This window comes from Microbacterium sp. LMI1x-1-1.1 (genome assembly GCF_040676205.1).
Classification (GTDB): domain Bacteria; phylum Actinomycetota; class Actinomycetes; order Actinomycetales; family Microbacteriaceae; genus Microbacterium; species Microbacterium aquilitoris.
Genome location: NZ_JBEGHM010000002.1, coordinates 388456 through 503798, shown reverse-complemented (window position 1 = coordinate 503798; position 115343 = coordinate 388456). Strand labels below are relative to the sequence as shown.

The 115343-nt window shown below is 71.1% G+C and carries 97 protein-coding genes and 2 tRNA genes (2 of these 99 only partly in view); 43 read left to right on the top strand and 56 right to left on the bottom strand.

All coding sequences use genetic code 11. The features are described from left to right. Both MRBLMI1x_RS10105 and MRBLMI1x_RS10100 read left to right on the top strand, forming a co-directional pair. A protein-coding gene (locus MRBLMI1x_RS10105; protein WP_018188328.1) for a sensor histidine kinase crosses the window boundary here: on the top strand, positions 1-131 show its end. It extends 850 nt beyond the left edge of the window; only the last 131 of its 981 coding nucleotides appear in the window; its start codon lies beyond the left edge, outside the window; the stop codon is at positions 129-131. Next, positions 128-784 (top strand): response regulator transcription factor, encoded by a 657-nt coding sequence (locus tag MRBLMI1x_RS10100; RefSeq protein ID WP_018188329.1) that lies wholly within the window; start codon positions 128-130, stop codon positions 782-784. The genes MRBLMI1x_RS10105 and MRBLMI1x_RS10100 overlap by 4 nt, the downstream gene beginning before the upstream one ends. A 63-nt stretch (positions 785-847) precedes the next feature. On the opposite strand, the gene MRBLMI1x_RS10095 is transcribed toward MRBLMI1x_RS10100, so the two are convergent. Continuing rightward, complete coding sequence (locus tag MRBLMI1x_RS10095) at positions 848-2158, bottom strand: PhoH family protein (protein ID WP_018188330.1); 1311 nt, start codon at positions 2156-2158, stop codon at positions 848-850. A 258-nt stretch (positions 2159-2416) separates the two neighbouring features. After that, positions 2417-3202, bottom strand: coding sequence for an isoprenyl transferase (locus MRBLMI1x_RS10090; RefSeq protein ID WP_018188331.1), 786 nt, complete (start codon positions 3200-3202; stop codon positions 2417-2419). Positions 3203-3321: 119 nt separating this feature from the next. Between MRBLMI1x_RS10090 and trhA the strand changes: the two genes are divergently transcribed. Further along, positions 3322-4026, top strand: a complete 705-nt coding sequence (gene trhA, locus MRBLMI1x_RS10085; RefSeq protein WP_363459399.1) for a PAQR family membrane homeostasis protein TrhA — start codon at positions 3322-3324, stop codon at positions 4024-4026. On the opposite strand, the gene MRBLMI1x_RS10080 is transcribed toward trhA, so the two are convergent. Further along, complete coding sequence (locus tag MRBLMI1x_RS10080) at positions 3998-4282, bottom strand: hypothetical protein (protein ID WP_363458575.1); 285 nt, start codon at positions 4280-4282, stop codon at positions 3998-4000. The genes trhA and MRBLMI1x_RS10080 overlap by 29 nt on opposite strands. A 60-nt stretch (positions 4283-4342) precedes the next feature. Between MRBLMI1x_RS10080 and MRBLMI1x_RS10075 the strand changes: the two genes are divergently transcribed. Together MRBLMI1x_RS10075 and greA are read left to right on the top strand one after the other, a co-directional pair. Beyond that, the gene (locus MRBLMI1x_RS10075) at positions 4343-4747 is read left to right on the top strand and encodes a DUF4307 domain-containing protein (protein WP_363458573.1); all 405 of its coding nucleotides are present in this window, start codon (positions 4343-4345) and stop codon (positions 4745-4747) included. A 71-nt stretch (positions 4748-4818) separates the two neighbouring features. Next, a complete protein-coding gene (gene greA / locus MRBLMI1x_RS10070) occupies positions 4819-5298 on the top strand; it encodes a transcription elongation factor GreA (RefSeq protein ID WP_018188335.1) in 480 nt (159 codons plus the stop codon). Between the two features lie 10 nt (positions 5299-5308). On the opposite strand, the gene ilvA is transcribed toward greA, so the two are convergent. The 3 genes from ilvA to MRBLMI1x_RS10055 are packed head-to-tail and all read right to left on the bottom strand — an operon-like array spanning position 5309 to position 8362. After that, the gene (gene ilvA, locus MRBLMI1x_RS10065; RefSeq protein WP_018188336.1) at positions 5309-6556 is read right to left on the bottom strand and encodes a threonine ammonia-lyase; all 1248 of its coding nucleotides are present in this window, start codon (positions 6554-6556) and stop codon (positions 5309-5311) included. Beyond that, on the bottom strand, positions 6553-7737 hold the full coding sequence (locus MRBLMI1x_RS10060; RefSeq protein WP_020097063.1) for an AI-2E family transporter: 1185 nt from the start codon (positions 7735-7737) through the stop codon (positions 6553-6555). The genes ilvA and MRBLMI1x_RS10060 overlap by 4 nt, the downstream gene beginning before the upstream one ends. Before the next feature lie 58 nt (positions 7738-7795). Then, positions 7796-8362: a LemA family protein gene (locus MRBLMI1x_RS10055; RefSeq protein ID WP_018188338.1), complete on the bottom strand. Its 567-nt coding sequence runs from the start codon at positions 8360-8362 to the stop codon at positions 7796-7798. A 112-nt stretch (positions 8363-8474) separates the two neighbouring features. Here MRBLMI1x_RS10055 and MRBLMI1x_RS10050 point away from each other — a divergent pair, with 112 nt between their 5' ends. Beyond that, positions 8475-9287, top strand: coding sequence for a hypothetical protein (locus MRBLMI1x_RS10050; protein WP_363458570.1), 813 nt, complete (start codon positions 8475-8477; stop codon positions 9285-9287). Between the two features lie 5 nt (positions 9288-9292). Here the strand turns inward: MRBLMI1x_RS10050 and MRBLMI1x_RS10045 are convergent. The 9 genes from MRBLMI1x_RS10045 to MRBLMI1x_RS10005 all read right to left on the bottom strand — a co-directional run bounded on the left by MRBLMI1x_RS10045 (position 9293) and on the right by MRBLMI1x_RS10005 (position 16677). After that, positions 9293-9365 (bottom strand) — tRNA-Leu (locus MRBLMI1x_RS10045). 80 nt (positions 9366-9445) lie between these two features. Then, positions 9446-10849: an NAD(P)/FAD-dependent oxidoreductase gene (locus tag MRBLMI1x_RS10040; protein ID WP_371129970.1), complete on the bottom strand. Its 1404-nt coding sequence runs from the start codon at positions 10847-10849 to the stop codon at positions 9446-9448. Positions 10850-10869: 20 nt separating this feature from the next. Beyond that, on the bottom strand, positions 10870-12159 hold the full coding sequence (locus MRBLMI1x_RS10035; RefSeq protein WP_363458568.1) for a S8 family serine peptidase: 1290 nt from the start codon (positions 12157-12159) through the stop codon (positions 10870-10872). Then, entirely contained in the window at positions 12156-12626 is a 471-nt protein-coding gene (locus MRBLMI1x_RS10030) for a DUF501 domain-containing protein (protein ID WP_040570636.1), read from the bottom strand. Before MRBLMI1x_RS10030 ends, MRBLMI1x_RS10035 begins: the two co-directional genes overlap by 4 nt. 87 nt (positions 12627-12713) lie before the next feature. Continuing rightward, entirely contained in the window at positions 12714-13217 is a 504-nt protein-coding gene (locus MRBLMI1x_RS10025) for an FtsB family cell division protein (protein ID WP_311870107.1), read from the bottom strand. A gap of 42 nt (positions 13218-13259) precedes the next feature. After that, on the bottom strand, positions 13260-14540 hold the full coding sequence (gene eno, locus MRBLMI1x_RS10020) for a phosphopyruvate hydratase (RefSeq protein WP_363458566.1): 1281 nt from the start codon (positions 14538-14540) through the stop codon (positions 13260-13262). 94 nt (positions 14541-14634) lie between these two features. Continuing rightward, positions 14635-15315: an O-methyltransferase gene (locus MRBLMI1x_RS10015; RefSeq protein WP_020097057.1), complete on the bottom strand. Its 681-nt coding sequence runs from the start codon at positions 15313-15315 to the stop codon at positions 14635-14637. A gap of 8 nt (positions 15316-15323) precedes the next feature. Continuing rightward, on the bottom strand, positions 15324-16331 hold the full coding sequence (locus MRBLMI1x_RS10010; RefSeq protein WP_363458564.1) for a DUF1648 domain-containing protein: 1008 nt from the start codon (positions 16329-16331) through the stop codon (positions 15324-15326). Continuing rightward, complete coding sequence (locus MRBLMI1x_RS10005) at positions 16321-16677, bottom strand: GntR family transcriptional regulator (RefSeq protein ID WP_018188347.1); 357 nt, start codon at positions 16675-16677, stop codon at positions 16321-16323. The genes MRBLMI1x_RS10010 and MRBLMI1x_RS10005 overlap by 11 nt, the downstream gene beginning before the upstream one ends. A 32-nt stretch (positions 16678-16709) precedes the next feature. Between MRBLMI1x_RS10005 and MRBLMI1x_RS10000 the strand changes: the two genes are divergently transcribed. Continuing rightward, positions 16710-17990, top strand: a complete 1281-nt coding sequence (locus MRBLMI1x_RS10000; protein ID WP_414685581.1) for an APC family permease — start codon at positions 16710-16712, stop codon at positions 17988-17990. On the opposite strand, the gene MRBLMI1x_RS09995 is transcribed toward MRBLMI1x_RS10000, so the two are convergent. From MRBLMI1x_RS09995 to MRBLMI1x_RS09980, 4 genes are all read right to left on the bottom strand, one after another. Then, on the bottom strand, positions 17896-18774 hold the full coding sequence (locus tag MRBLMI1x_RS09995; protein WP_311857096.1) for an SGNH/GDSL hydrolase family protein: 879 nt from the start codon (positions 18772-18774) through the stop codon (positions 17896-17898). The genes MRBLMI1x_RS10000 and MRBLMI1x_RS09995 overlap by 95 nt on opposite strands. Positions 18775-18835: 61 nt before the next feature. Further along, on the bottom strand, positions 18836-19288 hold the full coding sequence (locus MRBLMI1x_RS09990) for a YdeI/OmpD-associated family protein (protein WP_363458560.1): 453 nt from the start codon (positions 19286-19288) through the stop codon (positions 18836-18838). A gap of 31 nt (positions 19289-19319) precedes the next feature. Then, positions 19320-20576: a histidine--tRNA ligase gene (locus MRBLMI1x_RS09985; protein WP_363459396.1), complete on the bottom strand. Its 1257-nt coding sequence runs from the start codon at positions 20574-20576 to the stop codon at positions 19320-19322. Between the two features lie 57 nt (positions 20577-20633). Beyond that, the gene (locus tag MRBLMI1x_RS09980) at positions 20634-21284 is read right to left on the bottom strand and encodes a MazG family protein (protein ID WP_363458558.1); all 651 of its coding nucleotides are present in this window, start codon (positions 21282-21284) and stop codon (positions 20634-20636) included. A gap of 65 nt (positions 21285-21349) precedes the next feature. Between MRBLMI1x_RS09980 and MRBLMI1x_RS09975 the strand changes: the two genes are divergently transcribed. Together MRBLMI1x_RS09975 and MRBLMI1x_RS09970 are read left to right on the top strand one after the other, a co-directional pair. Next, the gene (locus MRBLMI1x_RS09975) at positions 21350-22777 is read left to right on the top strand and encodes a basic amino acid/polyamine antiporter (protein WP_363458556.1); all 1428 of its coding nucleotides are present in this window, start codon (positions 21350-21352) and stop codon (positions 22775-22777) included. A 72-nt stretch (positions 22778-22849) separates the two neighbouring features. Then, the gene (locus tag MRBLMI1x_RS09970; RefSeq protein ID WP_363458554.1) at positions 22850-25522 is read left to right on the top strand and encodes a phosphoenolpyruvate carboxylase; all 2673 of its coding nucleotides are present in this window, start codon (positions 22850-22852) and stop codon (positions 25520-25522) included. A gap of 60 nt (positions 25523-25582) precedes the next feature. Here the strand turns inward: MRBLMI1x_RS09970 and mfd are convergent, their stop codons facing one another. The 3 genes from mfd to MRBLMI1x_RS09955 form a co-directional block, all read right to left on the bottom strand. After that, on the bottom strand, positions 25583-29170 hold the full coding sequence (gene mfd, locus MRBLMI1x_RS09965; RefSeq protein ID WP_363458552.1) for a transcription-repair coupling factor: 3588 nt from the start codon (positions 29168-29170) through the stop codon (positions 25583-25585). Positions 29171-29223: 53 nt separating this feature from the next. Then, positions 29224-29808: an aminoacyl-tRNA hydrolase gene (gene pth / locus MRBLMI1x_RS09960; protein ID WP_018188356.1), complete on the bottom strand. Its 585-nt coding sequence runs from the start codon at positions 29806-29808 to the stop codon at positions 29224-29226. 66 nt (positions 29809-29874) lie between these two features. Next, positions 29875-30504 (bottom strand): 50S ribosomal protein L25/general stress protein Ctc, encoded by a 630-nt coding sequence (locus MRBLMI1x_RS09955; protein WP_116228885.1) that lies wholly within the window; start codon positions 30502-30504, stop codon positions 29875-29877. Positions 30505-30991: 487 nt separating this feature from the next. Here MRBLMI1x_RS09955 and gndA point away from each other — a divergent pair, with 487 nt between their 5' ends. From gndA to MRBLMI1x_RS09935, 4 genes are all read left to right on the top strand, one after another. After that, positions 30992-32581, top strand: a complete 1590-nt coding sequence (gene gndA / locus MRBLMI1x_RS09950; RefSeq protein WP_116228884.1) for an NADP-dependent phosphogluconate dehydrogenase — start codon at positions 30992-30994, stop codon at positions 32579-32581. 80 nt (positions 32582-32661) lie between these two features. After that, a complete protein-coding gene (locus MRBLMI1x_RS09945) occupies positions 32662-33060 on the top strand; it encodes a VanZ family protein (protein ID WP_363458549.1) in 399 nt (132 codons plus the stop codon). Between the two features lie 49 nt (positions 33061-33109). After that, positions 33110-33835 carry a response regulator transcription factor gene (locus MRBLMI1x_RS09940; RefSeq protein WP_018188361.1) on the top strand — a complete coding sequence of 242 codons (726 nt, stop codon included), beginning with the start codon at positions 33110-33112 and terminating at the stop codon, positions 33833-33835. Then, on the top strand, positions 33832-35316 hold the full coding sequence (locus MRBLMI1x_RS09935) for a sensor histidine kinase (RefSeq protein WP_363458546.1): 1485 nt from the start codon (positions 33832-33834) through the stop codon (positions 35314-35316). The genes MRBLMI1x_RS09940 and MRBLMI1x_RS09935 overlap by 4 nt, the downstream gene beginning before the upstream one ends. Positions 35317-35418: 102 nt before the next feature. Here the strand turns inward: MRBLMI1x_RS09935 and MRBLMI1x_RS09930 are convergent, their stop codons facing one another. From MRBLMI1x_RS09930 to MRBLMI1x_RS09900, 7 genes are all read right to left on the bottom strand, one after another. Then, positions 35419-36972 carry an FAD-dependent oxidoreductase gene (locus MRBLMI1x_RS09930; RefSeq protein WP_363458544.1) on the bottom strand — a complete coding sequence of 518 codons (1554 nt, stop codon included), beginning with the start codon at positions 36970-36972 and terminating at the stop codon, positions 35419-35421. Next, positions 36969-37835, bottom strand: coding sequence for an FAD:protein FMN transferase (locus tag MRBLMI1x_RS09925; RefSeq protein ID WP_363458542.1), 867 nt, complete (start codon positions 37833-37835; stop codon positions 36969-36971). The genes MRBLMI1x_RS09930 and MRBLMI1x_RS09925 overlap by 4 nt, the downstream gene beginning before the upstream one ends. Further along, positions 37832-38311, bottom strand: coding sequence for an FMN-binding protein (locus tag MRBLMI1x_RS09920; RefSeq protein WP_336123950.1), 480 nt, complete (start codon positions 38309-38311; stop codon positions 37832-37834). Before MRBLMI1x_RS09920 ends, MRBLMI1x_RS09925 begins: the two co-directional genes overlap by 4 nt. Positions 38312-38476: 165 nt before the next feature. Continuing rightward, positions 38477-39514, bottom strand: coding sequence for a ribose-phosphate diphosphokinase (locus tag MRBLMI1x_RS09915; RefSeq protein WP_363458540.1), 1038 nt, complete (start codon positions 39512-39514; stop codon positions 38477-38479). Next, positions 39486-40958 (bottom strand): bifunctional UDP-N-acetylglucosamine diphosphorylase/glucosamine-1-phosphate N-acetyltransferase GlmU, encoded by a 1473-nt coding sequence (gene glmU / locus MRBLMI1x_RS09910; protein ID WP_336123954.1) that lies wholly within the window; start codon positions 40956-40958, stop codon positions 39486-39488. Before glmU ends, MRBLMI1x_RS09915 begins: the two co-directional genes overlap by 29 nt. Before the next feature lies 1 nt (position 40959). Further along, a tRNA-Gln gene (locus MRBLMI1x_RS09905) sits at positions 40960-41031 on the bottom strand. 69 nt (positions 41032-41100) lie between these two features. Continuing rightward, complete coding sequence (locus MRBLMI1x_RS09900; protein ID WP_363458538.1) at positions 41101-44724, bottom strand: glycosyl hydrolase 53 family protein; 3624 nt, start codon at positions 44722-44724, stop codon at positions 41101-41103. 86 nt (positions 44725-44810) lie between these two features. On the opposite strand from MRBLMI1x_RS09900, the gene MRBLMI1x_RS09895 reads away from it, so the two are divergent. Both MRBLMI1x_RS09895 and MRBLMI1x_RS09890 read left to right on the top strand, forming a co-directional pair. Beyond that, the gene (locus MRBLMI1x_RS09895; protein WP_020097035.1) at positions 44811-45308 is read left to right on the top strand and encodes a MarR family winged helix-turn-helix transcriptional regulator; all 498 of its coding nucleotides are present in this window, start codon (positions 44811-44813) and stop codon (positions 45306-45308) included. Positions 45309-45411: 103 nt separating this feature from the next. Further along, positions 45412-46236 carry a pseudouridine synthase gene (locus tag MRBLMI1x_RS09890; RefSeq protein WP_018188371.1) on the top strand — a complete coding sequence of 275 codons (825 nt, stop codon included), beginning with the start codon at positions 45412-45414 and terminating at the stop codon, positions 46234-46236. Here MRBLMI1x_RS09890 and MRBLMI1x_RS09885 read toward each other — a convergent pair whose 3' ends face one another. The 4 genes from MRBLMI1x_RS09885 to mgrA form a co-directional block, all read right to left on the bottom strand. Continuing rightward, a complete protein-coding gene (locus MRBLMI1x_RS09885; protein ID WP_363458535.1) occupies positions 46237-48045 on the bottom strand; it encodes an ABC-F family ATP-binding cassette domain-containing protein in 1809 nt (602 codons plus the stop codon). A 66-nt stretch (positions 48046-48111) separates the two neighbouring features. Beyond that, on the bottom strand, positions 48112-49422 hold the full coding sequence (locus MRBLMI1x_RS09880; RefSeq protein ID WP_363458533.1) for a GNAT family N-acetyltransferase: 1311 nt from the start codon (positions 49420-49422) through the stop codon (positions 48112-48114). 37 nt (positions 49423-49459) lie between these two features. Further along, positions 49460-50386 (bottom strand): 4-(cytidine 5'-diphospho)-2-C-methyl-D-erythritol kinase, encoded by a 927-nt coding sequence (locus MRBLMI1x_RS09875; protein WP_018188375.1) that lies wholly within the window; start codon positions 50384-50386, stop codon positions 49460-49462. Next, positions 50383-51456 carry an L-glyceraldehyde 3-phosphate reductase gene (gene mgrA / locus MRBLMI1x_RS09870; protein ID WP_116228875.1) on the bottom strand — a complete coding sequence of 358 codons (1074 nt, stop codon included), beginning with the start codon at positions 51454-51456 and terminating at the stop codon, positions 50383-50385. The genes MRBLMI1x_RS09875 and mgrA overlap by 4 nt, the downstream gene beginning before the upstream one ends. Before the next feature lie 93 nt (positions 51457-51549). On the opposite strand from mgrA, the gene MRBLMI1x_RS09865 reads away from it, so the two are divergent. Next, positions 51550-53118 carry a stealth conserved region 3 domain-containing protein gene (locus MRBLMI1x_RS09865; RefSeq protein WP_363458530.1) on the top strand — a complete coding sequence of 523 codons (1569 nt, stop codon included), beginning with the start codon at positions 51550-51552 and terminating at the stop codon, positions 53116-53118. On the opposite strand, the gene MRBLMI1x_RS09860 is transcribed toward MRBLMI1x_RS09865, so the two are convergent. The 11 genes from MRBLMI1x_RS09860 to hemE form a co-directional block, all read right to left on the bottom strand. After that, entirely contained in the window at positions 53078-53992 is a 915-nt protein-coding gene (locus tag MRBLMI1x_RS09860; RefSeq protein WP_363458528.1) for a phosphodiesterase, read from the bottom strand. The two genes, MRBLMI1x_RS09865 and MRBLMI1x_RS09860, sit on opposite strands and share 41 nt — an antisense overlap. A 153-nt stretch (positions 53993-54145) precedes the next feature. Beyond that, the gene (gene rsmA / locus MRBLMI1x_RS09855) at positions 54146-54985 is read right to left on the bottom strand and encodes a 16S rRNA (adenine(1518)-N(6)/adenine(1519)-N(6))-dimethyltransferase RsmA (protein ID WP_020097028.1); all 840 of its coding nucleotides are present in this window, start codon (positions 54983-54985) and stop codon (positions 54146-54148) included. A gap of 67 nt (positions 54986-55052) precedes the next feature. Further along, positions 55053-55664: a hypothetical protein gene (locus MRBLMI1x_RS09850; RefSeq protein ID WP_363458526.1), complete on the bottom strand. Its 612-nt coding sequence runs from the start codon at positions 55662-55664 to the stop codon at positions 55053-55055. 24 nt (positions 55665-55688) lie between these two features. Next, entirely contained in the window at positions 55689-56993 is a 1305-nt protein-coding gene (gene hemL, locus MRBLMI1x_RS09845) for a glutamate-1-semialdehyde 2,1-aminomutase (RefSeq protein ID WP_363458524.1), read from the bottom strand. Further along, positions 56990-57985, bottom strand: a complete 996-nt coding sequence (gene hemB, locus MRBLMI1x_RS09840; protein WP_020097025.1) for a porphobilinogen synthase — start codon at positions 57983-57985, stop codon at positions 56990-56992. The genes hemL and hemB overlap by 4 nt, the downstream gene beginning before the upstream one ends. Further along, positions 57982-58752 (bottom strand): uroporphyrinogen-III synthase, encoded by a 771-nt coding sequence (locus MRBLMI1x_RS09835; RefSeq protein ID WP_311870089.1) that lies wholly within the window; start codon positions 58750-58752, stop codon positions 57982-57984. The genes hemB and MRBLMI1x_RS09835 overlap by 4 nt, the downstream gene beginning before the upstream one ends. Then, positions 58749-59660, bottom strand: a complete 912-nt coding sequence (gene hemC, locus MRBLMI1x_RS09830) for a hydroxymethylbilane synthase (protein ID WP_363458521.1) — start codon at positions 59658-59660, stop codon at positions 58749-58751. Before hemC ends, MRBLMI1x_RS09835 begins: the two co-directional genes overlap by 4 nt. Beyond that, complete coding sequence (locus tag MRBLMI1x_RS09825) at positions 59657-60895, bottom strand: ferrochelatase (RefSeq protein ID WP_363458519.1); 1239 nt, start codon at positions 60893-60895, stop codon at positions 59657-59659. Before MRBLMI1x_RS09825 ends, hemC begins: the two co-directional genes overlap by 4 nt. Then, complete coding sequence (gene hemQ / locus MRBLMI1x_RS09820) at positions 60892-61578, bottom strand: hydrogen peroxide-dependent heme synthase (protein WP_018188386.1); 687 nt, start codon at positions 61576-61578, stop codon at positions 60892-60894. The genes MRBLMI1x_RS09825 and hemQ overlap by 4 nt, the downstream gene beginning before the upstream one ends. Continuing rightward, positions 61568-62929, bottom strand: coding sequence for a protoporphyrinogen/coproporphyrinogen oxidase (locus MRBLMI1x_RS09815; protein WP_363458516.1), 1362 nt, complete (start codon positions 62927-62929; stop codon positions 61568-61570). Before MRBLMI1x_RS09815 ends, hemQ begins: the two co-directional genes overlap by 11 nt. Beyond that, the gene (gene hemE / locus MRBLMI1x_RS09810; RefSeq protein ID WP_414685638.1) at positions 62926-64047 is read right to left on the bottom strand and encodes a uroporphyrinogen decarboxylase; all 1122 of its coding nucleotides are present in this window, start codon (positions 64045-64047) and stop codon (positions 62926-62928) included. Before hemE ends, MRBLMI1x_RS09815 begins: the two co-directional genes overlap by 4 nt. Positions 64048-64106: 59 nt before the next feature. Here hemE and MRBLMI1x_RS09805 point away from each other — a divergent pair, with 59 nt between their 5' ends. Then, positions 64107-65378, top strand: coding sequence for a glutamyl-tRNA reductase (locus tag MRBLMI1x_RS09805; RefSeq protein ID WP_018188389.1), 1272 nt, complete (start codon positions 64107-64109; stop codon positions 65376-65378). After that, a complete protein-coding gene (locus MRBLMI1x_RS09800; RefSeq protein WP_020097018.1) occupies positions 65375-66412 on the top strand; it encodes a LacI family DNA-binding transcriptional regulator in 1038 nt (345 codons plus the stop codon). Before MRBLMI1x_RS09805 ends, MRBLMI1x_RS09800 begins: the two co-directional genes overlap by 4 nt. On the opposite strand, the gene MRBLMI1x_RS09795 is transcribed toward MRBLMI1x_RS09800, so the two are convergent. The 3 genes from MRBLMI1x_RS09795 to MRBLMI1x_RS09785 form a co-directional block, all read right to left on the bottom strand. Further along, positions 66391-67284 (bottom strand): TatD family hydrolase, encoded by an 894-nt coding sequence (locus tag MRBLMI1x_RS09795; RefSeq protein WP_020097017.1) that lies wholly within the window; start codon positions 67282-67284, stop codon positions 66391-66393. The genes MRBLMI1x_RS09800 and MRBLMI1x_RS09795 overlap by 22 nt on opposite strands. Next, a complete protein-coding gene (gene metG, locus MRBLMI1x_RS09790) occupies positions 67281-68849 on the bottom strand; it encodes a methionine--tRNA ligase (protein WP_363458513.1) in 1569 nt (522 codons plus the stop codon). Before metG ends, MRBLMI1x_RS09795 begins: the two co-directional genes overlap by 4 nt. A gap of 65 nt (positions 68850-68914) precedes the next feature. After that, positions 68915-69928, bottom strand: coding sequence for a LacI family DNA-binding transcriptional regulator (locus tag MRBLMI1x_RS09785; RefSeq protein WP_018188393.1), 1014 nt, complete (start codon positions 69926-69928; stop codon positions 68915-68917). 187 nt (positions 69929-70115) lie between these two features. On the opposite strand from MRBLMI1x_RS09785, the gene MRBLMI1x_RS09780 reads away from it, so the two are divergent. From MRBLMI1x_RS09780 to MRBLMI1x_RS09765, 4 genes are all read left to right on the top strand, one after another. Then, the gene (locus MRBLMI1x_RS09780) at positions 70116-72137 is read left to right on the top strand and encodes a beta-galactosidase (protein ID WP_363458511.1); all 2022 of its coding nucleotides are present in this window, start codon (positions 70116-70118) and stop codon (positions 72135-72137) included. A 143-nt stretch (positions 72138-72280) separates the two neighbouring features. Further along, positions 72281-73528, top strand: coding sequence for a sugar ABC transporter substrate-binding protein (locus MRBLMI1x_RS09775; protein WP_018188395.1), 1248 nt, complete (start codon positions 72281-72283; stop codon positions 73526-73528). Between the two features lie 67 nt (positions 73529-73595). Continuing rightward, positions 73596-75203: an ABC transporter permease subunit gene (locus MRBLMI1x_RS09770; RefSeq protein WP_116228860.1), complete on the top strand. Its 1608-nt coding sequence runs from the start codon at positions 73596-73598 to the stop codon at positions 75201-75203. Then, positions 75203-76132 carry a sugar ABC transporter permease gene (locus MRBLMI1x_RS09765; protein WP_018188397.1) on the top strand — a complete coding sequence of 310 codons (930 nt, stop codon included), beginning with the start codon at positions 75203-75205 and terminating at the stop codon, positions 76130-76132. Before MRBLMI1x_RS09770 ends, MRBLMI1x_RS09765 begins: the two co-directional genes overlap by 1 nt. On the opposite strand, the gene rsmI is transcribed toward MRBLMI1x_RS09765, so the two are convergent. Continuing rightward, positions 76122-76952, bottom strand: a complete 831-nt coding sequence (gene rsmI, locus MRBLMI1x_RS09760) for a 16S rRNA (cytidine(1402)-2'-O)-methyltransferase (RefSeq protein ID WP_116228859.1) — start codon at positions 76950-76952, stop codon at positions 76122-76124. The two genes, MRBLMI1x_RS09765 and rsmI, sit on opposite strands and share 11 nt — an antisense overlap. Before the next feature lie 23 nt (positions 76953-76975). Here rsmI and MRBLMI1x_RS09755 point away from each other — a divergent pair, with 23 nt between their 5' ends. The 12 genes from MRBLMI1x_RS09755 to hrpA all read left to right on the top strand — a co-directional run bounded on the left by MRBLMI1x_RS09755 (position 76976) and on the right by hrpA (position 98969). Further along, on the top strand, positions 76976-78571 hold the full coding sequence (locus tag MRBLMI1x_RS09755; RefSeq protein ID WP_363458507.1) for a dolichyl-phosphate-mannose--protein mannosyltransferase: 1596 nt from the start codon (positions 76976-76978) through the stop codon (positions 78569-78571). A gap of 26 nt (positions 78572-78597) precedes the next feature. Then, the gene (locus MRBLMI1x_RS09750) at positions 78598-79719 is read left to right on the top strand and encodes an FHA domain-containing protein (protein ID WP_363458505.1); all 1122 of its coding nucleotides are present in this window, start codon (positions 78598-78600) and stop codon (positions 79717-79719) included. Further along, positions 79716-80873 (top strand): serine/threonine-protein kinase, encoded by a 1158-nt coding sequence (locus MRBLMI1x_RS09745; protein WP_363458503.1) that lies wholly within the window; start codon positions 79716-79718, stop codon positions 80871-80873. The genes MRBLMI1x_RS09750 and MRBLMI1x_RS09745 overlap by 4 nt, the downstream gene beginning before the upstream one ends. Then, on the top strand, positions 80874-86822 hold the full coding sequence (locus tag MRBLMI1x_RS09740; RefSeq protein WP_363458502.1) for an Ig-like domain-containing protein: 5949 nt from the start codon (positions 80874-80876) through the stop codon (positions 86820-86822). It begins immediately after the preceding gene. A 39-nt stretch (positions 86823-86861) separates the two neighbouring features. Beyond that, a complete protein-coding gene (locus tag MRBLMI1x_RS09735) occupies positions 86862-87851 on the top strand; it encodes an AAA family ATPase (RefSeq protein ID WP_018188402.1) in 990 nt (329 codons plus the stop codon). After that, positions 87848-89197 carry a DUF58 domain-containing protein gene (locus MRBLMI1x_RS09730; protein WP_363458499.1) on the top strand — a complete coding sequence of 450 codons (1350 nt, stop codon included), beginning with the start codon at positions 87848-87850 and terminating at the stop codon, positions 89195-89197. Before MRBLMI1x_RS09735 ends, MRBLMI1x_RS09730 begins: the two co-directional genes overlap by 4 nt. Further along, positions 89194-91665 (top strand): transglutaminase domain-containing protein, encoded by a 2472-nt coding sequence (locus MRBLMI1x_RS09725; RefSeq protein ID WP_363458497.1) that lies wholly within the window; start codon positions 89194-89196, stop codon positions 91663-91665. The genes MRBLMI1x_RS09730 and MRBLMI1x_RS09725 overlap by 4 nt, the downstream gene beginning before the upstream one ends. Before the next feature lie 46 nt (positions 91666-91711). Then, positions 91712-92917 (top strand): FHA domain-containing protein, encoded by a 1206-nt coding sequence (locus MRBLMI1x_RS09720; protein ID WP_363458495.1) that lies wholly within the window; start codon positions 91712-91714, stop codon positions 92915-92917. Then, positions 92914-93765: a PP2C family protein-serine/threonine phosphatase gene (locus MRBLMI1x_RS09715; protein WP_363458493.1), complete on the top strand. Its 852-nt coding sequence runs from the start codon at positions 92914-92916 to the stop codon at positions 93763-93765. Before MRBLMI1x_RS09720 ends, MRBLMI1x_RS09715 begins: the two co-directional genes overlap by 4 nt. Continuing rightward, a complete protein-coding gene (locus MRBLMI1x_RS09710; RefSeq protein ID WP_363458491.1) occupies positions 93758-94288 on the top strand; it encodes a hypothetical protein in 531 nt (176 codons plus the stop codon). The genes MRBLMI1x_RS09715 and MRBLMI1x_RS09710 overlap by 8 nt, the downstream gene beginning before the upstream one ends. A 17-nt stretch (positions 94289-94305) precedes the next feature. After that, positions 94306-95034 carry a hypothetical protein gene (locus MRBLMI1x_RS09705; RefSeq protein WP_018188407.1) on the top strand — a complete coding sequence of 243 codons (729 nt, stop codon included), beginning with the start codon at positions 94306-94308 and terminating at the stop codon, positions 95032-95034. Between the two features lie 62 nt (positions 95035-95096). After that, entirely contained in the window at positions 95097-98969 is a 3873-nt protein-coding gene (gene hrpA / locus MRBLMI1x_RS09700) for an ATP-dependent RNA helicase HrpA (RefSeq protein WP_363458489.1), read from the top strand. A 1-nt stretch (position 98970) separates the two neighbouring features. Here the strand turns inward: hrpA and MRBLMI1x_RS09695 are convergent, their stop codons facing one another. Beyond that, a complete protein-coding gene (locus MRBLMI1x_RS09695; RefSeq protein WP_363458487.1) occupies positions 98971-100314 on the bottom strand; it encodes a M20/M25/M40 family metallo-hydrolase in 1344 nt (447 codons plus the stop codon). Positions 100315-100362: 48 nt separating this feature from the next. Between MRBLMI1x_RS09695 and MRBLMI1x_RS09690 the strand changes: the two genes are divergently transcribed. Next, entirely contained in the window at positions 100363-101343 is a 981-nt protein-coding gene (locus MRBLMI1x_RS09690) for a Gfo/Idh/MocA family protein (protein WP_311870069.1), read from the top strand. Positions 101344-101349: 6 nt separating this feature from the next. Here MRBLMI1x_RS09690 and MRBLMI1x_RS09685 read toward each other — a convergent pair whose 3' ends face one another. From MRBLMI1x_RS09685 to MRBLMI1x_RS09655, 7 genes are all read right to left on the bottom strand, one after another. Next, on the bottom strand, positions 101350-101712 hold the full coding sequence (locus MRBLMI1x_RS09685; protein ID WP_020097006.1) for a PLD nuclease N-terminal domain-containing protein: 363 nt from the start codon (positions 101710-101712) through the stop codon (positions 101350-101352). A 91-nt stretch (positions 101713-101803) separates the two neighbouring features. Further along, positions 101804-101944, bottom strand: a complete 141-nt coding sequence (locus tag MRBLMI1x_RS09680) for a hypothetical protein (protein ID WP_363458484.1) — start codon at positions 101942-101944, stop codon at positions 101804-101806. Between the two features lies 1 nt (position 101945). Continuing rightward, a complete protein-coding gene (gene mmsB / locus MRBLMI1x_RS09675) occupies positions 101946-103178 on the bottom strand; it encodes a multiple monosaccharide ABC transporter permease (protein WP_018188413.1) in 1233 nt (410 codons plus the stop codon). A 17-nt stretch (positions 103179-103195) separates the two neighbouring features. Then, positions 103196-104725 carry a multiple monosaccharide ABC transporter ATP-binding protein gene (gene mmsA, locus MRBLMI1x_RS09670; protein WP_018188414.1) on the bottom strand — a complete coding sequence of 510 codons (1530 nt, stop codon included), beginning with the start codon at positions 104723-104725 and terminating at the stop codon, positions 103196-103198. Positions 104726-104813: 88 nt separating this feature from the next. Continuing rightward, complete coding sequence (chvE, locus tag MRBLMI1x_RS09665) at positions 104814-105938, bottom strand: multiple monosaccharide ABC transporter substrate-binding protein (RefSeq protein WP_018188415.1); 1125 nt, start codon at positions 105936-105938, stop codon at positions 104814-104816. A gap of 95 nt (positions 105939-106033) precedes the next feature. Continuing rightward, the gene (locus tag MRBLMI1x_RS09660) at positions 106034-106726 is read right to left on the bottom strand and encodes a class II aldolase/adducin family protein (RefSeq protein WP_311857180.1); all 693 of its coding nucleotides are present in this window, start codon (positions 106724-106726) and stop codon (positions 106034-106036) included. 126 nt (positions 106727-106852) lie between these two features. Continuing rightward, a complete protein-coding gene (locus tag MRBLMI1x_RS09655) occupies positions 106853-107863 on the bottom strand; it encodes a LacI family DNA-binding transcriptional regulator (protein WP_018188417.1) in 1011 nt (336 codons plus the stop codon). Between the two features lie 105 nt (positions 107864-107968). Between MRBLMI1x_RS09655 and MRBLMI1x_RS09650 the strand changes: the two genes are divergently transcribed. The 8 genes from MRBLMI1x_RS09650 to MRBLMI1x_RS09615 form a co-directional block, all read left to right on the top strand. Continuing rightward, complete coding sequence (locus MRBLMI1x_RS09650; RefSeq protein ID WP_363458480.1) at positions 107969-108481, top strand: hypothetical protein; 513 nt, start codon at positions 107969-107971, stop codon at positions 108479-108481. Between the two features lie 10 nt (positions 108482-108491). Next, positions 108492-109355 (top strand): NYN domain-containing protein, encoded by an 864-nt coding sequence (locus tag MRBLMI1x_RS09645; protein WP_018188419.1) that lies wholly within the window; start codon positions 108492-108494, stop codon positions 109353-109355. A 46-nt stretch (positions 109356-109401) separates the two neighbouring features. Then, positions 109402-110583 carry an ROK family transcriptional regulator gene (locus MRBLMI1x_RS09640; RefSeq protein ID WP_311857185.1) on the top strand — a complete coding sequence of 394 codons (1182 nt, stop codon included), beginning with the start codon at positions 109402-109404 and terminating at the stop codon, positions 110581-110583. Then, positions 110580-111632, top strand: a complete 1053-nt coding sequence (locus MRBLMI1x_RS09635; RefSeq protein WP_363458477.1) for a sugar ABC transporter substrate-binding protein — start codon at positions 110580-110582, stop codon at positions 111630-111632. Before MRBLMI1x_RS09640 ends, MRBLMI1x_RS09635 begins: the two co-directional genes overlap by 4 nt. Before the next feature lie 11 nt (positions 111633-111643). Continuing rightward, entirely contained in the window at positions 111644-112483 is an 840-nt protein-coding gene (locus MRBLMI1x_RS09630) for an ATP-binding cassette domain-containing protein (RefSeq protein ID WP_020097000.1), read from the top strand. After that, positions 112480-113667 (top strand): ABC transporter permease subunit, encoded by a 1188-nt coding sequence (locus MRBLMI1x_RS09625; protein WP_363458475.1) that lies wholly within the window; start codon positions 112480-112482, stop codon positions 113665-113667. Before MRBLMI1x_RS09630 ends, MRBLMI1x_RS09625 begins: the two co-directional genes overlap by 4 nt. Before the next feature lie 161 nt (positions 113668-113828). Then, on the top strand, positions 113829-114917 hold the full coding sequence (locus MRBLMI1x_RS09620) for a sugar ABC transporter substrate-binding protein (protein ID WP_018188424.1): 1089 nt from the start codon (positions 113829-113831) through the stop codon (positions 114915-114917). An 87-nt stretch (positions 114918-115004) separates the two neighbouring features. Further along, positions 115005-115343, top strand: partial view of an ATP-binding cassette domain-containing protein gene (locus MRBLMI1x_RS09615; protein WP_018188425.1) — the 5' portion only. 450 nt of this gene lie beyond the right edge of the window; only the first 339 of its 789 coding nucleotides appear in the window; it begins with the start codon at positions 115005-115007; its stop codon lies off the right edge, out of view.

The window sequence follows — 115343 nt, the reverse complement described above, 5'->3', positions numbered from 1 at the left end:
ACTGCGCCGTCGCCGACACCCCCGGCGGCGGTGCTACGTTCACCCTGGAGATACCCATCGGCACCCGGGGGGCGCTGCCGTCACCCATCCGCGCCGGCGATGTTCTGCTGCAGCGAGAGGCCACTGAATGACCCGCATCCTGATCGTCGACGACGAACCGCACATCGTGTCGCTCGTCTCGCGCGCCGTGCACGCGGAGGGATTCGAGGCGGTCGGCGCCGAGGACGGACCCGACGCCCTCGAGATCGCGCTCTCGGGCGACGTCGACCTCATCGTGCTCGACGTCGGACTGCCCACCATGGACGGGTTCGACGTCCTCCGCGAGCTCCGCGGCGCGGGCCACACGACGCCGGTCATCATGCTCACCGCGCGGAGCGGGACGAACGACACGATCGAAGGATTGGATGCCGGGGCCAGCGACTACGTCCCGAAGCCGTTCGCGGTGGCCGAGCTCATGGCACGCGTGCGGTCCCGGCTGCGCGACAGTGCCGCGAGCGCTCCCACCTCGCTCACGCGCGGAGACGTCACGCTCGACATCCTGTCGCGCCGAGCCACCGTGGCCGGCCGTGAGGTGGAGCTGTCGTCGCGCGAGTTCGCCCTCGCCGAGCAGTTCGTCCGGAACGCGGGCGAGGTCCTCACGCGGGAGGTCCTGCTGAGCCGGGTGTGGGGCTTGGACTTCGACCCGGGATCGAACGTCGTCGACGTCTACGTGCGGTACCTGCGCGCCAAGCTCGGCGCCGACCACATCATGACGGTGCGCGGCGAGGGCTACCGCTGGGAGTGAGCCGTCCGACACACGACGCCCCCGGTCCGTCGGCCGGGGGCGTCGTGGCGTGCAGGATGCGGCTCAGCTGAGTTCGCCGGCTTCCAGCAGGTCCGTCACGAGTGCGGCGATCGCCGAACGCTCCGACCGCACGAGCGTGACGTGGCCGAACAGGTCGTGGCCCTTGAGGGTCTCGATGACCGATGCGATGCCGTCGTGGCGTCCCACCCGCAGGTTGTCGCGCTGTCCCACGTCGTGGGTGAGCACGACGCGGGAGTTCTGCCCGATGCGGCTGAGCACGGTCAGCAGGACGTTCCGCTCGAGCGACTGCGCCTCATCCACGATGACGAAGGCGTCGTGGAGGGAGCGGCCGCGGATGTGCGTGAGCGGCATGACCTCGAGCATCCCCCGCGCGACGACCTCCTCGAGGACGTTGCCGGTGACGACGGACCCGAGGGTGTCGAACACCGCCTGACCCCAGGGGTTCATCTTCTCCTGCTGGTCGCCGGGCAGGTAACCGAGCTCCTGTCCGCCGACCGCGTAGAGCGGGCGGAAGACGATGATCTTCTTCTGCTGCTGCTGCTCGAGGACCGACTGGAGACCTGCGCAGAGGGCGAGCGCTGACTTGCCGGTGCCGGCGCGTCCGCCGAGCGAGACGATGCCCACCTCGGGGTCGAGGAGCAGGTCGATCGCGATCCGCTGCTCGGCCGAGCGGCCGTGCAGACCGAACACGTCGCGATCACCGCGGACGAGCTTGTACGAGCCGTCGCCGGTGACCCGGCCGAGCGCGGATCCGCGCTCGGAGTGGATCACGAGGCCCGTGTTCACGGGGAGACCGCGCACGTCCTCGCTGACGCCGATCTCGCTGTCGTAGAGGTCGCTGACCTCGTCGCCCGACAGGTCGATCGACGCGATCCCCGTCCACCCGGAATCGACCGCCTGCTCGGCGAGGTACTCCTCGGCGTGGAGGCCGAGGGAGGCCGCCTTGACGCGCATCGGCAGGTCTTTGGAGACGACCGTGACGGACTGCCCCTCCTGGCTCAGGTGCATGGCGACCGAAAGGATGCGGGTGTCGTTGTCGCCCAGCCTCATCCCCGCGGGGAGGACGGTCGGGTCGGTGTTGGTCAGCTCGACCCGGAGTGTGCCCTCGTCGCCGACGGGGACGGGGAAATCGAGCCGGCCGTGCTCGACGCGCAGCTCGTCCAGGTGACGCAGCGCCTGGCGGGCGAAGTACCCGATCTCGGGATCGTGGCGCTTGCGCTCCAGCTCGGTGATCACGACGACCGGCAGCACGACGGAGTGCTCGGCGAACCGGAACAGTGCCCGCGGATCGCTCAGGAGGACGGAGGTGTCCAGCACATAGGTGCGGAGGTCCTGATCCTCGGCCCCCTCCATGGACTCGTCCTGGTAACGCTGCTTCTCAGGTGCTCGTGTGGCCACAACCCACTCCCGCCCCGGGTGGGAACCCACCCGGCAGTCACGAGTCGACCAGGGGTCACGAGTCGTGAGAGGCCGACCCGAACGGGCGCTCTGCCCGTTGGGATGAACGTAGGCTCCCCCGGCGACACTCCGGGGCCACGACACGCCGCCTGATGTGTCCGACGTGTGAACTCTCCGTGTCGAGTGCACCGGCGGCATCCGCCCGTGTCGAGCTCAGCTGCCGAAGCGCCGATCCCGGTCGCCGAAGTCGCGGATCGCGCGGAGGAAATCGACCTCGCGCAGGTCCGGCCCGAGCGCCTCGACGAAGTAGAACTCGCTGTGCGCGGACTGCCACAGCAGGAAGTCGCTCAGGCGCTGCTCCCCCGAGGTCCGGATCACGAGGTCGGGGTCCGGCTGACCACCGGTGTACAGGTGCTCGCCGATCTGCTCGGGGGTGAGGCTCTCGGCGAGCTCCTCCAGGGAGCCGCCCTTCTCGTTGTGCTTCGCGATGATGCTGCGGACGGCGTCGACGATCTCGCCGCGGCCGCCGTAGGCGACCGCGAGGTTGACGTGGAGTCCGGTGTTCTCCCGGGTGCGCGCCTCCGCCGTCCGGAGGCCGTCGGCGAGGTCGGACGGCAGCACCTCGGCGCGACCGACGTGCTTCACGCGCCATCCCGGCTCGTGCGAGAGGGTCTCGGCGAGGTCGGCGATGATCTCGATGAGGTCCGTGAGCTCCTGCGAGTCGCGCTTGACGAGGTTGTCCGTCGAGAGCAGGTAGAGCGAGACGACCTGGATGCCGAGCTCGTCGCACCAGCGCAGGAACTCGTGCATCTTCGCGGCACCGGCGCGGTGGCCGTGCGACACGGTCGTGTACCCGAGCTGGCGAGCCCATCGGCGGTTGCCGTCGATCATCATCGCGACGTGGTGCGGAACCGTGCCCGCCTCGATCTCGCGCCGCAGCCTCGAGCTGTAGAGGCGGTACAGCAGTCCGCGTCCTTGGGTCGAAGGGGCGCGGGTCACAGGGCTACGCTACTCCGGCCGGGCGATCGGAGTGGGAGGGGCGCGTATTCAGCCGCCGGTATGACGGCGCGCGTAGGCTCGGGGACGTGACCCGAAACCTTCCCGACGACGGAGCCGAGATGCCTCAGCTACCCCTCCTCGAAGCGGCGGCGGTCGACGAGCAGGTCGAGATCAGACCCACCTGGCGCGGGTGGATCCACGCGGGCACATTCCCCGTCGCGATCGTCGCGGGAATCGTCCTGATCGCGCTCGCGCAGGGAGCCCCGGCGAAGTGGGCGGCCGCCGTGTTCATGGTGACCTCGCTGCTGCTCTTCGGCAACTCCGCGCTCTACCACCGTTTCGACTGGGGCCCGCGGACCAAGATCGTGCTCAAGCGCATCGATCACGCGAACATCCTCCTGCTCATCGCGGGGACGTACACGCCGATCGCCACCCTCGCCCTCGCCCCCGGTCAGGGGACGCTGCTGCTCGTCCTGGTGTGGTCGGGTGCTCTGCTCGGCATCCTGTTCCGGGTGTTCTGGATCAACGCGCCGCGCTGGCTCTACGTCGCGCTGTACCTGCTGCTCGGCTGGGCCGCCGTCATGTACCTGGGCGACCTGCTGCGCGCGAGCGTCGCGATGATGTTCCTCGTGATCGTGGGCGGACTGCTCTACACCGGCGGTGCGATCGTCTACGCCCTGAAGCGCCCCAACCCGTGGCCGGGGCACTTCGGGTTCCACGAGATCTTCCACGTCTGCACGGTGCTGGCGTTCCTTTGCCACTGGACCGCGTGTCTGTTGATCTCGCTGTCGCCGCTCAGCCCCTCGCTGGGCCTCCCGGCGTGAGGTCCTCGGGTCCGTCCTCGTCGCGGGGCGCGTCCTCTCCACGAGCTGCTGCCTCCTCGGCATCCAGCATCTCGTTGACGTCCGACCGGTACTGAGCACGGCGGATGCGGCGCAGCATGTCGATCGCCAGGAGGACGATCACGATCGCCACCACCGCGATGGCGACGAATCCCGCGATGCCCGGCGTCACCAGCTCGGCGGGCGGTCCGGTCGGGGTGGGAGACGGGGTGGCTGCGAGCCCTCGCAGATCCGGCATGTGACCTCATTCCTCAGCCAGAGCGAATAGCCTGGGATCCCAGCCTAGAACGGATGCCGCATGACCCTGACCGACGTCGACCGCAAGCTCGCCGAGCGGTACGGGCGCACCCGGTCGGCGGCATCCCGCCGCATGACCTGGGTTCTCGTCGGTGTCGTCGCCGTCGCCGCGACGGGTCTTCTCGGCTGGTCGACCGTGTCGAATGCGATCAACTCGGTGGACGCCGACTCGACCGGATTCGCCGTCGTCGACGAGCACACCGTCGAGGTCCGATTCCAGGTGTCGATCAGACCCGACACGAAGGTCGCGTGTGCGCTCGAGGCGCAGGACCCGGATCACGGGATCGTCGGGTTCACGGTCGTCGAACTGGAGTCCTCGAACGACCACACCCGCGCCCTGACCGAACGCATCCGCACCACGGCCGAAGCCACGACAGGTTTTGTCCGCTCCTGCTGGATCCTCTAAGCTGGGATTTCTCGCGCCCCGGTGACTTGCCGGGGCGTTTGGCTTACCCATCGACCGCACCGGGAGATCACGTGTCCGAGACGTTCCTGACCCAGGAGGCCTACGACCGCCTCGCCGCCGAGCTCGAAGAGCTCTCGACGACGGGCCGCGAAGAGATCGCCAAGCGCATCGAGGCCGCCCGCGAAGAGGGCGACCTCAAGGAGAACGGCGGCTACCACGCGGCGAAGGACGAGCAGGGCAAGCAGGAGGCGCGCATCCGCACGCTCCAGCAGCTGCTGAAGGACGCGAAGGTGGGCGTCGCGCCCGAATCCGACGGCACGGTCCTGTCGGGAACCGTCGTCACCGCGATCGTCGCTGGCGGCGAAGAGGTGTTCCTCCTCGGCAACCGGGAGATCGGCGCCAACAGCGAGCTCGACGTCTACAGCGAGGCATCCCCCCTCGGTGAGGCCATCATGGGCCTGCGCGAGGGCGAGAAGACGAGCTACACCGCCCCGAACGGCAAGGAGATCTCCGTCGAGATCGTGAAGGTCGAGACCTACACCGGTCAGTGACCGGCTCCGATCAGTTCGGGACGACCGTTGGCGCGTAACCGGCGTCCTGCAGGATCGCGAGAACCTGAGCGCGGTGCTCCTCACCGCGCGTCTCGACGCTCAGCTGCAGGATCACCTCGCTGATCTGCAGGCCCTGTCCGTGGCGGGTGTGCAGCACCTCGATCACGTTCGCTCCCACGACCGACAGCAACTCGGACACCCGTGCGAGCTGACCGGGACGGTCGGGCAACGGGATCTGCAGGGTCATGTACCGACCGGATGCCGCCAGGCCGTGGGCGACGACGCGCTGCAGCAGCAGCGGGTCGATGTTCCCTCCCGAGAGGATCGCCGCGGTCGGACCCGACGCGACGACCTTGCCGGTGAGGATCGCGGCCACGCCCACCGCGCCGGCGGGCTCGACGACCTGTTTCGCGCGCTCGATCAGTACCAGGATCGCGCGGGCGATGTCGTCGTCGCTCACCGTGACGACCTCGTCCACGAGGTCCCGGATGATGTCGAACGGGATCGTGCCCGGACGCTTCACGGCGATCCCGTCCGCGATCGTGGGCGACGTGTGCTCCGCGTCCAGCGGACGGCCGGCGAGGAGCGAGCCCGGGTATCCCGCGGAGTTCTCCGCCTGCACACCGATGACCCGGATGCTGCGACCCTCGGCGGCGGCGCGCGCCTTCACGGCCGCGGCCACGCCGGCGGCGAGCCCTCCCCCGCCGATGCCGACGACGACGGTCTCGAGCCCGGGGATCTCATCCATCAGCTCGAGGCCCAGGGTCCCCTGTCCGAGGATGATGTCGTGGTTGTCGTACGGCGGGATGAACACGGCGCCGGTGCGCTCGGCGAACTCCTGCGCGAGGCGGAGCGGCGTCTCGACCGTCGCCCCCTCGAGGATGACGTCTGCGCCGTACCCGCGCGTCGCGAGAAGCTTGGGTACCGGCACGCCCAGGGGCATGAAGATGGTGGCACGGATGCCGAGGGTCTGCGCCCCGAGGGCGACCCCCTGCGCGTGGTTGCCGGCGGACGCGGCGACGACGCCGCGGGCCCGTTCCTCCTCGGTGAGGCGGGAGAGCCGGTAGGTCGCACCGCGGATCTTGAACGAGCCGGTGCGCTGGAGGTTCTCGAGCTTCAGGTGCACGGGAGCGCCGAGGACTCCCGACAGGAAGTCGGAGCCCTCCACGGGGGTGCGCGAGACGACACCGGCGAGCTCGGTCGCGGCGGCCTCGAACTCCGCCAGGGTGGGGGCGGCGATCTTCGCCTGTTCGCTCACGCGGTCATCCTCCTGCTTCGCGGCACGGTGCTCCAGATGAGGTCGTCAGGACCGGCATCCACGGGCTTCTCCCACCCTCGCCGCGAGAGGTAGAGCCAGACCACGTTGACGAACGCCGCCAGCGGGACGGCGAACACCGCACCCGCGATCCCGGCGATCATCGCTCCCCCCGCCACGGCCAGCACGACGGCCAGCGGGTGGACCTTGACGGCTGCCCCCATCAGGAGCGGCTGCAGGATGTGGCCCTCGATCTGCTGGACGCCGAGGACGATGACGAGCATCCAGAGAGCGATCCACGGCCCGTTGTAGACGAGGGCGAGGAACACGGCGAGAGCGCCCGTCAGCACCGCTCCCACGAAGGGGACGAACGCGCCGAGGAAGACCAGTACGCCGATCGGCGCCGCGAGCGGCACCCCGAGGAGGGCCGCGCCGACGCCGATGCCGATCGCATCGATCGTGGCGACGAGCAGCTGCGTGCGGGCATAGGTGATCACCGTGCGCCATCCGGCCCGGCCGGCGCCGTCGACGGCGTCACGGGCGCGCTGGGGGAACAGCCGCACGACCCAGCGCCAGATGCCGCCGCCGTCGGCGAGGATGCAGATGAGGATGAACAGCGTCAGCAGGATGCCGGTGGCCACATGCCCGATCGTCGACCCGATCGCCAGCGCACCCGACCACAGCAGCTGCGCTTGCTCCTGGAGCATCCCGAAACCCTGCCGGACGGCGTCGTCGATCTCGCGCCCGGTGAGGTGGAGCGGACCGTCGATGAGGTAGTCCCGGAACTGCCCGATCCCCGCGATCGTGCGGTTGCGAACGGATGCCGCATCCTGCGTGATCTGCCAGATCGCCACCCAGAGGAGTCCGCCGATGATGGCGACCGTGACGAGCAGGGTGATGATGAGCGCGAGCCAGCGCGGTAGACGCCGCAGCAGGAGGGTGAACATCGGCCACACGAGAGCGGTGATGAGGATCGCGGCCAGGAGCGGGATGATCAGCAGCCGCAGCTGGATCACGATCCAGACCATGACGGCGATCGCCGCCGCCAGGACGAGGAAGCGCCACGCGTAGGCAGTCGCGATCTTCAGGCCGCGCGGGACCGTCCCCGACACGTCGGTGGACACCGTGCGTGCACGGAGGGAGTCGAAGAAGCCGTTGCGGGGCTTGTCGTCGGTGCCGCTCACTGGCTCATCCTAGGACGCCCGGCCATGCGGGACGGCGCGCCTCCGCCCGGCGTCGCAGTCAGAACTGGATCCTCGGCGGCTCGGCGATCGCCGCACCGTCGACGACCTCGAAGAACTCCCGCTCCCCGAAACCGAGCCGGCGGGCGAAGAGGTTGTTCGGGAACACCTTGATCTTCGTGTTCAGTTCGCGGACGCCACCGTTGTAGAAGCGGCGCGACGCCTGAATCTTGTCCTCGGTGTCGACGACCGCCTGCTGGAGCTGGAGGAAGTTCTGGCTCGCCTGCAGCTGCGGATAGGCCTCCGCGACGGCGAACAGCGACTTGAGCGCCTGCTGCATGTGGCCCTCGGCCACACCCGCGTCCGCGGGCGTGGACGCCGTGAGCGTCTCGGCACGCGCCTGCGTCACGTTCTCGAAGACCGCCTTCTCGTGAGCGGCGTAGCCCTTGACCGTCTCGATGAGGTTGGGCAGCAGGTCCGCACGGCGCTTGAGCTGCACCGTGATGTCGCTCCACGCCTCATCCACCCTCACAGCCAGGGCGACGAGGGAGTTGTAGGTGGCCCACAGGTAGACGCCGACGATGACGAGGAGGGCGACGACGACGAGGACCGGGATGAGGTATTCCATGAATCTCCGATCGATAGCCTCATCATCCTAACGACGGGGACGTCTCCTGTGCGGACCGCGAGCGTCTGTTCCCAGGCGTTGCACACGGGATGCGGCTTGTAGGGTCGCAGGTGTGACGGGTCTGCAGACGCATCGCTCCCTCCGCCTCGCCCTCGTCGGCATCGTGGTGGCCATCGCGGCATCCGTCCTCTTCCAGATGGCACAGGACGGCTGGGTGCCGCTCCCGTCGATCAGCGCCTACTTCTACTCCCCCGCCCGAGGCGTGTTCGTCGGCGGCCTCACTGCTGCGGCCGTCGCGCTGCTGGCACTGTCGGGACGCGATGCGGAGTCGATCCTGCTCGACGTCGCCGCCGTCTTCGCCCCGCTCATCGCCATCGTCCCGACCGGCTATCGCGAGAGGGCGTTCGTGCCCGACGACGTCCTGCCGACCGTCCGCAACGGCGTGGGCGTCTACATCGTGATGGTCGCGGCCGTCGTCGTCCTGGGGATCGTGCTCGCCGCCCGGGGCGAGATCGCGCGGCGGCGGGTCGTGATCGTGGGGAGCATCGCGGTGGTCACCGCGGCCTCGCTGGGCGTCCTCGCGTTCACGCCGGGACTCTCCCGGGGCTTTCCCTTCGCCGGGGGCGTCAACCTGCACCTCATCGCGACCGTCTGCTTCTTCGCGATGTTCGCCGCCGTTCCGCTCGTCACCGTGTTCGGCGGCGGAGAGCGCCCCTCATCCGTCTATCGGCGGGTGTACACGGCCGTCGCGGTCGTCATGGTGGCGGCGCTCGTCCTGACGATCATCGCCGCGATCCGGCATCCCCAGACCGTCGGAGTGCTCATCGGCGAAGCGATCGCCCTCGGCGCCTTCGCCGTGTTCTGGACGACCCAGACCATCGAACGCTGGCGGGATGCCGATCCCCCCAGCATCCTGGCGGGATGAGACCGTACCCCCACTGGGACTCGAACCCAGACTGAAGCGATTTTAAGTCGCCTGCCTCTGCCATTGGGCTATGGGGGCCCGTGGCCAGGGTATCCCGGCCGCAACGAGAACGACCCCCGGCCGGCAGGCGCCGGACGGGGGTCGTTCGAAGGGGTCGATCAGCTGGCGACCGTGCCGGTCTTCTCCGCGGCGACCGACTTCGGGTCGATCGGGGGCGTCTCGGGAGCCGCCGGGCGCGGACGCGACGCGAACCGCTCGAAGACCTCGCGCGGGTTCTGCAGCGTCTCGAGCGAGACGTTGTCGCGGCCGAGCCAGAAGTTCTGCCACCAGTCGCCGACCACGCGGAACTTGCGCTCGAAGGTGGGCATGGCCAGGCCGTGGTAGCCGCGGTGCGCGATCCAGGCGAAGAAGCCCTTGACCGCGATCTTGCCGGACTGGAACACGCCGTTGTAGAGACCGAGGCCGGCGACGGCGCCCAGGTTCTTGTGGAAGTACTCCTTGGGCTCCTCACCCCGCAGCACGGCGACGACGTTCTTCGCGAGAAGCTTGCCCTGGCGGACGGCGTGCTGTGCGTTCGGGACGCAGAAGCCCCCCACACCGCCACCGCTCAGATCGGGCACTGCCGCGACGTCACCGGCCGCCCAGGCACCCTCGACGAAGGCCTCGGGCGTTCCGACGCGGAGGTCGGCCCGCGTGTTGATACGACCGCGCTCCTCGACGGGGAGGTCGCTGCCGCGGACGACGGTCGGGTTCGCCATGACGCCCGCGGTCCAGATGATGACGTCGGTCGGGATGACCTGGCCGGTGGAGAGCTCGACGTTGCCGTCGACGGCGCCCTTCACCTGGGTGTCGAGGTGCACGTTCGCGCCGCGCTTGGCGAGGTCCTTCAGGACCCACTCGCTCGTCTTGAGCGACACCTCGGGCATGATGCGGCCCATGGCCTCGATGAGGTGGAAGTGGGTCTCCTCGAACGTGATGTTCGGGTAGTTCTTCAGCAGCGCACTGGCGAAGGCGCGCGTCTCGGCGAACACCTCGATGCCCGCGAATCCGCCGCCGACGACGACGACCGTGAGCAGGCGGTCCCGCTCGGGGCCGGCCGGGAGGTTCGCGGCGCGGTCGAAGTTGGTGAGGATGCGGTCGCGGATCGCGACGGCCTCTTCGACGGTCTTCAGCCCGATGGCGTTCTCGGCGATGCCGGGGATCGGGAAGGTGCGGGAGACGGCGCCGGCGGTGACGACGATCTGGTCGTACTGCTCCTGCCAGGGCTCGCCGTCCTCGGGGGTGACCGTGGCGGTCTTGCTCGCGTGGTCGATGCCGGTGATCTTCGCCGTCACGACGCGCGTGCGCTTCAGGTGACGACGGAGGCCGACCACCACGTGGCGGGCTTCGATCTCGCCGGCCGCGACCTCGGGGAGGAACGGCTGGTAGGTCATGTACGGAAGCGGGTCGACGATCGTGACCTCGGCCTCACCCTTGCGGAGGTGCTTCTCGAGCTTCCACGCCGTGTAGAAACCGGCGTAGCCGCCTCCGACGACCAGGATCTTGGGCACAGTGGTAGTCACAGTCGGAAGAACTCCTTGATTCAACGGCTCGGCGGTCGCGGGGTGCGCGCCGATCGGATGCGCCGGGCAGCAGCGGTGACCCCGAGCACGACCAGTATAGTCCCCAGGCTGAGAACGACGAGCGGCACCGTACCGTAGCGCAGCGTGTCACTGCTCGGCAGTAAGGGCGACACGGCATCGCTGGGGGGCTCGGCGGCGGGAAGCGGCGCGACCTCATACGGCGTCGGCGTGGCGCTCGGCGCGGGAGAGGACTCGGCGCGACGGTACAGGCGGATCCAGTCGCGCAGGTCGTCCGCGGGGTTCGCCGAGACCGGGGGGACGGACGCCGTCACCGCTTTGGCGGCGTTGATGAGACCGTATCCGTACAGCGCACTGGGTACCTTCTTCACCCGGTCGGAGGGGGTCGCCGTCTTGATGAGCCTGTTGATGACGTTGCCCGCGCTCAGCTCGGGGTGGGCCGAGCGGACCAGCGCAGCGACACCTGCCACGATCGGAGCGGCGCCGCTCGTCCCGTCCCAGATGACGAGGTCGCCGTTGGCGGAGACGCCCAGCAGTTCCTCGCTGGGAGCGGAGATGCCGATCGTGATGCCCTGAGTGGATGCCGTGTTGCTGGCGCGACCCTCGCGATCGACACCGCCGACGGTGAGGACGCCCGGGATCGTCGCCGGGGCGCCGACCTCCTCGGTGCCGCTCTCGCGATTGCCCGCGGCGACCACCACGACCACGTCGTGATCGAACGCGTAGAGGAAGGCGTCATCCCACGCGCGATCCCAGTCGAGGGTGTTCGTGGTGAAGGAGAGGTTGATCACGTCTGCGCCATGGTCGACCGCCCAGCGGATCGCTTCGGCGACCTGATCGACGAAGGGCACGCTCGCGTTGTCTCCGAAGCCGATGGACAGCGACAGGAGGTCGGCTTCCGGCGCGACCCCCGTCATCCCCTTGTCGGGAGCGGTGCCGCGACCGGCCGCCAGGGACGCGACCCAGCTGCCGTGGTTGCGGTCCTCGTCACCGACGGGGGTGCGACCGTCGGCCGTGCCCACGCCTGAGAAGTCGGCCCCGCCGACGACGGCACCGTCGAGTTCCTTCGGGCCTCGTCCGATGCCGGTGTCGATGACGGCGATCGTCGTCCCGGCGCCCTTGGTCGTCTTCCAGGCGTCGGCGATGCCGTACTCCTTCAGCCAATACTCCATGTTCCGCACCGGGTCTATCGGGGCGGGCGACGGGGACGGCGTCGGTGCGGGCGCTGCGGCGGTCAGGAGGATGGACACTCCCACGACCGCGGCGGCGAGGGCGGCGCGGGCTCCCCTCATCCGGTCGTCCTCGGCGTCGCGCAGGTGCAGCGCTCGGGCGACCAGGTGCCGCGGGCGAGGGCGAGGTCGCCGATCGGGTTGACCCCGGGCCCGGCGGCGAGCGAATGCGCCGCGAGGGCGTGGAGGCACTTGACGCGGGTGGGCATGCCTCCCGCCGACACACCGGAGATCTCCTCGACCGAGCCGTGGACCTCCCGATCGGCGAGGTACGCGGCGTGCGCGGCCGCGTACGCGGTTGCGAGATCGTCATCCGCGGCGAGGTCGTCGTTGAGCTCGCGCATGACCTGCGTGGCCTCCAGCGCCGACATGGCCGCCGTCGCCCCCGGGTGGGTGAGGTAGTAGAAGGTGGGGAACGGCGTGCCGTCGGGGAGCCGCGGCTCGGTGGCCACCACCGTCGGGTTGCCGCAGACGCAGCGCGCCGCGATGCCGATGACACCGCGCATGGGCCGGCCGAGCTGTTCACGCATGGTGTCGTGGTCGGCAGCGGAGGCGGGCGTGAGCGTCGGATGGGGCACCGCTCAAGGGTACCCGGCGTCGCGCGCGGGGGCTGGGCGTCAGCCCGGGGCGACGGTCTTGGCCAGGCCCGCCTCGGTCACCGACCGCAGGAACTGGGTCATCCAGTCGTGCCGGGTCTCCTGCACACTCCCGCTGACGGGGCGCTGCTCGGGCTGGATCGTGTCCGAGGGCAGATCGTCCGCCACGAGGTAGACGACCTCGCCGGGGCGCCGGTAGTACAGCCGCTCGCGCGCCTGCGCGACGATGTACGCCTCGTCACGCCAGCGCTCGCGTTCCGTCTTCAGCTGCGCGATCTCGTCCTGCGTCGCCTTCACGTCGTGCGTCAGCGCGGCGATCTGCTGCCGCTGATCGACGTAGGTGCCGATCGTCGGCACGAGCACGAAGGCCGCCAGGACGACGAGGCCGAGCATGATCCCCATGAACCCCGACATCCGGATGCCGCCGACCCAGTCCCGGACGTCCACGCGACGCGTCGTGGAGCCTGCGTCGCGGGCGCGCCGACCGCGGGAGACACGGGAAGGGGGAGCCGATGGCGTGTCCATGGCTCCCCCTTCTCGTGGATGTCGGTGCAGTGCGCTCGCGGGTCAGGCGGTGAAGCGCGGGAACGCGGCGGCGCCGATGAACTCCGCTGCCTCGCCCAGGTCTTCCTCGATGCGCAGAAGCTGATTGTACTTCGCGACGCGCTCGCTCCGAGCGGGCGCGCCCGACTTGATCTGACCCGAGTTCACCGCGACGGCGAGGTCGGCGATGGTGGTGTCCTCGGTCTCGCCGGAGCGGTGCGAGAGCATCGTGGTGTAGCCGGCGCGGTGCGCGACATCGATCGCGTCGAGCGTCTCGCTGAGCGTGCCGATCTGGTTCACCTTGACGAGGAGCGAGTTGGCCGCTCCCCGCTTGATGCCGTCGGACAGACGCTGCGGGTTGGTGACGAACAGGTCGTCGCCGACGAGCTGCACCTTCTTGCCGAGGCGCTCGGTGAGAGCGGTCCAGTTGTCCCAGTCGTCCTCGGCCAGCGCGTCCTCGATCGTGACGATCGGGAACGAGTCGACGAGGTCGGCGTAGTAGTCGACGAGCTGCTCGGCGGACCAGTCCTTGTTCTCGAGGCGGTAGACGCCGTCGTTGAAGAACTCGGTGGCGGCGACGTCGAGGCCGAGGGCGATCTCGCGCCCGGGGGTGAAGCCGGCCTTCTCGATCGCCTTGACGAGGAAGTCGAGGCCCTCGCGGTTGCTGGGGAGATCGGGGGCGAAGCCGCCCTCGTCACCCAGGCCCGTGGCGTAGCCGGCGGCCTGCAGTTCCTTCTTCAGGACCTGGTAGACCTCGGCGCCCCAGCGGAGCGACTCGGAGAAGCTCTCGGCGCCGATGGGGGCGAGGAAGAACTCCTGCATGTCGATGCCGTTGTCGGCGTGCTCGCCGCCGTTGATGACGTTGAACAGCGGCACGGGCAGGACGCGCGCGTTGGGTCCGCCGAGGTAGCGGTAGAGCGGGAGGTCGGCGCTGTCGGCGGCGGCCTTGGCCACGGCGAGCGAGACGCCGAGGATGGCGTTCGCACCGGTGCGCGACTTGTTCTCGGTGCCGTCGGTCGCGATGAGGATCTCGTCGACGATGCGCTGCTCGCTGGCCTCGACGCCCTCGATGGCGGGTCCCAGCTCGTCGATGACGGCGTTCACGGCCTTGAGGACGCCCTTGCCGCCGTAGCGGTTCTTGTCGCCGTCGCGGAGTTCGTACGCCTCGAAGGCGCCGGTGGACGCGCCGGAGGGGACGGCTGCGCGCTGGACGATGCCGTCGTCGAGCAGAACCTCCACCTCGACGGTCGGGTTGCCGCGCGAATCCAGGATCTCGCGTGCGCCTACTGCCTCGATCAATGCCACGGGGGTTTCTCCTTGCTTGTGGAGGATGGAACGGGAGCGTCGTCGGTCCGTCATCGAGTCTAGTGAGGCGAGGGATGTCGCACAGGACCGCGCGTCACACGAGGAGCGCGATGGCCACGCCGTCCCAGCCCTTGCGGTCGAGGGTCTGGAGCGCCGTCGCCTCGAACCGCGGATCGTCGCGGAGCATCTCGAGTCCCGCCCGGACGCCGTCGACCTGAGCCCCGGCATCCGTCTCGACGACATGACCGGAACGCACGACGTTGTCGACGACGACCACCGTCCCGGGGCGACCGAGCCGCGCGGCCCAGTCGAGGTACAGCGCGTTGGATTCCTTATCGGCGTCGATGAAGACGAGGTCGAAGGGCTCATCGCCGGCGAGGGTCGGGAGGACGTCCGCACCGCGCCCTTCACGCACCTCGACCCGGTCGGCGACACCGGCGCGAGCCAGGTTGCGGCGCGCGACCTCCGCGTTGTGCGGCTCGGCCTCGATCGTCACGACGCGCCCACCCGCGGGCAGAGCGCGGGCGAGCCAGATCGTGGAGTACGCGCCGAGGGTTCCGACCTCGAGGACGCGCCGGGCACCGGCGATCCGCGCCAGCAGGTGCAGGAGCTTCCCGGTCAGCGGCGCCACCTCGATCTCCGGCATCCCCTCGTCGGCCAGGGAAGCGATCGAAGCGGACAGCGCCTCGTCGGGGGCGACCAGGGTGCCCGTCAGGTACGCGTCGACGTCGTTCCACCGCTCGGCGGTGGGGTCATGGGGAGAGGGATGCGCCATGCCGCCACTCAATCGCCCCGCCGCCCGGCCGTCAATGCGGCGTAGGCGTTCAGCAGGCCCGCGGCGGTGGCCGCGTCGTCGACGGTGACCGTGAGCGTCTGCCCGTCGTGGCGGTGCACGCGGACGCCCTCACCCGACCGGAGGACGACGCCGCGGCCCTGCGCCGACCGGCGGATGCCCCACCCGCCGAACTCGCCCATGGGCGACACCTGGACGACCTCGGCCGACATGACGTCGTCGATCGGGACATGGACGCGGGGCCATCCGGCGGCCGACACCGCGGTGAGACCTTCGGGGTCGACGCGCACGTGGTAGCGGAGCGTCACGGCGAACAGGACCGCGAGCACGATGACGACGCCGAGCGAGATCCACGACGCCGCGGGGTCCGCCAGGAGCACGACCGGCACCGCCGCGGCGACCCCGATGACGGTGACGACCGAGAGCACGACGACTCCCGCGCGGGCCAGCGAGACGCCCTGCAGCCAGACCACCCGCTCCCCCGGTCGGACGTCCACCTCGGCGGAGGTGCCGCCCGGGGTGGGGCGCCACGGTGCGTGGGGTTGGATCGCCCACCCCACGGCGCCGGCGGCGAGCGCGGCGATCATGACGCCGGGCAGCAGGAGCGGGGGCAGCACCGCGGCGGCATCCGCTCGTCCCGTCTGGATGCCGAGGGTCGCCGCCCCCAGCCCCGCCACGAGCACCGCGATGAAGACCGCCACGGCGCCGAGCAGCCGGTACGAGGAACCGTGATCGCCCCGACGGAGACCACCGATGCCCAGGGCGAAGATCGCCGCAGGAATCGCGCCCCCGATGAGAGCGGTGACGAGGGGCATCAGCCAGGACGGCGAGAAGCCGTTGGCCCGCCCGGTCCACCCCCAGTGGGTGGCGATGGTCGGCGGGACCTGCGGCAGCAGGACGAGTTGCACGGCGATCGAGGCGACGACGACGACGACCGGGATCACGAGAGCGACGAGGGTGAACCGGCGGCGGACGACGGTCGGGCGGTCAGTGGTCACGAGCAGCCTCCTTGACGAGGGCGGACAGGGTGTCGGGCGAAACGCCGAGGGATCGTGCGCGGTCGACCAGAGCGGTGATCTCCGCCCCGAGGCCGGCGAGGGCCGCACCGGCAGGGGTCACGACGGCGCCCCTGCCGCGGCGGAGGTCGACGAGCCCTTCGTCGCGGAGATCCTGGTAGGCGTGAAGCACGGTGTGGAGGTTCACCCGGAGCGCGTCGGCCACTTCGCGTGCGGCCGGGAGCCGCTCGCCGTCACTCAACCGGCCGGCGGTGATGTCGGCGCGGAGGGCATCGGCGATCTGCGCGAACAGCGGCACCGAGCTCTGGGGGTCGACACGGATCAACATGCACTAATTATAGCGCAACTATAACTATCAAGATGTTCTCCTCGGTTCGGTACGCTCACGCCGTGTCCTCCCCCGCCCTCGCTCGTCGTCTCGGGCTCGCCGACGCCGTGGTCATCGGTCTCGGCGCGATGATCGGCGCCGGGGTCTTCGCCGCGTTCGTCCCTGCGGCGCAGGCGGCCGGGACGGGACTCCTCGTCGGGCTCGGGATCGCCGCACTCGTCGCCTTCGGCAACGCCACCTCGACGGCGCAGCTCGCGGCGGTGCATCCGACATCCGGCGGCATCTACGCCTACGGGCGCGCGGAACTCGGACCCTGGTGGGGCTTCATCGCCGGGTGGGGCTTCGTGATCGGGAAGACCGCCAGCTGCGCGGCGATGGCCCTGACGTTCGCCGCCTATGTCGCTCCCGCCGGGTGGGAACGCCCCGTCGCCGCGGGGGCGGCCCTCGCCCTCGGCGCGGTGAACCTCTTCGGCATCACCCGCACCGCTCAGGTGGCACGCATCCTCGTGACCATCGTTCTGCTGGTGCTCGGCGTCGTCGCCGTCGCCGGGCTCGCCTCGCCGCCTGCGCCGACCGCGGCGGCGGGCTCGGGGTGGTTAGCCTCGGGGCCGCTCGGCATCCTCCAGGCGGCCGGGCTCCTGTTCTTCGCCTTCGCGGGGTACGCCCGCATCGCGACCCTCGGCGAGGAGGTCAGGGACCCCGCGAGGACGATCCCGCGGGCGATCGTCCTCGCCTTCTGCGGCGCACTGGTCGTGTACGCCGTGATCGGCGTCGCCGCCCTCCGCGTCCTCGGCCCGGACGGCCTCGCCGCCGCGACCGCACCCCTCGTCGACGTCGTCCGCGCCGCAGGATGGGATGCCGCCGCCCCGATCGTCCGCGTCGGTGCGGCCGCGGCATCCCTCGGCGCCCTGCTCGCCCTCATCGCCGGGATCGGACGGACCTCGTTCGCGATGGCCCGGGAGGGCGACCTGCCGCGGTTGCTCGCGGCGGTCGACCCGCGGTGGCACGTGCCGCGGAACGCCGAGATCGCCGTCGTCGCGGTGGTCGTGGCCATCGTCCTGCTCGGCGACGTCCAAGGGGCGATCGGCTTCTCGTCGTTCGGCGTCCTGACGTATTACCTCGTCGCGAACATCGCGGCCTTCCGACAGCGGGGCGGAGCGCGGCGCTACCCGCGCATCCTGCAGGTCCTGGGCGGGGCCGGATGCGTCGCGCTCGTGGTCACCCTGCCATGGCCGTCTGTCCCCGTCGGGATCGCCGTGCTGGTGGTGGGACTGGGATATCGGATGCTGCGCCTTCGACGCCGGGCTGCCTGAGGGCGTCCCTCACGACCGGGACGAGCGCCTCCGCCGTCCGGCGATATCCGAGGGCGCTCGGGTGGAAGCGATCCAGGCTGAACATGCCGTCGGGGTCGATGCGGAAGAAGGGTCCGACGGCGCGTCGCAGGGACACGACCCCCGCCCCCTCCGCGCGGGCACGGTCTGCCTGAGCCGCAGCGAGCTGCTGCGACGCGCGCGACCCGATCGTCCGCAGCGGCTGCGGAACGGCACGGAGCGCGCCGAGGTCGGGGCAGGTTCCCACGACCACCGCCGCACCCGTCCTCCGGAGGCGGCGGACGGCATCGGCGAGGTGTCCGGTCGCCACCGGCACCGGCACGCGGTGCGTGACGTCGTTGCCGCCCACGACGATCACGGCGACATCGGCGCGGTAGTCCTTGGGGAGCGAGGCGAGCTGCCCGGCGAGGTCGGCCGATTCGGCGCCGACCACGGCGGCCGTCCGCAGCCGGACGGGACGGTCGAGCTCGCCGGCGAGGCCCTTCGCGAGTCGGCCGCCGAGCGTCTCCTTGCGGTGCTGGGCCCCGAGCCCGGCAGCGATGGAGTCGCCGAGGAGCAGGAGGTCGACCGGCTCACCGCCCAGGCCGGGCCGCCACACGCGGTCGGCCTCGGGCGGAGCATCGCCGAGCGGCTTGCCGATGCGCCGCCGGGCGATCGCGGCTTGCCGCGCCAAGCCGGCACGGGCGCCCAGCAGCAGTGCGCCGGCGACCCCTCCGGCGGAGGCGATCAGGGTGAGTCGGGCCGGAACCCGCGTCGATCGTGGCACCCGCTGAGCACACACCCCGACGGTGAACGTCGCACGACGTCCCGGTGACGAGTCGGGGACGTCAGGCGCTTCCCGGCGAGCGCAGCGTGTCCACGGCGCCGGCGATCCGCTTCTCGCGGGTCTCCGCCTTCTTCGCCTCGACGACGGAGCGCACCATCTCCTTCCGGCGCGACGGCGCCAGGGCCTCGAAGGCGGCGCGGACCTGCGGCTCGGCACTCAGGGCGCGTTCCAGGTCCTCCGGGACCGCGACGGCACGATCCTCGCCGTCGAGGTCGATCTGCGCATCGACCTCGTCGCCGATCTCGACGCCGAGCTCGGCGCGCGCGGCCTTCGACATGCCGATGAGGTTTCGCCCGCCCATGACGCTCAGCCGCAGGCGTGCGCTTCGCGTGCCGATCGTGACGACGACCGCGGCGCGCTTGCCGCCGCCGAGGTCCTCGACCTGCTCGTCGGTCAGTTCGATCGCGGTCGCGGGCCCGTTCTTCGGCAACACCGTGCGGACGTGGAGGGTCATGGCCGCACGCTAGCAGCGCGGACCAGCCGTGTCACCCGAGGGGGCGCGTCTCGAGCGCCGACGATTCGGCGCCGGCCGATACGGTCGCGAACGACGTGTAGCCGTCGGCCGCGGAGCGCTCCAGCAGACCCTTGAGGTTCTTCGTGCGCTGCTCGAGGCGCACGCGGGCACCCTGCGAGACGAAGAAGGCCTTGTGGGTCGCCAGTTCCACGAGCGGGACGTCGCGATCGGCGATGAGGACGACGGCAGCGGATGCCGCATCCTCGGCCGCTCCCACGAGATCGACGATCCGCTCGAAGCCGATCGAGAACCCGACAGCGGGCACGTCCTGCCCGAGGAAGCGTCCGATCATGCCGTCGTAGCGACCACCGCCGCCGAGCGAGTACGACACCGACGGATGCGCGAGCTCATAGATCGTGCCGGTGTAATACCCCATGCCGCGCACGAGGAACGGGTCGAAGCGCAACGGCACGTCCGTCTCGCCGCGGGCGGCGGCGACGGCCTCGCCGATGCCGACAAGGTGCGCGACCACGTCATCGGGGACCCCGGCGGGCAGCGCCTTGCGGATCTGCGCCTCGCCGAACGGGAGGTACTCGCGAGTCTGCGGGCGGGTCAGGAACGCCTCCAGGGCGGCGACGGCGGGCTCGTCCGCGCCCCGTCCACGGAGCTCGGCGACGACGCCCTCGGCACCGACTTTGTCGAGCTTGTCGATCGTGATGAGGACACCCGCGCGGTCGGCGTCGGCGAAACCGAAGACCGCCAGCATCGCGTCGAGCACTCGGCGGTCGTTGATCCGGATCGTGCCGCCCTCGAGGCCGAGCGCATCGAGGACGTCGAGGCTCGCGGTGAGGAGCTCCACCTCGGCGCGCGGCGTCGCGTCGCCGATGATGTCGATGTCGCACTGCACGAACTGGCGGTAGCGACCCTTCTGGGGGCGCTCCGCACGCCAGACGGGCGCGATCTGGATCGCGCGGAACACCGACGGGAGCTGAGCCCGGTTGGTCGCGTAGAAGCGCGCGAGCGGCACGGTCAGGTCGTAGCGCAGACCGAGGTCGGACAGCGCCGCCGGGTCGCCCGCGGCATCCCGGATCGCGTCGGCGTCGAGACCGCGGCGGAGGACGTTGAACGCGAGCTTCTCGTTGTCGCCGCCGATCCCCGCGTGCAGACGCTCGTAGTCCTCGACGACGGGCGTCTCGATCTCGTCGAACCCGTGGGCGCGGTAGCGGTCACGGATGACGGCCAGGACGCGCTCGCGGCGGGCCTTGTCGGCGGGGAGGAAGTCGCGCATACCGCGCGGCGGGTTCACGGAGGGCACGGGTCCATTCTTCCAGACCGCGACGAGACGTCAGGAGGACTCGGCCGCACGCACCGCGTCGGCGAGGGTGCGCAGGCGCTGCCGCAGGGCGCGCTCGGCATCCCATCCCTCCGAACGGGCGAAAGCCACGAGGGCGAGGAGCGCGTCACCGAGCTCGGCTTCGCTCGCGAGCGCCGCCGGGGCCGGGGCGGGGATCACGTCCACCTGCGCCGCCTTCCCCAGCATCTTCTGGGCGAGCGCGAGCGACGGCATGTGCGTCGACACCCCGTCGAGCACGCTCGTGCGCGTCTTCTTCTCGGCGGCCTTCGCGGCGTTCCAGTGGACGAGGACCTCCTCGGGCGTGGTGGCGATCGCGTCGCCGAACACGTGCGGGTGCCGGCGGATCATCTTCTCGGCGAGCGCGTCCGCGACGTCGTCGATGTCGAAGGGGTCACTCTCATCCCGGGACGCGATCTCGGCGTGGAAGAGCACCTGCCAGAGAAGGTCGCCGAGCTCCTCCTTCAGGTCGCCACGCGTCCCCGTCTCGACGGCATCGACGAGCTCGGCGGCTTCCTCCTGCAGGTACGGGACGAGGTCGTCGTGGCCGATCCGCTGCGTCCAGACGCATCGGTCGCGGACGGCGTGCATCGTCTCGGCGGCCCGGCGCAGAGCGTCGCTCGAGGCGGGAAGGGGGTGCGACATGACCGCAACGATACGAGGGATGCCGGGCCGCGGCATCCGTGCACCGCCCGACGTACCCTGGTCCGATGACTTCTCCCGTCTCCACGGTGCCTGAGGCCGGCGGGACCCGCGTCTCGATGTTCACGCTCTCCACGTTCGTCGTGGGATCGATGATCGGCGCCGGGGTCTTCTCGCTCCCCTCGACCTTCGCCGAGTCGACCGGTGTCGCCGGCGCGCTCATCTCGTGGGCGATCGCGGGAAGCGGGATGCTGATGCTCGCCCTCGTCTTCCACCGGTTGGCGCTCCGCCGTCCCGACCTCGACGCCGGGATCTTCAGCTACGCGAAGGCCGGTTTCGGCAACTACCTCGGCTTCTTCGCGGCGTTCGGTTACTGGGCGAGTGCATGCGTCGGCAACGTCTTCTACTGGGTGTTCATCACCTCCACCCTCGGCGGCGTCTTCCCCGCCCTCGGCGAGGGCAACACGGTCCTCGCCGTGGCGGTCTCCTCGGTCGGCATCTGGTTGTTCTTCCTCCTCATCCGCCGCGGTGTACGGCAGGCGGCCTCGCTCAACCGCATCGTGACGGTCGCGAAGGTCCTGCCGATCGTCGTCTTCGTCGTGCTCTGCCTGACGGTGTTCGACCCCGCCGTCTTCGACGCGAACTGGGGCGGCGGCGACATGACCGGTCTCGGCGAGCAGATCCGGGCGACGATGCTCGTCACGGTGTTCGTCTTCATCGGCATCGAGGGCGCGAGCGTCAACTCCCGCCACGCCCGCCGTCGCAGCGACGTCGGGCGGGCGACCGTCCTCGGGTTCCTGAGCGTCCTCGCCGTCTTCGCCTCCGTGACGATCGTGTCGTACGGCATCCTGCCCCGCAGCGATCTCGCCGGGCTGCGGCAACCTTCGATGGGTGGCGTGCTCGAGCAGGCGGTCGGCGGCTGGGGCGCGGTCTTCGTCGCCGTGGCGCTCATCGTCGCCGTGCTCGGCGCCTATCTCGCATGGACGCTGATGGCCGCCGAGGTCCTCCTGTCGGCGGCGCAGGCCGGCGACCTGCCGGCCTTCCTGCGCCGCACGAACCGGAACGACACGCCCATCGGCGCGCTGACCCTCTCGACCGTGCTCGCGCAGGTGATGCTCGTCGTCGTCCTGTTCGCGCAGAACGCGTTCGACGCCGCGCTCGAGCTCACGAGCGCGCTCGTCCTCATCCCGTTCTTCCTCTCGGCGGCCTACGGGCTGAAGCTCGCGATCCAGGACGGTGCGTCCCGCCGTGCGGGCGAACTCATCGTCTCCGCCGCCGCGACGCTCTACACGGCCTACCTGCTCTGGGCGGCCGGGCTCACCTACCTGCTGCTATGCCTCGTCATCATCGTGCCGGGCACCGTCCTGTACGTGATCGGGCGTCGCGAGCAGAAGGCCCGCGTGTTCACCCCCGTCGAGCTCGGGCTGTTCGTCCTCGCCGCGGCCGGAGCGGTGATCGCCGTCATCCTCATCGCCACCGGGGCGATCTCGATCTGATCCGACCGCGGGTCGGCGTCGTGCACCGTCATGGTGTCAGGAAGCCCCGAGAACCCCCGCTAGCGTGAGACGGTGCACGAACTCACGAACACCGAAGCGATCGACCTCGTCGGACGGTACGAGGCCGAGCAGAAGATCCCCGAACAGATGCGCGCCGACGTGCGCGTCCTCGGCTCGCTCCTGGGCCGCGTGCTCCGTGAGAGCGGCTCGCCGGGCCTGTTCGAGGATGTCGAGCGCCTGCGCATCGCCACGATCCAGGCCTACACCGACGACACCCCCGAGGCGTTCGCGCGGGCGGCCGCCATCGCCGACTCGTACACGCTCGAGCGGGCGGAGGAGGTCGCGCGGGCCTTCACCTGCTACTTCCACCTCGTGAACCTCGCCGAGGAGCACCAGCGCGTCCGCATCCTCCGCGAGCGCGGCGGCCGCGTCGAGGAGAAGGACGCGAGCGACTCGATCACCGCCGCCTACCGGAGCCTCGCCGAGGAGATCGGTGAGGATGCCGCCCGCGAGCGCCTCCAGGGTCTTCGCTTCCACCCGGTCTTCACGGCGCACCCGACCGAGGCCCGTCGCCGCGCGGTCTCCTCCAGCATCCGGCGTCTCGCCGAGCTCCTCGCCGACCGCGACACGACCGACGCCGACAGCGCTGACCGCCGCCGCGCGGAGCGTCGCATGCTCGAAGAGGTCGACACGCTGTGGCGGACCGCGCCGCTGCGCTCCGAGAAGCCGTCGCCGACCGACGAGGTCCGTTCGGTCATGGGCGTCTTCGACGAGACCCTCTACACCGCGATCCCGCACGTGTACCGCCGCGTCGACGACGCGCTGCAGGGCGAGGATGCCGGGGCCCGCCCGCCCCTCGTCCGCCCGTTCGTGCGCATCGGCTCGTGGGTCGGCGGCGACCGCGACGGCAACCCGTTCGTGACGGCGAAGACGACCCGCAAGGCCGCCGCCATCGCGAGCGAGCACGTGCTGCTGGGGCTCGAGCGGACGGCGGGCCGCGTCGGACGCACCCTGACCCTGGACGCGACGTCGACCCCGCCGACGCCCGCCGTCCGGGCGCTGTGGCAGAAGCTCAAGGACGCCGATGAAGACGCCGCGGCCGAGATCGCCAAGCGCTCCCCCAACGAGCCGTACCGCCGCATCCTGCTGCTGCTCGCCCGCAAGATCGCGGCGACCCGCACCCGGAACGCCGACCTCGCCTACGCCGACCCGGAGCACCTGTTCGCGGACCTGCGCACGGTGCAGGACGCGCTCGTCCAGGCCGGCGCGCCCCGCCAGGCCTACGGCCACCTGCAGCAGCTGATCTGGCAGGTCGAGACCTTCGGCTTCCACCTGGCCGAGCTCGAGGTGCGTCAGCACTCCGCCGTGCACGCGAAGGTCCTCGCCGAGCTCGAGCAGGGCGGGTCCGACCGGTCGGAGCTGGCCGAAGAGGTGCTCGAGGTCTTCCGCACGATCGCGTTCCTGCAGGAGCGCTACGGCCCCCGCGCCGCGGGACGCTACATCGTCTCCTTCACCCGCTCGGCCGACGACCTCGCCGCCGTGCACACGCTCGCGCGGCACGCCGTCGGCCCCGACGGCACTCCCCCGGTGCTCGACGTGATCCCGCTGTTCGAGACGTTCGCGGACCTGCAGGCGGCCCCCGGCATCCTGGCGGAGATCGTGGAGCACCCGCAGTTCGTGTCGCGCCTCACGGCGACGGGACGGCGCCTCGAGGTCATGCTCGGGTACTCCGACTCGTCGAAGGACGTGGGGCCGGTCGCCGCGAACCTCGCGCTGTACGAGGCTCAGGCCGAGATCTCGGCGTGGGCGGTCGCACAGGGCATCGAGCTCACCCTCTTCCACGGTCGCGGTGGTGCCCTCGGGCGCGGTGGCGGCCCCGCGAACTCCGCGATCCTGGCGCAGCCGCCGCACTCCGTCGACGGCCGGTTCAAGCTGACCGAGCAGGGCGAGGTCATCTTCGCCCGCTATGGCGACCGCTCGATCGCGATGCGCCACATCGACCAGGTCGCCGGGGCGATGCTCATGGCCTCGGCACCGTCGATCGAGGAGCGCAACCGGTCGGCCGCCGAACGGTACGCCGACGTGGCCCGGATCATGGACGCGGCATCCCGTGAACGGTTCTTCTCACTCGTCAAGGCGCCCGGCTTCGCGCCGTGGTTCGCCCAGGTCACGCCGATGGAGGAGATCGGGCTGCTCGCGCTCGGGTCCCGTCCCGCGCGCCGCGGCCTGTCGGTCGAGTCCCTCGAGGACCTCCGCGCCATCCCGTGGGTGTTCGCTTGGACGCAGGCGCGCATCAACCTCGCCGGCTGGTTCGGCCTCGGCACGGCGCTCGACGCCGTGGGCGACGAGGATGCGCTCCGCGAGGCGTACGAGCAGTGGCCGCTGTTCCGCACCCTCATCGACAACGTCGCCATGAGCCTCGCCAAGACCGACGACCGCATCGCGCGGCACTACCTCGAGCTCGGTGACCGCGACGACCTCGCGGCGCTCGTGCGCGACGAGATGGCCCTCACGCGCGCCTGGGTCGTGAAGCTCACCGGCGGGACCGAACTCCTCTCCAACCGTCCGGTCCTCGGCCGCGCGGTGAAGATGCGAAGCCCGTACGTCGACGCCCTGTCCCTCCTGCAGCTGCGGGCGCTCCGCGGCCTGCGCGACGCGGCGGGCGGCGAGGTCGACCCCGATCTGCAGCGTCTGCTGCTGCTCTCGGTGTCGGGGGTCGCCGCCGGCCTGCAGAACACCGGCTGACCCCCCCCTGCGATCGACGAACGCCCCGCTCCGACACGTCGTCGGGCGGGGCGCGTCGTTTCAGGCCGTGGCGTCGTCGGTCGGCAGCGGGAAGATCTGGTCGAGCAGCGTGCTCGTCCAGGCCACGAGGTCGGCATCGGCCAGAGCCTCTCCCCCGGCGGTCGGCAGCGGCACGACCATGGCCTCGCCGCCCGAGACGACCTTCGACTTCGGGTGCAGGCGCTGCAGGCGCACACGGATCGAGTCCGCGAGGTGCGCCGGCGCGATCCGGAGGTTCGGTCCCATCGCCACGACGTCGGACAGCCCCGACTGCGCGGCACGGCGACGCAGTCGTGCGATCGCGATCAGGCCGTCGACCTCTGCGGGCGGCGTACCGTAGCGGTCGCGGAGCTCCTCGAGGACGAGGTCGATCGCGTCGGCCGTAGCCGTGACGGATGCCGCCGCGGACAGCTTCTGGTAGGCCTCCAGACGCAGCCGCTCGCTGTCGATGTACGACTCGGGGATGCGCGCCTGAACGGGCAGCTCGAGGCGCAGCTCGGTGGGGCCCTCTGTGTCCTCGCCTCGGAAGGTCGCGACCGCCTCTCCGATCATGCGGAGGTAGAGGTCGAATCCGACGCCGGCGATGTGGCCGGCCTGTTCCGCCCCGAGCAGGTTTCCCGCGCCGCGGATCTCGAGGTCTTTGAGCGCCACCTGCATGCCGGAGCCGAGGTCGTTGTTGACGGCGATCGTCTCCAGTCGGTCGGCGGCGGTCTCGCTCAACGGCTTGTTCTCGTCGTACAGGAAGTAGGCGTAGGCACGCTCGCGGGCACGACCGACGCGGCCGCGCAGCTGGTGCAGCTGGGAGAGGCCGTACTTGTCGGCGCGGTCGATGATCATCGTGTTCGCATTGGCGATGTCGAGACCGGTCTCGATGATCGTGGTCGAGACGAGCACGTCCGCCCGGCGCTCCCAGAAGTCGTCGACGACCTGCTCGAGCGCGTGCTCGCCCATCTGACCGTGGGCGACGGCGATGCGCGCCTCGGGCACGAGCTCAGCCAGCTGCGCGGCCACCCGCTGGATCGAGGAGACCCGGTTGTGCACGAAGAACACCTGTCCCTCGCGCAGCAGCTCGCGTCGGATCGCTGCGGCGATCTGCTTGTCGCTGCGAGGCCCCACGTAGGTGAGGATCGGATGCCGCTCCTCCGGCGGCGTCGCCAGCGTCGACATCTCGCGGATGCCGGTGACCGCCATCTCGAGCGTGCGCGGGATCGGGGTCGCGCTCATCGCGAGGATGTCGACGTTGGTCTTGAGCTTCTTGAGGGAGTCCTTGTGCTCGACGCCGAAGCGCTGCTCCTCGTCGATGATCATGAGGCCGAGGTCTTTGAAGGCGACCTTCTCGGTGAGGATGCGGTGCGTCCCGATGACCATGTCGATCGTGCCGTCGGCGAGCCCGGCGAGGGTGTCCTTGGCCTCCTTCGCCGTCTGGAACCGCGAGAGCGGACGCACCTTGACGGGGAATCCGGCGAAGCGCTCGGAGAACGTCTCGAGGTGCTGCTTGGCGAGGAGTGTCGTCGGCACCAGCATCGCGACCTGCTTGCCCTCCTGGATCGCCTTGAAGGCGGCGCGGACGGCGACCTCGGTCTTGCCGAAGCCGACGTCGCCCGAGAGCAGGCGGTCCATCGGGATCGGCTTCTCCATGTCGGCCTTGATCTCGTCGATCGTCTGGAGCTGATCCGGCGTCTCGGCGAACGGGAAGGCCTCCTCGAGCTCGCGCTGCCAGGGCGTGTCGGGACCGAACGCGTAGCCCTTCGACGACATCCGCGCCGAGTAGAGCTTGACGAGCTCGACGGCGATGTCGCGGACGGCCTTGCGGGCCTTGCCCTTGGCCGCAGCCCAATCCGACCCGCCCATCTTCGAGAGCTGCGGCGCCTCGCCGCCGACGTACCGCGAGAGCAGGTCGAGCTGATCGGTGGGGACGTAGAGCTTGTCGCCGGGGTGCCCGCGCTTGGAGGGCGCGTACTCGAGGACGAGGTACTCGCGCTTGCTCTTCACGGCGTTCCGCCCGCCCGACGACACCTCGCGCTGGACGAGTTCGACGAACCGGCCGATGCCGTGGGTGGAGTGGACGACGTGGTCGCCCGGCGTCAGCTGGAGCGGGTCGACGACGTTGCGCCGACGCGAGGCGAGCTTCTTCACGACGCGGTTGTCGCCGCCGATCGTCCGGCCGTAGAAGTCGCTCTCGGTGAACACGGCCAGCTTCGCGTCGGCGAAGAGGAACCCGGCCTCGAGCGTCGCGACGGTCGACACGGCTATCCCGGCGTCGGGGACCTCGGTGATCGCCTCGGCGGTCCGCGCCGCGAGACCGCGCTCGGACAGGACGTCGCGCGAACGGTCGACGAGCCCCGCACCCGAGGCGGCGACGACGACGCGCCAGCCGGCACCGAGGAGGTTGCCGATGTGCTCGCTCGCCCCCTCGACGTTGCCCTGGAACGACGGGACGGCGGTCGCGGGGATCCGGACCGCGGCATCCGCACGTTCGACGAGGCCTTCGTCGGCCGCATCCGCCGCACCGGAGTCGAAGGTGCTGAGGCTCCACCAGACGCCGCCGCGGGCCGATGCCGCCTCGCGCAGCTCGGGCAGGGTCAGGAAGTCCCCCGCTCCGAGGTCGACGGGGCTGTCGGCTCCCGCCGTCGCGGCGCTCCAGGCGGCCTCGAGGAACTCGCGGTTCGTCTCGGAGAGGGTCATCGCGCGGGTCACGGCGCGCTCGGGGTCGACGACCGCGACGGCGGCACCCTCGGGGAGGTAGTCCACGAGCGGCAGGACGGCGTCGGCGACGGCGGGGAGGAGCGATTCCATGCCCTCGACGGGGATGCCCTCGCTCATCTTCTCGAGCATGGTGCCGAGCCCCGGCATCCGATCCCGAAGGCCTGCAGCCCGCTCGCGCACGGCGTCGGTGAGGAGGAGTTCGCGACTCGGGAGCAGGGTCACGTCGCGCACGTCACCCGGCAGCGAGCGCTGGTCGGCGACGGAGAACGCACGGATCTGATCGATCTCGTCGCCGAAGAAGTCGACGCGGTAGGGGTGATCGGCGACAGGGGGGAAGACGTCGAGGATGCCGCCGCGCACGGCGAACTCGCCGCGGCGCGAGACCATGTCGACCCGGTGGTAGGCGAGGTCGACGAGGCGGTGGACGATGTCGTCGAGCTCGAGGCCGCGCGAGCCGAGCTCGAGCCGGACGACACCGGCATCCGTCAGTCCCGCCGCGATCGGCTGCAGCGCCCCGCGGACGGATGCCGTGACCACGAGGGGCGTGCGGCCGTCCCAGTCCGCCGCCTCTCGGAGGACGCTGAGGCGCCGGCCGACCGTCTCGGCGCTGGGGCTCAACCGCTCGTGCGGCAGCGTCTCCCATGCGGGCAGGTGCCGGACGGCGGCGTCGGGGAGGAGGCACTGCACGGCGGCGCCGATGCTCTCGGCGCGGCGCCCGGTGGGTGCCACGAGGAGCAGCACGGGAGGCCGACCCGACGCCACGCGGCGTTCGAGCAGCGCGGCGAGGAGTGGGGCATCGAGGCCCGTCACCGCCGAGAAGTCGACATCCGAGTCGGCGCCGTCGAGGGCCTCCCGGAAGCTGTCAGCCTGTTCGAGGGCGCGCACGATCCCGGGAATTGTCACCGGGGAAGTCTACGCGGCGCATCGGACATCGGATCCGCCGCGGTCGAGGCGCCTCAGGCGCGCGGTGCGTGGTGCCGCTGCTGCGCGGCGAGCAGGCCTTCATCGACGAGTTGCTCGACGGCATCCGCCGCATCCCCGATGGCGATGGGGAGGTTGGGCCGCTCGACGGCACCAAACGGGTCGAGCACCCAGTCCGCCGGATCCTGACGACCGGGCGGGCGACCGATGCCGACGCGGACGCGCGGGAAGTCGGGGGTGCCGAGCGCCTTCGCGACGTCCCGGACGCCGTTGTGGCCGCCGTGCCCGCCGCCGACCTTGAGCTTGAGCGAGTCGAACGGGATGTCGAGCTCGTCGTGGACGACGACGACGCGCTCCGGCGGCACGGAGTAGAACGCCGCGAGCGCCGAGACCGGGCCGCCCGAGACGTTCATGAACGAGTTTGGTTTGGCCAGCACGAGCTTCGCCGCCCCCGGACGCAGCCATGTCTCCGCCACCCGCGCGTTCGCCTTGTGCGACCGCAGGGACTCGGAGCGTCGCCGCGCGAGCTCGTCGATCACCATCTGCCCGACGTTGTGACGGGTCGCCTCGTAGCGGGGTCCCGGGTTGCCGAGTCCCACGATCAGCCAGGTGTCGGCCATGGAGAGTCCTTCCGACGACGAAGCCCGTCGCAGCGGATGCGGCGACGGGCTTCGAACGGTGATGTCTTACTCGGCGGATTCCTCGGCGGGAGCCTCGTCGGACGATGCCTCGGCACCCTCCTCGGACTCCTCCGCCTCGTCCTCGACCGGAGCCGGCGGCAGGGCGACACCGACGATGAGCGTCTCGGGGTCGGTCACCAGAACCGCGCCACGGGGCAGCGTCAGGTCGGCGGCGGTGATGTGCGCACCGTCCTCGAGGCCCTCGACCGAGACCTCGACGTTCTGCGGGATGTGGGTGGCCTCGACCTCGAGCGTCACCGTGGTGTTCTCGAGGTTCGCGATGGTGCCGGGGAACGGCTCGCCGGTCACCGAGACGGGGATGTCGACCTCGATCTTCTCGCCCTTCTTCACGACGAGGAGGTCGATGTGCTCGATGATCTGGTGCACGGGGTCCTTCTGGACGTCCTTGACCAGCGTGAGCTGCTGCTTGCCGTCGATCTCGAGCTCGAGCAGCGCGTTGGCGCGGCGGATGAGCAGCGCGACCTGGTGGCCGGGCAGCGCGACGTGGACGGGGTCCGTGCCGTGGCCGTAGATGACGGCGGGGATCTTGCCTGCAGCGCGCAGACGACGGGCGAAGCCCTTGCCGAACTGCTCGCGCAGCTCAGCGACGACCTTGGTGTCGGTCTCGGTCACCATGAGTGTTCTCCTTGCGGGCCTTCTCGGCCCAGTCGATCGGGGCCGGTACGGCCTCGTCTGTCGTCGGGGCCGATGCGGCCCAGACATGGTCTGTGGTTCGACTCGAACGCGTGCGCGTGAGGAAAGCCGCGAAGCCTGCTTCACCGCGTCGATCACGGATGCTGTGCATCCCTCGCCGAAGTTCGGACCGAGTCTACCAGCGCGGTGGATACGATGGAACGTCAGTCCCCCACGCCCGAAAAACGGAGGAACACATGGACTACGGATGGATGTCGCACGCACTGCTCTGGTTCGTCGGAGCTCTGAGCACCGCGACCGCCGTCTGCGTTGTCGGCGCCTTCTTCTCCCTCGGCCGCAGCTACAAGGACTGACCCCGTCACACGAGACACCCCCTCCGGGTCAGCGGATACAGTGACCGGGAGGGGCTTCGCCGGTTCCGGCATCCACCCCTGATCCGCTCACACCTCACGCAGACCTGGAGCTACGCATGTCGTCGTCCCCCTCTTCCACCGGACACTCCAACGACCAGGACCAGGCTCCTCACGAAGCCACCCGGCAGCACGAAGGGGCTCCGCAGCCCGAAGAGGTCGACCGTCCCACGCACCCCGAGGCGTCCGCCACGGGCAGCGACTCCGGTGAGGCCAACATCGGCGTCGTCGGTCTCGCTGTCATGGGCTCCAACCTCGCCCGCAACCTCGCATCGCGCGAGGGCAACACGGTCGCCGTCTTCAACCGTTCGCGCTCGAAGACCGACGAGCTGATCGAGGCCCACCCCGAGGCCGAGTTCGTCCCCGCCTTCACCTACGAGGAGTTCGCCGCGTCGCTGCAGAAGCCGCGCACCGCGATCATCATGGTCAAGGCCGGAAAGCCGACCGATGCCGTCATCGACGAGCTCATGCGTGTGTTCGAGCCCGGCGACATCATCATCGACGGCGGCAACAGCCTGTTCACCGACACCATCCGTCGCGAGAAGGCGGTCTCCGAGGCGGGCTACAACTTCGTCGGCATGGGCGTCTCGGGCGGCGAGGAGGGCGCGCTGAACGGCCCGTCCCTCATGCCCGGCGGTCCCGACGAGGCGTGGGTCACGCTCGGCCCGATCCTGAAGTCGATCGCCGCGGTCGCCGAGGGCGAGCCCTGCGTCACCCACATCGGCCACGACGGCGCCGGCCACTTCGTGAAGATGGTGCACAACGGCATCGAGTACGCCGACATGCAGCTCATCGCCGAGGCGTACGACCTCATCCGCCGCGGCACCGGCAAGACGCCCGCCGAGATCGCCGACGTCTTCGAGGAGTGGAACCGCGGCGAGCTCGAGTCCTACCTGATCGAGATCACCGCCGAGGTGCTCCGCCAGACGGATGCCACCACCGGCAAGCCCCTCGTCGACGTCATCGTCGACCAGGCCGGCGCCAAGGGCACCGGCGCGTGGACGGTGCAGACCGCCCTCGACCTCGGCGTCCCCGTCTCCGGCATCGCCGAGGCCACCTTCGCCCGGTCGCTGTCGAGCCACCGCGAGCAGCGCGACGTCGCCGGCGAGCTCCCCGGCCCCTCCTCCGAGGACTTCACCGTCCCCGACGCGGACGCCTTCATCGAGCAGGTCCGGCTCGCCCTCTACGCCTCGAAGATCGTCGCGTACAGCCAGGGCTTCGACGAGATCCGCGCCGGTGCCGCCCAGTACGGCTGGAACATCGACCTCGGAGCAGTCAGCAAGATCTGGCGCGGCGGCTGCATCATCCGCGCCCAGTTCCTCAACCGCATCGCCGACGCGTACGACGAGCAGGCCGATCTCCCCGTCCTGCTGACGGCGCCCTACTTCGTCGAGGCGCTCGGCCGCACCCAGGATGCCTGGCGCGAGATCGTGCGCGTGTCGGCGGCCGCCGGCATCCCGGCTCCCGCCTTCAGCTCGTCGCTGGCGTACTACGACGGCCTGCGCGCCGACCGCCTGCCGGCCGCCCTCATCCAGGGTCAGCGCGACTTCTTCGGCGCGCACACCTACAAGCGCATCGACAAGGACGGCACCTTCCACACCCTGTGGTCGGCTGACCGGACCGAGGTCGAGGCCGAGGACACCCACTGAGCCGCAGCGATACGGCGCTGCGGGTCCACCGGGTCGCCGCGCGCGTCGTCCTCGCGATCCTCACGGGCCTCTACGCCTGGATGGTCGCGTGGATGACGCTGCGCGCGGCGCCGTACGGCTCCGACATCGCCTCGGGTCTCAACCGGCTCCTGGCGTGGTTCGCCGACCGGCCGTCGACCGCGTGGATCACGTTCGACCGCGTCGAGTTCGGTGCCAACGTGGCCATGTTCGTCCCGCTCGGGGTGATCGCGGTGCTGTGGTTCGGCGTGCGCGGCTGGTGGGCCGCTCCCCTCATCGGCGCGCTCGCGAGCGCGACGATCGAGGCGCTCCAGGCTCTCCTGCTCGATGCGCGCGTGGCGGACGTGCGCGACATCATCGCGAACACCCTCGGGTCGGTCATCGGAATGTGCCTCATGCTGCTGCTCGCCTTCCTCCTCTCGCCGCCGAACCCGCGTCGGTACGAGGAATCCCGAGCGTGACCGAAGCGAAGGCATAGCCCGCTCATAGATATGTCATGAGAATGGAATCATGACGATGCCTGCCCCCCTGCTCCAGCGCCCCGACGGCTCCCCTCTGCGTGTCCTCGTCGTCGACGACGAGCAGATGCTCACCGATCTGCTCTCGATGGCCTTGCGCATGGAGGGGTGGGAGGTCCGCACCGCCGGTTCGGGGTTCGACGCGCTGAACGCCGCGCGCGAGTTCGCGCCCGACGCGATGGTGCTCGACATCATGATGCCCGACCTCGACGGGATGTCGGTGCTGCAGCGCCTGCGCCAGGCCGGCGACGACGTGCCCGTCCTGTTCCTGACGGCGAAGGACTCGGTCAGCGACCGCGTCGCCGGCCTCACGGCGGGCGGTGACGATTACGTCACCAAGCCGTTCAGCCTGGAAGAGGTCGTGGCGCGGCTGCGCGGCCTCATGCGGCGGGCCGGGGCATCCGCCGGCACGGCCGACCCGATCCTCCGCGTCGGCGACCTGACCCTCAACGAGGACTCGCACGAGGTGTTCCGCGGCGACGACGAGATCGAGCTCACCGCCACGGAGTTCGAGCTGCTGCGCTACCTGATGCGCAATCAGCGCCGCGTCCTGTCGAAGGCGCAGATCCTCGACCGCGTCTGGAACTACGACTTCGGCGGTCGCTCGAGCGTCGTCGAACTGTACATCTCCTACCTCCGCAAGAAGATCGACGCGGGCAAGGAGCCTCTGATCCACACCGTCCGCGGCGTCGGCTACATGATCAAAGCGAGCCAGTGAGCAGCAGCCCCCGCCGCCGCCGGCACCGGTGGAGTCTGCAGGCACGGCTGATCACCGCCGTCGTCTCGTTCGTCTCGGTCATCCTCATCACCGTCGGCCTCGGCACCGGGACGGTCCTCGAATCCGTCCTGCGCGAGAACCTCGACGCGAAGGTGACGCGCGCGCAGGACTCGCTCGTCATCGACCTGAACAGCCGCGCCGAGGCCATCCTCAGCCGCAGCCGGCCGGAGCGCGGCACCCTGCTCATCGTCAACAACATCGCCGGGCCGAGCGCGGCGTACATCGACGACGAGGGCGACGTCCGCACCCTCAACATCGGCCGCATCGCCAGCACCCCTCTCGACCAAGCCGGCTGGGCGGACGCGAACGTCCAGGGACTCGGCGACTACCGCCTGCACGTCCAATCGGCACCGTACTCGAGCATGACCACCGGGCTGCCGACCTCCGAAGTCACGAGCGTGAGCGCACGGATCGTCACGACCGTGGCGCTCCTCACGACCGGCGGGCTCCTCGTCCTCGCCGCGATCATCGCGCTTCTCATCCGTCGCGCCCTCGCCCCCCTCCGCTCGGTCGCCGCGACCGCCTCCCGCGTGGCCGCCATGCCGCTTTCGGAAGGCACGGTACGCATCTCCGAGCGCGTCCCCGACGAGGACACCGACACCCACACCGAGGTCGGCCAGGTCGGTCACGCCCTCAACACGCTGCTCGACCACGTCGAGACCTCCCTCGCCGCACGCCAGCGCAACGAGGAGCGCATGCGGGCGTTCGTCGCGGACGCGAGCCACGAGCTCCGGACACCGCTCGCCTCGATCCGGGGATACTCCGAGCTGTCGCTGCGCGGCATCCGTCAGGCCGAGTCGTCCGGGACAGCAGCTCCGGGCATCGTCGCCGAAACGACCCGGGAATCGCTCGAGCGCATCCAGGCGCAGTCGCTCCGGATGACGGCGCTCGTCGAGGACCTCCTGCTGCTCGCCCGCCTCGACGAGGGGACGGAGCTCGTCTACAGCGCCGTCGATCTCACCCGCCTCGCCGTCGAGGCCGTCTCGGACGCCCGCGTCGCGGGCACCGACCACGAGTGGGTCCTGGACGTCGCGGACGAACCGGTCATCGTCGCCGGTGACACGGGGCGCCTGCACCAGGTCGCCGCGAACCTCCTGGCCAACGCCCGCGTGCACACCCCTGCGGGCACCCGCGTGACGACGACGGTGGAGACCCGCGACGGCGAGGCCGTCCTGCGCATCCACGACGACGGTCCCGGTATCGACCCCTCGATCGTCGACGACCTGTTCGAGCGCTTCAGCCGCGCGGATTCATCGCGGGCCCGCCAGACCGGCGGGACGGGCCTCGGTCTCTCGATCGCCCGGGCGATCGTCACCGGCCACGGCGGGCGCATCGTCGTGGCATCCGAACCCGGTTCGACGACCTTCGAGGTGCGCCTCCCTGCCCGGCCCGACTCCCCCGCCGACTCGTCGGCAGCGTAGTCCCCGGCCCGCACGGGGGAAGCAACACGTGAGGTCCCACTCCGGCCGGGAATCGAGACGGCTTTCCCGGCCGGAGTGGGACCTCACGCACGCACCGCCGGTTCAGTACCCGCTGAACGCGTCGGTCGTGATCGACTTCGCGCGCTCGAGTGCGGGGGTCAGCGTCGCGATGAGGGCGGGCGGGCCTGACACGTACGCGTGACGCCCGGCGATGTCGGGCACGAGACGCAGCAGGCTCTCGGCGTCGAGTCGTGCTCCGCCGCCCCACGTCCACCCGACAGGCAGGTGAGCGGGCTCGTCGCGGGTGATCACGATGACCGGGATGCCGGCCGCCTCGAGGTCCTCGCGGAACGCGAGCTCCTCGCTCGCAGACGCCACGTAGACGAACACGACGTCACGACTCTCCTGCGTGAGCCTGATGTGCCGCAGCTGCGACACGAACGGGGTCACGCCGATGCCGGCGGCGACCATGAGGACGGGCGCGTCGGTACGGCGCGGAAGCACGAAGTCCCCCCAGATGCCCGTGATCGCGAGCTCGTCGCCGGGCTCCACCGTGGCGATCGCCTTCTTGTAGCTCGACTGGGATCCCTCGCGCATCGCGATCTTGACGAGCGGCAGTTCGGCAGGTGAGGAGAGGATGCTGAACTCCCGCCGCGTGCCACGGGAATCCGCACGCGCGTGCGGGACTTCGAGCTCGAGGTACTGACCCGGCGCGAAGCGAACGGGACGCTCGGTCCGGAAGCTGTACTCGCGGACGCTCGGCGTCACCGCCGTCCGCTCCACGATCGTCAGCCGGACAGCGGTGCGCATCGCGAAGACGAAGGCGACCAGGTTGCCGAGGAGGAGCGCACGCTCCTGACCGAGCGTGATGGCACCCAGCGAGATCGGCCATCCCGCCAGCACACCGACCACCGCGGCGACGGTGAACTGCTGCCAGCGTCGCGGCGGCAGCGTAAGGGGCTCGGACAGCATGAACGCGCCGAGGAAGAGGAAGGGCGAGGACAGCACGAGGCTCGTGAACGTCATCCCCGGGTCGAGGGCGAAGCCTGCGGCCTGCGCCTGCACGATCGTGCGGACAAGCCCCACCGCGATCGCGATCACGAGGAACAGTCCCACGACGCGGACCTTCTCGGTGCGGACCAGGACCGCCAGTCCCAGCAGCAGCACCGGTACGACGAGCGCGGGGGTCCCGACCCACCAGGCCGATGCACCGAGGTCGGGGGCCCAGATGCTGACGATGGTGAGTGCGGTCGCTCCGGCGGCGGCCGGGTTGAGGATGTGACGTCCCTGCCAGGCGATGACGTACTTCGACAGCGACGCGATCGCGCCGGCGATCACGAGGCCGAGCAACGCCAGCGGCTCGAGCGAGGGCCGCAGGACGAACACCAGGATGAGTGCCGTGATGAGGGCCGACTCGATGCGCCACGGCCGACGGACGATCCGCTGGGCGATCGCGTCGACGGCCGCGATCGACACCGCGAGGACGGCGACCGACACGACGAGCGCGAGGGGGTCGACCGACACGGCGCCGGTGAACGAGAGCACCAGCGCGATGACGGCCAGCGCGGACAGCGCGAGGAGGACCAGGCGGTACATCGACAGCCGGCCGAGGACGCCGAGGAGACTATTCCAGGTGGCACTGAGGGACGAGATCACGAGAACAACTCCGCTTCGCATTGGGGGGACCACTCGACGGAGCCGTCGGTGCGCATCCGCACCCACCCGACTCCCCATTCGGCGGCCAGCTGGGGGCCGCCGTCGAAGAACAGCGCGGTGGCGACGGCATCCGCTGTCATCGCATCGTGCGCCACGGCCCAGGTGGCCGCGTATTGCCGCACCGGCTGGCCGGTGCGCGCGTCGAGGACGTGATGGAGACCCTCGCCCCATGCGCGCCTGTTGACGGCGGAGGCGCAGAGGGCGGCATCCGTCACCGACCAGACCCCGATCGCCACGGAGGCGTCGTACGGGTGCTCGAGGGCGATCCGCTGGGTCGTGCCTCGGATCGCGATGTCGCCGCCCGCATCGACGACCGCGGCGCCGCCGGGCACCCGCGTCAGGACGAGGTCGGCGAGCCGGCCCTTGCCGAGCGCACCGACGTCGAGCAGGGCCGGTTCGGCGAGACGGAGGGTGCCGTCCGACCACGTCACCGATCGTCGCCAGTCGAGCGGAGCCGCCACGGCCCCGCGGTCGACGAGCGAATACGTCGCATCGTATCCGCGGCGGGCGAGGCTCTCCCCCACGAGGGGGTTCACCGCACCGGAGGTGGCGGCGTCGAGGGCGTCGTAGGCGTCGAGCATGGCGGCCGCGTCGGCGGGCGCCGGTACCCCTCCTGCCGTCTGCGACAACCGCGTCACGAGCGAGTCTGCGCGGAAGCGCGACCACTCGCGGTCGAACGCGCCGATGGCGTCCGTGATCTCATCACGGACGCCATCGTCGAGAGGGGAAGCGGCGTCGATGCGCCAGAGCGTCCCGATCGCCTCGAACGCCCAGGAATGGGCGAGGGGCGCGGTCGGGGTCATGACGCGGCTTCGGTCCGGATCTCCTTGACCGCCGCGTTGAACCCGCCGCTGGTGAGCGACGAGCCGCCGACCTTGTCGACCGTGAGGTCGGCGAGCTTCTTGCCGACGGCGACATCCTTGATGCCCCCGATGAACTCGCCCTGGTACCGCTTGGATTCCTGAGCCTGCGGCTCACCGGTGACCTCGACGTCGGTCACCACGTCGGACGCGACCGTCAGAGTGACCGAGATCTTCTCGATGGTCTCGGGGGTCTGGTAGGTGCCGTCGGCCGTGTAGGTGCCGTCCGTGAAGCTGGTGGACCCTGTCGACGAACCGCTGCCGGCGTCGGCCGAGGCGGCCGGATTCTGCGAGGCGGTGCCGGAGTCGGCGGTGGACGTGGTCTGGCCCGCGCATCCGGCGAGCAGAGCGAGGCCTGCGACGGATGCGGCGGCTGCGCCGACGCGGAGCGGTCGGGGTACGGCTGTGGTGCGGATCATGAGTGGTCCTCCTTGGGTCGTGCCCGCCCGGTCTGGAGCGAAGGGCGATGACTCCAGGAAATCGATCCCGGACATGGCGATGCTTGCAGAAGCCTATGCATCGGCTGACAACGAAGGCCGCCCGGTGAACGAGACGCTACCGGACGGCCGACGGATGAGGAAGATTCAGGCTGCGCCGTCGAACATGCTGGTGACGGAGCCGTCCTCGAACACCTCGCGGATCGCGCGGGCCAGCAGCGGCGCGATCGGAAGGATCGTGAGAGCGGGGAACCGCTTCTCGGCGGGCAGCGGGACCGTGTCGGTGACGACGACCTCATCGATGGAGGGGTCCTGCAGGCGCTCCACGGCGGGGTCGCTGAAGATCGCGTGCGTCGCGGCCACGATGACACGCTCCGCGCCGTTGGCCTTGAGAGCCTGCGCCGCCTTCACGATGGTGCCGCCGGTGTCGATCATGTCGTCGACGAGCAGGCACACGCGGCCCTCGACCTGACCGACGATCTCGTTGACCGTGATCTGGTTCGCGACGTTGGGGTCGCGACGCTTGTGGATGATGGCGAGGGGCGCGCCCAGGCTGTCGGACCAGGTGTCGGCGACGCGGACGCGTCCGGTGTCGGGCGACACGACGGTGAGCTTCGCGCGGTCCTCGATAGAGAGGGTGTTCTCGAAGTACTCGAGGAGGACGGGCTTGGCGAACAGATGGTCGACGGGACCGTCGAAGAAGCCCTGGATCTGCGCGGCGTGCAGGTCGACGCTCATGACCCGGTCAGCGCCCGCGGTCTTGAACAGATCCGCCACCAGGCGCGCGCTGATCGGCTCGCGCCCGCGGCCCTTCTTGTCCTGCCGGGAGTACGGGAAGTACGGCGCGACGACGGTGATGCGCTTCGCGGATGCCCGCTTGGCGGCATCCAGCATGATGAGCGTCTCCATGAGCCACTCGTTGACCGGCGGACCGAAGCTCTGGATGAGGAAGAAATCACACCCGCGGATCGAGACCTCGAAACGGGTCAGGATCTCGCCGGAGGCGAAGGTGCGGTGCTCCGTGGGCACCAGCTGGGTGCCGAGGGCTGCGGCGACCTCGGTCGACAGCTCCTCGTGCGAGCGTCCCGACGCGACGACGAGACGCTTCTTGGTCTTGGCCACCAGTCCCGGCGCGATTCCGCGCTCGGTGTCGAGGTCAACCGTGTGCTGCTTCTTGCGACCCATCGCCAGCTTCCTGTGCGGACCGGACACGAGCGGCGGCTTCTGCCGCTCCCGTTCCCGGTCGATTGTTCTCGACCCACCCGGCGATGTTCCGCTGGGGGGCGATGCTGAGGGCGAGGGCGCCGGCCGGGACATCCTTGCGGATCACGGCTCCTGCACCCGTCTTCGCGCCCTCACCGATCCTAACGGGCGCGACGAACACGTTGTGCGAGCCGGCGTGGACTTCGTCGGCGATCTCGGTGCGGTGCTTCGAGATGTCGTCGTAGTTCGCGGTGATCGCCCCGGCGCCCAGGTTCACGTTGCGGCCGATCGTCGTGTCGCCGACGTACGACAGATGCGGGACCTTGCTGCCCTCGCCGATCGTGGAGTTCTTCGTCTCGACGAAGGTGCCGATCTTGCCGCGTTCGCCGAGCTCGGTGCCCGGGCGGACGTAGGCGAAGGGACCCACCGTGGCTCCCGCGCCGATGACCGCGAGCGTCGCGTCGGTGCGGGTCACGGTCGCTCGCGCGCCGATCTCGCAGTCCACGAGGCTCGTGTCGGGCCCGATCGTCGCGCCCTCCGACACGCTCGTGGAGCGGAGGATGTGGGTGTTCGGCAGGACGGTGACGTCGGGCGCGAGGGTCGCGGTCACATCGATCCAGGTGGTCGCCGGGTCGATGACCGTGACCCCTTCGAGCTGCCACCGGCGGACCGTGCGGGCGTTGAGGAGGCGTCCCACCTCGGACAGCTGCACGCGATCGTTGACGCCGTACGTGACGGTGACGTCCTTCGCGACGGATGCCGCGACCCGCCCGTCCGCGCGACGCAGGAGCGCGACGATGTCGGTGAGGTACTTCTCCTTCTGCGCATTGTCGGTGCCGACGTGGGGCAGGTGCTGACGGAGCGCCGCGGCGGCGAAGACGTACATGCCCGCATTGACCTCGGCGACGGCGGCCTCGTCGGGCGAGGCATCCTTCTGTTCGACGATGCGGGCGACGCTGCCGTCGCTCTCGCGGATGATGCGGCCGTACCCGGTCGGGTCGTCGACGACGGCGGTCATGAGCGTCGCCCCCGCACGGACGGCGCGGTGTTCGGCGACGAACGCGCCCAGGGTCTCGACGTCGGCGAGCGGGCAGTCGCCGCTCAGGACGAGGACGTCGCCGTCGAAGCCGCCGAGCGCGTCGAGCGCGACCTCGACCGCGCGGCCGGTGCCGGGGATCTCGTCCTGGTCGACGACGACCACCTCGGGCGCGACGCCGAGCACAGCGTCGGCTACCAGGTCGCGCTCGTGGCGGACGACGACGACGACGTGCGCGGGAGCGAGGTCGCGGGCGGTGTCGAGCACGTGGCCGACGAGCGGGCGCCCCCCGATGCGGTGCAGCACCTTGGGGAGGGAGGACTTCATCCGCGTGCCCTGGCCGGCGGCGAGGATGACGACGGCGAGGCGCGGATCGAGGTTGTCGGTCATGCTCCGCCGCCAGGATTCGAACCTAGACCTCACAGCTCCAAAGGCTGTCGTGCTGCCATTACACCACGGCGGACCGCAGCCGACCGGGGGTCCGGCGGCCGCCTGACAAGTCTGCCATGCGGCCGCCGTCCCTCCGGGCGCGTCAGCGACGCACCGTCACCGTGAGCGGCGTGCTCGTGCTCGTTCCGGCGGCGTTGCGGAACTCCACCCTGTACGCGTGCGATCCGCGGCTGACGCCGGATGCCGCATAGGTCGCCTGCTGCGCCTTCGGCGTGCGCGCCGCGAGGTCGCCCTCCGCGACGACGCGGCCGTCCTCGAAGACCCGGTAGGAGGTCGCGTTCGTGCCCCACCACAGGTTGGCGGTGACCGTGAAGGTGCCGTCGCCGTCGTGGTTGTCGTGGCTGAGGACGGGGATGCCGGGGGCCGCGGCATCCACCACGACCGTCATCTCGGCGGTGCGGGTCTCACCGCGGGTGTTCGCCAGCACCGCGGTGTAGCGGTAGGTGCCGTCCGCGCGGCCCGTGACCGGGACTCGGGCGGTCTGCGCCCACGTGCCCCGGTACGCAAGGGGCACGGTGTCCAGGAGCCGGCCGTTCTCGTAGAACCGCACCGACGAGGCGTTCTCGCCCCACCACAGGTTCATGGTGAGCGTGTAGTCGCCGTCCTTGAGCCCCGTATCGTACCCGTTGTCGTTCGACAGGGTCGCCGTCCCGGGTCGCGCCGTCGCGGTGTCGGCGTCCGTCCGGACAAGGCCGGCGCGGACGTCGACGAGGAGAGCCCGGGCACGATCCACCTCGGCCGCGGTGGGCCAGGCGGCGGCCACGACGATGCGGGCCTTCTCGACGGCCGCCGGGATCCGCGCCGACGACCACGCGGCGTACGGGGCGGTGTCGAGAGCCTCGAGGTCTCCGATCCCGGCGGCGAGCTCGCCGGTCGAGACGCGCTCGCCGGTGCGGACGACCCGGATCTGATCGACGGTGCCCCACGCCTCGGCGGGCAGGTCGGCGGCGACGCCGACCGTGAGGATCCCGTCGGCCCCGACCGTGACGGCCGGAGTCGTGCCGGTGCGGAACTGCTGCCAGCCCTCCAGCGGGACGGGAGCATCGACGGTGCGACCGCCGGTCGTCGCGGTCACCGTGAGGGCGCCGTTCCCTTCTCCGTCTCCCTGCTCACCGTCTCCCTGCGCGGTCGCAGAGACGGCATACGTGCCGGGCGTGACACCCGCGATGCGCTGCGTCACGGCGAAGCGGTAAGCGGACCCGGACCAGAACGACACCGCACGCGCGCCGGCTGAGGCATCCGTCGTCGCGCCGATCGTGGCGCCGGTGCCGGTCACGGTCCACGGCGACGCGTCCGAGGATTCGAAGCCCCCGTCGCGCACCCAGGCGGCCGCCGTCACGGTGACGGCCGCGGTCACGTCCGTGCCGGCGGCGCGGCCTCTCACCTGATACTCGCCGGGGCCGGTGATCCACGAGACCGCGTCCGACCAGGTCGCGGGTGCGGTGCGGACCGCCCCGTCCCACGCGCGGACGGTCACGGAGGCGGGCAGTCTCACCGGCTCGCCTTCGCCGACCGTCACGGCGACCGGCAGCACGACCGGTGCCGGTGCCTCACCAACGAGCACGAGGCCGTCGAAGGCAGCCGTCAGCGCGGCCTCGGCGGCGGTGACGCGATCAGCGCTCGGCGCGGAGGACGACAGGACGAGACGCGCGATCCGAACGGCCTCGTCGAGCGTCTCGATCGATCCCGTGGTGGCGGCCGAGCGTTCGACGTCGTCCGCGCGGTCCACGAGCGCCCGCAGGCCCGCGGTGTCCACCGCGTCGGCCGCTCTGGTGAGCACGAGGTCGTCGAGCGTGCCCCAGGCGCCGGCAGGGAGGGATGCCGCCACCTCGACGGTCGCGCTGCCGCCCTCGGCGACCGTGACGGCGTCCGTCACGGGAGTCGACCAGGCACGCCAGCCGTCGAGCCCGAAGTCGGCTGAGGCCGCCGCATCCCCGGACGAGACGGTCAGTCGGACGTTCCCGTCGCTGCCCTCACCGTCGCCCTGCAGCGCCCCCGATGCGGAATAGCGACCGGCGGGGAGCCCCGACACGGTCTGACGGAGCGTGTAGGTGTAGGCCGATCCGGAGTAGAAGTGCGCCGATCGCTCCCCCGTGCGGGGATCGTCGGTGGCCCGCAGGGCCAGTCCCTCACCGGTGACGCGCCACATCGACACGTCCGCGTCCTCGAACCCCGGGTTCCGCAGTCCGTTCACGGGACGGATGACGACGGTCACCGTCGTCGCATGGCCGGACGACGTCGTGCCGCCGAGCGAGTACGTGCCGGGCCCGCCGATCCACTCGGCATCCCGCGACCATTCGACCGTCTCGTCGTCGACGGATCCGTCGTTGAAGGTGACGGCGACCGTGGCGGGGAGGACGATGTCGTCCCCGTCGGTGAAGGAGACGGTCGGGTCCTCGACGTCCACGACCTCGCGCGGGGCGACGGCGCCGGTCCGGGCGTAGGAGAACACGTTGAGGGATTCGAGCGGGGTGCCGTCGGCCGCGAAGAGCGCCTGGTTGTCCCAGGCGGATCCGCCGTACCAGCGCCCGGCGTCCTCGGGTTCGTACTCCCCCGCGAAGCTCGACGCCCACCCCGACCCGTCCCGCTCCCACAGGACCTTGTTCTGCGCGAGGCGGTCGGGCGGACCGACGGGGAGCCAGGCCGGCTCCCAGTAGAAGACGCCGATGCCGGCGTCACCGACGTCCACCACTGCCTGGATGACGTTCCGCACCGCGGTCGCCTGACCCTGCACCGAGACGGGGTACTGCGTCGCCTCGGAGGGGAGGTCGATGACGTTGCCGTGGCCGTCGGCGTCGTCGAGCGTGTGCGCCCACGACGTCTCGGCGACCATGACCTTCTTGCCGTAGGTGTCGGCCACCTGCCGGAGGACCGAGGTCAGATTCGCCGTGCTGCCGTGCCAGAACGGGTAGTACGACGAGGCGAAGACGTCGTAATCGACGCCGTACGTCTTCAGGTTGGCGGCGTACCCGGCGTACCGGCCCGCCGTCTCGGGGTTCGTGAAGTGCACGGCGACGAGGGCGTCGGGATACACGTCGCGGACGGCGGCCGACCCGGCCGAGAAGATCTTCGCCATGCCCGGCCACCCGGTGACCCCCGCGACGGCGTTGTTGGTCTCGTTGCCCACCTGCACCATGTGCACATCGACGCCGGCGTCGGCGAACACCTCGAGGGCGTCTGCGGTGTAGTCCCTCGTCTGTGCGGCCTTCTCGTCGACGCTGATGTCCCGCCAAGCCTTCGGAGCCTGCTGCTTCGCGGGGTCCGCCCAGAAGTCCGAATAGTGGAAGTCGACGAGGACGCGCAACCCTGCCTCGGTGGCGCGGCGACCGATCTCGAGGGCACGGTCGACATCGACGTCGCCGCCGCCGTACCCGTTGCCGTCGGCGTCGAACGGGTCGTTCCACACCCGGACGCGGACGTCGGTGACGTCGTGGTCGGCGAGGACGTCGAATAGGTCGGCGGGCTCGCCCGCGTCGTCCCGGAAGACGACGCCCGAGGCCTCGAGGGAGAGGACGGACGAGACGTCGACGCCGTTGATGAAGTCGGCAGGCAGGCCGTCGACCTTCGGGACGACGATGCCCGCGTCGACGGGTCCCTCGGCGGCCGAGGCGACCGGTGCGGTGATCACACCGGCGCTCAGCATGCCGAGGAGGAGGGCGGTCGTGGCGGTCGCGGCGGTCGTCCGCCGCGCGCGCGATGCAGGCATCGAGGTGATCCTCTTCGATCTCGGCGGTCACGTCGTCGCCCGCCTGTTACCGGTCACAGTAGCAGGCGCTCTGCGATGATGAGGAGATGGTCCCCGAACATGACGAGGTCGACCGGATCGTGAGCGCGTGGGTCGCGCAGCGACCCGATCTCGACTTCTCCCCCCTCGAGGTCCTCTCGCGCGTAGACCGGCTGTCGCGCCATCTCGACCGTGCCCGCCGCGACGCGTTCCACCGCAGCGACCTGGAGCCGTGGGAGTGGGATGTGCTCTCCGCGCTGCGCCGCGCCGGCGAGCCGTACCGGCTGAGCCCGAAGCAATTGCTCCAGCAGACCCTCGTCTCGAGCGGCACGATGACGAACCGCATCGACCGTCTCGTGGAGCGCGGCCTCGTCGTCCGCGCTGCCGATCCCGGCGATGGCCGCGGCGTGCTCGTCACCCTCACCGAGGAGGGACGCAACCGGGTGGATGCCGCGATCACACGACTCGTCGATGCCGAAGCGGAGCTGCTGGGCCAGCTCTCGCGTGCCGACCGCGAACGCCTCGCAGGGCTCCTGCGCAAACTCAGCCTCGGCTTCGACGCCTGAGTCCGCGATGGCGATGCGCGCTCCGCTCCCCGTCCGCGACGGGGTGGGTCCCACCCGGCTCCGAGTACCCCGGACGGGACCATGGGCCACGATCGCGGAATACGTGACGGGACGGTTCTCGCACATCGACCCGGAGGTCCTCCTCGGCCGGTTCGATCGCGGTGAAGTGGTCGCGTTCGACGGCACGCGGCTCTCGCGCAAGACGCCGCTGGGAGCCGAGGACTTCGTCTGGTACTACCGCGAGCCGCCCGACGAGCCCGCCATCCCTTACGACGTCGCGGTCCGTCACCTCGATGACGACCTGCTGGTCGTGGACAAGCCGCACTTCCTCCCGACGACACCGGGCGGCGGGTTCCTCATGAACTCCGCCCTCGTGCGACTGCGGCAACGGTTCGACAACCCCGACCTGACGCCCATCCACCGACTCGACCGCGCAACCGCCGGTCTCGTCATGTTCTCGGTACGCCCCGCGACCCGCGGCGCGTACCAGACGCTCTTCGCCGACCGCGCCGTCGAGAAGGTCTACGAAGCGGTGACGACGATCCCGGGCAGCGGGATGCCGCCGCTCCCCCTCGTCGTCCGCTCGCACCTCACGAGCACACGCGGAAGCCTCCGCGCGATCGTCCACGAGGACCGCGAACCGAACGCCGAGACGCTCGTGGAGGCGATCCGCGTCGGCGAGACGGCGGCTCACCTCCGGCTGCACCCGCGCACGGGACGCATGCATCAGCTGCGCTCCCACCTCGCCGGGATCGGGCTCGGCATCCTGGGCGACCGGTTCTACCCGGACCTGCTGGACGAGGCGCCGGACGATCCCGAGCGCCCGCTGCAGCTCCTGGCCCGTGAACTGCGGTTCGTCGATCCGCTCAGCGGCGAACAGCGCGAGTTCACCACCGGCCTCGCGCTGCGCGAGGCCGACCGCGTCTGATCAGCCCAGCTCTTCGCTGAGCTCGAACCAGCGGTCCTCCGCCTCGGCGACCTCGGTCTCCATGGCCGCGATGTGCTGCATCTTCTCGCCGAGACCGACGTAATCGCCCTGGTCGTGGTCGGCGAGGGCCGCCCGGGCCTTCGCGATCTGGTCCGACAGCTTCTTGATGCGACGCTCGAGGCTCGTGACCTCCTTCTCCGCCGTGCGACGATCAGCGCCCGACAGAGCGGATGCCGTCGGTGCCGCGGCATCCGCCTTCTGACCGCCGGGAGTCGCCGCACCCGTCGCCTGCGGCTGGCTCGCGCGCAGGCGCAGGTACTCCTCGATCCCGCCGGGGAGGTGGCGGAGACCGCCGCCCATGACGGCGTACTGCTGATCGGTGACGCGCTCCATGAAGTAGCGGTCGTGGGACACGACGATGAGGGTGCCCGCCCAGGAGTCGAGGAGGTCCTCGATGGCCGCGAGCATGTCGGTGTCGAGGTCGTTCGTCGGCTCGTCGAGGATCAGGACGTTCGGCTGGTCGAGAAGGATGAGCAGCAGCTGCAGGCGTCGCTTCTGGCCGCCGGAGAGGTCCTTCACGGGGGTGGAGAGCTGCGCCGAGGCGAACCCCATCCGCTCGAGGAGCTGCCCGGGGGTGAGCTCCTGCGCCTTCGAGCCGGCACCGAACGTGTAGGTCGTCCGCAGGCGCGAGACGACGACGCGCACCGGCTCGTTCAGGTGCGGGTCGAGCTCGTCCATCCGCTGCGTGAGGGTCGCGACCTTCACGGTCTTGCCGTGCTTGACCCGTCCGCTGGTCGGCGGGACCGTGCCCGAGACGAGGCCGAGGAGCGTCGACTTGCCGGCGCCGTTGACACCGAGGATGCCAGTGCGCTCCCCCGGCGCGATGCGCCACTCGACGTCCCTGAGGATCTCACGGCCGTCGTAGGCGACACCCGCATCGAGGAGGTCGACGACGTCCTTGCCCAGACGCGCCACGGCGAGGGACTGCAGCGAGACCCGGTCACGGATCTCGGGGACGTCGGCGATGAGCTCGTTCGCCGCGTCGATCCGGAACTTCGGCTTGGTCGACCGCGCGGGGGCACCTCGCCGCAGCCACGCGAGCTCCTTGCGGGCGAGGTTCTGCCGCCGCGCCTCGATCGTGGCGGCCTGGCGGTCGCGCTCGACCCGCTGGAGGATATACGCCGCGTAGCCGCCATCGAAGGGCTCGACGATGCGGTCGTGGACCTCCCACGTCTTGGTGCACACCTCGTCGAGGAACCACCGGTCGTGGGTCACCACCATCAGGGCACCCGATGACGGCGACCAGCGGCGCTTCAGGTGCTCGGCGAGCCAGGCGATCCCCTCGACGTCGAGGTGGTTGGTGGGCTCATCGAGGGCGAGGACGTCCCAGTCCCCCGTGAGCAGCTGGGCGAGCGCCACCCGGCGGCGCTGGCCACCCGAGAGCGTGCCGATGGCGGCATCCCAGTCGAGGTCCGACAGGAGACCCGCGATGACGTCGCGCACGCGCGCGTCCCGCGCCCACTCGTGCTCGGGGCCGTCGCCGACGACGGCGCGTCCCACCGTGAGGTCGTCGGGAAGGACGTCGCTCTGCTCGAGGACGCCGATCGTCACGCCGCCGCGCACGGTGACGCGTCCGGAGTCGGGGTCGCGGCGACCGGCGAGCATCGCCATGAGGCTCGACTTGCCGTCGCCGTTGCGGCCGACGATTCCGATGCGGTCGCCCTCGTCGACGCCGAGTGAGACGCCGTCGAAGACCACTTTGGTCGGGTATTCCAGGTGCAGGGCCTCGGCCCCGAGAAGATGTGCCATCACCTCCAGGCTACGCGGCGCCGCCTGACCGCTCGGCGTACGCCGCCCCGCTGGTCCCGACCACGGTCAGTACCAGAAGCTCAGCCGCGGCGGCGTCGTCGCCGCAAAGACCCGTGCGACGCGATGCGGGTCGTCGGTCTCGACGCGTCCCGCGCGAGCGAGAGTCACCGGGGACACGGCGCCGAGGAGCATCGCCGAGAGCTCTTCGACACCGAGACGCACGAGCGGGACCCCGAGGGGCGGGTCATCGACGACGTCGACGCCGGGCGTCTCGCCGGCCGTCAGGACGAAAGTGCCGTCGGCGATGCCGAGCGCATCGGTCACCTCCAGGGCGATGACGTCCTCGACGTCGTAGCTGCGGGCGGCCAGCGTCGCCGGGACGTCGAGCACGCGGAGATAGTGGTGGTCCCGGCTCGTGATCCGCGCGGCTCGCTTGTTGTCGATCATCCACCAGAGCGGCTCGTCGACCGACAGTTCGCTGGCCCGGACGGTGCCGACCAGGTCGAGGGTCAGCAAAAAGCGCCACAGGCCGGCGTAGGCGGCGTCCGTCCCTGCCACCACTCGCGGCACCGTGGCGGTCGAGGCAGCCCAGTCGTCGTCGTCCTCGGTGATGCTGTAGACGGCGACGCCTTCGACCTCGCCCGCCGGCGAGCGGTATTGGACGACGCGCAGCTTGTCGGCCTTCTCGGCGTCGGCGCGCGTCCCGAACGTGCGGTCCCAGTGCCCGCCGGGCATGGTGATCTCGCCCGGGGTGGCCAGGCGGATCCGCTCGTACAGGTCGGTCGCGGCATCCCGACCCTGCTCGCGCGTGATGTAGTCGATGCGCCCGGGGGCGACCGGGCCGATCCATCCGGTGCGGCGCGTGGAGATCTCCCACGACGTGGCGGTGACCGCGGGGGCGAAGCCGAAACGGCCGTAGATTCCGGACTCGCTGACGGTGAGGCCCGCGATCGGGAACCCGAGCGAGACCGCGGTGCGCAGTTCGCCGCGCATGAGGGCGCTCAGGATGCCGCGACGGCGGTGCGTGGGCGCGACGGTCACCGCGCTGACGGCGCACATCGGAACGGCCGACCCGCCGGGCAGGGTGAGCTCGGTCCCCCACGACGCGAAGGTCGCGACGGGGACGTCGGTCTGCACGCCGGCGGCGTCGTACACGCCGATCTTGCGGCGGTAACCGTTGCGGGCGAAGGACTCGGTGTACTGGGCCTCGGTGGGCTCCCCGCCCAGGAAGCCGCGGGCCACGGCATCCTGCCAGCGATGGGTGCCCTCCTGATCGTCGTCACCGACGCGCGCTGCGCGGAGGCCGCGCGCGTCCAAGGTGGCGGTCAGGTCGTCGTCGAGAGCGGCCGAGTGGAACTGGTCATCGAGGGAGCTCATCCCCCCAGGCTAGGGGGACGTGCCGACACGGGCGAGGTCAGACCACGCGCGCGCCGGCGACGGGACCCGTCACCGCGTGGACCTCGTGGCCTCGCGCCGCGAGCTGCTCGGCGATCCGCTTCGCGTGCTCCGAGTCCGCGGCGAGGAAGGCCGTGGTCGGCCCGGAACCCGACACCAGCCCGCCCAGCGCACCGGCGTCGAGCCCCTCGTCCAGGAGGACGGCGAGGTCGGGTCGCAGGTGGACGGCGGCGAGCTGCAGATCGTTGCGGATCGCGGTTCCCAGCGCCGCGGCATCCCCTGAGCGCAGCGCTCGGAGGACCGCGGGGTCGACCGACGGCAGGGCACGGTCGGGGGCGATGTCGGCCTCGGAGCGGAGGCGATCGAGCGTCCCGTAGACCTCGGGCGTCGAAAGTCCGCCGCCGTCGGCCACCAGCACCCACGCGAAGAACCCGCGCCCCAGGGCGGGGGCGAGCTCGTCGCCGCGCCCCGTCCCGACCGCGGTGCCGCCGAGCAGGGCGAACGGGACGTCCGCGCCGAGCTGAGCGCCCAGCGCGTGCAGTTCGGTCGAGCTGAGCCCCCCGTCGACGAGCTCGTTCACCGCGACGAGAGCAGCGGCAGCATCGGCCGACCCGCCTCCCATGCCGCCGGCAACCGGTACGCCCTTGTGGATCTCGAGACGGATGCCGCCCTCCCACCCGACGGCGTCCGTCACGAGGCGCGCCGCGCGGAGCGCGAGGTTCGACTCGTCGAGCGGGACGCCCGATACGTCGACGTCGCCGCTCACGGAGAGACTCGTGACGTCGGCATGCGACGCCCAGACATCCTCGAACAGCGAGACCGCCTGGTAGACGGAGGCGACGTCGTGGTAGCCGTCGTCGCCGACGGGGCCCACCTCGAAGAAGAGGTTGAGCTTGCCCGGCGCGCGCACGTGCACGCGCCGGGACGTGTCGAGGGACAGACTCACGCGTTGGCCGAATCGGCCCACAGGTCGACGTCGATCGCGCCCGACAGTTCGTCGATGCGGGCGAGCTCGTCGTCGTCGAACGGCGCACCGTCGACGGCGGCGAGGTTCTGATCGAGCTGCTCGGGGCGCGAGGCGCCGATGAGCGCAGAGGTCACCACCTCATCGCGCAGGACCCATTGGATGGCCATCTGCGCGAGGGTCTGGCCGCGCTGCTGAGCGATGTCGTTGAGCGACCGCAACGTGTCGAGCGCCTTCTGGTTCAGCTGACCGTCGGGCAGCGAGAAGCGGCTCTGGGCGCGTTCGGCGCGGCCGTCGCCGAGGTACTTGTCGGTGAGCAGGCCCTGCGCGAGCGGGGTGAACGCGATGGCACCCATGCCGGCCGTCTTGAGCGAGTCCGTCAGGCCGTCCTCGACCCAGCGGTTGAGGATCGAGTACGAGGGCTGGTGGATGATGAGCGGCGTGCCGAGGCTCTTGGCCACGGCGACGGCCTCTTCGGTGCGCTCCGCACTGTAGGAGGAGATGCCGACGTAGAGGGCCTTGCCCTGGCGGACCAGGGTGTCGAGGGCGCCGATGGTCTCCTCGATCGGCGTCACGGGGTCGGCGCGGTGCGAGTAGAAGATGTCGACGTAGTCGACGCTCATGCGCGTCAGCGACTGCTCGGCGCTGGCGATGAGGTACTTCCGCGAACCGTAGTTGCCGTAGGGGCCGGGCCACATGTCGTAGCCGGCCTTGGAGGAGATGATCAGCTCGTCGCGGTACGGTGCGAAGTCCTCGCGCATCATGCGGCCGAAGTTCGTCTCGGCCGAGCCGAACGGCGGGCCGTAGTTGTTCGCGAGGTCGAAGTGGGTGACGCCCCGGTCGAAGGCGTGCCGGAGCAGAGTACGCTGGTTGTCAAAGGGGATGTTGTCCCCGAAGTTCCACCAGAGTCCCAGCGAGATCGCCGGCAGATACAGGCCGCTCGAGCCGACCTGGCGGAAGGCCCCCGCATCGTAGCGGGAGGACGCCGCCTGATAGGGGCGGTGGGTGTCGCCATTGCGCGACGAGGGGAAACGGTCCGCGTAATCGGTCATCACCCCAGGCTAGCGATGCCGGACACCCGAAACGTCGGCGAAACGACCGCCACTTACTCTTGCTCGACCGAATATGCACAACAAGGAGAACATATGGCGCGACTGACTGCACTGCCGTCCGAGGGTGGTTCCTGGACCGCACTCCTCGAACGCGAGGACATCGTCCTCGTCGGAGGCATGCTTCATCTGCGCCATGACGACACCACTCCCGAACAGGCTCGCATCGACGACCTGCTGCTGATCGCCGATGCGTTGTCGGATGCCGGCATCCCGCACCTCCTCATCCGTCACTCCCGCGCCGTCCCCGGTCTCGTCGTTGACCTCGCTCACCGCGACCGCGCCCTCGCGGCACTGACGGACCAAGCCGTCACAGAACCGCTGTACGCGAAGGCCAAGGGCGGCACGCCCGTGCCCTTCGGCGAGCTGCGCCTGCGCGGGTCGGGCCCGTCGTCGCTGCGCGTGTTCCGTCCGCGTATCGCCGGCGAGCTGCGCTACGGCGCCGGCCACGGCGTTCGGGTCGAGTTCTGGCGCTTCGGCGAGGAGCTCGTCGAGGCTCCGCACGCCAACGACCTCACCCGGCGCGCCTTCGCGGCGGAGGACGTCGAGCCCGCGACCGTCGAGCGCTACGGCCGCACGTGGCAGACGCTGCACGGGATGTTCGACCCCCACCCGGGCGAGGTCACCCACGAGATCGACATGGTCTTCTCCTGGGTCGACGGATCGTCGTCCGAGTTCCAGCGCCAGCGCGCGGCCCAGCTGTCGGAGTACGTCGTCGGCGACGGCGACGACGGGCCCGCCCGGTACCGCCACGTCGACGAGCTGCGGTACGCCCTGCGCAGCGTCCACATGTACGCGCCGTGGGTGCGACGCATCTTCATCGCGACCGACTCCCCCGCCCCCGCGTGGCTGCTCGACCACCCGAAGGTGACGATCGTCCGGAGCGAGGAGTTCTTCGAGGACACCTCGGTGCTCCCCACGCACAACTCGCACGCCGTCGAGGCGCAGCTGCACCGCATCGAGGGGCTGTCGGAGCACTTCCTGTACTCGAACGACGACATGTTCTTCGGTCGGCCGCTGTCGCCCGAGCTGTTCTTCTCCCCCGCTGGCGTCTCGTCGTTCGTCGAGTGCGACGTCCGCATCGGTACCGGCCCCCGCCGCGTCGCACGGAGCGGCCACGACAACGCGCTGCGTCTCAACCGCGAACTCCTCAAGGAGCGTTTCGGACGCACGATCGTCCGCGACCTGGAGCACTGCGCGGCACCGCTGCGCCGCTCGGTGATGTTCGAGCTCGAGCGGGAGTTCCCCGAAGAGATCCGGCGCACCGCGGCATCCCGCTTCCGCTCCGCGACCGACGTGTCGGTGACCAACTGCCTGTACCACTACTACGCGCAGTTCACGGGGCGTGCGATCGCGTCGACCGCGCCGCGTGTGCGGTACTTCCAGACGACGCAGGCCGCGTCGCTGCGACGGATGGAGCGCCTCGCCGAGCGCGGGGACGTGGACATGTTCTGCCTCAACGACGGCGGCGACCTCGAGGTGCCCGAAGCGGTGCGCGTGCGCGCGGTGACGGGTCTGCTCGAGCGGCTCTTCCCGGTCCGCGCGCCCTGGGAGGACCCTGCGGTCAGTGCAGCGCCGGCACGCCCGGTCGAGCTGCACGCGTGACGGAGCCGGTGACGCCCGCCTCGCGCAGACGTCGCTGAGCCTCGGCGGGGTCGATGTACTCCAGCGGCCGCGGCACGTCGATCGGCACGACCGAGTGGACGACCGTGTCGTCGTAGACGTGCACGAGGTTGTACGCCTGCGCGCCGTCCTGCGGACGCGAACCGCCGACGGGGACGGTCAGATCCTGCGCGTAGCAGGTCGACGACGCGACGGACACGGGGATCCCCGCGAACGTCGCGAACGTCGAGTAGTGCAGGTGCCCGGCGATGATCGCGCGGACGTCCGTGCCGCGCAGGACGTCCGCCAGCCGGTTCTGGTCGCGCAGCTCGACGCTCGCCGCGAGCGGGAGGACGCTCGGGACCGGCGGGTGGTGCATCGCGAGGACCGTGCCGAGCGGCGCCGGCGTCGCGAGCACGCCGCGCAGCCACGCGAGCTGGGCGTCGCAGAGCTCGCCGTGGTGGTGCCCGGGCACGCTCGTGTCGAGGGTGACGATGCGGAGCCCGTCGAGCTCGTCGACCCGGTCGTAGGGTGCCGTCGGATCGGCGGGCGTCTGGTCGAGCAGGTGCTCGCGGAAGGCGCCGCGGTCGTCGTGGTTGCCCATGACCCACAAGAGCCGTGCGTCGAGCCGCTCGGCGAACGGCTCGACGAGGGCGCGGATCGCGTCGTACGCAGCGGCCTCGCCGAGATCGACGAGGTCCCCCGTGAAGACGACCGCGTCGGGAGCGATGCCACTGGTTTCGATGGCGTCGAGCGCGGCGGTCAGCGATGCCTCCCCGTCGACGCTCTCGAACAGGCGAGGTCCCGGGCCACGCAGATGCGTGTCACTCAGGTGGAGCAGGATCCGTTCGGCGGCCGGATGCTCGGCGCGGCGCATGGTCACTTCTTCCGTCAGTGCGAGAGCTCGGGTGCCCCCGCCGTGCTCTGAAATGTTACCGGCATGTTTCGGGAACACGGGGTGAATGACGCGCGAAGTCTACGAGAACGGGTGTGGGTGTCGCTTCGAGAGGAGACGACGGATGCCGAGGGCTCAGGCGCGGGCGATGCGGACGAAGTCCTCGATCGTGAGTTCCTCTCCACGCGCGGTGGGCGCCACGCCGGCGCGTTCGAGCACCTCGCTGGCCGCGGCGGACGACCCGCCGAGGACGGCGGACAGGGCCTGGCGGAGCATCTTGCGCCGCTGCTGGAACGCCGCGTCGACGATCGCGAAGGTGCGGAGGCGCTCCTCCTCGGTGCCGCGGGCCGCGGCATCCCGTTCGAAGCCGACGAGGACGCTGTCGACGTTGGGGACCGGCCAGAAGACCTGACGGGAGACGGTGCCGGCGAGGCGCCAGGTGCCGTACCAGGCGGCCTTGACGCTCGGGGCGCCGTAGACCTTCGAACCGGACGGGGCCGCGAGGCGTTCGCCGACCTCGGCCTGCACCATGACGACGCCGCGCTGGATGGTCGGGAAGTGCTCCATGAAGTGCAGGAGCACCGGAACGCTGACGTTGTACGGCAGGTTCGCGACGAGGACGTCGGGGTCGCCCGGGAGCTCGCTCACGCGAAGGGCATCCTGCGCGACGACGGTCAGCGCGCCGTCGGGGACGCCGTGCGCCGCGGCGGTGGCGGGCAGGCGCTCGGCGAGGCGGTGGTCGATCTCGACGGCGGTGACCGGGGCGCCGGTCTCGAGGATGGCGAGGGTCAGCGAGCCGAGACCCGGCCCCACCTCGACGACGCGGTCGGCCGAGGTCACGCGCGCGGCCGTGACGATCTTGCGGACCGTGTTGGCGTCGACGACGAAGTTCTGCCCGAGCTTCTTGGTGGGGGTGACGTCGAGGTCGGCGGCGAGGGCGCGGATCTCGGCGGCTCCGAGGAGGGTGACGGGCATGGGTTCCAGCCTAGTTGCCGGGCTCCCCGGACCCCGCCGCCGTCCGCGCTTCCTGATGATCGGCGGCTCAGCCGCCCTCGCCACCCGGGTCGACGGGAGCGCCGTCCCCGTCCTCCGGAATGTCGCCGCGCTCGACGGGTCCACCGCGATCATGGCGTCGTTGCACCTCGGCGAACATCCGATCGACCTCCGCGACGGTCGGAGCCCGCAGGCCCGCGGCGGCCTCTTCCAGATCATCCCGAGGTGCGCCGAGGCCGTCGCCGCCGACGATCACCACCGTTCGGCCCTCCTGGACGACGGCGAACTCGTCGATCCCCCCGGCCGACCGGTGCCACGTCGCCCCGTCCTGGATGCAGGTGGCCTCGCCGCCGCCCCACAACTGCTGAGCGGCGCAGCCGTCGGCATCCATCTCCCCCGGATCGGTGCGCACGGTGATCATGTCGCCCGTGCCGGGCTTCGCCCACGTCGCGGTCATGCCGCCCTCGTCCGTCTCGTTCACGGACTGCGGCGCCAGGTCGTATCCCTCGATCGTCGTCGTCACCACGAGCGCGGGGTCGACACCGAGGTGCGAGACCCGTTCGGCGATCTCGGCGGGCGTCGCCGCAGCCGCCGCGCCGCACCCCGAAAGTCCGATCGCCACGAGGGCCGCGGGCAGGGCGAACAGCAGGCGACGAGGCATGCGGCTCACCCTAGCCCCGCGTCCTCAGCCGCGCGCGGCCTTCGCGGCGGCGGGCAGCGCGTCGAGGATCCGGCCGATCGCCGCGTCGTCGTGCGCGGCCGTGACGAACCACGCCTCGAAGGCCGATGGCGGCAGCGAGACGCCGCCCTCGAGCATCGCGTGGAAGAACCGTCCGTAGGCGTCGGCATCCTGCGACGTCGCCGTCGCGTAGTCGGGCACGCCGTTCACGACGGACTCGCCGAAGAAGATGCTGAACAGGGTCCCCGCCCACTGCACGACGTGCGGCACCCCGGCATCCGTCAGCGCAGCGGATGCCGCGTCCGCGACGGTGTGCGCGACGGAGTCGAGCGTGCGGTACACCGCGTCGTCGGCGTGCGTCAGGGTCGCGAGTCCCGCGGCGACGGCGACCGGGTTCCCCGACAGCGTGCCGGCCTGGTACACCGGACCGGTCGGGGCGAGGAGGTCCATGATGTCCGCGCGACCGGCGACGGCGGCGACGGGGAGCCCGCCGCCGATGACCTTGCCGAAGGCGATGAGGTCGGGGACGATGTGCTCCCCCGCCGCATCCAGCACACCGGCGTAGCCCGAGCGCGAGGACCGGAAGCCGGTGAGCACCTCGTCGGTGATGAGGAGCGCCCCGTTGCGGTGCGCGATCTCCGACAGGAACGCCGTGAATCCGGATGCCGGGGGCACGACGCCCATGTTGGCGCCGGCGGCCTCGGTGATGATCGCGGCGATCCGGCCCTCGTGAGCGCGGAAGACCTCCTCGACGGCGGCGCGGTCGTTGTAGCCGATGACGAGCGTCTGCGCCGCGATGGCCGCCGGGACGCCCGCCGATCCGGGCAGGGCGAGGGTCGCGAGACCCGAGCCGGCCTGCGCGAGCAGGCCGTCGGAGTGACCGTGGTAGTGCCCGGCGAACTTGACGAGCAGGTCGCGGCCGGTCGCGGCGCGCGCGAGGCGGATCGCCGTCATCGTCGCCTCGGTGCCGGTCGAGACGAGGCGGATCTTCTCCGCGGCGGGGACGCGCGTGCGGATCTCCTCGGCGAGCTCGGTCTCGGCGGCCGTCGGCGCGCCGAACGAGAGTCCGCGGCGGGCGGCCTCGACGACCGCGTCGATCACGGCGGGGTGCGAGTGGCCGAGCAGGGCGGGCCCCCAGCTGGCGACGAGGTCGACGTAGTCCCGGCCATCGGCATCCGTCACGTAGGCGCCCTGCGCAGACACCATGAACCGCGGCGTCCCGCCGACGGACCCGTAGGCGCGGACGGGCGAGTCGACACCTCCGGGGATCACTCCGCGGGCACGGTCGAACAGCTCCTGGTTGCGGCTCATGCGAGTTCCTTCCCGGCGCGCAGCCAGTGCGCGACCTCGACGGCCCAGTAGGTGAGGATGACGTCGGCGCCGGCCCGGCGGATGCCCAGCAGACTCTCGCCGATGGCCCGCTCGCGGTCGATGAGGCCCGCCGCGGCGGCGTGCTCGATCATCGCGTACTCCCCCGACACCTGGTACGCCCACACCGGCACGTTCGAGCGGTCCGAGACGCGGGCGAGCACGTCGAGGTACGGCATGGCGGGCTTGACCATGACGACGTCGGCGCCCTCGGCGATGTCGACGAGAGCCTCCTCGACGCCCTCCCGCGCGTTCGCGGGGTCCATCTGGTACGTCCGGCGGTCGCCCTGCAGCGTCGACTCGACGGCGTCGCGGAAGGGGCCGTAGAAGGCGGAGGCGTACTTCGCGGAGTAGGCGAGGATCGCGACGTGGGCGAAGCCGGCGGCATCCAGTCCTGCGCGGACCGCAGCGACCTGGCCGTCCATCATCCCCGAGAGGCCGAGCACGTCGGCGCCGGCGCGGGCCTGCGCGACGCCCATCTCGGCGTATACCTCGAGGGTCGCGTCGTTGTCGACCGAGCCGTCGGCGGCGAGCAGGCCGCAGTGTCCGTGGTCGGTGAACTCGTCGAGGCACAGGTCGGCCTGCACGGTGAGACGGCCCGCGGCGGCGCGCGCCGCGACGGCGATCGCCCGGTTCAGGATGCCGTCGGGGTCGGTCGCGCCGCTGCCGACCGCGTCGCGCATGGCGGGCACGCCGAAGAGCATGATCCCGCCTATGCCTGCTGCGGCCGCCTCGTCGACGACGTCGGCGATCGCGTCGAGCGGATGCTGCGACACGCCGGGCATGCTCGAGATGGGCTGCGAGGAGTCGATGCCCTCCTTCACGAACACCGGCAGCACGAGCTGCGAGGGGACGAGGTGGTGCTCGGCGGCGAGACGGCGGAGCGCGGGGGTGCCGCGCAGGCGGCGGAGGCGGCGGGTGGGGAACGAGGTCATGAGGACTTCTCCGAGGGGACGCGGGCGTCGAGCTCGGCGATCAACGCGTCGATGCTCTGGCTCTGGGCGGTGTGACCGACGGTGAAACCGAGGGCCGTGGCGTCGCGGGTCGTGCCGGGACCGATCGAGGCGACGAGGGTGGATGCCGGGAGGGTCCCGACCTGCCTCCGGAGCTCCCGGCCGACGCTCAACGACGTGAGGAGCACGACGTCGATCTCGCCGGAGCGGAGCCCGTCGGCGACGGCGGGGTCGAGGTCGACCCCGACCGTGCGGTAGGCGATGCAGACGTCGACGCCGAACCCGCGGACGTCGAGCTCGTCGCTCACGACGGCCTGGGCGAGATCGCTCCGGACGACGAGCGCGCGGCCCGTCCTCGACGGGGCCCGATCGGCGCACCATTGGGTGACAAGGGCGGTCGCCGAGGAGGCGCCGGCGGGGACGAAGTCGACCTCCCAGCCCGCGTCGGCGACGGCGCGGGCCGTCGCACGACCGACGGCGGCGATGCGGGTCGTCGCGGGGATCGCGACGGCGTGCTGGCGGAGCTGCTCGACGCTCGCGGCGCTCGTGACGAACAGCCACGCGTAGGCACCGTCGGCGAGGGCCGTGAACGCGCGGTCGCGGGCGGCCGTGTCGCGCGGCGGCGCCGACGAGATGAGAGGGGCGACGACGGCCTCCGCGCCCCGGGCGTGCAGGTCGACGCGGACGCGTTCCCCCCACGCCCCAGCGCGGGGCACCAGAACGCGAGCGCCGTGCAGGCCGCCGGTCATCGGGACGACCCGGCCAGGTCGGCGAGGTCGGCGGCACCGCCCTCGAGCAGCTCGGCGACGACGTCGGCCGCAGCCGCATCGACGTCGACGTCCGGATCGAGGAGCCGCGAGGCGGCGACGGAGCGGCGGCCGTCCTCGGCGTAGACGTGCGCGATCAGGGTCACGGTGCCGCCGTGGTGCTCCGCGTCGATCGCGACGGGGGCGGCGCAGCCGGCCTCGAGCCGGCGCAGCACGGCGCGTTCGAGGGTCGCGGCGAGGGCCGTGTCGGCGTCCTCGATGAGGCGCACGGCGTCGGCGACGGCGGCATCCCCGTCGCGGATCTCGACGGCCAGCGCACCCTGCGCGGCGGACGTCGGCCAGTCGAGCACCTGCGTGATGGCGGCGTCGCGGCCGATGCGGCGAAGGCCGGCCTCGGCGAGGACGATCGCGTCGTACTGGCCGTCGGCGACCTTGCGCAGGCGACTGTCGACGTTGCCGCGGATGCCCTCGACCACGAGATCCGGGCGCCGCGCGAGCACCTGGGCGACGCGGCGCGGCGAGCCGGTGCCGACACGGGAGCCGGCGGGGAGCTCGTCGAGGGACAGCCCGTCGCGGGAGTGCAGGACGTCGCGCTGCGACGCGCGGACCGGCACCGCGCCCACGACGATGCCGGGGAACGGCGCCGTCGGCAGGTCCTTCATCGAGTGCACGAGGAAGTCGCACTCGTCCCGCAGCAGCGCGTCGCGAAGGGCCGTGGCGAAGACACCCGTGCCGCCCATCTGCGCGAGCGGCCCCGTGAGGACGTCGCCCTCGCTCGTGATGGGAACGAGTTCGACGTCGCGACCGGATGCCGCGGCCACGGCATCCGCCACGTGCTGCGACTGGGTCGTGGCCAGCAGGCTCGCCCGGGTCCCCAGGCGCAGGGTCACGGCGCCACGCCCGACAGCGCCGGCTGGAAGCCGAGGCGCTTGTTCTCGCAGCAGCCGGGACGGCAGACGTCGTACCAGGGACCGAGGTCCGTCACGGCGGGGCGCTCGGCCGCGGGTGTGCCCGCGAGGCGCTCCTCGACGAGGTCGACGAGACCGGCGACGTAGGTGGGGTGGGTGCTCGGGGTCGCGGTGCGGACGGCGACGAGGCCGAGCTCCTCCGCGGTCTCCATCGCCTCGGTGTCGAGGTCCCACATGACCTCCATGTGGTCGCTCACGAACCCGAGCGGAACGATGAGGACGGCCTTTCGACCACGATCCGGCAGGTCCTGCATCGCGTCGTTGATGTCGGGCTCGAGCCACGGCACCTGCGGCGGGCCGGACCGGCTCTGGAAGACGAGCTGCCAGGCGCCGGGGAACCCGAGCCGCGAGACGATCTCCTCGCCGACGGCCAAGTGCTGAGCGACGTACGCGCCTCCCGGGCCGAATCCGCGCTCGGGCGGACCCGAGCGGTCGGCGTCGGAGGTGGGGATCGAGTGGGTCGAGAACAGGATCTCGACCTCGTTCGCGAGGTCGGTGATGCCGCGCTCGGCGAGCTCGGCGATGCCCGCTCGGATCCCGTCGACGAAGGGCGCGACGAAGCCGGGGTGGTCGAAGAACTGGCGCACCTTGTCGATCTGCACGTCGGTCTGATGCCCGGTGGCCTCGACGGCGTCCGCGAGGTCCTCGCGGTACTGCCGACACGAGGAGTACGAGCTGTAGGCGCTCGTGGCGATGGCGAGGAGCTTCCGCCGCCCGTCGGCGACGGCGGCGTCGATCGCGTCGGTGACGTACGGCATCCAGTTGCGGTTGCCCCAGTAGACGGGCAGGTCGAGTCCGCGGGCCGCGAGTTCGGCATCGAGCGCCGCCTTCAGCTCGCGGTTGTGCTCGTTGATCGGCGACACCCCGCCGAAGTGGCGGTAGTGGTGCGCGACCTCCTCGAGACGCTCGTCCGGGATGCCGCGGCCCGCCGTGACGTTGCGGAGGAACGGGATGACGTCGTCCTGTCCCTCTGGTCCGCCGAAGCCCAGCAGCAGGATCCCGTCGTAGTCGACGGGGATCGTGGCGTGCGGATCGCCCGCCCGCGCGCCCTCGGACGCATTCGGGATGACGGCGCCCTCGGCGACGACCACGCCGTGCGCGCGCGGCGGCTTGGGACGGAACTCCGGGTTCACGGATCCGATGTTCTCTGCACTCATGACAGGACCTCCGCCAGTTCGTCGATCTCCACGCGCCGCCCGGTGTAGAACGGCACTTCTTCGCGGACGTGACGTCGCGCGTCGGTGGCCCGGAGCTCGCGCATCATGTCGACGAGGCTGATCGGGTCGTCGCTCTCGAGCGGCAGCAGCCACTCGTAGTCGCTGAGCCCGAACGTCGACACCGTGTTCGCGACCACGTCGCGGAAGACGGCGCCCTTGCGGCCGTGCTCGGCCAGCATGCGCGAACGGTCCTCCTCGGGGAGCAGGTACCACTCGTAGCTGCGGACGAAGGGGTAGAGGCAGAGCCACCCGCGCGCGTGCTCGCCGCGGAGGTACCCGGGGACGTGGCGCTTGTTGAACTCGGCCTCGCGGTGCACGCCCATCGCACTCCACACGTTCGTGAAGGATGCGAGGACGGCGGTCCGACGCAGCTGCCGGAGCGCCTTCTGGAGGGCGGCGGGGTCCTCGCCGTGCAGCCAGACCATCAGGTCGGCTTCGGCCCGCATGCCGGTCACGTCGTAGAGCCCGCGCAGGGTCACGCCGTCCGGAGCGAGCCCGTCCGCGACGGCGCGCAGCGCGTCGAGGTCGCCCGCCGTCGGTGTGCCGATGCGCGGACGCGGTCCCGCGAGGATCGCGAACAGGGTGTAGCCGAGGCCGGGATCAGGCGTCTCGTCAGTGGACATGACGTACTCCTTCGGAGGGGGTGGGAGGGGTGGTGAGGTCGCAGGCGAGGGCGCGCGCGTGCGGGATGACCGAGGCGAGCCCGGTCCCGGCCGCGACGGCTCCCGCGAGACGGATGCCGCGCTCCGCCGCCGCGGCGGCGACCGCCTGGCGGACGGGCGGTGTCGCGACGGCGTCGGGCCACGAGACGGGGACGACACGGCGGACGTCCCCCGGCGAGACCCGGACCCCGGTCAGGGTGCGGATGGCGGCGGCGGCACCGGCGGCATCCGTCAGTTCGTCGTGACGGCCCTCGCGAGCGGACAGCCGCACGAGGTGAGACCCGGCGGGGAGGGCTGCGGCGGCCCATTGCCACTTCGCGTCGACGTGGGTCAGGGCCTTCGCGGCGCAGTCGACGTCAGGGGCCGCGATGACGCCCGACCCGATGGGGAAGGCGTCGAACCCGTCCGAGGCGACCTCGGCGACGACGAGCCCGACGGGTGGCGCCGGTGCGACGTCGACGCCCAGGAGTTCGGCGGCGGCGGTCGGCCCGGTCGCGATCACCACGGAGGCGGTCGACAGGGTCTCGTGGCCGAGGTCGACGGAGGTCGCGGTGACGGCACGCACCGGCGTCCCCGTGCGGATGACCGCGCCCGCGCGGAGCGCCACCGCCTCGAGCTCGGCGGCGAGACGCCACAGGCCACCCTCGACCCCGCGGACGGCCGACCCCGCACGGACGGCGGGCGCGAGCGCATCGACGGCGGCAGTCAGCGAACCGGCGGCCTGCGCCTTCTCCCACAGCACGGGGTGAAGCGAGGACAACCGGACGGACTCCGCGCTCTGCGAGTAGACGCTCCGACACAGCGGCTCGACCAGCCTGGCCGTGACGCGAGCGCCGAAGCGGCTGGTCGTGAGCTCGGCGAGCGACGGCTCGGCGCCGACGGGCATGGGCAGGAGGCGCTCCCGGGCCGCCCGCCGGGCACCGCGACGACCGAGGATGCGCACGACGTCGGCCGCGAGAGGTTCCGCGGGCATGCCGACGAGCGCCCGACGCGGCAGCGGCGCGCGGTCCACCCGGCCGGACCGACGGCGGAAAGCGACGTGCGCTCCCCCGGGGGCGGGTTCGACCAGCTGCACGGGCAGCCGCGCGTCGGCGACGAGATCGGCGACGCCCGTCGCGCGTGTGGCAAAGGATTCGGCGCCGAGGTCGACCTCGAGGCCCGCGGCCACGCCGCGTCGCAGCATCCCCCCGGCGTCGTCGGATGCTTCGAGGAGGACGACGTCACGACCGGCCCGCGCGAGCTCCCACGCGATCGTCAGACCGGCGATACCGCCACCCACGATGATCACGTCGTGGGTCGCCTCGTGGGTCACGGCGCCCGCCAGTCGTGGACCGTCCGCACCACCGCCGAGATCGCATCGGGGTCGGCCTCCATGGGGACGCCGTGACCCAGGTTGAAGACGTGCGCGCGCGCGGCGAGGCCGTCCTCGAGGATGCGGTGGACCTCCGCCGTCCGCACGGCCTCGGGGGCGAACAGCAGCGCGGGATCGAGGTTGCCCTGCAAGGTCAGGTCGCGCCCGATGCGCTGACGCGCGTCGGCGAGGCGGACCCGGTAGTCCACGCCCAGCGCGTCGATGTCGGGGGTGGCCATGTCGGCGAGGATCTCGCCGGTGCCGACGCCGAAATGCACGAGCGGCAGGCGATCGACGCCCTCGGGGAGCGGGAGCGATCGCGCGTGCTGCAGCGCGGCGACGGATGCCGGGAGCACCGATGCGCGGTAGTCGTCGGGGTTCAGCCCACCCGCCCACGAGTCGAACAGCTGGCCCGCGCTCGCGCCCGCCTCGATCTGGAGGGCGAGGAAGCGGCCGGTGACCTCGGCGAGCCACATCGTGAGGTCCCGCCATGCGGCCGGGTCCTCATGGATGAGGCGCCGGGCCGCGAGGTGATCCTTCGACGGACCGCCCTCGACGAGGTAGGCGGCGAGGGTGAACGGGGCCCCGGCGAACCCGATGAGCGGCAGCGGCTCACCGCGCTCTTCGGAGAGGTCGGCGAGCATGGCGGTCGTCCGGCCCACGGCATCCGCGATCGCCTCGCCGCGCTCGGTCACGAGCGCGGGATCGATCGCCGTGGTGCGGGCTATGTCGGCGGCGGTCCGCAGCGGCTGGGAGAAGACGGGGCCGCGGCCCGCGGCGATCTCGACGTCGATGCCCAGGAGGGCGAGCGGCACGATGATGTCGCTGAAGAAGATGGCCGCGTCGACGCCGTGACGGCGGACCGGCTGCATCGTGATCTCACTCGCCAGGGCGGGGTCGAGGCAGGCCTCGATCATCGTCCCCTGCGACCGCAGCGCACGGTACTCCGGCAACGAACGACCCGCCTGGCGCATGAACCAGACGGGGGTGATGTCGGGGCGGTCGCCCAGAAGTGCGCGGACGAGCCGCGACTCGCGGGTGCGTGCGGCGACGAGGGGGTGGCTGAGGCCGGGAATGATGAACTCCTCGAATCGGTTAATCGATATACTAGTCGCGATCCAAGGGGGTTCTCCGCACCGTGCTCGTCTGCCTGACCGCGCATCAGCGCTCCACACCGTTCGACTCGCTCGAGCGGCTCTCGACGGTCGGCGACGACCTCGCAGAGCGTCTGTCCGCGGTCCACGACTCGGTGCGCGGCGCCGTGGTCCTCGCCACCTGCAACCGCTTCGAGGCCTACTTCGACCTCGCCGAGGAGCCCGACCTCGCCTCCCCCGTCCCCGCGATGGATGCCGCGATGGAGGCCATCGCCGGCGCCGCCGACATGGACTACCGGGCTCTCCGCGAGAACGTCGACTTCGCACACGGCAATCAGGTCGCCCATCACCTCTTCACCGTCGCCTCCGGCCTCGACTCGGTCGCCGTCGGCGAGGACGAGATCGCCGGCCAGGTGCGCCGCGCGCTCGAGGCGGCCCGCGGGCGCGGACTGACCACCGCTCCCCTCGAGCACCTCTTCCAGCGCGCCACCGAGACATCCCGCGCCGTGAAGAACACGACGCGGCTGGGTGAATCCGGCCGCTCGCTCGTCCGTCTCGCGGTCGACCTGGTGAGCTCCCGCGTCGACTGGGACACCGCCCGCGTCCTGCTCGTCGGCACGGGTCGTTACGCCGCCGCTGCACTCGCCGCCCTCCGCGCGGTCGGGGCCACCGACATCCGCGTCCACTCCCGGTCGGGTCGTCAGCGCTTCGCGAACCGCGAGCACCTCGTCCACGTGAGCGTCGACGACTATGCGGCCGAGGCCGCCGCCGCCGATGTCGTCGTGACCTGCACCGCGACGACCGACACGTTCGCCCTCGAAGCCTTCTCGCACGCGACCGCCCGCGCCGGCAGCACGGCGGCGCAGGTCGTCATCGACCTCGGCCTCCCCCGCAACGTCGACCCCGAGGTGGCGCTCCTCCCCGGTGTCGAGCTCCTCGACCTCGAGACGATCCGCCTGCACGCGCCCGTCGACGAGGCCGAGACCGTCGGTCAGGCGCGCGAGATCGTCCAGGCCGCGGCTCAGCGCCACGCCGCGGCCCGACGGGTCCACGAGGTCGCGCCGTCGGTCGTCGACCTCCGCGGATTCGTCCACGGTGTCCTCGACGAGGAACTCACCCGAGCCCGTCGCCGCGGCGACTCCCCCGAGGTGGAGACGGCGCTCCGCCACTTCTCCGGCGTCCTCCTACACCAGCTCATCGCCCGCGGTCACACGCTCGCGTCGTCGGGGGCGGGTGCCGACTGGGCCGACGCGATCCGCACGGTGCTGCCGGGCACCCGCGAGGGCATCTCCCCGGACGAGGGCGAACAGCCGTGAGTCCGAGCGTCACGCTGAAGGACATCGCGCGCGCCGCCGGCGTGTCGACGGCGGCCATCAGCCAGGCGCTCAACGACCGCGGCAGCATGCGACCCGAGACGCGCGAGCGGATCAAGGCGCTCGCCGCCGAACTCGGCTACGTCCCGAACCGTCACGCGGCCGCACTCCGGAGCGGGCGGACCATGACCGTCGGTTTCGTCATGGTCGACGACCCTGAGAGCGATCGACGCGGCGAGCTCCAGCGTGCCCGCAAGCTCATCTCGCTCGTCCGCGCCTCAGCGGAGCACGGGTTCACGGTCACAGTCCTCTCGGACTCGAACCCCGACCTCATCTCGGGGACGACCCTCGACGCGCTCTACGTCCCCGACGCCCGCGGCAATCAGCCCCTGCTGCACGCGGCGATCGCCCGCGGCATCCCGATCGTCGCGGACGACCAGTTCGTCGACGGCTCGCGGGGGCTCAGCATCCGCACGGGCTACGACGCGGCCGTCCGGGCGGGGCTCGACGAACTCGAGCGGGCGGGCGCCCAGCGCATCGTCTTCCTCACCGAGGACGGCCGACAGCCTCGAGACGAGATCGGCCGGGCCGCGTACGAGATCTGGAGCTCGGTCCGCGGGCGCGAACCCCTCGTCCGGGCGGTGGATGCGTCCCGCCGCACCCTCCCGCGCCTCCTCACGGACGCCCTCGCCGACGGCGCCGACGCGATCTTCGCGGGCGCGGAGGACGGCCCCGACGTCTACCTGCAGCTCGAGGAGATGCGCCTCGTCATCCCCCGCGACGTGCAGCTCGTCGCCCTCTGCACGACCGACTGCGCGGTCAACCGCAGGCTCGGCGTGACGCACGTCTGCATCCGCCCGGACCTCGCCGCCGAGGCGATGTTCGAGACGTTGCCCGCGGCACTCCTCGACGACGCACCACGGGTCGTCGACCTGCCCTGGGAACTCGTGCCGGGGTCGACGACTCGGCCGCCCCTCACGATCGACTCGAGGCGGAAGCCTCGGCCGAAGCGGGCTCAGTCGCTGAAAGCCCCGTAGACCTCGAGCGTGTTCTGCGCGAGCTGCGCGCAGAACTCGTCGACCGGCATCCCCAGCTCGGCCGCCATGAAGCGCACCGTGACAGGCACCAGGTACGGCGCGTTGGGGCGTCCGCGGTGGGGCGTCGGCGTCAGGAAGGGCGCGTCGGTCTCGACAAGGATCCGCTCGCGCGGGGTCACCGCAAGGGCGTCGCGGAGGTTCTGAGCATTCTTGAACGTCACGTTGCCGGCGAAGCTCAGCCAGTACCCGCGCTCGGCGCTGTAGCGCGCCATGTCGGCGTCGCCCGAGAAGCAGTGGAAGACGGTCCGCTCCGGGGCGCCGACGCGCTCGAGGGTCTCGAGGACCGCCCCGTGGGCGTCGCGGTCGTGGATCTGCATCGCGATGCCGTGGCGCTTGGCGATGTCGATGTGCGCCTCGAAGCTCTCGATCTGCGCGGGGATGCCGCTCTCGTCCGTCCGGAAGAAGTCGAGCCCCGTCTCCCCCACGGCCCGCACGCGCGGCTGGGCCGCGAGCTCGTCGATGACGGCGATCGCCTCGTCGAGACGGCCGGCCTGCTTGTAGGCGGGCGCTTCGTTGGGGTGGATGGCGACCGCGGCGAGCACGGCGGGGTGGGATGCCGCGGCCCACGCGGACCAGCGGGAGGAGTCGATGTCGCCGCCCGCCTGGACCACGCCGATCACGCCGACCGCGGCCGCGCGGGAGAGCTGCTCGTCGAGACCGCGCGGCTCGTCACCGTCTTCGATCTCGAGGTGCGCGTGGTTGTCGTAGACGGCGACCGGAAGGGGCTCGGGGGCGTCCGGCCAGCGCACGTCCCGGGCGGATTGCTCGCGCTGGCGGACGTAGCCGCTCGGGTCGGTGGGGTCGGTCGTCATGCCGTCTGCTCGACGCGCGGGAACAGCGGCGCGAGGGTCTTCACCCGGCTGCCCGCGGGGAGCTGGCTCCACGTGCCCGCCTCGCGGAGCGGCTGCGCGGTGAGCTCGCCGGGGGCGCCCAGGGCATCCCAGAGCGTCGCAGTCGACTGCGGCATGACCGGCGACAGCAGGACCGCGAGCGCGCGGAGCCCTTCGGCGGCCGTGTAGAGCACGGTCGACAGCCGTTCGCGCTTCGCCTCGTCCTTGGCGAGCGCCCACGGCTCGTTCTCGGTGATGTACCCGTTGAGGTCGTCGACGATCCGCCAGATGGCGGCGATGGCCTCGTCGGGGCGGAACGCGGTCATCGCGGCATCCGCAGCGGTCGCAGCTTCCGCCACCGTCCGCTGCACCCGGAGGTCGATCTCGGTGGGCTCGCCGGCGGTCGGCACGACGCCGTCGAAGTACCGGCCGATCATGGCGACGGTGCGCGAGGCGAGGTTGCCGAAGCCGTTCGCGAGCTCGGCCTGATAGCGCGCCGAGAGGTCCTCCCACGAGAACGAGCCGTCCTGGCCGAAGGCGATCGCCGAGAGGAAGTAGTAGCGGTAGGCATCCGATCCGAAGACATCGGTGATCTCGGTCGGTGCGATGCCCGTGAGCTTCGACTTCGACATCTTCTCGCCGCCGACGAGCAGCCAGCCGTGCGCGAAGATCCCCTTCGGGACCTCGAGCCCTGCGGCCATCAGCATGGCGGGCCAGATGACGGCGTGGAAGCGCAGGATGTCCTTGCCGACCACATGGTAGGCCGGCCAGCGGCGTTCGAACTGCTCGGGGTCGTCGCCGTACCCGACGGCGGTCGCGTAGTTCAGCAGCGCGTCGACCCACACGTAGATGACGTGCGAGTCGTCCCACGGCACGCGGATGCCCCAGTCGAACGCGGAGCGCGAGATCGACAGGTCCTTGAGGCCCGATCGGACGAACGAGACGACCTCGTTGCGCGCCGAGTCCGGACGCACGAAGTCGGGCTGTGTCTTGTAGAGCTCGAGGAGCCGGTCCTGGAACTCGCTGAGCTTGAAGAAGTAGTTCTTCTCCTGCAGGAGCTCGAGCGGCTTCGAGTGGATCGCGCACACCTTGAGGCCCTCGAACGGTCCGGTGCCGTCGACGATCTCGGCCTCGGGCTTGAACTCCTCGCAGCCGACGCAGTACAGCGCCTCGTACTCGCCCGCGTAGATGTAGCCGCTGTCGTAGAGCGCCTGCACGAAGGTCTTCACGCGCTCCTCGTGGCGGGGCTGCGTCGTGCGGATGAAGTCGTCGTTGGCGACGTCGAGCGTCCTCAGGAGCGGGAACCACGACTCCTCGACGAGCTTGTCGACCCACTCCTGCGGCGTGACGCCGTTCGCGGTCGCGGCGCGGAGCATCTTCTGCCCGTGCTCGTCGGTGCCGGTGAGCATCCAGGTGTCGTCCCCCGACTGGCGGTGCCAGCGCGCGAGCGTGTCCACCGCCACCGACGTGTACCCGTGCCCGATGTGGGGCAGATCGCTCGGGTAGTAGATGGGGGTGGTGATGTAGAAGGAGCCGCCGGAAGTCACCTGGAGATTCTACGGGCGACGCGGCACCCGCCGTCGTTCATGACGGGTGCTCCGCCCTCGGAGGCTCAGGCGCTCGCGCGCGGCACGAGCGTCGTGGGCAGCACGATCGATCCGCCGGCGCCCCCGTCAACGACGTCGAGGAGCACCTCGACCATCCGGCGCGAGATCTCGGTCCACGGCTGACGCATCGTGGTCAGCGGCGGGTCGGTCGTCGCCGCGAGTCCCGAGTCGTCGAATCCCGCGACCGCGACGTCCTCGGGCACGCGCCGTCCGGCCTTGCGGAGAGCGGCGATCGCGCCCACGGCCATGACGTCGGATGCCGCGAACACCGCGTCGATGTCGGGAGCGCGCCCGAGGAGACGGGTCATGGCGGCCTCGCCTGCGACGCTGGAGTAGACGTCCTGCTCCACGAGGGCCGGGTCGAACTTCTCACCCATCTCCTCGCGGAACCCCACCAGCCGGTAGCGACCGCCCGGAGTGTCGTCGGGTCCCGTGATGACGGCGATGCGCTCGTACCCGCGGTCGAGGAGGTGGCGGGTCATCTCCCGCGCCGACCCCTCCTCGTCGACCGACACCGTCGGGACGTGGGCGCGGTCCCCGAGCGGGACTCCCGAGCACACCGTCGGCACCCCGGCCGCCGTCAGCGAGGCGAGGAGCGGGTTGGACTCGTGCGACGAGATGAGGAGCACACCGTCGACGTGCCCCGCGCGGACGTACCGCTCGATGTTGGCGTACTGCGACGGATGCTCCGCGATGAGCAGCACGAGGGTCATGTCCCGAGCGGCGAGAGCTTCGGTCGCGCCGCGGAGCAGCAGGGCGAAGGTGGGGTCGGCGAACAGGAGGTGCTGCGGCTCCGTCAAGAGGAACGCGACCGAGTTCGCCCTGCCCGTGGCGAGGGCCCGCGCGGCGTGACTGACGGTGTAGCCCGTGGCCTGGATGGCGGCTTCGACCGCGAGGCGGGACTCCTCCGACACCCAGCGACCGCCGTTGATGACCCGCGAGACGGTGCCGTGCGAGACGCCCGCGACCTCCGCGACGTCGCGGATGGTGGGACGCCTGCGCTCGGAGGGGAGGACCACGCGCCGACTCTATACCCCGGGCGCCCTCCGCCCGGACGGGGACTGGGACCGGTCACAATCCGGTAACGGGGGCCGGTCTGGCCGCGGCATCCCGCATAGACTCCGTCACGAACCTGTTACCGGTCCCAGCCGCCTCTCGGAGGCGCGACGGGGACGGAGCCCGATCGATGAGGATGGCTCTCGCACCATGACGACCCCCGCTTGGCCGCACCTGGACGGCATCGCCTACGGCGGTGACTACAACCCGGAGCAGTGGCCCCGCGAGGTGTGGGACGAGGACGTGCGCCTCATGCGCGAGGCCGGCGTCACCATGGTGAGCATCGGCATCTTCTCGTGGGGTCTCCTCGAGATCCGCGAGGGCGAGTTCGACTTCGCGTGGCTCGACGACATCATCGCCCTCCTCCATGAGAACGGCATCGCCGTCGACCTCGGCACCCCGACCGCCTCTCCCCCGGCGTGGTTCTTCGCGCAGTACCCCGAGGCCCGCACCGTCACGAAGGACGGCGTGCCGATGGGCTTCGGCGCCCGCGGCATGGTCTCGCACTCGGCGCACGAGTACCGCGCAGCGATCGCCCGCATCGCCGGCGCTCTCGCCGAGCGCTACGGCGATCACCCGGCCGTCGTGCTGTGGCACATCCACAACGAGTACGGCGTGCCCGTCGGCGAGGACTTCTCCCCGCACTCCGTCCGGGCCTGGCGTCTCTGGCTGCAGGCGAAGTACGGCGAGATCGCCGGCCTCAACGCCGCCTGGGGCACCGCGTTCTGGGGGCAGCACTACGAGGAGTGGGACCACGTCGGCGCACCCGCCGCCGCCCCGTCGACCATCAACCCCGCGCAGAAGCTCGATTGGGCGCGGTTCACGGACGAGATGCTGCGGGAGTGCTTCCGCATCGAGAAGGCCGCGATCCGTCAGCACGCCTCGCAGCCCATCACGACGAACTTCATGGCCAACCAGCACCATGGCGTCGACCTCTGGGCCTGGGCGGACGAGGTCGACATCGTCTCGGACGACCACTACCTGTGGGCGGCCGACGAGGAGGGCGAGATCGGCCTGGCGATCGCCGCCGATCTCAGCCGCTCCGTTGGAGCCGGCAAGCCCTGGATCCTCATGGAGCACTCCACCTCCGCCGTCAACTGGCAGCCGCGGAACGTCGCGAAGCGCCCCGGTGAGATGACGCGGAACTCGCTGAGCCACCTCGGGCGCGGAGCCGACGGCATCCTCTTCTTCCAATGGCGCGCGGGACGCTCCGGCGCCGAGAAGTTCCACTCCGCGATGCTGCCGCACGCCGGTACCGAGTCGCGTGTCTTCCGCGAGGTCGTGGACCTCGGAGCGAAGCTCGGCCGTCTGGCCGAGGTACAGGGCTCGCGCGTCGAGGCCGACGTCGCCGTCCTGTGGGACTTCGAGTCGTTCTGGGCGCAGGACCTCGAGTGGCGCCCGTCCGAGGATGTCAGCCACGACGAGCGCATCAGGGCTTTCTACGAGCGGCTCTGGCGCGACGACATCACCGTCGACTTCGCCCTCCCCGGGCATGACCTCTCGCGCTACCGTCTCGTCGTCGTCCCGTCGCAGTACCTGCTGACCGCAGCGGATGCCGCGAACCTCACCGCCTACGTCGCGCAGGGCGGCACCCTCGTTGTCTCGTTCTTCTCCGCCGTCGTCGACGAGAACGATGCCGTCCACCCCGGCGGCTACGGCGCCGTGCTGGCGGATGCGCTCGGCGTCCGCGTCGAGGAGCACCTGCCCCTGCGCGAAGGACACGTCACCGGCATCCGCGTCGACGATCACGTCTTCGCCGCCGACATCTGGCAGGAGGATCTCGTCGTCACCACCGCCGACGTCCACGCGACCTACACCGCCGGGCCCGCCGAGGGCCGTCCCGCCGTGACGCGGAACGTCCACGGTGACGGTGTCGGCTGGTACATCAGCACACGACCGGATGCCGACGGCCTCCGCGCGATCATGCGCGAGGTCTACGCCGACGCGGGTGTCGACGTGCCCGGCACGCCTGACGGCGTGGAGACGATCGTGCGCCGAGGAGCCGACTCCGACTACCTCGTCGCGATCAACCACGGCACCGAACAGGTGTCGCTCACGACCACCGGAACCGACCTGCTCACGCAGGCCGACGTCCGGGACACGCTGGTGCTGGCAGGAGGCGACGTCGCCGTCGTCCGCCTGGCGCACACAGCCCACCGGGGCGATCGATGACCGATCGACTCGCGACGGGACACCGTCGAACGCACTGAGAGAGAAGCCGTCGCAGCCACCCGGCCGCGACGATCACACACCGGTCGTGACGGCGCGACCTCGCCAGAGGCCCGCCGGATCGACCACACCCGGAAGGAAGATCCATGCGCAAGATGGGTATCGGCATCGCCGCATTGGCGGCGGGCTCCCTCCTGCTGGCCGGTTGCGCCGGCGGTAGCAGCACCACCACCCCGGCACAGTCGGAGTCAGCGGCTCCGATCGACGCGAGCGGCGTGACCCTCACCGTCTGGACCGACGAGAACCGCGAGCCCGCCATCAAGGCCGCCGCGAAGACGTTCGAGGAGGAGACCGGCGCGAAGATCGATCTCGTCCAGAAGAACTTCGGCGACATCCGCAACGACTTCACCAACCAGGTGCCCACGGGCAAGGGGCCCGACATCACGATCGGCGCGCACGACTGGCTCGGCGGTTTCGTGCAGGCGGGTGTCGTGGCGACCGTCGACCTCGGCGAGAACGCCTCCAAGTTCGAGAAGGTCGCGACCGACGCGTTCACGTACGACGGCCAGACCTACGGTCTGCCCTACTCGCTCGAGAGCGTCGCGCTCGTCCAGAACACCGACCTCGTCGGCGAGGACGCACCCGCGACCTTCGACGACATGATCGCGGCGGGCACCAAGTCGGGCGCCGAGCGTCCGTTCGTCATCAACACGGAGAGCTCGAAGGGCGACGCGTACACGATGTACGGGCTCCAGACCTCGTTCGGTGCGCCGGTGTTCGTGCAGGACTCCTCCGGGTCCTACACGAAGGACGTCGGCATGGGCGGCGAGCCCGGCACCGCATTCGCCACGTGGCTCGGCGAGCACGGCGAAAAGGGCTCGGGCGAGATCTCGACCACGATCGACTACGACACCAACAACGAGCTGTTCGCCTCGGGCAAGGCCGCGTACACGATCCAGGGTCCCTGGGCCGTCAAGGCGCTGACCGATCAGGGCGCGAAGATCAAGGTCAACCCGATCCCGTCGGCCGGCGGCGAGACGGCATCCCCGTTCGTCGGCGTGCAGGGCTTCTACATCAGCGCCGAGAGTGCGAACGCCCTCGTCGCCCAGGAGTTCGTCACCAAGTACCTCGCGACCTACGAGGCGCAGAAGGCCCTCTACGAGGCGGACCCCCGCATCCCGGCCTGGTCCGACCTGGCCGAGGAGGTCTCGTCCGACCCCGTGATCGCCGGTTTCGCCGCCTCGGCGAAGAACGGTGTGCCCATGCCGAGCATCCCTGAGATGGGTTCGGTCTGGGACCTCTGGAACGCCGCTCAGGTGCAGGTCATCAAGGGTGCGGACCCGAAGGGGACCTGGACCAAGATGGTCGCCGACCTCGAGAAGACCATCGGCTGACACGCTTCCGGGGGCGGGGCTGCGACGCCTCGCCCCCGGAGACCACTTTCCTCGAGAGGGAGACGACATGACGGCTCTGCAGAGCCCCACCCTGCCGGAAGAAGCACCGCCGGCTGCGGAGTCCCACGCCCGGCGCTGGTCAGGCCTCGGCTGGGGCTTCCTGGTCAAGCTGGTGCTGATGGGCCTCATCAACGCGGTGGGCCTGCTGGGCATCATCGCCGCGTTCCAGGCACAGTCCTGGATCGTGTTCGGCGTCGCCCTGGCGCTGCTCCTCGCAGCCGACGTCGTCTACTTCACCAAGAAGGCACTCCCGCTGAAATACCTGCTGCCGGGACTGTCGTTCCTGCTCGTGTTCCAGGTGTTCATCTTCCTGTACACGGGGTACATCGCCTTCACGAACTACGGCGCCGGCCACATCGGCTCGCAGGAGCAGGCGGTCGCCGCCTCGCTCGCCCAGGGGGAGCGCCGCGTCGAGGGTGCCCCCACCCTCCCCCTCACCGTCGTCGAACGCGGCGGCGACCTCGGCTTCGCCGTCGTCGAGGACGGCCAGCTCCTGGCGGGCTCCGCCGACGACCCGCTCAGCGCGGTCGGCCCCGCTCCCGCCTCGGGCGCCGCGACCGAGGTCCCCGGCTGGTCCGTCGTCCCTCGCAACCAGATCATCGGCGACCAGGCGACGCAGCAGGCCGTCATCGACCTCCGCGTCCCCGTCTCGGACGATCCCAACGACGGCTCGATCCGCACGCGCGACGGGTCCAGCGGCGCGGTGTACCAGTCCACGATGACCTGGGATGCCGAGACGCAGACGATCACCGACAGTGCGACGGGTCTCGTCTACACCGCGAGCCCCACCGGCAACTTCGTCGCCGACGACGGGACGACACTCCCCACCGGGTGGGTCGTGAACGTGGGCTTCGACAACTTCGTGAAGCTGTTCACCGACCCGACCATCCTCGAGACCCTGGGACTCGTCACCGGATGGACCTTCGTGTGGGCCGTGCTGTCGGTCCTCATCCCGTTCGCGATGGGGCTCGTCTTCGCGCTCATCTTCAACGACCCGCGGGTGCGGGGGCGGAAGATCCTCCGGACCCTGTTCATCCTCCCGTACGCGTTCCCGGCGTTCATGTCCGCGCTGCTGTTCCGCGGCATGTTCAACGCGGAGTTCGGCGTCATCAACGAACTCTTCTTCGGCGGCGCGAACATCGACTGGCTCGGCGATCCGTGGCTCGCGCGCGGCGCCGTGCTCTTCGTGAACGTCTGGCTCACCTACCCGTACTACTTCCTCGTGTGCACCGGCGCCCTGCAGGCCCTTCCGCAGGATGCGCTCGAGGCGGCCTCGATCGACGGGGCGGGCCGGTTCCGGCAGCTGCGGGCGATCATCCTGCCGCTCGTGCTCGTGTCGACGGCGCCGCTGCTGATCTCATCCTTCGCGTTCAGCTTCAACAACTTCACGATCATCTACATGTTCAACGCCGGCGGGCCCGCGATCCCCGGCGCACCGTATGCACTCGGGTACACCGACATCCTCATCTCGGCGATCTACGACATCTCCGGGGTCTCGGGCGGCAAGGCCGACTACGGCCTCGCGAGCGCCCTGTCGATCCTCGTGTTCGTCGTGGTGGGCGCCGTGTCGGCCCTCGCATTCCGTCAGACCAAGAAGCTCGAGGAGTACCAGTGATGTCCGCTCCCTCCCCCGCCGCGACCACCGCGACGATCACGACCGGTTCGTCCGCGACTCGCACCGCCGCCCTGCGTCCCGCGCAGCGCAAGCGCTGGGTGCTCGAGGTCGGCTGGAAGTACCTGATCGCCGCGGGGCTCCTCTTCTACGCGATGTTCCCACTCGTGTACGTCCTGTCGGCGTCGTTCAATCCGAACGGCACCTTGTCGGCGGCGAACGCGTTGTTCTCCGTCATCGACATCGGCAACTACGCCGCCCTCGCCGACACGAGCTACTGGGCCTGGTACGGCAACACGCTCCTCGTCGGCGGCGCGTCCGCGGCGGGAGCGGTCCTCATGGGCGCGGCGGCTGCTTACGCCTTCTCGCGATTCCGGTTCTCCGGCCGGCGGATCAGCCTGACGGCGCTCCTGATCGTCCAGATGTTCCCGCAGGCGCTCGCGTTCGTCGCGATCTTCCTGATGCTGCTGACCCTCGGCGAGGTGTTCCCGGTCCTCGGGCTCAACTCGAAGATCGCTCTCATCTGCGTGTACCTCGGTGGCGCGCTGGGCGTGAACACGTTCCTCATGTACGGCTTCTTCAACACGATCCCGATGGAGATCGACGAGTCGGCCAAGATCGACGGCGCCACCCACGCCCAGATCTTCTGGCGCCTCATCATGCCGCTCGTGACCCCGATCCTCGCCGTCGTCGGCCTCCTCGCCTTCATCGCGGCATTCGGCGACTACATCATCGCGAAGATCGTCCTCGTCTCGGAGGACAACTGGACCCTCGCCGTCGGCATGTTCCAGTGGGTCTCGAACCAGCTGGCGAGTAACTGGGGACTCTTCGCCGCCGGGGCGATCCTCGCCTCGATCCCCGTGCTGGCGCTGTTCCTGTCACTGCAGCGCTACATCGTCGGCGGTCTGACCGCCGGTTCCGTCAAGGGCTGAGCGGCTTCTTCGCCGCAACAGCCGCGCGGTAGAGGTCTCGCGAGGGCAGTCCGGTCTCTCGCGAGACCTCGCCGGCGGCATCCTTCAACCGGATGCCGGAGGCCACGAGCGCCTGCACCTGGGCGACGGCGTCGTCCTCGCTGACGGCACGGACGCTCGCCCCCTCGACGACGACGACGATCTCGCCGCGGACGCCCTGGGCGGCCCACTCCGCCAGCTCGCCGAGCGGGCCGCGGACGACCTCCTCGTGCAGCTTCGTCAGCTCGCGGCAGACGGCCGCGCGGCGGTCCACCCCGAACGCCTCGGCCATGGCCGCAAGCGTGTCAGCGAGACGGGACGGCGCCTCGAAGAAGACCATGGTGCGCGCCTCGGAGGCCAGGGCGCCGAAGACCGTCCGCCGCTCCCCCGCCTTGCGGGGCGCGAAGCCTTCGAACGTGAATCGGTCCGTCGGGAGGCCCGCAAGGGCGAGCGCGGTGATCACGGCGCTCGGACCCGGGAGCGCCGTCACGTCCACGCCCTGCTCGACGGCGGCCGCGACGACCGCATAGCCGGGGTCGCTCACCGTCGGCATCCCGGCGTCGCTCAGCAGCAGGACGTCCTCGGTCGCGGCGAGCGCGACGAGCTCCGCGGCGCGCTGCTTCTCGTTGTGGTCGTGCAGGGCGATGAGGCGCGGCCGATTCTCGATGCCGAGGGCCTGCAGAAGGCGCTGGGTGGTGCGGGTGTCCTCGGCGGCGACGATCGTCGCGTCCTCGAGGGCGGTGCGCAGGCGCCCGGTCGCGTCGCCCAGATTTCCAATCGGGGTCGCGGCGAGGATCAGCACCGCCCCAGCATAGGCTGGTCGCCGTGAGCTCGACCGCGGAACCGTTGCTGCCCGCGGCCCCGCTGCGGCCCCGCCTCGACGCCCGCATCGATGCCTGGCGCGGCCGGATCCTCCGTCATCCGGCGGCCCGCTGGCTCGCACCCCTGCTCGTGACGCTGCTCGCCGGCATCCTGCGGGTGTGGAACGTCGGCCACCCGCACGCGATCGTCTTCGACGAGACGTACTACGTGAAGGATGCCTGGAGTCAGTGGAACCTCGGCTACGCCGCCACGTGGCCAGACGGCGCCGACCAGCGCTTCGCCGACGGTGAGACCGGCATCTACACGCGCGAGCCGAGCTTCGCGGTGCATCCGCCGCTCGGCAAGTACCTCATCGGTGCGGGCATGGCCCTGTTCGGCCCGACCTCGTCGTTCGGCTGGCGCTTCGCCGTGGCCCTCGCGGGCACCCTCGCCGTCCTCGTCCTCTATCTGATCGCGTGGCAGCTGACCCGGTCGATCGCGTTCAGCACGGTCGCGGCGGGGCTGATGGCGATCGACGGGCTCGCGATCGTCATGAGCCGGGTCGCGATCCTCGACATCCTGCTCACGTTCTTCGTCCTCCTCATGGTGTGGTTCGTCCTCCTCGACCGGCGGCGTCACCTCGACCGCCTCGCCCGGGCCATGCTCCGACGGGATGCCGCGGGCCGCGTCTCGTGGTGGGGTCCGGTCCTGTGGGGCCGGCCGTGGCTGGTCGCCGCGGGCATCGCCGGCGGTGCGGCGTGCGGGGTCAAGTGGTCGGGGGCATGGGTCCTCGGGGCGCTCGGCCTGTACGTCGTCGTCAGCGACGCGCTCGCCCGGCGCCGCCTGGGCGTCTACTTCTGGCCGGCGGATGCCGTCCGCCAGGGCGCCGCGTCGTTCCTCCTGCTCGTGCCGGTCGCCGTCGTCGTCTACCTCTCGACGTGGATCGGGTGGTTGACCACCGACGACGGGTACGGCCGTCACGACGTCGACGCGACCCCGGCGCAGGGCTTCTGGTCGTGGGTCCCGCTGCCCTTCCAGAATCTCTGGCACTACCACGAGACGATCTACACGGCGACGGCCGAGATCACCTCGACGCATCCGTACGCGAGCCCCGCCTGGCAGTGGCCGCTCCTGCTCCGCCCCACCTCGATGTACGTCGGGAACACCGCGAACACCGTCGACGGATGCGCGAGCGCCCGCGGGTGCATCGAGATCCTGTACTCGATGCCGAACCCGCTGCTGTGGTGGCTCGGCGTGCTCGCCGTCCTCTGGATCGCCGTCCACGGGGTCCGCACCCGCGACTGGCGCGCAGCCGTCGTGATCGTCGGCGTCGGCGCCTCGTACGTGCCGTGGCTGTTCTACCCCGATCGCACGATCTTCCAGTTCTACACGGTCCTGATCCTCCCGTTCATGGTGCTGGCGCTGACCTTCGCGCTGCGCGCCCTGTGGGGTTCGCCGAGCCGGATCGACGCGACGGGTCGGATCGTCGCGCGCAGGATCGTGCTCCTCGTGCTGGCGCTCGTCGTCGCGCTGTCGGTGTTCTGGTACCCCCTCTGGGCCGCCATCCGCGTGCCGTACGAGTTCTACTGGCTGCACAACTGGCTGCGCGGATGGGTCTGACCGCGCGCCGTCAGTAGGCTGAGCACGTGTTCCGATACCCCACCCCGACGCTCGCCGCCGAGTCGGGGTACGCCATCGCCGGCGATCGGTTCGCCATCCTCCTCGGATCGGGCGTCACCGAGGGTGTCATCGCGCGGCTGTGGAACTCGGCCGTCGCCGACACGGCGGTCCTCGAGGACGTCCTGAGCGTGCTCGTGGCGGGCGGCATCCACGACCTGCCCGACTTCGCGATCGCGGAGTTCCCCGACGACGACGCGCAGCCGGTGCGCGTGGCCGTCCGCGGCGCCGCCATCGTCGAGACCTCCGATCGCACGCGCGTGTCCGGGGCCGATGCGCGGACCTGGATCGAGACGGCGCTCGCGGGGGCCGTCGGCATCCGTCTCGCCCTCGACGCCGGCGCGACGGGCGGCGACCTGCTGCCCCTAGGGCTCGGGGTCACCCGCGCCGACGAACTGTCGTGGGGGCGCCCCTTCCCCGCGGGCCGCGAGCCCGACGCCGAGGTGACGCCCGCCGCCGAGGGCGAAGAACCCCCCGGCACCCTCGCGCCCGTCACCGTCGCCGTCCCCACGATCACGCCGCCCGTCCGGCCCGCACCCGCAGCGCCCGCTCCGACTCCCCGCGACGAGGAGATCGACGTCCTACAGACGATCTCGGTCGACCGCAGCCTGTTCGCCCGGCTCTTCGAGGACGACGACGAGCTCGAGCTGCCCGACTTCCTGCGCGAGGACGACCAGCGCCCCGACGGCGGCGACATCCCCGACGAACGCACCCTCTTCGGCTCGCGTCGCGCCGCAACCGGGGCGGTCTACGGCCTGCGCCTTCCCGGCGGGCGGACGGTCCCCCTCGACCGGCCCGTGATCCTCGGGCGCGGCCCGCGGCAGGCCGGTCACGCCGGTGCGCGCATCGAACGCGTCTCCTCGCCGCACAAGGAGATCTCGGGCACGCACCTCGAAGTGGTGCTCGACGGGACGACCCTCGTGGTCCGCGACCTCGACTCGACGAACGGGACGATCGTGCGTCCGCCGACGGGCGCCGCGGCGCTCCTGCGCGGCGGCGCGGCGTCGCGGGTGCCGCTCGGGACCGAGCTCGACCTCGGCGACGGCGTGACCGCGGTGTTCGATGTGCTCGACCCCTCGACGGCGGGATGACCGACCGCGTGTCCCACAGGCTTCCGTCCACGCCACCCGGTCTCTCGGGGTTCACGTACGTCCGTCCGCTGGGTGCCGGAGGTTTCGCCGACGTGTTCCTGTTCGAGCAGAACCTCCCGCGGCGCCCCGTGGCCGTGAAGGTCCTCCTCGAAGACGTCGTCGACGAGAACGTGCTGCGCATGTTCAACGCCGAAGCCGATGTCATGGCCCGCCTCAGCGCCCACCCCTCGATCCTCACGATCCACGAGGCATCCGTGTCGGCCGACGGACGCCCCTACCTCGTGATGGAGTACTGCCCGACCTCCCTCACCCACCGCTACCGGCGCGAGGAGATCCCCGTCGCCGAGGTGCTGCAGCTCGGGGTGAAGATCGGCTCCGCACTCGAGACCGCCCACCGCGCCGGGCTCCTGCACCGGGACATCAAGCCGTCGAACATCCTCGTCACCGCCTTCGGGTCGCCCGTCCTCTCGGATTTCGGCATCGCCGCCGCCGTCGAGGCCCGACCGGATGCCGAGGAGGTGTTCGCGATGTCGGTGCCGTGGTCGGCGCCCGAGATCGTCGACGAGCGGGTCTCGGGTTCCATCGCGGCCGAGGTCTGGAGTCTGGGCGCCACCGTGTACTCGCTGCTCGCCGGCCGCAGTCCCTTCGAGCGCTCCGGCCGCGGCCAGAACACCCGCGACCAGCTCAAGGCGCGGATCCGCAAAGCGGTGTACACGCCCGTCGGTCGCCCCGACGTCCCCGCCGAGGTGGACGCCGTCCTCGCCCGCGCCCTGAGCCGGGACCCCGCCGCCCGGCATCCGTCCGCCGCGGCCTTCGCTCACGACCTGCAGCTCATCCAGCACCGGATGGGGCTCCCCCACACTCCCCTCGAAGTCGCCGTCGACGAGTGGGCCGCAGCCGGGGCGACCGTCGACTTCGCCGATGACCGCCTGCGCGGTCCGGTGCGTCCGAGCGTCGCGTACGAGTCGGCCCGGCCCGCGCGTCGCAAGTCTGGCCCTCCCCGTCGCCCCGACGAGGGCACCATCCTCGCAGGCGCCGAGCCCGCGCCGCGGCTGAGTCGCACCGCCGTGATCGCCCTCGCCGTCGGCGCGGGCGTCGCGCTCACCCTGGCGGGCGCCGCCACCACGTTCTTCCTCCTCGGCGGAGCGGGCTGAATGGCAGGCCTGCCCCGGGAGCGACCCCGCATCCGCCGGTCCACGTGGATCGGCGTGGGTGCGCTCACCGCCGTCGTCGCGGTGGTCGGCACCCTCGCGGTGGTCTGGCCGGGATACGACGCGCAGCAGACGCCCGTCGACGATCCGACGGTCTGGGCGCTGCAGACCGGCGCCGGGAGCGGGTACGCCCGGGTCAACCTCGACCTCGGCGAGGTCGACACCGTCAAGCAGGTGGTCAACGGGACGCAGGTGGCTCAGACCGCCGACCGGCTGTTCGTCTTCAGCGAGGGCGGCTCGGCCTACTCCGACGTCGACCTCGCCCAACCCGCCGACCTCACCGGCGAGGATGAGGACGCCTCCGCTCCCACACCGGCCGGAACGGTCGACATCGTCTCGGCGGGCGACGCGATCGCCTACCGGACCGAGGGCGGCGGCGTCTTCGGCGCGACCCTGTCCAGCGGCGGCGCGGTCTCGCCGATCGATCCGTACGCCGACGTGGACCGGGACGCGAACGAGCAGGGGCCCCGCTTCTCGGCATCCGCCGTCGCCGTCGACGCCGACGGCGTCGTGTACGCCTACTCGGCGCCCGAGAAGGTCGTCGTCCGGGCCGAAGCGGCCACGGGGCGCATCCTCGGTCAGGATCCGACCCCGATCGCCCCCGTCGACGCGCAGCTGAGCGCGGTCGGCGGTCGCTGGGTGCTCTACGACGTCGCGACGGGTGACGTCGCCGTGGCGGATCGGGACGACGTCGTGTCGACGACGCCGGCGACCGGGGCGCTGCTGCAACGGGCCGCGACGAGCGGAGACGCGGCCGTCATCGCCGATCCGACCGGGATCACGCGCGTGCCGCTCGACTCCGGCACCGCGGATCGGCCGCTCGAATCCCCCGGCCTCGGCACACCGGCCGTGCCGACTCCCTCCGGCGGGGCGGTCTCGGCCGCGTGGCTCGGCGACGGCACCGGCGGCGGGACGCTGTGGTCGAGCGCAGCCCCGACGCAGAGCACGCCTCTGGACTACGCCGGCGCCGACATCGGCGACGGCGTCGATCCCGTGTTCGTCGGCAACGGGTCGCGCCTGGCGCTGAACGACCGCGGATCCGGCTGGGTCTGGCGTGTCCCCGACGGTGCGCTCATCCCCTCTTCGCAGCAGTGGCGCGTCGAGGACACGAGCGAGGCCGCCCCCGACACCGACGACCCCGTCGAACGGGTGCTCGACCCCAAGCCGCCCGTCGCGGTCGACGACGAGTTCGGGGTGCGCGCCGGTTCCGTGGCGCTCCTGCCCGTCCTCCTCAACGATCACGACCCCAACGAGGACGTCCTCAGCATCGACGCGGGCGGATTCGACGGGGTGGACGCCGCCTTCGGGTCGGCGACGCTCACCGGCGCCGAGCAGCAGATCGCCCTCGACGTCGCCCCGGACGCGACCGGCACGACCACCTTCCGCTACCGCGTCACCGACGGCACTTCGGCCGGCGGGCGCCTCTCGGAGTACGCGACCGTGACGGTGCGCGTCGTGCCCGAAGAGGACAACGCGGCACCGGTCTGGTGCGGGGTGCCCGGATGCCTCGCCACCTGGCCCGCGCTCTCGGTCGCCCCCGGCGGCACGGTCTCGGCCGACCTGCTCCGGGGCTGGGTCGACCCCGACGGCGACCCCGTCTACCTCTCCGGCATCGACGGAGCCCCCGCGGTGGGGACCGCGACGACGTCGCCGGAGGGCGAGTTCACCTACCAGCATCCCGATCCGAGCGCGACGGACGCCGCCGGCATCCCGGTCGCGGTGGTCGTCTCCGACGCGCGGGGAGCGACGACGACGCAGACGGTGACGGTGCAGGTCACGCCCGCGCCCGAGCTGTCGGCCGAGTCGTTCGCGGTGAACGGTGTGGTCGGCGAGCCGCTCGACGTCGACCTCACCCCCTACGTCACCGGGGCGTCGGGACCCCTCGCGCTCGGCTCGCTCGTGGCTCTCGACACCGACCGCGTGAGCGCGACCCCCAACCCCTCCGCGCTGCGCATGAGCGTCGTGGCGAACGAGCCGGGCTCGTACGTCGTGCAGTACTCGGTGCGAGACGGTGTCGGCGAGGCATCCGCCATCGCCCGCGTCACCGTCCGCGCACCCGAGGACACCGTCGTGACGACACCGCCGCTCACCGCGTTCGTCCGTCCCGGCGAGGACGCGACGATCGACGTCGCGTCGGCCGCGGCGAACCCGGCCGGCCTCGTGCTGCTCCTCGACGACATCCGACCCGACAGCGACCCGACCGCGTCGCTCAGCGTCGATCTCGTGGGGCAGAGCCTCCTGCGGGTCAGTGGGACGACCGACGACGGCACACCGGGACGCCTCGGCGTCGTGCGCTACCGCCTGAGCGACGGCGGGGCGGATGCCGCCGGTGCCGAGGGCGAGCTGACCGTCATCCTCCTGCCGGCCGGCTCGGCCGAGCAGCCGATCGCCGTCGACGACGCCGTGACGGTCCGCGGCGGGACCCAGGTCGACATCCCCGTCCTCGACAACGACCACACGCCCACCGGGGCCCTCATCGCGATCGACCCGTCGTCGGTGGTCAACGAGACCGGCGGCGGCCTCGCGTTCGCCTCGGGACGCGTCCTGCGCTACCTGGCGCCGCGCGCGGCGGGCACGTACGCGCTGACGTACACGGTGTACCGGTTGGGCTTCCCCGAGGTGACCGACACGGCGCGCGTGACCGTCACCGTCACCGGCGGCGACGAGAACCGCGACCCGGTCCCGCGGACCCTCGTCGGGCGAGTCGTCGCGGGCCAGTCCGTCACGATCGGCTTCGACCGGTTCGCCGTCGACCCCGACGGCGACGACGTGTCGCTCGACGCCATCACGACCCAGCCCGCCGAGGGATCGGCGACCATCTCGGCCGACGGCCAATCGATCGTCTACACGAGTCGCGAGGGCGTCTCGGGTCAGGTGCGCTTCGGCTACCAGGTGAAGGATGCCCGGGGCCGGACGGGCGTCGGCGAGGTGCGCGTCGGCGTCATCGCCCGTCAGAGCGACCCGAGCCCGGTGACCTTCAGCGACTACGTGCAGGTGCAGGCGGGCGCCGAGAGCACGGTCGTCGTCCGGCCCGCGGACAACGACGTCGATCCTTTCGGCAGTCCCTTGGAACTCGGCGACGTCGTCCCGAACGCCCCCGCGGACAGCCCCGAGTACGCGGCGCTGGCCGGCCGGGTGAGCGTCGACGACGGCGCGGTGACGGTCACGGCGGGCACCGCCCTCGGCACCTTCTCGTACTCGTACGAGGTCGCCAACGCGGACGGCGACACCGCCATCGGTCTCCTCGTCGTCAAGGTCGTCCGTGACCCGGTGCCCGATCATCCGGTCGTCTCGGACACGGTGCTGACGATCGAGGACCGCGACCGGTTCACGACCGGCGTCGACGTGCTGACCGGCCATGTCGCGTGGGATGCCGGCGACGTCGCCGGGCTCACCCTGCGGCTCTGGGGCGACCCCGGCGACCTCGAGGTGTCGGGGCGGAGGATCTCGGGCGAGCTGCCGACGCGCACCCGCCTCATCCCGTTCGAGGTCAGCGGCACCGCGTACGACGGCAGCGAGGTGACGACGTACGGGTTCCTGCGCGTGCCGGGGACGGACGAGATCCGCCTCACCCTCCGCGCCGGCGTCGAGCAGCTCCGCGTCGCCGAGGGCGAGAGCGTCGAAGCGGATGTCGCCGACCTCGTGGTCCTGCCCGAGGACGGGGCCCTCGTCCTCGACCGCGACGGCACCAAGGCCGGCGGTGCGCGCAAGGACGCCACCTGCCGTGTCGTGTCGGGCACCGTCATCCGATACACCGCGGGGAAGGGCGCCCCCTGGTCCGATTCGTGCATCGTGGCGGCACGCCTGGCCGGCCAGGACGAGCCCACCTATCTGACGCTCGCTGTCGCCGTCGAGGCCGAGACGCCGCAGCCGTCGCTGCGGAGCGCGTCGCTCGGCGTCCGTCCGGGCCAGACGCAGACGTACGACCTCACCGGGATGGTGCGATGGGCCGGCGTCGCCGACGAGGACGCCCTCCGCTTCGACGTCGCCTACTCCGGCAACCAGTTCGAGGTGACCGCCGACGGCGCCGCCCTGACCGTCACCGCCGTCGACGAGGCCCGTCCCGGACGTGAGGAGCAGGTGACGGTGTCGCTGCCGAGCCACCCCGACGCGAGCGCGTCGAGCCTCGTGCTCACGGTCGGCCCCTCCCCCTCGTCGCTTCCCCGCGGCGGGTCCGCGGTGAAGACCTGCTCGCAGTCGGACGGCCAGTCCTCGTGCACGATCGAGGTCGTCGGAGCCGACGGCGAGGTCAACCCGCTCCCCGGCACGCCGCTCCGGGTCGTGGCTGCATCGAGCGCCGGCAACTGCGACGGCGTCCGGTTCTCCCCCGCCGGCGACCGCACCGTCCGAGCGAGCTGGAGTACGGATGCCGAGGGCGCGGCGCGCTGCGCGGGCACCTTCGTCGTCGAGGACGCGCAGGGGCGCCAGTCGAGCGGCGATCGCAACGGCTCCGTCGTCCTCGACCTGCGCGGTCTGCCGGCGAGCCCCACCCGCCTCGAGTGGACCTCGTACACCGACGACGCCGTGACCCTGCGGGTGACCTCGGATGCCGGTTCCTACCCGGGCGTCGAGGGGTACCGCATCACGACGGGAGGACGCGAGGTCGCCACCTGCCCGGCCTCCGGGGTGTGCGCGCCGATCTCCGCCCCGGTGGGCGAACAGCGCGTCTACGAGGCGCGTGCGGTCAACGAGGTGGGCGCCTCGCGCGGCACCGTGCGGACGACCGCGTGGGCCTACCGTCCGCCCTCCCGCCCCGCCGCCGCCACGTTCACGCCGGTCCCGAACGGACGCGACGGCGGAGTAGCGACCGTCACCGTGACCGGGCTCGACGACACGACCGGCAGCGTCCGCCTGGCCGGCGGAGTCGCCGGAAGCGCGACGCAGGCCGTCCGCGGCGGGACCGCCACCTTCACCGGCTACCGAGTCGGCTCGAACGACCCGAAGACGCTGACGGCGACGCCGCTGACGGAATTCGACCTCCCGCCCATCGCCGGAGGGTCCACCGAGGGGCGATCACTCGAGCTCCGCGCCCACGGCGTCGGTGCCCCGAGTATCGAGCTCTCGCAGACGACCACGACGGACTCGCTGACGGTGACCGCACGGGTGACGGCCGAGAGCGCCGGCACCGTGGCGCTGTTCGGCTTCAGCGAGGTGTCCGCCGCGGAGTGCAGCCCGGACTCGCGGGACGCCCGACGCACCTTCGCGGCGCGCGCGTTCGAACGCAAGACGGTCTACGTCTGCGCGACGAGCACCTTCGACGGCCAGGACGGCTTCGGCGTGACCTCCGACGCGATCACCGCCCGCCCGACCGGGAACGTCGCCGCGCCCGAGCCGATGACCTACACGGTGTCGACGACGCCACGCGGGGATCAGGCCTCCGGGTTCACGTACGCGGCGAGCGCGGCCAGCGACCCCGGCCGGCCGCCGTTCGAGGGAGCGACGCTGCGGTACCGACTGAATGATCAGCTTCGGGACTCCTTCGAGCCGCGCCCCAACAGGCCCGACGACCGGTGGACCGCGGAGTGGTGCGACACCTTCCTCGGCGTCGTCGGTGAGTGCTCCGACCGGACACCCATCGTCGCGGCACGCGGAAGCGCGGGTTGGCCGGTGTACGTGGCCACGGACGACGTGCCGCGGTGCCGGTCGGACGAAGAGGTGTCGGACTGGTTCCCGCGGAACATCGGCACCGACGTCGCGACGGTGCGGAAGACCGTGATCGACGGAGACCTCGGCCCGCAGCGTGTCGAGTACACCCTCGGGTGGACCGGCGCCCTCCGCGCGCTCGATCCGATCACCGTCAGCGTCGACTGCCGTCAGATCACGCCGCCGCCGCCCGAGACGGAGCCGCCGGCATCCCCCGACCCGACCGAGACCACCCCGCCGGCTCCCTGAGCGGCGCGGCCCCGAGACCCCTTCCCCGAGAGGAACACGATGACGATCACCCAGGAGCAGAGCGCCTGGTTCGCCGAGACCTTCACCACGCTCGTCGACAACGTGGAGCAGGTCGTGCTCGGCAAACGGCACGTGATCGAACTCGCGTTCACCACGATGGTGTCCGAGGGTCACCTCCTGCTCGAGGACTACCCCGGTACCGGCAAGACGTCGTTGGCGCGCGCGATGGGGCGATCGGTACAGGGGACGGCATCCCGCATCCAGTTCACCCCCGACCTCCTCCCCGGTGACGTCACGGGCATCACGGTGTACGACCAGCGCCGGGGCGAGTTCGAGTTCCACCAGGGGCCGATCTTCGCGAACGTCGTCCTCGCCGACGAGATCAACCGCGCATCGCCCAAGACGCAGTCGGCGCTCCTCGAAGTGATGGAGGAGGGTCACGTCACGGTCGACGGCGTCACGCGGGACGTACCCGTCCCGTTCCTCGTCGTGGCGACGCAGAACCCGGTCGAGCAGGCCGGCACCTACCGGCTCCCCGAGGCGCAGCTCGACCGCTTCCTGCTGAAGACCTCGCTCGGCTACCCGGATCGCGCCGCCACGATCCGCATCCTCGAGGGCTCCGGCGATGCGACGCGGGAGGTCTCCCCCGTCATCACCCCGCAGGGGATCGTCAGCATGGCCGACATCGCCCGCGGCGGATACCTGAACCCGCTCGTCCTCGACTACATCGCGCGCGTGGTCGACGCCACCCGCCTCGCGCGCGAGGTGCGGCTGGGGGTCAGCGTCCGAGGAGCACTCGCGCTCACGAAGGCGTCGCGCACGTGGGCGCTGGCCCACGGCCGCACCTACGTCACCCCCGACGACGTCAAGGCGCTCGCCGTGCCCGTGCTCGCGCACCGTCTGATCCTCGACCCCGAAGCCGAGTTCGACGGCGTCACGGCCGAGGCGGTCATCGGGCAGGTCCTCCTCGACGTCGTCCCGCCGTCGGGCGAGCGTCTCGACGAACGCGGTCAGCGAGAGAACGTGTGAGTTCCTCCACCGAGTCCCGCCTCACCCGCACCTTCGCCGCGACGGGATACACGCGCACGGGCTACGGCTCGGCGCCCGCCACGACGCGCCTGGCGGTACGGGGGGTGCGCGGATGGCGGCGGCTCCGGCGCGCGAGCGCGCGGGCGGCGCGGGGGTTCGCCGAGACCGTGGCACCCGCGGGGTGGATCGTCCTCGCCGTCGCGGTCATCGGACTCGTGTGCGGCCTCGCCCTCGGCTGGCTCGAGTTCGCCGTGGCGGGCGGGGCGGCCGTTCTGCTCCTCGCGCTCTCGGTTCCGTTCCTGTTCGGTGCGCGCGCCTACGAGGTGACCCTCCGCCTCGAGCACGACCGCGTCGTCGCCGGGACGCCCGTCGAGGGTGCCCTCGTCGTCGCCAACGTCGGTCGGCGCGTCGCGCTCCCCGGCCGGGTCGACCTGCCCGTCGGCGACGGCCTCGTCGACGTCGCCGTACCGCTGCTGCGCCCTGGCCACGAGACCAGCGAGGATGTCGCGATCCCGACCCTGCGCCGCGGCGTCATCACCGTCGGCCCCGCCCGCACCGTGCGCGGGGACCCCCTCGGCATCCTCACCCGTGAAGCGACCTGGCAGGAGACCCGCACGCTCTACGTGCACCCCGTGACGACGGCGTTGCGGAGCACCGCGACGGGACTCATCCGCGACCTCGAGGGGAGCCCGTCGAGGACGATCGTCGACGCCGACTTCTCGTTCCACGCGCTCCGGCCCTACGTCCCGGGCGACTCACCGCGCCAGGTGCACTGGAAGTCCACGGCGAAGACCGGCGCCATGATGGTGCGTCAGTACGAGGAGACCCGCCGCTCCCGCATGATCCTCGTTCTCGGGCTCGGCGGCGACGAGTACGCCGACGACGACGAGTTCGAACTCGCCGTCAGCGCGACCGCGTCGATCGGCGTCCGGGGGCTCCGCGACGGACGGGACGTCGACGTCGTCGCCGGCGCGGAGATCCCCGAGTTCGCGCGAGGCCGCATGCGGACGTTCCGCACCCTGACGACGATCTCGTCGCGGACCCTCCTCGACGACCTCGCCGCCATCGGTCGGGGGGAGAACCCGAGCCCGCTCCGCGAGGTCGCCGCGCTCGCGGCCGGGCGCCATCCGGATGCGTCGATCGCCTTCCTCGTCTGCGGATCGACGCTGACGCCCACGCAGCTGCAGAGCGCCGCGCTCGCCTTCGGTTCCGAGGTGGCCGTCGTCGCCCTCGTGTGCGATCCGACGGCGGCTCCCGGCATCCGGCGCCTCGGGAGCATGACCGTCATCTCGATCGGGCTCCTCGACGACCTGCGACAGATGCTCGCGAGGGGTGGGCGATCGTGACCGTCCCCCTCCGCCGCGACGCCCGCCGCCCGCTCCCCGCACCGTCGCGGGCGGGCTTCTTCATCGGCCAGGCGATCGTCCTCGACCTCGTCCTCGCCGTGGGAGCGGTCGCCGCATGGCCGATCTACCGGAGCACCGCGTTCATCGTCGCGGTGACGGCCGGGATCGTCGCCGGTCACGTCGTCGCGGCCGTCGGCACCCGCTGGCGCTGGTCGGGATGGTGGGTCGCCCTCACCGCGCTGGGCGCCTACGTCGCGCTGGGAGTTCTCGTCGCGGCATCCGGTTCGCTGGCCTCCCCGGGTGCGGCGCTCCGCGCCCTCGTCGACGTCGCGACGGCGCCCGTCACCGGGTGGAAGGACCTGCTCACCCTCGACCTGCCGCTCGGCGCCTACCAGGCGACCCTCGCGCCGACGCTCCTGCTCTTCCTCGCCGTCACCGTCACCGCCCTGTCGATCGCGTGGCGCGCGAAGACGGTGTGGATGCCGGCGGTCGCCGTGGCGCTCATCCCGACCGCGTTCGGCGTGGTCTTCGGCGCCCGCACCCTGGCCGCGCCGCTGCGCCTCGGCGCCGTCCCCCTCCAACCCGAGACGCTCGTCGGGGCGGCGTCCGTCGTCGCAGCTCTCGTCGCGGTCGTCTGGCGGACCGCCCACGACCGGCGCCGCGCACTCCGGACCGCGGCCGACGCGACCGGGATGCGTCGCGGCCCGACCGCCCGGCGGCGCGGCACCGCCACCCGCGCGGCGACCGCCGCGGGGATGGTCGTCGTGGCGACCGCCGCTGCGGCCGTCTGGGGGCCGTGGGCACTCGCGGGGCAGCCGCGCGAGGTGGCGCGGGCGGCGGTGGCACCGGTGCTCGAACTCGAGCGCGCGCCCAGCCCGCTCGCGGACTACCGCGCGTCGTTCGCGGACGATCGCTACGACCAGGTGCTGTTCACGGTCGCCGCTCCCGAGACGATCGGTCGCGTGCGCCTCGCGACCCTGCCGTTCTACGACGGTCGCACGGTGCGCGCGATCGATCCGGATGCCGGCCCCACCGACCCGGCGACGGCGTTCACCCGCGTGCCCTCGAGCCTCGGCGGCGACGGCACGGCGAGCGTCTCGGTCCGGATGGGAGCGGGCGCGGGCATCTGGGTCCCGACCGCCGGCAGCCTCCGCGCGATCGCGTTCGACGGGACCCGGGCGACGGACCTGTCCGATGGGTTCTTCCACAACGCCGCGACGGGCGCCGCGATCGAGCTCGCCGACCCCGGTCTGGGCGAGGGTGACGCGTACCGGCTGTCGGTCGCCCCGGACGGCCAGGCCGAACCGGTGGCATCCCTCACCCCCGCCCGGAGCGGACCGTCCCTGCCCGCCGACGTCGTTCCCGCCTCGCTCGTGGAATGGATCGAGGCGCAGGACGCGGGCACCGGTGGCGCCGCTCTCGACGCCCTGCTGGAGCGCCTGCGCGCCCGGGGCTATCTCAGCCACGCCCTGCAGGTGCCGACCGGTGACACCCCGTCCTGGCTGGCGGACCTCGGTGGCAGCGGGTTCCAGTCGTCGCGGGCGGGTCACTCGGCAGACCGCATCGGGACGATGTTCGCGCAGCTGCTGACGCGCGAAGCCGAGGCGCCGGGCCGCTCCGATGCGGAACTCGTCGCCGCCGTCGGCGACGACGAGCAGTTCGCCGTGGCTGCCATGCTGATCGCTGATCAGCTCGGCTTCGAGGCGCGGGTCGTCGTCGGCACCCGTCTCACCTCGGCCGAGGACCTGCCCGTCTGCGAGGACGGCTCGTGCCGCGGCGGCGATCTCGCTGCGTGGATCGAGGTGCAGGATGCCGCCGGCCGGTGGGTCCCCGTCGATGCGACGCCGCAGCACGACAGCTTCCCCTCGCCGGATGTGCAGCAGCGGCGGGACCCCGAGAACCCGACGGACGTCCGCCGCGACGAGGTGGACACGGTGCTCCCGGCCGGTGCCTCTCCGTCCGACGGGGACCTGCCGGACGAGCAGGCGCCCACGGACGAGACCGACCTGTCGGCGGTGTGGGCTGCCGTCCGCATCGGTGGCGTGTCGCTGCTCGCGGTCATCGTCCTGATCGGGCCGCTCGTGACGGTCCTGGCGGTCAAGGCCGTCCGCCGACGCAACCGGCGGCGGCGCGGCGACGTCGCGGAGCGCTTCACCGGCGGCTGGGAGGAGTACGTCGACACCGCGGTCGACCACGGCTACCCCGCACCGGCCCACCTGACGAGGCAGGAACTGGCGAGCCTGTTCGCCGGCGGGGCCGACGAGGCGCCGGGCAGGCGGTTGGCCGGCTGGGCGGATCGGTCGGTCTTCGACGTCTCGCCGCCGAGCGCAGCCGAGAGCGAGGAGTTCTGGCGGATCGTGGCCGCCGAGCGCACCCGGTTCGCCGGGGAGAAGGGTTTCTGGGCGCGGCTCGGGGCGCGGCTGTCGCTGCGCTCCCTGCTGCCGCGCAGACGGGCCGCCCGCAGATAGGGTGTGCGATGCGGGACCGAGGGAAGTCGAAGAGGGACGAGGACAGATGTTGAGCGTGACGACGGCGAACCCGCTGGCCTCCATCGGCGATGCCGCCGGGACTGTGGGAGGCGCCCTCGCGGTGTCGCTCCTCGGCGTGCTCGTGCAGCTCGTCCTGCTCGCGGCCGTGTACGTCTGGACCTCGCTCGCCCTGGCCGCCGTGTTCCGCAAGGCCGGTCTCCCGAGCGGTCGCGCCTGGGTTCCGGTGCTGAACATCTGGATGCTCTTCGAGCTCGCCGGCATGAAGGGGTGGTGGGCGGCGGTCATCGTGGGCGGCGGCCTCCTCACCGCCATCATCTCCTCGGTCGCAGGATCGCTCCTGCTGCAGTCCGCCCAGGAGGCCGCGTTCGGCGGCGGCGGCGATGGAGCGGGCGCGATCCTGGCGGCATCCGTCGTCCCGACCCTGCTGTTCCTCGTCTTCCTCGCCGGCGTCGTGATCCTCCTGGTGCGGATGATGGGCCCCCTGAACCGTGGTTTCGGTCGCGGCGGCGGGTTCGTCGCCCTCGGTGCACTGCTGCTGCCCGTCTGGGCCTCGGTGATCGGGTGGGGAGCGGCGCGCTGGCAGGGGCTGCCGCAGAAGGGCCTGCCCCCGACGCCGTTCGCGGCGGAACCTGTCCCCGTCGACACCCGCGGCGTTCCCGCCGACACGTCAGGGTTCGCGCCCCCGGCCCCGACCTCAGCACCGGGGCCCGGGACGCCGGCCGCGGCATCCGTCCCGGTCCATCCCTGGTCGCCGCCTCCGCTGGCTCCGGTCGCCGCCCCCGTGCCGGCGCCGGCGGCGCACGCCGCTCCCCCGGCGGCACCCGCCGCGCCCCCGGCGGCGCCCGCGGTGGCCCCGGGCGAGCAGACCGAGCTCGAGGAGCACACGGTCCTCGCGGCGCACCGCCGCCCGACGGCGTCCTTGCGTCTGCCCACCGGACAGACCGTCGCCCTCACGTCCGACACCATCGTGCTGGGCCGCAACCCCGCACCGCCGTCCGACGCCCCCGAGGCCCAGCCGATCGCGATCGACGACACGACCCGGACGGTGTCCAAGACGCACGCGCTGCTGCGGCGGACCGGCGACGCCTGGACGATCACCGATCTCGCCTCGACCAACGGCGTGGTCGTCGGCACGAGCGACACCGAGGTCACCGTGGGCACCCCCGTCCCCCTTGCCGGCCGCTTCCTCCTCGGCGACGCGGAGCTCACCCTCGACGCAGGATCGCGATGACCCCCACCACCGGACCGCTCCCTCCCTTCGACGTCATCAGCGGCGCTCTCACCGACACGGGCCTCCGCCGTCGCGTGAACGAGGACTCGCACCTCGCGAGCTTCCCCGTGTTCCTCGTCGCCGACGGCATGGGCGGCCACGAGGCGGGCGATCTGGCATCGGCCGCGGTCATCGACGCGTTCCGCGACTTCGTCGGTCGGAGCGATGTGGCACCCGAAGAGGTCGCCGAGGCCGTCCAGCGCGCGCACCGGTTGGTGCAGGAGATCGCCCGCGGCACGACGCGCGGCGCCGGATCGACGCTCACGGGCGTCATCGCCGTGCAGCAGAACGGTGAGAACCGGTGGCTCGTCGTGAACATCGGCGACTCCCGCGTCTACCGCCTCCTGTCCGAGCGCCTCGAGCAGCTCACGGTCGACCACTCGATCGCGCAGGAGATGGTGGATGCCGGTCGCCTCGCGCGCGAGGACATGGCGACCTTCGAGGGGCGCAACGTCATCACGCGCGCCGTCGGCGGCGATCGCAGCCCGGCCGACTTCTGGCTGCTGCCGGTCGTCACGGGAGAGCGTCTCCTCATCTGTTCGGACGGCCTGTCGGGCGAGATCACCGACGAGGCGATCCGCGCCGGACTGCTGACAGGCGCCTCGCCCGCCCAGACGACGGGAGCGCTCATCGCGCAGGCGCTCGCGCACGGCGGCAGGGACAACGTCACCGCCATCGTCATCGACGTGGTGGGCGGCGGCATCCACCCCCGCCTGGAGGACACGACGGGCGGTCTCGTCACGAGCGAACCGGCCACGGGCACGATCGAGGTCGAGACGGTCCCCTCGCGCCGGAGGCGCCATGACTGACCCGATCGACGACCCCACGCGTCGCGCCGACCGGGCAGACCGACGGGGCGGGACACGCGTGCCGGACAGCGAGCCCGACGACCTGACGCGCTTCGCCGCGCGTCGGGTGCCGGACGATGAGACGCTCCTCGCGGCACGCCGCGCCGACGACGACACACGCCTCGCCGAGCGGCGGGCGGACGAGACGCTGGTGGCCGAACGCCGCACGGGCGAGGGTACCCGCGTGACCGAGCGCCGTGTCGTGCGGGATGCCGGGTCCCCGGCGGTCGCGCACGGGCGGGCCGACACACCCCGCACGGCCTCGTCGCCGGGCACCCTCGTCTCCGGCGCCGTCTACGCACCCCGACGTTCGGAGCCGGCGCCGCAGGTCGTCCGCGCCCCGCTCTCGCCGCCGACCGGGCAGGATCGCAGGACGCGCCGACGTGCCCGACGGGGCGGCGTCGTCGCCGTCGTGATCGGCGGAGCCGCCGTGGTGGCGGGCGCCGTGTGGGGAATCATCCAGATCGTCCAAGGGGGAATGTGATGGCGGAAGACACAGAGATGACGGCCGAGACCGACGCCGCCGAGCTCGGCATCGAGTTCTGCGGCGAATGGTTCCACCCGACGCCCGGCGAGACCTTCTCGATCGGACGGGACGCCGACCTCGTCATCGACACCAACCCGTACCTGCACCGTCGCCTGCTCGAGATCGAGTCCTCGCAGGGCATGTGGTGGCTCACGAACACGGGCCGGTCGATCTCGGTGGCCCTCGCGACCTCGGATGGGGCGTACCAGGCGATGCTCGGACCGGGGACGCGCGTGCCGCTCGTCTTCCCCGAACTCGTCGTCATGTTCACCGCCGGCGCGTTCACGTACGAGTTCACGATCCGCAACGGCGCCGCGCGCTTCACGGGTCGCGCGGTGGAGCTGGACGGCGACAGCACGGACGGCGGGACGACGATCGGGGCGGTCCCCCTCACGGCCACCCAGCGCCTGCTCCTGATCGCCCTCTGCGAGCCGATCCTGCGCGGCGGGATGATGGGCTCGAGTCAGATCCCGACCTCCGCGAAGGCGGCGGAGCGGCTCGGCTGGCCGCTGACGACCTTCAACCGCAAGCTCGACAACGTGTGCGACAAGTTCGACCGCGAGGGGGTGCAGGGGCTGCGCGGCGGCGCCGGGAAGCTCGCCACCAACCGCCGCGCGCGCCTCGTCGAGCACGCGGTGCTCTCGCGTCTCGTGACCGCAGCGGACCTGCCGCTGCTCGACGAACCGCAGAACTCCGACCGCTGAGCCGCACCGCCGGCGGGGCCGGGCGACCGCCGGCATCCGCCCGCGCGATACCATCGAAGGCTGTGTCCGCACCCGCCCCCGTCATCTCGTATCCCCCGGAGCTGCCCGTCAGCGCCGCGCGGGACGAGATCTCGCGCGCCATCGCGGAGAACCAGGTCGTCATCGTCGCCGGTGCCACCGGCTCGGGCAAGACCACCCAGCTGCCGAAGATGTGCCTCGAACTCGGCCGCACCCGCATCGCCCACACCCAGCCCCGCCGCATCGCGGCCCGGTCGATCGCCGAGCGTCTCGCGCACGAGGTGCAGGTGCCCCTCGGCGGCGCGATCGGCTACAAGGTCCGATTCACCGACGAGGTGACCGAGGCCACGCAGGTCACGCTGATGACCGACGGCATCCTGCTCAATGAGATCCACCGCGACCGACTGCTCCGCCGCTACGACACGATCATCGTCGACGAGGCGCACGAGCGGTCGCTGAACGTCGACTTCCTGCTCGGCTACCTCGCCCGCATCCTGCCCGAGCGTCCCGACCTCAAGGTGATCATCACCTCGGCGACGATCGACCCCGAGAGCTTCGCCGCCCACTTCGCGGCGACAGGCCCGGACGGCGAGCGCGTCCCCGCCCCGATCATCGAGGTCTCCGGCCGCACGTACCCCGTCGAGATCCGCTACCGCGCGCACGACGAGGAGTCCGAGGACGACGTCGACGGCCTGCTCGCCGCCCTCCGCGAACTCGACCGGGAGCCCGACGGCGACGTCCTAGTCTTCCTCCCCGGCGAGGCCGAGATCCGCGACGCGATGGATGCCGTCCGGGGCCTCTACGCGAAGGACGCCCGCCCCACCGAGGTGCTGCCGCTGTTCGGCCGACTCTCCTCGGCCGAGCAGCACCGCGTGTTCGAGCCGTCCGCTGTCGCCGGGGTGAGGCGCCGGATCATCCTCGCCACGAACGTCGCCGAGACGAGCCTCACGGTCCCCGGCATCCGCTACGTCGTCGACACCGGCACGGCGCGCATCTCCCGCTACAGCGTGCGCTCGAAGATCCAGCGGCTGCCGATCGAAGCGATCTCGCAGGCCTCGGCGCAGCAGCGCTCCGGGCGCGCCGGTCGCACGTCGGCGGGCATCGCGATCCGTCTGTACGGCGAGGACGACTTCACCGCGCGCCCCGAGTTCACCGAGCCCGAGATCCTCCGCACCTCGCTCGCCTCGGTCATCCTGCAGATGCTGTCGCTCGGCTTCGGCGACGTCACCGAGTTCCCGTTCCTCACGAAGCCCGACAGCCGCGGCGTGAAGGCGGCCGTCGAGCTGCTCACCGAGCTCCGCGCCGTGGGCGGGCGCACCGGCGCCCTGCGCCTGACGAGCCTCGGCCGCCGCATCGCGCGCCTGCCGATCGATCCGCGGTTCGCGCGGATGCTGCTCGAGGCCGAGAAGCTGGGCGTCTCGCGCGACCTGCTCGCGATCGTGTCGGGACTGTCGATCCAGGACGTCCGCGAGCGTCCCGAGGAGCGCCGCGAGGAGGCCGACCGTCTGCACGCGCGCTTCGTCGACCCGACGAGCGACTTCCTCACCCTGCTGAACCTCTGGAACCACCTGCGCGAGCAGCAGCGAGAGCTCGGCTCGAGCGCCTTCCGGCGCCTGTGCCGCAGCGAGCACCTCAACTACGTCCGCGTCCGCGAGTGGTTCGACGTGCACCGTCAGCTCTCGACGCTCTCCCGTTCCGGTTCGCCGAAGGATGCCCCTCGTCAGGCGTCGGGAGCCGCCGACCCGGATGCGCTGCACCGCGCGATCCTGTCGGGACTCCTCTCGCACATCGGCATCCTCGACACCCGCTCGGTCACGACCGACCCCGCGAAGAAGAACGCGCGCAAGCCCCTGCCGCAATACCGCGGCGCCCGCGGCGCGTCGTTCGCGGTGTTCCCCGGGTCGGGTCTGCGCAAGGCCTCCCCCGACGCCGTCATGGCCGCCGAGCTCGTCGAGACGTCGCGCTTGTTCGGTCGCACCGTCGCCGCGATCGACCCCGCGTGGGCCGAGGATCTCGCCGGCGACCTCGCGAACCGCAGTCTGAGCGACCCGCACTGGTCGAAGGATGCCGGCGCTGCCGTCGCGGCCGAGAAGGTGACTCTCTTCGGTGTCGAGATCATCCCGCGCCGCCGGGTGCAGCTGGCCCGACGGGACCGCGACCTGGCGCGGGAGCTGTTCCTGCGTCACGCCCTCGTCGAGGGCGAGTGGAACAGTCAGCACCTCGACAAGCGCCTCACCGCGTTCGAGCGACGCAACGGCGAGCTCCGCCGTCAGCTCGAGCGCATCGAGGAGCGGGAGCGACGCCGCGACATCCTCGTCGGCGACGAGGCCGTGTACGCCTTCTACGACGCACGCGTGCCGCACGACGTGTTCGATGTGCGCTCGTTCGAGACATGGTGGCGCGAGACGCAGCCCGTCACCCCGAAGCTGCTCGACATGACCGAGGCCGACCTGCTCGGCGAGTCCGCCCGGACCGACGAGCGCGACTTCCCGACGCGCTGGCGTCAGGGCGACCAGGTGCTCTCGCTCGCCTACCGCTTCGAGCCCGGCGCCCCCGACGACGGCGTGAGCGTCGTCGTCCCGCTCGCCCTGCTCGCACAACTGCGCCCCGACGGGTTCGACTGGCAGGTCCCCGGTATGCGGGACGAGCTCGTCACCGGCCTCATCAAGGCGCTCCCCAAAGCGATCCGCAGGCACGTCGTCCCCGCCGCCGACTGGGCCACCACCCTCGGCGACGAGCTGCGCGGATCTGGCCCCGAGGACACCGACGGGCTCCCGGCATCCACTCTCCGCGCAGCCCTCGCCGCGCGCATCCAGCGCATCGCGCATCAGCCGGTCACCGAGCGCGACTTCGACCTCGAGAGGGTGCCCGCCCACCTGGGCGTCTCGTTCCGCGCCGTCGACCAGCGCGGACGCACCGTCGGGTCGTCCCGCGACCTGCGCGAGCTGCAGGACCGACTCGCCGGCCGTGCCCGCGAGTCGGTCGCCCGCTCGCTCGCGCCGAAGCGCGGGCCGCATCCGGCGGCATCCCCGACCGCGGCCGTCGCCGCCGCGAGCGCTCCGATCGAGCGCACCGGCATCACGACGTGGGACGTCGGGGATCTGCGCGAGGTCGTCGACACGAAGGTCGCCGGCGGTGTCGTCCGTGGCTACCCGGCCCTCGTCGACGCGAAGGACGGGGTATCGCTGCGCATCGAGGCGACCGCCGAACGCGCCGCCGAGCTCACCCGCGCGGGCGCCCGGCGTCTGCTGCTGCTCGCTGTGCCCTCTCCCACCGCGTACGTCATGGACCACCTGACGGCGCCCGAGAAGCTCGCCCTGGCAGCATCGCCGTATCCGTCCGCCAAGGCGCTCATCGAGGACGCCCGGGTCGCCGTCGCCGACGCTGTCATGGGCGACGCGGTCATCCGTACCGAGGCTGCGTTCACCGCCGCCCGCGACGCGTTCTCCGCTCGGGTCGTCGACGAACTGTTCCAGACCGTGTCGCTGGCCGCCCGCATCCTCACCCTCCAGCGCGACGTCGAGCGCGCGGTGAAGAACCAGAACTCCATGACCCTGCTCGCCGCACTCGGCGACGTGAAGGGCCAGCTGGCCGGCCTCGTCCACCCCGGGTTCCTCTCGCGCACCGGGGCCGCACGCCTCGCGCATCTCCCCCGCTACCTGCAGGGTGCGAAGGAGCGCGTGGACGGACTCGCGGACAACCCGGGCCGCGACCGGCAGCGGATGACCGAGTACGAGCGCGCTGCGGCCCTGTTCGCGGATGCCGGGGGCACCCTCCCGCTGCCGGCCGGCGCGCCCGCACGCCTCGAGCACGCCCGCTGGCTGCTCGAGGAGTTCCGGGTGAGCCTGTTCGCCCAACGCCTCGGCACCGCCGAGCCCGTATCGCTGCAGCGGATCTCGAAGGCGCTGGCGGGCTGAGTCAGCTCTTCCGCAGCAGGTCGCGGTAGAACCCGATCCCCCGCAGCCACGAGCCCACGCGGATCCGCTCGTCGTGCGAGTGCAGCGCCTCGCGCTCGCCGCGCGTCAGGTGGAACGGCGTGAAGCGGTACACGTGGTCGCTGATCGCCGTGAACCACCGGCTGTCGCTCGCACCGAGCTGGATGTAGGGCGTGGGGAGGACGTCGTCGCCGAGCGCCGAGCGGGTCGCGGCGACCAGCCGATTCCATGCGGGACCCGACCACGGCGACACCGGCGACGGATCGGATGCCGAGACCACCTCCACCTCGACGAGCGGATCGCCGACGACCCGGCGGATGCGGGCTTCCGCCGAGGCTGCGGTGTCGCCCGGGAGCAGGCGCACGTTGACGCTCGCCCGCGCCGACGTCGCGAGGACGTTCGCCCCCGTCGCCCCGGAGAGCTCGGTCACGACGGCGGTGGTCCGCACGAGCGCATTGAGCTCGGGCCCGAGACGCGGGAAGACCTTCACGAGCAGCCGCCCGGTCAGCCCGATGCTCGCGAACACCCGGCGGAGTGGCCCTGTCGTGTGCGGCGCGACCGTCTCGAACATCGCCCGCACCGGCGGCACGAGCCGCGTCGGGAAGGGACGGCGGTGCAGGCGCAGCACGGCCCGCGCGAGTCGCGCGGTCGCGGGATCGCGGGGCGGCGTCGAGGCGTGACCGCCGAGCTCGCGGGCGGTGAGGTGCACGGTCATCACGCCGCGCTCGGCGACGCCGATGACGGCGGTCGGGACGGTCACTCCCGGCAGGGCTCCCTCCACGACGGCGCCGCCCTCGTCCAGGACGAGCGAGGGGCGGATGCCGCGGCCCCGCAGCACCTCGACGATCGCCTGCGCACCGTCGCCGGCCACCTCCTCGTTGTGCCCGAAGGCGAGGTAGACGTCGCGTTCGGGTGTGAACCCCTCGGCGACGAGGGACTCGACGGCTTCGAGGACGGCCACGAGCGAGCCCTTGTCGTCGACCGCGCCGCGGGCGTGGACCTCGGCCGCGTCGCCGGACCCGACGACCTCCGCCGCGAACGGGTCGTGCGTCCACTCCGCCGGGACGATGGGGACGACGTCGATGTGCGCCATGAGGACGAGGGGGGATGCCGCATCCCTCCCGCGCCAGCGGTACAGCAGCGAGTACTCGGCGACGACCTCGCGCTCGAGCGACGCGTGCAGGTGCGGATAGAGCCGCGCGACGGTGTCGTGGAAGTGCAGGAACGCCGTGCCGTCCGCATCGGGGTCATCGGGGTCGAGCGACACCGTCGGGATCCGCAGGAGCTCGCGGAAGCGGTCGAGGGCGGCGTCGGGAGTCGTGACCACGAGTCGACTCTAGGTCGGGTGGACCCCACCCGCCGATAGGCTCGGGACATGACCGCACTTCGATGGGGAATCCTGGCCACCGGTGGCATCGCGCACGCCTTCACCGCCGACCTGAAGACAGCCGGCCTGACGGTCACCGCCGTGGGCTCGCGCCGCACGGAGTCGGCGCAGGAGTTCGCCGCGCAGTACGGCATCCCCCGCTCCTACGGGTCGTACGACGAGCTCGTCGCCGACCCAGAGGTCGACATCGTGTACATCGCGACGCCGCACAGTCACCACCTCGCGTGCGCGGCCCTCGCCCTCGAACACGGCAAGCACGTGCTCATCGAGAAGCCCCTCACCCTCGACGCCGACCAGGCCGTCGCGATCCGCGATCTCGCCGCCGATCACGGCCTGCTGGCGATGGAGGCGATGTGGACGCGGTACCTGCCCCACATGGTGCGCCTGCGAGAGGTCCTCGCCGCCGACGTCATCGGCGAGGTGCGGGTCCTCAGCGCCGACCACACGCAGAACCTCCCCACCGACCCCGATCACCGGCTCAACGACCTCGCCCTCGGCGGCGGTGCACTCCTCGATCTCGGGATCTACCCCGTCTCCTTCGCCTGGGACGTCCTCGGCGCGCCCGCCGAGGTCCTCGCGACGGCGCAGCTGGGTGAGACGGGCGCCGACACCGATGTGGCGATCGCCGTGCGTCACGCCGCGGGCGGGGTGTCCTCGCTCCTCACGTCCATGCGGGGTGCCGGCGCCAACGCCGCGCAGATCGTCGGGACGAAGGGTCGCATCGAGATCGACGGCGTCTTCTACGCACCGACGTCCTTCCGCGTCTTCGATGTCGACGGCGCACTCGTCGAGGAGTTCCGCACCGAGATCGACGGTCGCGGCATGCAGTTCCAGGCCCTCTACGCCGAACGACTCATCGCCGAGGGGCGCACCGACAGCGACCTGCTGCCGATCGACGAGAGCATCGCCATCATGGGCACCCTCGACGAGATCCGACGTCAGATCGGCGTCGTCTACCCGCGTAGCTGACGCGGATCAGGCCGGGTCGCCGAGCTCCCGGCGACGTCGGGCGAGTTCGGCGCGCAACCGCTCCTCCTCGATCTCGCGTTCCAGGTCGGCGAGCTGCTGCTCGGTCGACCGGGCGTCGTGCGCGCCCGTCGGCGCTGCAGGGGGCTCGGTCGCCCACGGCGCGAACTGCGGCGCCCGGCGCACCTCGCGCTGCGGGTACTCGCGCCCGATCGCGAACCACAGCACGGTTCCGAGGAACGGCAGCAGGATGACGACGAACAGCCACACCGTCTTCGGCATGTGCTTCACGAGGCTCTGGTCCCGCGTGATGATGTCGACGAGCGCGAAGATCATCCCCGCCAGGACGAGGAGCGAGATCACGAAAGGCATGGGCCAGAGTCTATGAGCGGGCGGTGAGACGCCGCATCCCCTCTTCCACGAGGGAGAGAGGGGATGCGGGTCGACAATCCGAACGGATGGATCAGCCGGTGGTCAGCGCACCGATCAGGCCGCTGACAACCATGTAGATCCCGACGGCGCCGCCGCAGATCCACATCGTGATGCGCCCCGTCGTGACGCGGGGCCGCTCGAGGTCGGACGCGGTGTTCGACGTCTTCGCCATGTCAGTGACCGGCCCGTCGCTTGTTGTAGACATCGAAGGCGACGGCGAACAGCAGCACGAGTCCCTTGACCGCCTGCTGCCAGTCGATGCCGATGCCCATGATCGACATGCCGTTGTTGAGCACACCGATGATGAGGCCACCGATGATGGCACCGCCGATGGTGCCGATACCGCCCTGCACCGCCGCGCCGCCGATGAAGGCGGCCGAGATGGCCTCGAGCTCGAAGCCCTCGCCCGCCTTGGGGCCGGCGAGGTTCAGTCGCGCCGTGAAGATGAGACCGGCGAGAGCGGCGAGGACGCCCATGTTGACGAACAGCCAGAAGTCCACGCGCCGCGTCTTGATGCCCGAGAGCTCCGCCGCGTGACGGTTGCCGCCGATGGCGTAGATGTGGCGGCCGAAGACGCTGCGGTTCATGACGATGCCGTAGACGAGGACGAGGACCGCCAGCACGATGAGCGTGACGGGGATGCCCTTGTACGAGGCGAGGGCGAACGTGAACCAACCGATCACCACGGCGATGAGAGCGAGCTTGACGATGAACCACAGCAGCGGGTCGACGTCCTGGTCGTACTTCTGTCGTCCCAGCCGGGTGCGCACCTGCTGGACGGCGAGGGCGATGATGGCGACGCCACCGACGACGAGCGTGAACACGTCGGGGTCGGACTCGCCGAACAGACCGGAGAGGAACCCGTTACCGAGCGAACGGTACTCGGTCGGGAACGAGCCGATGTTCTGGTTTCCGAGGACGACGAGAGCAAGGCCCCGGAAGATCAGCATGCCGGCGAGGGTCACGATGAAGGCGGGGATGCCGACGTAGGCCACCCAGAATCCCTGCCAGGCACCCACGAGGGCGCCGATGAGCAGCGACAGGATGATCGCGACGCCCCACGGGAGTCCCATGTCGACGGCCAGGACGCCGGATACGGCGCCGATGAAGGCCGCCACGGAGCCGACGGACAGGTCGATGTGACCGGCGATGATGATCATCACCATGCCGATGGCCAGGACGAGGATGTACCCGTTCTGGACGACGAGGTTCGACAGGTTCTGCGGGCGCAGCAGGATGCCTTCGGTCGTGATCGCGAAGAGGACGACGACGGCGATCAACGCGATGAAGATGCCGTTGCGGCCGAGATCGGACAGGACCGTCGTCACCCAGCGGGTGACCCGGTTCTCGGGCGGATTGATGCCGCCGCCGGCGGCGGTTTCCGGGGTTGTGGTGGTGTTCGACATGTGTGTCTCCTGCCCCGTCAGCGGGGCTTCTCCATGGTCATGAGCTTGAGGACGTGTTCGGGGGTGGCGTCACTGATGGGCACCTCGCCGGTGATGCGACCCTCTGAGAGTGCGTACACGCGGTCCGAGATACCGAGGAGCTCAGGCAGCTCCGACGAGATCACGATGACGCCCTTGCCTGCCGCCGCGAGCTTGTTGATGATCGTGTAGATCTCGTACTTCGCTCCGACGTCGATCCCTCGCGTCGGCTCGTCGAGGATCAGCACCTCGGGATCCGAGTAGATCCACTTCGAGAGGACGACCTTCTGCTGGTTGCCGCCCGAGAGCTTCCCCGTCTTGGCGAGCACGGTCGGCGCCTTGATGTTCATGCTCTTGCGGTACTGGTTGGCGACGGCGAACTCCTCGTTGTCGTCGACCAGCCCCGCTTTCTCGAGCTTCTTCAGGGATGCCACCGAGATGTTGCGCTTGATGTCGTCGATGAGGTTCAGGCCGTAGGTCTTCCGATCCTCGGTCGCATACGCGAGGCCGTTCGCGATCGCCTCCGAGACGGTGCGCGTCCGGATCTCCTTGCCGCGCATGAAGACCTTGCCCGAGATGCGGGTGCCGTAGCTGTGGCCGAACAGGCTCATCGCGAATTCGGTGCGACCGGCGCCCATGAGGCCGGCGATCCCGACGATCTCCCCCGCACGCACCGTGATCGACACGTCGTCGACGACGACGCGGCTCGGGTCCTGCGGGTGGTGGGCCGTCCAGTTCTCGACGCGGAGCAGCTCGTCGCCGATCTGCGGTTCGTGGTCGGGGTAGCGGTGCTCGAGGTCACGGCCCACCATGTCCTTGATGATCCGGTCCTCGGTCACATCGGTCTTCGCGATCGTCTCGATCGTCTTCCCGTCGCGGATGACCGTGACGGTGTCGGCGACCTTCTTGATCTCGTTGAGCTTGTGGCTGATGATGATCGACGTGATCCCCTCCTCGCGGAGGCTGAGGATCAGTTCGAGCAGGTGGTCCGAGTCCTCGTCGTTGAGAGCGGCCGTGGGCTCGTCGAGGATGAGGAGCTTGACCTCCTTCGACAGGGCCTTGGCGATCTCGACGAGCTGCTGCTTGCCGACGCCGAGCTGGTTGACCTTCGTCGTCGGGTTCTCGCGCAGACCCACGCGCTTGAGGAGCGCGGCGGCCTGGAAGTTCGTCTGGTTCCAGTCGATCAGTCCGCCGGCGCCTCTGCGCTCGTTGTTGAGGAAGATGTTCTCGGCGATCGACAGGTACGGGCTGAGCGCCAGCTCCTGGTGGATGATGACGATGCCGCGCGCTTCGCTGTCACGCAGGTTCTTGAATTCGACGACGTCGCCGGCGTAGTGGATCTCGCCGTCGTAGGTGCCGTGGGGGTAGACGCCCGACAGGACCTTCATCAAGGTCGACTTGCCGGCGCCGTTCTCGCCGCAGATGGCGTGGATCTCGCCGCGCCCGACGGCGAAGTTGACGTTCGAGAGCGCCTTCACGCCCGGGAACGTCTTGGTGATGCCGCGCATCTCGAGGATGGTCTCGGTCACGATCTCCGACTTCCGTGGTGGGGGGGATGGGATGCGTCGGCGGCGGGCGGACCCGCCGCCGACGCAGGTGGTGGTCAGACGAACCGGGTCACAGACCCAGCTCGGCCTCCGTCCAGTAGCCGGTGTCGACCAGCGCGGACTTCACGTTGTCCTTGACGACGGGGACCGGCGCGAGCAGGTACGAGGGAACGACCTTCACGTCGTTGTCGTACGTCTCCTCGTCGTTGACCTCGGGCTTCTCGTCGTTCAGCACGTCGACGGCCATGCCGGCGGCGACCTTCGCGAGCTCGCGCGTGTCCTTGAAGATCGTGGCGTACTGCTCGCCGCTCAGGATCGCCTTGACCGAGTCGACCTCGGCGTCCTGACCGGAGATGATCGGCCACTCGTCACCCACGTCGTAGCCGGCATCGGCCAGCGCCGAGATGATGCCGCGCGAGATGCCGTCGTAGGGCGACAGGACCGCGTCGACCTTCGTGCCGTCGCTGTAGTTGGCCGTGAGGATGTCCTCCATGCGGCTCTGAGCGGTCTCGCCGTCCCAGCGGAGCGTCGCGGCCTGCTCGATGGTGGTCTGGCCCGACTTCACGACGAGGGTGCCGTTGTCGATGTAGGGCTTGAGCACCTCCATCGCGCCGTTGAAGAAGAAGAACGCGTTGTTGTCGTCGAGCGATCCGGCGAACAGCTCGATGTTGAACGGTCCCTTGGGCGGGTCGGCGACCGGCTTGCCCTCGAGGTCGGTCAGGCCCAGGCCGTTCAGGACGGTCCACGCCTGCTGGTTGCCGACGAGCTGGTTGTCGAACGTCGCGTAGTAGTCGACGTTCTCGGTGCCCTTGATGAGGCGGTCGTAGGCGATGACGGGGATGTCGGCGTCCGCCGCGTTCTGCAGCGCCTCGGTGAGGGTGGTTCCGTCGATCGAGGCGACGATGAGCGCCTCGGCGCCCTTCGTGATCATGTTCTCGATCTGCGAGACCTGCGTGGGGATGTCGTCCTCGGCGTACTGGAGGTCGACCTTGTAACCCTGGTCCTCCAGCGCCTTCTTGACGGCGTTGCCGTCCTGGATCCAACGCTCGGAGCTCTTGGTCGGCATGGCGACGCCGATCAGGCCGCCGTCGCCCTTGCCGCCTTCGGAGCCGCCGCCGGTCGATGCGGTGGAGCACGCGGAGAGCGCGAGCGCGCCGGCTGCGATGCCGACGAAGATGATCCTCTTGAGTTTCACTGTGGTCCCTTTCCCTGGACTTCGGTGTCGTGGTGTTCGGTTGTGCGCATTGCCCCTGGTGAGGGTCTTTCTGAGTGGCCGCGCCCGGTATCGGGCTACCGGCGGCCGTCGGTGATCGTGGACCGGCGTGCGCGAGCACGGCCGGAGAGGTCGGCGATGAGGTCCGCTTCCAGCGGCTCGGCCTCCGACGCGAGGCTCGCTGTCCGGGCGACGCCTTCCAGCACCTGGGCGAGACGCACCGCCTCGCGGGCGCTCGCCGCGACGCAGAGCGCGCCGAGGCCAGCGACGAGGATGGCCGGGGCATCCGCCTCACGGAGGGAATCGATGACCGCCGGCGCCGACACGTCCGGACCTGCGATGACGGGCACCGCGCCGCCGAATTCGCGTGCCGCCTGCGCCGTCAGACACGGGATCGCGGCGCCGCGGGCGGCCCACGCCGCCGCATGGCCGGCTTCGAGGTGCACGAGGGCGACGGCGCCGGCATCCTTCAGGATGGCCGCGTACAGCTCCACGTCGTCGGGCAGGACGCCGTCGTCACCGGGGGTGCCCGGGACGGACAGTCCGTCGAGCGAGACGACCATCATGTTCTCGGGAGCGAGTTCGTCGTCGGCCAGGACCGGCCGGGTCACGAAGAGGTCGGCGTCGGGGACCCGCTCGGACAGCGTCGTCGACGCGAGGCCGCGACCGGCGAGATCGACCAGGAGGGATGCCACCCGCTCGCGGATGCGCGCGACGGCGACCTCGGTCTTCACCCCGTTCACGTACCGCTCCGCGTCGTCCTTTGACACCACTTGCCCGACTCCTTCGTCTTGCGCGGTCACCGCCACCGACATCGGGGGCGGTCATGTGACCGTTCACATCGGATGACTATGCACCTCGGACCCGGGCCGTGTCAACACGACGCGCGGACGGCGTCAGACGGACGCTGCGCGCGCCGTCGAGGACCGCACGATGAGGTCCGGCGTGAGCACCGGGGCCGCTGCGGCGGCCGACCCGTCGAGCAGGAGTTCGACGCAGCGCCGGCCGAGTTCGGCGAAGTCCTGGCGCACCGTCGTCAGTGGCGGCCAGAAGTGGCCCGCCTCGGGGATGTCGTCGAAGCCGACGATGCTCACATCGCGCGGGCAGTCCAGGCCCTCGTCGCGGATGGCGTGCAGGAGCCCCAGCGCCATCTGGTCGTTCGAGGAGAAGATCGCCGTGAAGTCCCGGTAACCCAGCAGTTCGCGCCCCGCGTAGTACCCGAAGTCCGCCGTCCAATCGCCGAGGATCGGCGCCGTCGTGGCGATGTCCCAGGCGCTCATCTCCTCCAGGAAGCCGCGCATCCGCGACTCCGCCTCCATCCAGTCCTGCGGACCGGCCAGGTGGTAGATCGAGCGGTGCCCGAGCTCGATGAGATGGCGTGTCGCCAGGCGCGCTCCCGCGATCTGGTCGACCGCGAGGGTGTGGCCGGCGTCGACGTCGGTCGACTGCAGGGTCACGTAGGGCACGCCGACCGCCTGCGCGGCCAGGGCCCGGATCACCCGGACCTGCGGGGCGATGACGACGAGCCCCTCGACGGATTGCGCCATGAGGTACGACAGCCCGTCGGGGATCGACTGGGGGTCCGTCGGGTCGATGTTGGCCGTGGACACCCAGTAGCCCCGCGCCTGCGCGGCGGCCTCGATGGCGGCGATCGACGACGCCGGACCGTACTGCGTCGACGACGCCGCCAGGATCCCGATGGTCCTCGACCTGCTGGTGACGAGCGCACGGGCCGCGGGGTTCGGGCTGTACGACAGCTCCTGCATGGCGGCGAGGACCCGATCGCGGGTCTCGGGCCGGATGCTCGGGTGGTCGTTGAGGACGCGTGAGACCGTCTGGTGCGAGACGTCCGCTCGGCGCGCGACGTCGCGGATGCTCGCCCTCCGGCCGCCGGCATCGTCGCTCATCGGTCCCCCTCGGGCCATGTTCACGGTCACACGGACCGAGGCCCATTATGCACGCCGACCCTTTCGCCGCAGCCGGACGTGCGCGCCGCACCTATGCTGACCGCTATGTCCGACGTGTCGCGCCACCTCCCCCTCAGCAATCGGGAACGCGTCGACGAAGCCGGTGTCACGGGCGATTGGCGCACCGCACTCGCCGACGTCGTGCGACTCGCTGCTCCCCTGGCGCGCACCGCGGATGAGCGTGTCGCGTTCCTGGGGGCCGCCGGTCTCCCCGCATCCGACGACCCGGGGTTCGCCGATGTGGTCGAGGCCATCCTCGCCGGACGCCGCGTGCGCATCCGCTCCCTCGTCGCGGCGACGCGCGCCCTCCTGGACCTCGCGGGCGACCGGCCGGTCGCCCTTTCTGCGACCACCAGCGGCGCCGTCGCGCTGTATGCCGTCACGCGCATGTCTTTCGACCGGCGCGCTGCGGTCGCGGGTTCTTCGCTCCGCGCGAGCGATGACGGCTGGACACTCGGTCGCGGCACCGTCCGCTCCGCCCCCGCACGCGACATCCTCGAGTTCGTTCTGGGCCTGCGCGATCGGGTTCCCGGAACATCGGCGGCACGCGAACTGTAAGACTGGGGGGATGCCGGATTCCTCCATCCCCCGCGTCGCGGTCTACCTCGATTTCGACAACATCGTCATGAGTTGGTACGACCGGGTCCACGGTCGCAACAGCTACTCGCGGGATCGGCAACGGATCGCGGCCGACCCCGACGAGAAGGAGATCTCGGAGCGCCTGGCCGCCGCCATGATCGACGTCGGCGCGATCATGGACTACGCGGCATCCTTCGGAACCCTGGTCCTGACCCGCGCCTACGCCGACTGGTCGTCGCCGGTGAACTCGCTCTACCGCCAACAGCTCGTCGCCCGCGCGGTCGACCTCGTGCAGTTGTTCCCCGCGGCCGCCTACGCGAAGAACGGCGCCGACATCCGTCTCGCCGTCGACACCGTCGAAGATCTCTTCCGCCTCGAGGACCTCACCCACGTCGTGATCGTGGCGGGCGACAGCGACTACGTCCCGCTCGCGCAGCGGTGCAAGCGGCTCGGGCGCTTCGTCGTCGCCGTCGGCGTCGCCGGGTCCACGGCCAAATCGCTCGCGGCGGCGTGCGACCAGTTCGACGCGTACGACGCCCTCCCCGGGGTCGCGACCCCCGAGCCCGAACCCGCCCCGGAGAGCACGCCCCAGGCGGGCCGCCGTCGGCGGAAGGCCGTCGACCCCGTCGAACAGCTCCTCTCGCGCGCGCTGCGCCTCGAGCAGGTCCGTACCGACGAGGAGTGGATGCACCTGTCGGCGGTGAAGAACCTGCTCAAACGAATGGACCCGTCGTTCAGCGAGAAGTCCCTCGGCCACCGCTCGTTCTCGGACTTCGTCAAAGCGCACCCGAAGATCGCCGAGCTGGACGAGTCGACGAACATCGTCCGCGTCCGCGCTGTCGACGCCTCCTGACCCGAAGAGCCCCGCCCGCGACCACGCCGCACGGTAGGGTGGCCCCGTGGCTCGCCGGTCAACTCCGCCCGGCTCGCAGTCCTCACTGCGAGAGGCGAATCGTGCACGATTGCTCGATTCGCTCAAGCGGCATGGGCGCTTGACGCAGATCGAGCTCGCCGGCGCGACCGGGCTCTCCCCCGCGACGGTGTCGAACATCGTCAAAGAGCTCACGGCGACGGGGGTCCTGCACACCTCGTTCACCTCGCGCAGTGGTCGCCGCGCGACCCTCGTCTCGCTCGCCCGACAGGTCGGGCTCGTGGCGGGCGCGCATTTCTCCACGCGGAAGCTCCACGTCGCCATCGCCGACGCGACCCGCTCGGTCGTCGCCGAGACCTCGCTCCCCCTCGCCCCCGACCATCGACACGACGCCGAGCTGGACCGGCTCAGCCTGCTCCTCGGCGACATGGTCGAGGGTCTCGGCGGATCGCTGTCCGACCTCCTGGCGGTCGGTCTGGCGTTGCCGGCGCCCGTCGATCCCCGTACCTCGGTCATCTCCACGCCCGGTCTCCTCCCCGGCTGGGACGGCGTCGACATCGCCCGCAGCCTCTCAGCGCGGATCGGGCGTCCCGTCCACGTCGACAGCGAGGCGAACCTGGGAGCACTCGCCGAGGCCCGCGAAGGCGCCGCCCGCGGGGCATCCTCGTCCGTCTACGTGACCGTGGGGCATTCCATCAGCGCCGGGCTCCTCGTCGACGGTGAGCTTTTCCGCGGAGCCAGCGGACGCACCGGACAGATCGGTCACATGACGATCGACGAGAACGGCGGCCGCTGCCGTTGCGGCAACCGCGGCTGTCTCGAGACGGTGGCCGCCGGTCCTGCGCTCCTGGCCGGTTTCAGCGAGGCCGACGGCATCCATCGCCTCCGTGACCTCGTCACGGCCGCGGGCGACGGCGTCCCCGCCGCGCAGCGCACGATCGCGGATGCCGGCCGCCACATCGGCATCGCCGCGGCGAGCCTGTGCAACCTCATCGACCCCGAGCGCATCGTCGTGGGAGGCGAGCTGGCCCGCGCGGGCGAGATCCTCCTCGCTCCGCTCCGGCACGCCCTGGAGCGCGCGATCCTCGGCGGCGGGGTGCCCGAGATCGTCGCGTCCGCCTTCGCGGAGTGGGCCGAGACGCGCGGCGCGATCGCCCTGGCCCTCGATCACGTGGCCGTCGACGCAGATCTGGTCGCGTTCCCCGCATGAGACGGTTCCTCACGGCCGTCCTGCTCGTGGCGGCGTCTGCTGCCGCACTCTCGGGCTGCGCCCTCCCCGACAACTCGTCGCCGCGCACGATCATCGCGCTGCTCCTCCCCGACAAGAAGACCGCACGCTACGAGACCTTCGATCGGCCCGTCTTCGAGAAGCGCATCGCGGAACTCGGCGACGCGCAGGTGCTGTACACGAACGCCGATCAGGATGCCGCGCGGCAGCAGCAGCAGGCGGAGTCCGCGCTCGCCGCGGGAGCCGCCGTCCTCGTCCTCGACCCCGTCGACGGCCGGGCCGCGGCATCCATCCTCGCGGCGGCGACCGCCGAGGGCGTGCCGGTCATCTCGTACGACCGGATGATCATCGGCGGCGGGAAGCCCGCGTACTACGTGTCGTTCGACAACGAGCGTGTCGGCGAACTGCAGGCGGAGGCCCTCGTGGCAGGTCTCGAGAAGGAGGGTCGCAGCGACGGCGGCATCCTGATGGTCCACGGCGCTCCCACCGACAGCAACGCGGCGCAGTTCCGCGACGGCGCCCGCCGGGTGATCGCCGCGGCGGGTCTGCGCGTGCTCGCCGAGTACGACACCCCGGATTGGAGTCCCGACAAGGCGCAGGCGTGGGTCTCGGGCCAGCTGGCGCAGTACGGCGATGAGGTGGCCGCCGTGTACGCCGCCAACGACGGCACCGCCAGCGGTGCGATCGCCGCCCTCCGCGCTGCGGACGTCTCGCCTTTCCCCATCGTCACCGGGCAGGATGCCGAGCTCACCGCCCTCCAGCGGATCGTCGAGGGCGATCAGTACATGACCGTCTACAAGGCGATCCGCACGCAGGCCACGATCGCCGCCGACGTCGCCGTGCAGCTCGCGGCCGGTGAGAAGCCCGCCGGCGACACGACGATCGACGGCATCCCGGCCACCCTGCTGACTCCCGTCGCTGTCACCGTGGACAACATCGCGTCCACCGTCGTCGCGGACGGCTTCTGGACCGTCGCGGACATCTGCACCCCCACCTACGCCGAGGCCTGCGCCGCCGCAGGCCTGGAATGAGAGCACCGAGCGTGAGCGTCTCCCCCCGTCGCACCGGCGATCACGTCCTGTCGATGCGCGGCATCGACAAGCGCTTCGGCGCGGTCCGCGCCCTGAACGGTGTCGACTTCCGCGTCCGCGAGGGCGAGGTCGTCGCCCTCGTCGGCGACAACGGCGCCGGCAAGTCGACACTCGTGAAGATCCTCGCCGGCGTCCACCCCGCCGACGCCGGGACGATCGAGCTCGACGGCGAGCTCGTGCAGCTCTCGAGCCCGGCGGACGCGCAGGACCTCGGCATCGCGACCGTGTTCCAGGACCTCGCGCTCTGCGAGAACCTCGACGTCGTCGCCAACCTGTGGCTCGGTCGCGAGCTCATCGAGCGCGGTCGCCTCGACGAGGTGGGCATGGAAGAGCGGACCTGGATGCTGCTGCGCGAACTCGCGGCGAAGGTCCCGTCGGTCCGCGTGCCGGTCTCGACGCTGTCGGGCGGCCAGCGTCAGACCGTCGCGATCGCCCGGTCCCTCATCGGGGAGCCGCGCATCGTGATCCTGGACGAACCGACCGCTGCCCTCGGCGTCGCACAGACCGCCGAGGTCCTCAACCTCATCGAGCGCTTGCGCGACCGGGGCCACGGGGTCGTCCTCATCAGCCACAACCTCACCGATGTGCTCGCCGTCGCCGACCGCATCGTGGTCCTCCGCCTCGGCCGCAACAACGGCGAGTTCGATGCCGAGACGGCGACGAGCGAAGTGCTGATCGCCGCCATCACGGGAGCCTTCGACCCGGTTCGGCCGGTCAGCCCGCCCGACGAACCCCGGGCTCCCGTCATCCCGCTCGCGGATGCCCGGCGCCGCGTGGACGGCGACCGATGAACCGGGAGGGCGGCATCCTCAGCCTCGTTCTCACCCGGGTGCGATCCGGCGACGTCGGACGGATGCCGGTGGTGCTGGCTCTCGTCGTGATCGCCGTCGTGTTCCAGGCGCTTAACCCCGTCTTCCTGACCAGCCGGAACCTCAGCGACCTGCTGATGCAGTGCGCTGCGATGGGCACGATCTCGCTCGGGATCGTCCTCGTCCTCCTCATCGGCGAGATCGACCTGTCGGTCGGCTCGATGTCGGGGGTGGCGGCGGCGATCCTGACGGTGGGCGCCGTGCAGCTGCAGTGGCCCTTCGTGCTCGCGATCGGCGCCGCGGTCGCCGCCGGAGGCATCGTGGGAGCCGTCTACGGGCTCTTGCGCAGCACGCTCGGCCTGCCGAGCTTCGTCGTGACGCTCGCCGGGCTGCTCGGCCTGCTCGGCGTGCAGCTGTGGGTGCTGGGCGACGCCGGTTCGATCAACCTCCCCTTCGACTCGTGGATCGTGCAGTTCGCCCAGCAGATGTACCTCCCGCCCTGGCTGTCGTACGTGCTGTCGGCCGCGACCGCGCTGGCCTACACCGCCACGCTCCTCAGCCGGGCCCGGCGACGAGCGGCCGCGGAACTGGAGAGCACGCGCACGGTCATCATCGTGATCCGGGGCGCCCTGCTCCTCGTCGGTCTCGCCGGCGGATCCTGGTACCTCAACCTCTCCCGCGGCGTGGGACTCATGTTCGTCCTCTTCGTCGTTCTCGTCGTGGTCGCGCATCTGGCGCTGACGCGCACCCGCTGGGGCCGATCGGTGTTCGCGGTCGGCGGCTCGATCGAGGCGGCGCGACGGGCCGGCATCCGCGTCGACCGCGTCGTGGTCTCGGTGTTCGTGCTGTGCTCGGTGCTCGCGGCGACGGGCGGCATCCTCGCCGCGGCCCGGCTCGCGGCGGCCAACCAGAGCACCGGCGCGGCGGATACGAACCTCAATGCGATCGCGGCGGCCATCATCGGCGGCGCCTCGCTGTTCGGCGGACGCGGGTCGGCGTTCGCCGCGCTCCTGGGCGTCGTCGTGATCCAGGCGATCTCGTCGGGATTTACGCTCATCAACCTCAGCTCGTCGGTGCAGTACATGGTCACCGGAGCCGTGCTGGTCTTCGCCGTGGCGCTGGATGCCGTCACTCGCCGCAGCCGCCTCGGCACGGGTCGGACCTAGTCCGTACGCTCGCCGCGCAGCGCTTCCTCGGAGGGTTCGGGCCGACCGTCGACGGTGACGAAAGCGTTATGTTCACATCTTGACTTCATTTCGTGAACACATCAAGATCATCGTCAAGCGCGATGTCGCGCTCGCTCGATTTCACTGTCGAAAGGCGAACGATGAAGAAGTCCCTGTCCGTTGCCGCAGCCCTCGGGGCCGCTGCACTCCTGCTCGCCGGCTGTTCCAGCACGAGCACCCCGGCGCCCGCCGGTTCGAGCGGTGGCGCGGCTCCCGCTGAAGCCGGGCGCGCCTGCGTCATCCTTCCCGACGCCGCGTCGTCGCCCCGGTGGGAGAACTTCGACCGCAAGTACCTGGAAGAGGGGCTCACGGGCGCCGGCTTCGAGGTCGACATCCAGAACGCCGGTGGTGACACGTCGAAGTACACGACGATCGCCGACCAACAGCTCACCAAGGGCTGCGGCGTCATGATGCTCGTCGACTACAACGGCGCCGCCGTCGGCGTCGCCACCAAGGCGAAGGCTCAGGGCATCCCCGTCATCGCGTACGACCGCCCCTTCAAGGGCGCGGACTACTACGTCTCCTTCGACAACGTCGAGGTCGGCAAGCTCGAGGGGCAGACCGTCCTCGACGGCCTCAAGGCCGCGAACAAGGACCCGAAGACGGCCGCCGTCTTCTACATGGGCGGCGACCCGACCGACGGCAACGCCGCGATGTTCCTCAAGGGCGCGAAGGAGGTCATGGAAGCGGCGGGCATCAAGCCGGTCGCCGAGCCCCCGGGAGTCTGGGACGGCGCGAAGACCCAGACCAACTTCGAGCAGGCACTGACCGCGAACGGCGGCAAGGTCGACGGCGTCTGGGCCGCCAACGACACCAACGCCGACGGCGTCATCAAGGTGCTCCAGGACCGCGACCTCAAGGGTGTCGCCGTCTCGGGCCAGGACGCCAACGTGGAGGGCCTGCGCAACATCCTGACCGGATGGCAGACGGCCACCGTCTACAAGCCCGTCAAGGACGAGGCCGAGGCCGCCATCAAGGTCGCAACGGACCTCTTGAACGGGTCGACGCCGACGGCCGACCAGAAGCTCGACGACGGCACGCCGTACATCTCGGTCACGCCGCAGCTCGTCGGCCCCGACAAGGTCAAGGACGTCGTCGCCGCCGGTGACGCCTCCGCCTCGGACGTCTGCACCGGCGAGATCGCCGGCGTCAGCCTCGCCGACAAGTGCACCGAATTCGGCGTCGAGTGATCTGACGGGAGTGGGGATGCCGCGACCCGCGGCATCCCCACTCCCCTCTCTCTGCGCGACACCCCTCGACCTCCCTGGAGAACCCGCATGAGCGAACCCATCATCGAACTCCGCCGCGTCACGAAGTCCTTCGGACCGGTCAGCGTCCTCAAAGGCGTCGACCTCACGGTCCGACCCGGCATGGTGACCGCCCTCGTCGGCGACAACGGCGCCGGAAAGTCCACCCTCATCAAGGGCCTCGCCGGCGTGCAGCCCTACGACACCGGCGAGATCCTCGTCGACGGTCAGGAGCAGTCGCTCCGGACCCCCCGCGAAGCAGGCGCCCTGGGCATCGAGGTGGTCTATCAGGACCTCGCCCTCTGCGACAACCTCGACATCGTCCAGAACATGTTCCTCGGCCGCGAAGAGGTCATCGGGGGCACGTTC

Excerpts from the sequence above, each read along its gene's own strand:
- pth (WP_018188356.1), bottom strand. The coding sequence starts at position 29,808 with ATGGCCGACACCTGGCTGATCGTGGGACTCGGCAACCCGGGACCCCGC.
- MRBLMI1x_RS09895 (WP_020097035.1), top strand. The coding sequence starts at position 44,811 with ATGGTCCCCGAACATGACGAGGTCGACCGGATCGTGAGCGCGTGGGTC.
- MRBLMI1x_RS09635 (WP_363458477.1), top strand. The coding sequence starts at position 110,580 with ATGAGACGGTTCCTCACGGCCGTCCTGCTCGTGGCGGCGTCTGCTGCC.
- MRBLMI1x_RS10055 (WP_018188338.1), bottom strand. The coding sequence starts at position 8,362 with ATGGAATACCTCATCCCGGTCCTCGTCGTCGTCGCCCTCCTCGTCATC.
- hemB (WP_020097025.1), bottom strand. The coding sequence starts at position 57,985 with ATGACCTCGTTCCCCACCCGCCGCCTCCGCCGCCTGCGCGGCACCCCC.
- MRBLMI1x_RS09920 (WP_336123950.1), bottom strand. The coding sequence starts at position 38,311 with ATGATCCGCACCACAGCCGTACCCCGACCGCTCCGCGTCGGCGCAGCC.
- MRBLMI1x_RS10080 (WP_363458575.1), bottom strand. The coding sequence starts at position 4,282 with ATGCCGGATCTGCGAGGGCTCGCAGCCACCCCGTCTCCCACCCCGACC.
- rsmA (WP_020097028.1), bottom strand. The coding sequence starts at position 54,985 with ATGCCCGTCACCCTCCTCGGAGCCGCCGAGATCCGCGCCCTCGCCGCC.
- trhA (WP_363459399.1), top strand. The coding sequence starts at position 3,322 with ATGCCTCAGCTACCCCTCCTCGAAGCGGCGGCGGTCGACGAGCAGGTC.
- MRBLMI1x_RS10025 (WP_311870107.1), bottom strand. The coding sequence starts at position 13,217 with ATGGACACGCCATCGGCTCCCCCTTCCCGTGTCTCCCGCGGTCGGCGC.
- MRBLMI1x_RS09865 (WP_363458530.1), top strand. The coding sequence starts at position 51,550 with ATGGCGCGACTGACTGCACTGCCGTCCGAGGGTGGTTCCTGGACCGCA.
- MRBLMI1x_RS09990 (WP_363458560.1), bottom strand. The coding sequence starts at position 19,288 with ATGACCCTCCACGTCCGCACGGTGTTGCCGAAGAACGGGCCCGCGACC.
- glmU (WP_336123954.1), bottom strand. The coding sequence starts at position 40,958 with ATGACCGACAACCTCGATCCGCGCCTCGCCGTCGTCATCCTCGCCGCC.
- MRBLMI1x_RS09705 (WP_018188407.1), top strand. The coding sequence starts at position 94,306 with ATGACGGCCGAGACCGACGCCGCCGAGCTCGGCATCGAGTTCTGCGGC.
- mmsB (WP_018188413.1), bottom strand. The coding sequence starts at position 103,178 with ATGTCGAACACCACCACAACCCCGGAAACCGCCGCCGGCGGCGGCATC.
- hemL (WP_363458524.1), bottom strand. The coding sequence starts at position 56,993 with ATGAGCCGCAACCAGGAGCTGTTCGACCGTGCCCGCGGAGTGATCCCC.
- hemQ (WP_018188386.1), bottom strand. The coding sequence starts at position 61,578 with ATGTCCACTGACGAGACGCCTGATCCCGGCCTCGGCTACACCCTGTTC.
- MRBLMI1x_RS09625 (WP_363458475.1), top strand. The coding sequence starts at position 112,480 with ATGAACCGGGAGGGCGGCATCCTCAGCCTCGTTCTCACCCGGGTGCGA.
- mgrA (WP_116228875.1), bottom strand. The coding sequence starts at position 51,456 with ATGACCGATTACGCGGACCGTTTCCCCTCGTCGCGCAATGGCGACACC.
- MRBLMI1x_RS09775 (WP_018188395.1), top strand. The coding sequence starts at position 72,281 with ATGCGCAAGATGGGTATCGGCATCGCCGCATTGGCGGCGGGCTCCCTC.
- MRBLMI1x_RS09740 (WP_363458502.1), top strand. The coding sequence starts at position 80,874 with ATGGCAGGCCTGCCCCGGGAGCGACCCCGCATCCGCCGGTCCACGTGG.
- MRBLMI1x_RS09770 (WP_116228860.1), top strand. The coding sequence starts at position 73,596 with ATGACGGCTCTGCAGAGCCCCACCCTGCCGGAAGAAGCACCGCCGGCT.
- MRBLMI1x_RS09985 (WP_363459396.1), bottom strand. The coding sequence starts at position 20,576 with ATGCGCGACTTCCTCCCCGCCGACAAGGCCCGCCGCGAGCGCGTCCTG.
- MRBLMI1x_RS09780 (WP_363458511.1), top strand. The coding sequence starts at position 70,116 with ATGACGACCCCCGCTTGGCCGCACCTGGACGGCATCGCCTACGGCGGT.
- MRBLMI1x_RS10000 (WP_414685581.1), top strand. The coding sequence starts at position 16,710 with ATGTTCTCCTCGGTTCGGTACGCTCACGCCGTGTCCTCCCCCGCCCTC.
- MRBLMI1x_RS10030 (WP_040570636.1), bottom strand. The coding sequence starts at position 12,626 with ATGCGTGAACAGCTCGGCCGGCCCATGCGCGGTGTCATCGGCATCGCG.
- MRBLMI1x_RS09940 (WP_018188361.1), top strand. The coding sequence starts at position 33,110 with ATGACGATGCCTGCCCCCCTGCTCCAGCGCCCCGACGGCTCCCCTCTG.
- MRBLMI1x_RS09885 (WP_363458535.1), bottom strand. The coding sequence starts at position 48,045 with ATGGCACATCTTCTCGGGGCCGAGGCCCTGCACCTGGAATACCCGACC.
- MRBLMI1x_RS10075 (WP_363458573.1), top strand. The coding sequence starts at position 4,343 with ATGACCCTGACCGACGTCGACCGCAAGCTCGCCGAGCGGTACGGGCGC.
- MRBLMI1x_RS10005 (WP_018188347.1), bottom strand. The coding sequence starts at position 16,677 with ATGTTGATCCGTGTCGACCCCCAGAGCTCGGTGCCGCTGTTCGCGCAG.
- MRBLMI1x_RS09690 (WP_311870069.1), top strand. The coding sequence starts at position 100,363 with ATGACCGCACTTCGATGGGGAATCCTGGCCACCGGTGGCATCGCGCAC.
- MRBLMI1x_RS09620 (WP_018188424.1), top strand. The coding sequence starts at position 113,829 with ATGAAGAAGTCCCTGTCCGTTGCCGCAGCCCTCGGGGCCGCTGCACTC.
- MRBLMI1x_RS09880 (WP_363458533.1), bottom strand. The coding sequence starts at position 49,422 with ATGAGCTCCCTCGATGACCAGTTCCACTCGGCCGCTCTCGACGACGAC.
- MRBLMI1x_RS09835 (WP_311870089.1), bottom strand. The coding sequence starts at position 58,752 with ATGACCGGCGGCCTGCACGGCGCTCGCGTTCTGGTGCCCCGCGCTGGG.
- MRBLMI1x_RS09825 (WP_363458519.1), bottom strand. The coding sequence starts at position 60,895 with ATGAGTGCAGAGAACATCGGATCCGTGAACCCGGAGTTCCGTCCCAAG.
- MRBLMI1x_RS09765 (WP_018188397.1), top strand. The coding sequence starts at position 75,203 with ATGTCCGCTCCCTCCCCCGCCGCGACCACCGCGACGATCACGACCGGT.
- MRBLMI1x_RS10095 (WP_018188330.1), bottom strand. The coding sequence starts at position 2,158 with ATGGAGGGGGCCGAGGATCAGGACCTCCGCACCTATGTGCTGGACACC.
- MRBLMI1x_RS09655 (WP_018188417.1), bottom strand. The coding sequence starts at position 107,863 with ATGAGCGACGATGCCGGCGGCCGGAGGGCGAGCATCCGCGACGTCGCG.
- MRBLMI1x_RS09955 (WP_116228885.1), bottom strand. The coding sequence starts at position 30,504 with ATGGTGACCGAGACCGACACCAAGGTCGTCGCTGAGCTGCGCGAGCAG.
- MRBLMI1x_RS09735 (WP_018188402.1), top strand. The coding sequence starts at position 86,862 with ATGACGATCACCCAGGAGCAGAGCGCCTGGTTCGCCGAGACCTTCACC.
- MRBLMI1x_RS09975 (WP_363458556.1), top strand. The coding sequence starts at position 21,350 with ATGACTTCTCCCGTCTCCACGGTGCCTGAGGCCGGCGGGACCCGCGTC.
- MRBLMI1x_RS09915 (WP_363458540.1), bottom strand. The coding sequence starts at position 39,514 with ATGGGTCGCAAGAAGCAGCACACGGTTGACCTCGACACCGAGCGCGGA.
- MRBLMI1x_RS09680 (WP_363458484.1), bottom strand. The coding sequence starts at position 101,944 with ATGGCGAAGACGTCGAACACCGCGTCCGACCTCGAGCGGCCCCGCGTC.
- MRBLMI1x_RS09980 (WP_363458558.1), bottom strand. The coding sequence starts at position 21,284 with ATGTCGCACCCCCTTCCCGCCTCGAGCGACGCTCTGCGCCGGGCCGCC.
- MRBLMI1x_RS09745 (WP_363458503.1), top strand. The coding sequence starts at position 79,716 with ATGACCGACCGCGTGTCCCACAGGCTTCCGTCCACGCCACCCGGTCTC.
- MRBLMI1x_RS09795 (WP_020097017.1), bottom strand. The coding sequence starts at position 67,284 with ATGACGACCGACCCCACCGACCCGAGCGGCTACGTCCGCCAGCGCGAG.
- MRBLMI1x_RS09650 (WP_363458480.1), top strand. The coding sequence starts at position 107,969 with ATGTCCGACGTGTCGCGCCACCTCCCCCTCAGCAATCGGGAACGCGTC.
- MRBLMI1x_RS09860 (WP_363458528.1), bottom strand. The coding sequence starts at position 53,992 with ATGCGCCGCGCCGAGCATCCGGCCGCCGAACGGATCCTGCTCCACCTG.
- MRBLMI1x_RS09945 (WP_363458549.1), top strand. The coding sequence starts at position 32,662 with ATGGTCGCGTGGATGACGCTGCGCGCGGCGCCGTACGGCTCCGACATC.
- MRBLMI1x_RS10015 (WP_020097057.1), bottom strand. The coding sequence starts at position 15,315 with ATGGCGCATCCCTCTCCCCATGACCCCACCGCCGAGCGGTGGAACGAC.
- MRBLMI1x_RS09645 (WP_018188419.1), top strand. The coding sequence starts at position 108,492 with ATGCCGGATTCCTCCATCCCCCGCGTCGCGGTCTACCTCGATTTCGAC.
- MRBLMI1x_RS09685 (WP_020097006.1), bottom strand. The coding sequence starts at position 101,712 with ATGCCTTTCGTGATCTCGCTCCTCGTCCTGGCGGGGATGATCTTCGCG.
- MRBLMI1x_RS10035 (WP_363458568.1), bottom strand. The coding sequence starts at position 12,159 with ATGAGGGGAGCCCGCGCCGCCCTCGCCGCCGCGGTCGTGGGAGTGTCC.
- MRBLMI1x_RS09715 (WP_363458493.1), top strand. The coding sequence starts at position 92,914 with ATGACCCCCACCACCGGACCGCTCCCTCCCTTCGACGTCATCAGCGGC.
- gndA (WP_116228884.1), top strand. The coding sequence starts at position 30,992 with ATGTCGTCGTCCCCCTCTTCCACCGGACACTCCAACGACCAGGACCAG.
- MRBLMI1x_RS09710 (WP_363458491.1), top strand. The coding sequence starts at position 93,758 with ATGACTGACCCGATCGACGACCCCACGCGTCGCGCCGACCGGGCAGAC.
- MRBLMI1x_RS10100 (WP_018188329.1), top strand. The coding sequence starts at position 128 with ATGACCCGCATCCTGATCGTCGACGACGAACCGCACATCGTGTCGCTC.
- MRBLMI1x_RS09850 (WP_363458526.1), bottom strand. The coding sequence starts at position 55,664 with ATGCCTCGTCGCCTGCTGTTCGCCCTGCCCGCGGCCCTCGTGGCGATC.
- MRBLMI1x_RS09925 (WP_363458542.1), bottom strand. The coding sequence starts at position 37,835 with ATGACCCCGACCGCGCCCCTCGCCCATTCCTGGGCGTTCGAGGCGATC.
- MRBLMI1x_RS09720 (WP_363458495.1), top strand. The coding sequence starts at position 91,712 with ATGTTGAGCGTGACGACGGCGAACCCGCTGGCCTCCATCGGCGATGCC.
- MRBLMI1x_RS09900 (WP_363458538.1), bottom strand. The coding sequence starts at position 44,724 with ATGCCTGCATCGCGCGCGCGGCGGACGACCGCCGCGACCGCCACGACC.